This is a genomic window from Nonomuraea sp. NPDC049709, from assembly GCF_040674815.1.
GTDB lineage: Bacteria > Actinomycetota > Actinomycetes > Streptosporangiales > Streptosporangiaceae > Nonomuraea.
Genome location: NZ_JBFANM010000016.1, coordinates 1 through 111,542 on the forward strand (window position 1 = coordinate 1; position 111,542 = coordinate 111,542).

107 protein-coding genes and 2 pseudogenes (1 of these 109 running past the window's edge) are annotated in these 111,542 nt (G+C 71.6%); 49 read left to right on the plus strand and 60 right to left on the minus strand.

The genetic code is table 11. The features are described 5' to 3' along the window. The 11 genes and pseudogenes from AB0J69_RS17635 to AB0J69_RS17685 form a co-directional block, all read left to right on the plus strand. Positions 1 to 864: pseudogene (locus AB0J69_RS17635) on the plus strand (DNA-directed RNA polymerase subunit beta); the annotation flags it as partial. Positions 865 to 1,035: 171 nt separating this feature from the next. Beyond that, positions 1,036 to 1,380, plus strand: a complete 345-nt coding sequence (locus AB0J69_RS17640) for a hypothetical protein (RefSeq protein ID WP_364118035.1) — start codon at positions 1,036 to 1,038, stop codon at positions 1,378 to 1,380. Further along, positions 1,329 to 2,237 (plus strand): alpha/beta hydrolase, encoded by a 909-nt coding sequence (locus AB0J69_RS17645; protein WP_364118037.1) that lies wholly within the window; start codon positions 1,329 to 1,331, stop codon positions 2,235 to 2,237. Before AB0J69_RS17640 ends, AB0J69_RS17645 begins: the two co-directional genes overlap by 52 nt. Beyond that, positions 2,234 to 4,054 (plus strand): ABC transporter ATP-binding protein, encoded by a 1,821-nt coding sequence (locus tag AB0J69_RS17650; protein ID WP_364118039.1) that lies wholly within the window; start codon positions 2,234 to 2,236, stop codon positions 4,052 to 4,054. Before AB0J69_RS17645 ends, AB0J69_RS17650 begins: the two co-directional genes overlap by 4 nt. Then, on the plus strand, positions 4,051 to 5,772 hold the full coding sequence (locus AB0J69_RS17655; RefSeq protein ID WP_364118041.1) for an ABC transporter ATP-binding protein: 1,722 nt from the start codon (positions 4,051 to 4,053) through the stop codon (positions 5,770 to 5,772). Before AB0J69_RS17650 ends, AB0J69_RS17655 begins: the two co-directional genes overlap by 4 nt. A 114-nt stretch (positions 5,773 to 5,886) precedes the next feature. Next, entirely contained in the window at positions 5,887 to 6,888 is a 1,002-nt protein-coding gene (locus tag AB0J69_RS17660; RefSeq protein ID WP_364118043.1) for a sugar phosphate isomerase/epimerase family protein, read from the plus strand. A gap of 198 nt (positions 6,889 to 7,086) precedes the next feature. Next, positions 7,087 to 7,500, plus strand: a complete 414-nt coding sequence (locus AB0J69_RS17665; RefSeq protein ID WP_364118045.1) for a helix-turn-helix transcriptional regulator — start codon at positions 7,087 to 7,089, stop codon at positions 7,498 to 7,500. 11 nt (positions 7,501 to 7,511) lie between these two features. Then, on the plus strand, positions 7,512 to 8,318 hold the full coding sequence (gene modA / locus AB0J69_RS17670; RefSeq protein ID WP_364118046.1) for a molybdate ABC transporter substrate-binding protein: 807 nt from the start codon (positions 7,512 to 7,514) through the stop codon (positions 8,316 to 8,318). Between the two features lie 105 nt (positions 8,319 to 8,423). Next, complete coding sequence (gene modB / locus AB0J69_RS17675) at positions 8,424 to 9,185, plus strand: molybdate ABC transporter permease subunit (protein ID WP_364118364.1); 762 nt, start codon at positions 8,424 to 8,426, stop codon at positions 9,183 to 9,185. Continuing rightward, the gene (locus tag AB0J69_RS17680; protein ID WP_364118048.1) at positions 9,182 to 10,213 is read left to right on the plus strand and encodes an ABC transporter ATP-binding protein; all 1,032 of its coding nucleotides are present in this window, start codon (positions 9,182 to 9,184) and stop codon (positions 10,211 to 10,213) included. The genes modB and AB0J69_RS17680 overlap by 4 nt, the downstream gene beginning before the upstream one ends. Before the next feature lie 192 nt (positions 10,214 to 10,405). Continuing rightward, positions 10,406 to 11,332, plus strand: a complete 927-nt coding sequence (locus AB0J69_RS17685) for a chlorophyllase (RefSeq protein ID WP_364118050.1) — start codon at positions 10,406 to 10,408, stop codon at positions 11,330 to 11,332. 48 nt (positions 11,333 to 11,380) lie between these two features. On the opposite strand, the gene AB0J69_RS17690 is transcribed toward AB0J69_RS17685, so the two are convergent. Further along, positions 11,381 to 12,352, minus strand: a complete 972-nt coding sequence (locus AB0J69_RS17690) for a helix-turn-helix domain-containing protein (RefSeq protein WP_364118052.1) — start codon at positions 12,350 to 12,352, stop codon at positions 11,381 to 11,383. A gap of 118 nt (positions 12,353 to 12,470) precedes the next feature. On the opposite strand from AB0J69_RS17690, the gene AB0J69_RS17695 reads away from it, so the two are divergent. Beyond that, positions 12,471 to 13,475: a GMC family oxidoreductase N-terminal domain-containing protein gene (locus AB0J69_RS17695; protein WP_364118054.1), complete on the plus strand. Its 1,005-nt coding sequence runs from the start codon at positions 12,471 to 12,473 to the stop codon at positions 13,473 to 13,475. Then, entirely contained in the window at positions 13,372 to 13,992 is a 621-nt protein-coding gene (locus AB0J69_RS17700) for a GMC oxidoreductase (protein ID WP_364118056.1), read from the plus strand. Before AB0J69_RS17695 ends, AB0J69_RS17700 begins: the two co-directional genes overlap by 104 nt. Positions 13,993 to 14,055: 63 nt before the next feature. On the opposite strand, the pseudogene AB0J69_RS17705 reads toward AB0J69_RS17700, so the two are convergent. Further along, a pseudogene (locus tag AB0J69_RS17705) lies at positions 14,056 to 14,235 on the minus strand (MerR family DNA-binding transcriptional regulator); the annotation flags it as partial. 119 nt (positions 14,236 to 14,354) lie between these two features. Between AB0J69_RS17705 and AB0J69_RS17710 the strand changes: the two are divergent. From AB0J69_RS17710 to AB0J69_RS17725, 4 genes are all read left to right on the plus strand, one after another. Continuing rightward, on the plus strand, positions 14,355 to 15,272 hold the full coding sequence (locus AB0J69_RS17710) for an AraC family transcriptional regulator (RefSeq protein WP_364118058.1): 918 nt from the start codon (positions 14,355 to 14,357) through the stop codon (positions 15,270 to 15,272). A 95-nt stretch (positions 15,273 to 15,367) separates the two neighbouring features. Next, positions 15,368 to 16,426 carry an LLM class flavin-dependent oxidoreductase gene (locus tag AB0J69_RS17715; protein WP_364118059.1) on the plus strand — a complete coding sequence of 353 codons (1,059 nt, stop codon included), beginning with the start codon at positions 15,368 to 15,370 and terminating at the stop codon, positions 16,424 to 16,426. 83 nt (positions 16,427 to 16,509) lie between these two features. Further along, positions 16,510 to 16,881: a hypothetical protein gene (locus tag AB0J69_RS17720; RefSeq protein WP_364118061.1), complete on the plus strand. Its 372-nt coding sequence runs from the start codon at positions 16,510 to 16,512 to the stop codon at positions 16,879 to 16,881. Positions 16,882 to 16,957: 76 nt separating this feature from the next. Continuing rightward, positions 16,958 to 17,368: a VOC family protein gene (locus AB0J69_RS17725; protein ID WP_364118063.1), complete on the plus strand. Its 411-nt coding sequence runs from the start codon at positions 16,958 to 16,960 to the stop codon at positions 17,366 to 17,368. A gap of 131 nt (positions 17,369 to 17,499) precedes the next feature. Here the strand turns inward: AB0J69_RS17725 and AB0J69_RS17730 are convergent, their stop codons facing one another. Next, the gene (locus AB0J69_RS17730) at positions 17,500 to 19,440 is read right to left on the minus strand and encodes a hypothetical protein (RefSeq protein ID WP_364118065.1); all 1,941 of its coding nucleotides are present in this window, start codon (positions 19,438 to 19,440) and stop codon (positions 17,500 to 17,502) included. A gap of 215 nt (positions 19,441 to 19,655) precedes the next feature. Between AB0J69_RS17730 and AB0J69_RS17735 the strand changes: the two genes are divergently transcribed. Then, a complete protein-coding gene (locus AB0J69_RS17735) occupies positions 19,656 to 20,000 on the plus strand; it encodes a VOC family protein (RefSeq protein WP_364118066.1) in 345 nt (114 codons plus the stop codon). 1 nt (position 20,001) lies between these two features. Here the strand turns inward: AB0J69_RS17735 and AB0J69_RS17740 are convergent, their stop codons facing one another. The 3 genes from AB0J69_RS17740 to AB0J69_RS17750 form a co-directional block, all read right to left on the minus strand. Then, a complete protein-coding gene (locus AB0J69_RS17740) occupies positions 20,002 to 20,538 on the minus strand; it encodes a hypothetical protein (RefSeq protein WP_364118068.1) in 537 nt (178 codons plus the stop codon). A gap of 86 nt (positions 20,539 to 20,624) precedes the next feature. Then, on the minus strand, positions 20,625 to 23,078 hold the full coding sequence (locus AB0J69_RS17745) for a transglycosylase domain-containing protein (RefSeq protein WP_364118070.1): 2,454 nt from the start codon (positions 23,076 to 23,078) through the stop codon (positions 20,625 to 20,627). A gap of 261 nt (positions 23,079 to 23,339) precedes the next feature. Next, entirely contained in the window at positions 23,340 to 24,272 is a 933-nt protein-coding gene (locus tag AB0J69_RS17750; RefSeq protein ID WP_364118072.1) for an AraC family transcriptional regulator, read from the minus strand. Between the two features lie 109 nt (positions 24,273 to 24,381). Here AB0J69_RS17750 and AB0J69_RS17755 point away from each other — a divergent pair, with 109 nt between their 5' ends. After that, positions 24,382 to 25,293: an SDR family NAD(P)-dependent oxidoreductase gene (locus tag AB0J69_RS17755; protein WP_364118074.1), complete on the plus strand. Its 912-nt coding sequence runs from the start codon at positions 24,382 to 24,384 to the stop codon at positions 25,291 to 25,293. A 27-nt stretch (positions 25,294 to 25,320) separates the two neighbouring features. Here AB0J69_RS17755 and AB0J69_RS17760 read toward each other — a convergent pair whose 3' ends face one another. Beyond that, the gene (locus AB0J69_RS17760; protein ID WP_364118076.1) at positions 25,321 to 26,049 is read right to left on the minus strand and encodes a TetR/AcrR family transcriptional regulator; all 729 of its coding nucleotides are present in this window, start codon (positions 26,047 to 26,049) and stop codon (positions 25,321 to 25,323) included. Positions 26,050 to 26,129: 80 nt separating this feature from the next. On the opposite strand from AB0J69_RS17760, the gene AB0J69_RS17765 reads away from it, so the two are divergent. Then, a complete protein-coding gene (locus AB0J69_RS17765) occupies positions 26,130 to 26,993 on the plus strand; it encodes an NAD(P)H-binding protein (protein WP_364118078.1) in 864 nt (287 codons plus the stop codon). A 95-nt stretch (positions 26,994 to 27,088) separates the two neighbouring features. Here the strand turns inward: AB0J69_RS17765 and AB0J69_RS17770 are convergent, their stop codons facing one another. Together AB0J69_RS17770 and AB0J69_RS17775 are read right to left on the minus strand one after the other, a co-directional pair. Beyond that, positions 27,089 to 27,424 carry a DUF6313 family protein gene (locus AB0J69_RS17770; protein WP_364118080.1) on the minus strand — a complete coding sequence of 112 codons (336 nt, stop codon included), beginning with the start codon at positions 27,422 to 27,424 and terminating at the stop codon, positions 27,089 to 27,091. 141 nt (positions 27,425 to 27,565) lie between these two features. Beyond that, positions 27,566 to 28,006, minus strand: coding sequence for a cupin domain-containing protein (locus AB0J69_RS17775; protein ID WP_364118081.1), 441 nt, complete (start codon positions 28,004 to 28,006; stop codon positions 27,566 to 27,568). Between the two features lie 199 nt (positions 28,007 to 28,205). Between AB0J69_RS17775 and AB0J69_RS17780 the strand changes: the two genes are divergently transcribed. Continuing rightward, entirely contained in the window at positions 28,206 to 28,664 is a 459-nt protein-coding gene (locus AB0J69_RS17780; RefSeq protein ID WP_364118083.1) for a carboxymuconolactone decarboxylase family protein, read from the plus strand. A gap of 70 nt (positions 28,665 to 28,734) precedes the next feature. Here the strand turns inward: AB0J69_RS17780 and AB0J69_RS17785 are convergent, their stop codons facing one another. Continuing rightward, entirely contained in the window at positions 28,735 to 30,054 is a 1,320-nt protein-coding gene (locus AB0J69_RS17785) for a zinc-binding dehydrogenase (RefSeq protein ID WP_364118085.1), read from the minus strand. A 213-nt stretch (positions 30,055 to 30,267) separates the two neighbouring features. On the opposite strand from AB0J69_RS17785, the gene AB0J69_RS17790 reads away from it, so the two are divergent. The 3 genes from AB0J69_RS17790 to AB0J69_RS17800 all read left to right on the plus strand — a co-directional run bounded on the left by AB0J69_RS17790 (position 30,268) and on the right by AB0J69_RS17800 (position 33,127). Beyond that, positions 30,268 to 31,173: an NmrA family NAD(P)-binding protein gene (locus tag AB0J69_RS17790; protein ID WP_364118087.1), complete on the plus strand. Its 906-nt coding sequence runs from the start codon at positions 30,268 to 30,270 to the stop codon at positions 31,171 to 31,173. 148 nt (positions 31,174 to 31,321) lie between these two features. Beyond that, a complete protein-coding gene (locus tag AB0J69_RS17795; protein ID WP_364118088.1) occupies positions 31,322 to 32,206 on the plus strand; it encodes a neutral zinc metallopeptidase in 885 nt (294 codons plus the stop codon). Between the two features lie 597 nt (positions 32,207 to 32,803). Further along, entirely contained in the window at positions 32,804 to 33,127 is a 324-nt protein-coding gene (locus tag AB0J69_RS17800) for a hemopexin repeat-containing protein (protein ID WP_364118090.1), read from the plus strand. A 58-nt stretch (positions 33,128 to 33,185) separates the two neighbouring features. On the opposite strand, the gene AB0J69_RS17805 is transcribed toward AB0J69_RS17800, so the two are convergent. From AB0J69_RS17805 to AB0J69_RS17815, 3 genes are all read right to left on the minus strand, one after another. Further along, positions 33,186 to 33,566 (minus strand): RidA family protein, encoded by a 381-nt coding sequence (locus tag AB0J69_RS17805; protein WP_364118092.1) that lies wholly within the window; start codon positions 33,564 to 33,566, stop codon positions 33,186 to 33,188. Between the two features lie 87 nt (positions 33,567 to 33,653). Further along, positions 33,654 to 34,151 carry a GNAT family N-acetyltransferase gene (locus tag AB0J69_RS17810; RefSeq protein WP_364118094.1) on the minus strand — a complete coding sequence of 166 codons (498 nt, stop codon included), beginning with the start codon at positions 34,149 to 34,151 and terminating at the stop codon, positions 33,654 to 33,656. A gap of 100 nt (positions 34,152 to 34,251) precedes the next feature. Continuing rightward, positions 34,252 to 34,665, minus strand: a complete 414-nt coding sequence (locus tag AB0J69_RS17815; RefSeq protein WP_364118096.1) for a hypothetical protein — start codon at positions 34,663 to 34,665, stop codon at positions 34,252 to 34,254. Positions 34,666 to 34,970: 305 nt separating this feature from the next. Here AB0J69_RS17815 and AB0J69_RS17820 point away from each other — a divergent pair, with 305 nt between their 5' ends. The 12 genes from AB0J69_RS17820 to AB0J69_RS17875 all read left to right on the plus strand — a co-directional run bounded on the left by AB0J69_RS17820 (position 34,971) and on the right by AB0J69_RS17875 (position 48,126). Continuing rightward, positions 34,971 to 35,612, plus strand: a complete 642-nt coding sequence (locus tag AB0J69_RS17820) for a DNA alkylation repair protein (protein WP_364118366.1) — start codon at positions 34,971 to 34,973, stop codon at positions 35,610 to 35,612. 500 nt (positions 35,613 to 36,112) lie between these two features. Next, entirely contained in the window at positions 36,113 to 37,636 is a 1,524-nt protein-coding gene (locus tag AB0J69_RS17825; RefSeq protein WP_364118098.1) for an ABC transporter substrate-binding protein, read from the plus strand. Then, a complete protein-coding gene (locus AB0J69_RS17830) occupies positions 37,633 to 38,562 on the plus strand; it encodes an ABC transporter permease (protein WP_364118100.1) in 930 nt (309 codons plus the stop codon). Before AB0J69_RS17825 ends, AB0J69_RS17830 begins: the two co-directional genes overlap by 4 nt. After that, positions 38,559 to 39,344, plus strand: coding sequence for an ABC transporter permease (locus AB0J69_RS17835; RefSeq protein ID WP_364118102.1), 786 nt, complete (start codon positions 38,559 to 38,561; stop codon positions 39,342 to 39,344). Before AB0J69_RS17830 ends, AB0J69_RS17835 begins: the two co-directional genes overlap by 4 nt. 80 nt (positions 39,345 to 39,424) lie before the next feature. Continuing rightward, entirely contained in the window at positions 39,425 to 41,191 is a 1,767-nt protein-coding gene (locus AB0J69_RS17840) for an ABC transporter ATP-binding protein (protein WP_364118103.1), read from the plus strand. Next, complete coding sequence (locus AB0J69_RS17845; RefSeq protein WP_364118105.1) at positions 41,191 to 42,948, plus strand: ABC transporter ATP-binding protein; 1,758 nt, start codon at positions 41,191 to 41,193, stop codon at positions 42,946 to 42,948. The genes AB0J69_RS17840 and AB0J69_RS17845 overlap by 1 nt, the downstream gene beginning before the upstream one ends. Then, a complete protein-coding gene (locus tag AB0J69_RS17850; protein WP_364118106.1) occupies positions 42,945 to 43,157 on the plus strand; it encodes a CbiQ family ECF transporter T component in 213 nt (70 codons plus the stop codon). The genes AB0J69_RS17845 and AB0J69_RS17850 overlap by 4 nt, the downstream gene beginning before the upstream one ends. 94 nt (positions 43,158 to 43,251) lie before the next feature. Next, entirely contained in the window at positions 43,252 to 44,253 is a 1,002-nt protein-coding gene (locus tag AB0J69_RS17855) for an ABC transporter substrate-binding protein (protein WP_364118107.1), read from the plus strand. Positions 44,254 to 44,278: 25 nt separating this feature from the next. After that, a complete protein-coding gene (locus AB0J69_RS17860) occupies positions 44,279 to 45,046 on the plus strand; it encodes a class I SAM-dependent methyltransferase (RefSeq protein WP_364118109.1) in 768 nt (255 codons plus the stop codon). Further along, entirely contained in the window at positions 45,043 to 46,062 is a 1,020-nt protein-coding gene (locus AB0J69_RS17865; RefSeq protein WP_364118111.1) for an iron chelate uptake ABC transporter family permease subunit, read from the plus strand. The genes AB0J69_RS17860 and AB0J69_RS17865 overlap by 4 nt, the downstream gene beginning before the upstream one ends. Further along, positions 46,059 to 46,844, plus strand: a complete 786-nt coding sequence (locus tag AB0J69_RS17870) for an ABC transporter ATP-binding protein (RefSeq protein WP_364118112.1) — start codon at positions 46,059 to 46,061, stop codon at positions 46,842 to 46,844. The genes AB0J69_RS17865 and AB0J69_RS17870 overlap by 4 nt, the downstream gene beginning before the upstream one ends. A gap of 292 nt (positions 46,845 to 47,136) precedes the next feature. Beyond that, positions 47,137 to 48,126, plus strand: coding sequence for a LacI family DNA-binding transcriptional regulator (locus AB0J69_RS17875; RefSeq protein ID WP_364118114.1), 990 nt, complete (start codon positions 47,137 to 47,139; stop codon positions 48,124 to 48,126). A gap of 54 nt (positions 48,127 to 48,180) precedes the next feature. Here the strand turns inward: AB0J69_RS17875 and AB0J69_RS17880 are convergent, their stop codons facing one another. The 4 genes from AB0J69_RS17880 to AB0J69_RS17895 all read right to left on the minus strand — a co-directional run bounded on the left by AB0J69_RS17880 (position 48,181) and on the right by AB0J69_RS17895 (position 52,633). After that, the gene (locus AB0J69_RS17880) at positions 48,181 to 48,528 is read right to left on the minus strand and encodes a YciI family protein (RefSeq protein WP_364118116.1); all 348 of its coding nucleotides are present in this window, start codon (positions 48,526 to 48,528) and stop codon (positions 48,181 to 48,183) included. An 81-nt stretch (positions 48,529 to 48,609) separates the two neighbouring features. Then, positions 48,610 to 50,328 (minus strand): GMC oxidoreductase, encoded by a 1,719-nt coding sequence (locus AB0J69_RS17885; RefSeq protein ID WP_364118118.1) that lies wholly within the window; start codon positions 50,326 to 50,328, stop codon positions 48,610 to 48,612. A 44-nt stretch (positions 50,329 to 50,372) separates the two neighbouring features. Further along, positions 50,373 to 51,926: an MFS transporter gene (locus AB0J69_RS17890; protein ID WP_364118120.1), complete on the minus strand. Its 1,554-nt coding sequence runs from the start codon at positions 51,924 to 51,926 to the stop codon at positions 50,373 to 50,375. 71 nt (positions 51,927 to 51,997) lie between these two features. Next, the gene (locus AB0J69_RS17895) at positions 51,998 to 52,633 is read right to left on the minus strand and encodes a class I SAM-dependent methyltransferase (protein ID WP_364118121.1); all 636 of its coding nucleotides are present in this window, start codon (positions 52,631 to 52,633) and stop codon (positions 51,998 to 52,000) included. Positions 52,634 to 52,730: 97 nt separating this feature from the next. Here AB0J69_RS17895 and AB0J69_RS17900 point away from each other — a divergent pair, with 97 nt between their 5' ends. Then, positions 52,731 to 53,327 (plus strand): XRE family transcriptional regulator, encoded by a 597-nt coding sequence (locus AB0J69_RS17900; protein WP_364118123.1) that lies wholly within the window; start codon positions 52,731 to 52,733, stop codon positions 53,325 to 53,327. Between the two features lie 95 nt (positions 53,328 to 53,422). On the opposite strand, the gene AB0J69_RS17905 is transcribed toward AB0J69_RS17900, so the two are convergent. The 3 genes from AB0J69_RS17905 to AB0J69_RS17915 all read right to left on the minus strand — a co-directional run bounded on the left by AB0J69_RS17905 (position 53,423) and on the right by AB0J69_RS17915 (position 57,485). Continuing rightward, positions 53,423 to 55,711: a polysaccharide lyase 8 family protein gene (locus AB0J69_RS17905; RefSeq protein ID WP_364118125.1), complete on the minus strand. Its 2,289-nt coding sequence runs from the start codon at positions 55,709 to 55,711 to the stop codon at positions 53,423 to 53,425. A gap of 143 nt (positions 55,712 to 55,854) precedes the next feature. Next, a complete protein-coding gene (locus AB0J69_RS17910; RefSeq protein ID WP_364118127.1) occupies positions 55,855 to 56,901 on the minus strand; it encodes a DUF418 domain-containing protein in 1,047 nt (348 codons plus the stop codon). Between the two features lie 116 nt (positions 56,902 to 57,017). Continuing rightward, positions 57,018 to 57,485, minus strand: a complete 468-nt coding sequence (locus tag AB0J69_RS17915; protein ID WP_364118129.1) for a nitroreductase/quinone reductase family protein — start codon at positions 57,483 to 57,485, stop codon at positions 57,018 to 57,020. A 76-nt stretch (positions 57,486 to 57,561) separates the two neighbouring features. Here AB0J69_RS17915 and AB0J69_RS17920 point away from each other — a divergent pair, with 76 nt between their 5' ends. Continuing rightward, complete coding sequence (locus tag AB0J69_RS17920; RefSeq protein WP_364118131.1) at positions 57,562 to 58,041, plus strand: MarR family transcriptional regulator; 480 nt, start codon at positions 57,562 to 57,564, stop codon at positions 58,039 to 58,041. Positions 58,042 to 58,069: 28 nt separating this feature from the next. Here the strand turns inward: AB0J69_RS17920 and AB0J69_RS17925 are convergent, their stop codons facing one another. From AB0J69_RS17925 to AB0J69_RS17960, 8 genes are all read right to left on the minus strand, one after another. Further along, entirely contained in the window at positions 58,070 to 59,047 is a 978-nt protein-coding gene (locus tag AB0J69_RS17925; RefSeq protein ID WP_364118133.1) for a sugar-binding transcriptional regulator, read from the minus strand. A gap of 91 nt (positions 59,048 to 59,138) precedes the next feature. After that, positions 59,139 to 60,143, minus strand: a complete 1,005-nt coding sequence (locus tag AB0J69_RS17930; RefSeq protein ID WP_364118135.1) for a D-ribose ABC transporter substrate-binding protein — start codon at positions 60,141 to 60,143, stop codon at positions 59,139 to 59,141. A gap of 26 nt (positions 60,144 to 60,169) precedes the next feature. Then, positions 60,170 to 61,261 carry an ABC transporter permease gene (locus AB0J69_RS17935; RefSeq protein WP_364118137.1) on the minus strand — a complete coding sequence of 364 codons (1,092 nt, stop codon included), beginning with the start codon at positions 61,259 to 61,261 and terminating at the stop codon, positions 60,170 to 60,172. After that, a complete protein-coding gene (locus AB0J69_RS17940; protein ID WP_364118139.1) occupies positions 61,258 to 62,787 on the minus strand; it encodes a sugar ABC transporter ATP-binding protein in 1,530 nt (509 codons plus the stop codon). The genes AB0J69_RS17935 and AB0J69_RS17940 overlap by 4 nt, the downstream gene beginning before the upstream one ends. Beyond that, positions 62,784 to 63,428, minus strand: coding sequence for a DUF2291 domain-containing protein (locus AB0J69_RS17945; protein ID WP_364118141.1), 645 nt, complete (start codon positions 63,426 to 63,428; stop codon positions 62,784 to 62,786). The genes AB0J69_RS17940 and AB0J69_RS17945 overlap by 4 nt, the downstream gene beginning before the upstream one ends. Next, positions 63,425 to 64,885 (minus strand): FGGY family carbohydrate kinase, encoded by a 1,461-nt coding sequence (locus AB0J69_RS17950; protein ID WP_364118143.1) that lies wholly within the window; start codon positions 64,883 to 64,885, stop codon positions 63,425 to 63,427. Before AB0J69_RS17950 ends, AB0J69_RS17945 begins: the two co-directional genes overlap by 4 nt. Then, positions 64,878 to 65,831 carry a transketolase C-terminal domain-containing protein gene (locus AB0J69_RS17955; protein WP_364118144.1) on the minus strand — a complete coding sequence of 318 codons (954 nt, stop codon included), beginning with the start codon at positions 65,829 to 65,831 and terminating at the stop codon, positions 64,878 to 64,880. Before AB0J69_RS17955 ends, AB0J69_RS17950 begins: the two co-directional genes overlap by 8 nt. Beyond that, positions 65,828 to 66,709, minus strand: a complete 882-nt coding sequence (locus AB0J69_RS17960) for a transketolase (RefSeq protein WP_364118368.1) — start codon at positions 66,707 to 66,709, stop codon at positions 65,828 to 65,830. The genes AB0J69_RS17955 and AB0J69_RS17960 overlap by 4 nt, the downstream gene beginning before the upstream one ends. A 230-nt stretch (positions 66,710 to 66,939) precedes the next feature. On the opposite strand from AB0J69_RS17960, the gene AB0J69_RS17965 reads away from it, so the two are divergent. Beyond that, on the plus strand, positions 66,940 to 67,932 hold the full coding sequence (locus AB0J69_RS17965; protein WP_364118146.1) for a sugar phosphate isomerase/epimerase family protein: 993 nt from the start codon (positions 66,940 to 66,942) through the stop codon (positions 67,930 to 67,932). 99 nt (positions 67,933 to 68,031) lie between these two features. Here the strand turns inward: AB0J69_RS17965 and AB0J69_RS17970 are convergent, their stop codons facing one another. The 4 genes from AB0J69_RS17970 to AB0J69_RS17985 form a co-directional block, all read right to left on the minus strand. Continuing rightward, entirely contained in the window at positions 68,032 to 69,039 is a 1,008-nt protein-coding gene (locus AB0J69_RS17970) for a sugar-binding domain-containing protein (protein WP_364118148.1), read from the minus strand. 150 nt (positions 69,040 to 69,189) lie between these two features. Continuing rightward, entirely contained in the window at positions 69,190 to 69,756 is a 567-nt protein-coding gene (locus tag AB0J69_RS17975) for a cysteine dioxygenase family protein (RefSeq protein ID WP_364118149.1), read from the minus strand. Further along, positions 69,753 to 70,130 (minus strand): hypothetical protein, encoded by a 378-nt coding sequence (locus AB0J69_RS17980; RefSeq protein WP_364118151.1) that lies wholly within the window; start codon positions 70,128 to 70,130, stop codon positions 69,753 to 69,755. The genes AB0J69_RS17975 and AB0J69_RS17980 overlap by 4 nt, the downstream gene beginning before the upstream one ends. A gap of 53 nt (positions 70,131 to 70,183) precedes the next feature. Then, complete coding sequence (locus AB0J69_RS17985; RefSeq protein WP_364118152.1) at positions 70,184 to 72,457, minus strand: hypothetical protein; 2,274 nt, start codon at positions 72,455 to 72,457, stop codon at positions 70,184 to 70,186. Between the two features lie 206 nt (positions 72,458 to 72,663). Here AB0J69_RS17985 and AB0J69_RS17990 point away from each other — a divergent pair, with 206 nt between their 5' ends. Then, complete coding sequence (locus AB0J69_RS17990; protein WP_364118153.1) at positions 72,664 to 73,071, plus strand: hypothetical protein; 408 nt, start codon at positions 72,664 to 72,666, stop codon at positions 73,069 to 73,071. Positions 73,072 to 73,299: 228 nt separating this feature from the next. Here AB0J69_RS17990 and AB0J69_RS17995 read toward each other — a convergent pair whose 3' ends face one another. Continuing rightward, positions 73,300 to 73,881, minus strand: a complete 582-nt coding sequence (locus AB0J69_RS17995; protein ID WP_364118155.1) for a TetR/AcrR family transcriptional regulator — start codon at positions 73,879 to 73,881, stop codon at positions 73,300 to 73,302. A gap of 64 nt (positions 73,882 to 73,945) precedes the next feature. Here AB0J69_RS17995 and AB0J69_RS18000 point away from each other — a divergent pair, with 64 nt between their 5' ends. After that, the gene (locus tag AB0J69_RS18000) at positions 73,946 to 74,989 is read left to right on the plus strand and encodes an FAD-dependent monooxygenase (RefSeq protein ID WP_364118156.1); all 1,044 of its coding nucleotides are present in this window, start codon (positions 73,946 to 73,948) and stop codon (positions 74,987 to 74,989) included. 18 nt (positions 74,990 to 75,007) lie between these two features. On the opposite strand, the gene AB0J69_RS18005 is transcribed toward AB0J69_RS18000, so the two are convergent. Next, positions 75,008 to 75,160 carry a hypothetical protein gene (locus tag AB0J69_RS18005; RefSeq protein ID WP_364118158.1) on the minus strand — a complete coding sequence of 51 codons (153 nt, stop codon included), beginning with the start codon at positions 75,158 to 75,160 and terminating at the stop codon, positions 75,008 to 75,010. Between AB0J69_RS18005 and AB0J69_RS18010 the strand changes: the two genes are divergently transcribed. Next, on the plus strand, positions 75,159 to 75,551 hold the full coding sequence (locus AB0J69_RS18010; protein ID WP_364118159.1) for a hypothetical protein: 393 nt from the start codon (positions 75,159 to 75,161) through the stop codon (positions 75,549 to 75,551). The genes AB0J69_RS18005 and AB0J69_RS18010 overlap by 2 nt on opposite strands. Positions 75,552 to 75,621: 70 nt before the next feature. Here AB0J69_RS18010 and AB0J69_RS18015 read toward each other — a convergent pair whose 3' ends face one another. The 13 genes from AB0J69_RS18015 to AB0J69_RS18075 form a co-directional block, all read right to left on the minus strand. Next, complete coding sequence (locus AB0J69_RS18015) at positions 75,622 to 76,944, minus strand: 2-oxo acid dehydrogenase subunit E2 (protein WP_364118161.1); 1,323 nt, start codon at positions 76,942 to 76,944, stop codon at positions 75,622 to 75,624. Next, a complete protein-coding gene (locus tag AB0J69_RS18020) occupies positions 76,941 to 77,918 on the minus strand; it encodes an alpha-ketoacid dehydrogenase subunit beta (protein ID WP_364118163.1) in 978 nt (325 codons plus the stop codon). The genes AB0J69_RS18015 and AB0J69_RS18020 overlap by 4 nt, the downstream gene beginning before the upstream one ends. Then, positions 77,906 to 78,970 (minus strand): thiamine pyrophosphate-dependent dehydrogenase E1 component subunit alpha, encoded by a 1,065-nt coding sequence (locus tag AB0J69_RS18025; RefSeq protein ID WP_364118165.1) that lies wholly within the window; start codon positions 78,968 to 78,970, stop codon positions 77,906 to 77,908. The genes AB0J69_RS18020 and AB0J69_RS18025 overlap by 13 nt, the downstream gene beginning before the upstream one ends. Next, on the minus strand, positions 78,967 to 80,355 hold the full coding sequence (locus AB0J69_RS18030; protein ID WP_364118166.1) for a Xaa-Pro peptidase family protein: 1,389 nt from the start codon (positions 80,353 to 80,355) through the stop codon (positions 78,967 to 78,969). The genes AB0J69_RS18025 and AB0J69_RS18030 overlap by 4 nt, the downstream gene beginning before the upstream one ends. A 1-nt stretch (position 80,356) precedes the next feature. Continuing rightward, a complete protein-coding gene (locus AB0J69_RS18035; RefSeq protein WP_364118168.1) occupies positions 80,357 to 81,295 on the minus strand; it encodes an NAD(P)-dependent oxidoreductase in 939 nt (312 codons plus the stop codon). After that, positions 81,292 to 82,362 (minus strand): zinc-binding dehydrogenase, encoded by a 1,071-nt coding sequence (locus tag AB0J69_RS18040; RefSeq protein WP_364118170.1) that lies wholly within the window; start codon positions 82,360 to 82,362, stop codon positions 81,292 to 81,294. Before AB0J69_RS18040 ends, AB0J69_RS18035 begins: the two co-directional genes overlap by 4 nt. Continuing rightward, the gene (locus AB0J69_RS18045) at positions 82,359 to 83,339 is read right to left on the minus strand and encodes a zinc-binding dehydrogenase (protein ID WP_364118172.1); all 981 of its coding nucleotides are present in this window, start codon (positions 83,337 to 83,339) and stop codon (positions 82,359 to 82,361) included. The genes AB0J69_RS18040 and AB0J69_RS18045 overlap by 4 nt, the downstream gene beginning before the upstream one ends. Beyond that, the gene (locus tag AB0J69_RS18050) at positions 83,336 to 84,418 is read right to left on the minus strand and encodes an SDR family oxidoreductase (protein ID WP_364118174.1); all 1,083 of its coding nucleotides are present in this window, start codon (positions 84,416 to 84,418) and stop codon (positions 83,336 to 83,338) included. The genes AB0J69_RS18045 and AB0J69_RS18050 overlap by 4 nt, the downstream gene beginning before the upstream one ends. Further along, positions 84,415 to 84,873: a VOC family protein gene (locus AB0J69_RS18055; protein WP_364118176.1), complete on the minus strand. Its 459-nt coding sequence runs from the start codon at positions 84,871 to 84,873 to the stop codon at positions 84,415 to 84,417. The genes AB0J69_RS18050 and AB0J69_RS18055 overlap by 4 nt, the downstream gene beginning before the upstream one ends. An 18-nt stretch (positions 84,874 to 84,891) precedes the next feature. After that, entirely contained in the window at positions 84,892 to 85,956 is a 1,065-nt protein-coding gene (locus AB0J69_RS18060; RefSeq protein WP_364118178.1) for a 2,3-butanediol dehydrogenase, read from the minus strand. A gap of 33 nt (positions 85,957 to 85,989) precedes the next feature. Then, positions 85,990 to 88,509, minus strand: coding sequence for an ATP-binding cassette domain-containing protein (locus AB0J69_RS18065; protein ID WP_364118180.1), 2,520 nt, complete (start codon positions 88,507 to 88,509; stop codon positions 85,990 to 85,992). Positions 88,510 to 88,530: 21 nt separating this feature from the next. Beyond that, positions 88,531 to 89,652 (minus strand): substrate-binding domain-containing protein, encoded by a 1,122-nt coding sequence (locus AB0J69_RS18070; RefSeq protein WP_364118182.1) that lies wholly within the window; start codon positions 89,650 to 89,652, stop codon positions 88,531 to 88,533. A gap of 81 nt (positions 89,653 to 89,733) precedes the next feature. Then, complete coding sequence (locus AB0J69_RS18075) at positions 89,734 to 90,756, minus strand: ABC transporter permease (RefSeq protein ID WP_364118184.1); 1,023 nt, start codon at positions 90,754 to 90,756, stop codon at positions 89,734 to 89,736. Positions 90,757 to 90,995: 239 nt separating this feature from the next. Between AB0J69_RS18075 and AB0J69_RS18080 the strand changes: the two genes are divergently transcribed. The 3 genes from AB0J69_RS18080 to AB0J69_RS18090 all read left to right on the plus strand — a co-directional run bounded on the left by AB0J69_RS18080 (position 90,996) and on the right by AB0J69_RS18090 (position 93,171). Next, positions 90,996 to 91,505: a hypothetical protein gene (locus tag AB0J69_RS18080; RefSeq protein ID WP_364118186.1), complete on the plus strand. Its 510-nt coding sequence runs from the start codon at positions 90,996 to 90,998 to the stop codon at positions 91,503 to 91,505. A gap of 32 nt (positions 91,506 to 91,537) precedes the next feature. Continuing rightward, on the plus strand, positions 91,538 to 92,323 hold the full coding sequence (locus tag AB0J69_RS18085; RefSeq protein WP_364118188.1) for an SDR family NAD(P)-dependent oxidoreductase: 786 nt from the start codon (positions 91,538 to 91,540) through the stop codon (positions 92,321 to 92,323). Between the two features lie 65 nt (positions 92,324 to 92,388). Beyond that, the gene (locus AB0J69_RS18090; RefSeq protein ID WP_364118189.1) at positions 92,389 to 93,171 is read left to right on the plus strand and encodes a helix-turn-helix domain-containing protein; all 783 of its coding nucleotides are present in this window, start codon (positions 92,389 to 92,391) and stop codon (positions 93,169 to 93,171) included. Between the two features lie 29 nt (positions 93,172 to 93,200). Here AB0J69_RS18090 and AB0J69_RS18095 read toward each other — a convergent pair whose 3' ends face one another. Both AB0J69_RS18095 and AB0J69_RS18100 read right to left on the minus strand, forming a co-directional pair. Then, on the minus strand, positions 93,201 to 93,746 hold the full coding sequence (locus tag AB0J69_RS18095) for an ATP-binding cassette domain-containing protein (protein WP_364118370.1): 546 nt from the start codon (positions 93,744 to 93,746) through the stop codon (positions 93,201 to 93,203). A gap of 199 nt (positions 93,747 to 93,945) precedes the next feature. Beyond that, positions 93,946 to 95,019, minus strand: a complete 1,074-nt coding sequence (locus tag AB0J69_RS18100; RefSeq protein WP_364118191.1) for an alkene reductase — start codon at positions 95,017 to 95,019, stop codon at positions 93,946 to 93,948. Positions 95,020 to 95,131: 112 nt separating this feature from the next. On the opposite strand from AB0J69_RS18100, the gene AB0J69_RS18105 reads away from it, so the two are divergent. Next, positions 95,132 to 95,509 carry a MerR family transcriptional regulator gene (locus AB0J69_RS18105; protein ID WP_364118192.1) on the plus strand — a complete coding sequence of 126 codons (378 nt, stop codon included), beginning with the start codon at positions 95,132 to 95,134 and terminating at the stop codon, positions 95,507 to 95,509. A gap of 60 nt (positions 95,510 to 95,569) precedes the next feature. Here AB0J69_RS18105 and AB0J69_RS18110 read toward each other — a convergent pair whose 3' ends face one another. The 4 genes from AB0J69_RS18110 to AB0J69_RS18125 all read right to left on the minus strand — a co-directional run bounded on the left by AB0J69_RS18110 (position 95,570) and on the right by AB0J69_RS18125 (position 99,005). Then, positions 95,570 to 96,421 (minus strand): aminoglycoside phosphotransferase family protein, encoded by an 852-nt coding sequence (locus AB0J69_RS18110; protein ID WP_364118194.1) that lies wholly within the window; start codon positions 96,419 to 96,421, stop codon positions 95,570 to 95,572. A gap of 357 nt (positions 96,422 to 96,778) precedes the next feature. Further along, positions 96,779 to 96,919 (minus strand): hypothetical protein, encoded by a 141-nt coding sequence (locus AB0J69_RS18115; RefSeq protein WP_364118195.1) that lies wholly within the window; start codon positions 96,917 to 96,919, stop codon positions 96,779 to 96,781. 193 nt (positions 96,920 to 97,112) lie between these two features. Next, complete coding sequence (locus tag AB0J69_RS18120; RefSeq protein WP_364118197.1) at positions 97,113 to 98,099, minus strand: LLM class flavin-dependent oxidoreductase; 987 nt, start codon at positions 98,097 to 98,099, stop codon at positions 97,113 to 97,115. A 213-nt stretch (positions 98,100 to 98,312) separates the two neighbouring features. After that, entirely contained in the window at positions 98,313 to 99,005 is a 693-nt protein-coding gene (locus tag AB0J69_RS18125; RefSeq protein WP_364118198.1) for a DUF899 family protein, read from the minus strand. A 163-nt stretch (positions 99,006 to 99,168) separates the two neighbouring features. On the opposite strand from AB0J69_RS18125, the gene AB0J69_RS18130 reads away from it, so the two are divergent. Further along, a complete protein-coding gene (locus AB0J69_RS18130; protein ID WP_364118200.1) occupies positions 99,169 to 99,744 on the plus strand; it encodes a hypothetical protein in 576 nt (191 codons plus the stop codon). Between the two features lie 8 nt (positions 99,745 to 99,752). Here the strand turns inward: AB0J69_RS18130 and AB0J69_RS18135 are convergent, their stop codons facing one another. From AB0J69_RS18135 to AB0J69_RS18145, 3 genes are all read right to left on the minus strand, one after another. Next, positions 99,753 to 101,507, minus strand: coding sequence for a glycoside hydrolase family 15 protein (locus AB0J69_RS18135; protein WP_364118201.1), 1,755 nt, complete (start codon positions 101,505 to 101,507; stop codon positions 99,753 to 99,755). 78 nt (positions 101,508 to 101,585) lie between these two features. After that, a complete protein-coding gene (locus tag AB0J69_RS18140; RefSeq protein ID WP_364118203.1) occupies positions 101,586 to 102,992 on the minus strand; it encodes a HAMP domain-containing sensor histidine kinase in 1,407 nt (468 codons plus the stop codon). Next, positions 102,989 to 104,155, minus strand: a complete 1,167-nt coding sequence (locus tag AB0J69_RS18145; RefSeq protein ID WP_364118205.1) for a HAMP domain-containing sensor histidine kinase — start codon at positions 104,153 to 104,155, stop codon at positions 102,989 to 102,991. Before AB0J69_RS18145 ends, AB0J69_RS18140 begins: the two co-directional genes overlap by 4 nt. A 165-nt stretch (positions 104,156 to 104,320) precedes the next feature. On the opposite strand from AB0J69_RS18145, the gene AB0J69_RS18150 reads away from it, so the two are divergent. Together AB0J69_RS18150 and AB0J69_RS18155 are read left to right on the plus strand one after the other, a co-directional pair. Continuing rightward, positions 104,321 to 107,179: an AAA family ATPase gene (locus AB0J69_RS18150; RefSeq protein WP_364118207.1), complete on the plus strand. Its 2,859-nt coding sequence runs from the start codon at positions 104,321 to 104,323 to the stop codon at positions 107,177 to 107,179. 163 nt (positions 107,180 to 107,342) lie between these two features. Next, entirely contained in the window at positions 107,343 to 108,176 is an 834-nt protein-coding gene (locus tag AB0J69_RS18155; protein ID WP_364118208.1) for an alpha/beta hydrolase, read from the plus strand. A gap of 33 nt (positions 108,177 to 108,209) precedes the next feature. On the opposite strand, the gene AB0J69_RS18160 is transcribed toward AB0J69_RS18155, so the two are convergent. The 4 genes in view from AB0J69_RS18160 to kynU are tightly spaced (at most 54 nt apart) and all read right to left on the minus strand, a layout consistent with a single transcriptional unit that may run on beyond the window. Continuing rightward, on the minus strand, positions 108,210 to 109,781 hold the full coding sequence (locus tag AB0J69_RS18160) for an ABC transporter permease (protein ID WP_364118210.1): 1,572 nt from the start codon (positions 109,779 to 109,781) through the stop codon (positions 108,210 to 108,212). Further along, entirely contained in the window at positions 109,778 to 110,692 is a 915-nt protein-coding gene (locus tag AB0J69_RS18165) for an ABC transporter ATP-binding protein (protein WP_364118212.1), read from the minus strand. Before AB0J69_RS18165 ends, AB0J69_RS18160 begins: the two co-directional genes overlap by 4 nt. Continuing rightward, the gene (locus tag AB0J69_RS18170) at positions 110,689 to 111,315 is read right to left on the minus strand and encodes a TetR/AcrR family transcriptional regulator (RefSeq protein ID WP_364118213.1); all 627 of its coding nucleotides are present in this window, start codon (positions 111,313 to 111,315) and stop codon (positions 110,689 to 110,691) included. Before AB0J69_RS18170 ends, AB0J69_RS18165 begins: the two co-directional genes overlap by 4 nt. A gap of 54 nt (positions 111,316 to 111,369) precedes the next feature. Continuing rightward, a protein-coding gene (gene kynU, locus AB0J69_RS18175) for a kynureninase (protein ID WP_364118215.1) crosses the window boundary here: on the minus strand, positions 111,370 to 111,542 show its 3' portion. It continues 1,033 nt past the right edge of the window; only the last 173 of its 1,206 coding nucleotides appear in the window; its start codon lies off the right edge, out of view; the stop codon is at positions 111,370 to 111,372.

Below are 111,542 nucleotides of genomic sequence, written 5' to 3' on the forward strand. Positions count from 1 at the left end.
CACGGCAACAAGGGCGTCATCTCCAAGATCCTGCCGGTCGAGGACATGCCGTTCCTGGAGGACGGCACCCCGGTCGACATCATCCTCAACCCCCTCGGCGTGCCGGGCCGGATGAACGTCGGCCAGGTCCTCGAGATGCACATGGGGTGGATCGCCGCCAGGGGCTGGGACATCTCCGGGATCGAGGAGGCGTGGGCCGAGCGGCTGCGTGACAAGGGCTTCGAGAAGGTCGCCCCGCGCACCAACATGGCGACCCCGGTCTTCGACGGCGCGCGGGAGGAGGAGATCGTCGGGCTGCTCGGCAGCACCGTCCCCAACCGTGACGGGGAACGGCTGGTGGAGAGCAGCGGGAAGGCCCGGCTGTTCGACGGCCGCTCCGGCGAGCCGTTCCCGTACCCGATCGCGGTCGGCTACGTCTACATCCTCAAGCTGCTCCACCTGGTCGACGACAAGATTCACGCCCGGTCGACCGGCCCCTACTCCATGATCACCCAGCAGCCGCTCGGCGGTAAGGCCCAGTTCGGTGGCCAGCGCTTCGGTGAGATGGAGGTGTGGGCGCTGGAGGCGTACGGCGCCGCCTTCGCCCTGCAGGAGCTGCTGACCATCAAGTCCGACGACGTCATCGGCCGGGTGAAGGTCTACGAGGCCATCGTCAAGGGCGAGAACATCCCCGAGCCGGGCATCCCCGAGTCCTTCAAGGTCCTCATCAAGGAGATGCAGTCGCTGTGCCTCAACGTCGAGGTGCTCTCCAGCGACGGCATGTCCATCGAGATGCGCGACACCGACGACGACGTCTTCCGCGCGGCGGAGGAACTCGGCATCGATCTGTCCCGGCGTGAGCCGAGCAGCGTGGAAGAAATCTGACGGTCCCCATTCACGACGGGCACGTGCCGGCCCGCGAGGGAGGAAAATGGTTGTCGTCCTCCGTCGCGGGCCCGGCACGTTGCCATATTTCACACAGCAAATTCGGAGACTGGCCGGTCAGGGCTTTCCCAGCTTCCCGTATCACCTTCTCCGCGGACCCCTGGGACGGACGTGGACTTCCGCGGCGGGATCGACCTGGACCGGCAACGGCTCCCCGAGGGTGCCGGCCACCTCGTCCTGCGGGACGCGGCGCACGTTTTGGACCGGGCGCTGCGGGACGTCGAGCGCTGGGCGGACGCCGAGGACCGCGACGAGGCCCTGGCCACGGCTGCCGGCCATCTTCCTGGGCCGCTCTGCGCGCTGACGGCCCCGCCGATCGTTGCGCCGATCGTTGCGCTATCCGGGCAGGATGCCCGACGGGTGGCGGATGATGCCGGGGGGTGCCGGCCGGGAGGATGGCCGGCATGGATCCTGAACTGGAAGCATTCGTCCCGTTGTTCCCCCCGGCTGACCTGACCGACCCGTTCACGGCGCGCAAGTCCTTCGCCGAGCTCGCCGCCAGGATGCCGGCGCCCGACACCTCGGGCATGGAGATCGAGGACCGCACGGTGGCCGCCGATCCGGACGTGCCGGTGCGGATCTATCGCCCGCACCTGGCCCAGGGCGCCATCGTCTGGCTGCACGGCGGCGGGTTCGTCATGGGTGACGTGGACACCGAGCACCCGTGGGCCGCCCGGCTCGCGGACGGCTCCGGGGCGGTGGTGATCTCGGTGGGCTACCGGCTGGCGCCCGAGCACCGGTTCCCGGCCGCCCTCGACGACGCCTACGCCGTACTGGAGTGGACGGCCGAGCACGCCGCCGAGCTCGGCGTCGATCCGGAGCGGATCGCGGTCGGCGGGCACAGCGCGGGCGGGGGGCTCGCGGCCGCGGTGGCGTTGCGGGCGCGCGATCGGCAGGGGCCGGCGATCCGCTTCCAGCTGCTCAATCAGCCCGGGCTCGACGACCGGCTGGAGACCTGGTCGGCACGGAACTTCACCGACACGCCCTGGCTCAATCGCGGCAAGCTCGCCGCGGCGTGGCGGCACTACCTGGGTGACACGCCCGCTTCACCGGCCACCTCGCCGTACGCCGCCCCGGCGCGCGCCACCGACCTGTCCGGCCTGCCCCCCGCCTACGTCGCCACCGCGGAGCTGTGCCCGAACCGCGACGAGGACATCGCCTACGCGCTGCGCCTGCTGCAGGCGGGCGTGCCGGTCGAGCTGCACCAGTGGCCGGGCACCTTCCACGGGTCGCAGGCGATCATGTCCGCCGAGGTGTCGCAGCGGCAGATCGCCGAACTCGGCGACACCCTGCGCCGGGCGCTGGCCGAGTGAGCGCGGTGACCGCCACCGGCCTCACCGCCGAGGCGAGGGAGCCGGCCGCGCCGCCCCAGAGCCTGGGAGATCTGCTGCGCCCCTACGGGTGGAGCTTCGCCACCGTCGTCATCCTGCAGGTGATCGGCTCCGTCGCCGGTCTGGCGCCGCTGCTGGCGGTCGTCGAGCTGGGACGTACGCTCCTGTCGCCCGGCCCGGCCGATGCCGGCCGGGTCTGGACCGTCGTGCTCGCGGGTGCGGCCGGCCTGTTCGTCCGGCTGCTGTTCACGGTCGCGTCGTCCGGGATCGGGCACCTGCTCGACGCCCGGGTGGAGCTGTCGTTGCGCCGGCACCTGGCCGCGCGGCTGGGGCGGGTGCCGATCGGCTGGTTCTCCCGGCGGCGGACCGGCGAGCTGGCCAAGGTCGTGGGGCCGGACGTGAGTGCCGTGCACCCGCTCATCGCCCACTTCCCCGGCGAGTTCGTCTCCGCGTTCGTGGTGCCGCTGGTGTCGCTGATCTACCTGTTCACCGTCGACTGGCGGCTCACGCTGATCACGATGATCCCGGTGCTGCTGGCGGTGGCGCTGGTCCCGCTGATGATGACCCCGAGCCGCCGGCGCGAGCAGGAGGCGCTCGACGAGGGGATGGGGCGGATCTCGAACGCGGCCGTGGAGTTCGTGCAGGGCATCTCGGTGATCAAGGCGTTCGGCGGGGGCGAGCGCGCCCACCGCAGCTTCCGCACGGCCACGGACGATTTCGCCGACACCATGCTCCGGTGGGTGCGCGGCCTGTCCGGCATCGCCGCCGGGATGCAGCTGGCGCTGTCGCCGCCGTTCGTGCTGCTGGTCGTGCTGGCCGGCGGGACGGTTCTGATCACGGACGGTTCCCTGGCCGCGGCGGACCTGCTGCCCTTCCTGCTCCTGGGGCTGGGACTGACCGCCCCGGTGGCGGCGCTCGGCCACGGCTTCGACGACCTGCAGGCCGCCCGGCGCGCGGTCGGCCGGATCCGGGAGGTGCTCGGGGTGCGGTCGCTGCCTGAGCCCCGCCGCCCGGCCGCGCCGCAGGGGCACCGGGTGGAGCTGCGTGGGGTGCGCTTCGGTTACGAACCCGGGCACGAGGTGCTGCGCGGGATCGACCTGGTGCTCGAGCCGGGGACGGTCACCGCGATCGTGGGGCCGTCGGGAAGCGGGAAGTCCACGCTGGTCCAGCTGTTGCCGCGGTTCTTCGACCCCGACCACGGCTCGGTCGTCCTGGGCGGCGTCGATCTGCGCGAGGTCGGCGACCAGGAGCTCTACCGGACGGTCTCCTTCGTCTTCCAGGACGTACGCCTGCTGCGCGCGTCGGTCGCGGACAACATCGCGCTGGCCGTACCGCGGGCCGGCCGCGAGGAGGTGATCCGCGTCGCCCGGCTGGTGAACCTGCACGATCGGATTCTCGAGCTGCCGCGCGGATACGAGACGGTGATCGGCGAGGACGTCAAGCTGTCGGGCGGCGAGGCCCAGCGGATCTCGATCGCCCGCGCGCTGCTCGCCGCCACCCCCGTGCTGGTGCTGGACGAGGCGACCGCCTTCGCCGACCCGCAGACCGAGCAGGCGGTACGCGCCGCCCTGGCGACGCTCGCGGGCGACCGGACCGTGCTGGTCATCGCCCACCGCCTGGAGACGATCGCCGACGCCGACACCGTCGTGGTGCTGGAGGACGGGGCGATCGTCGAGCAGGGCGATCCCGCCGAGCTGCTGGCACAGGACGGCAGGTTCGCCGCGCTCTGGCGGTCCCACCGCTCCGCGATCACCGATGAGACCCGTGGTGGCCTGCCGCAAGGAGATGAGCTGCGATGATCCGAATGTTGCTGCGCGTGCTGGGGCACGAGTACGCCCCGCCGATGCGTCGTACCGTGGCGCTGATGACGGCGACCGCGGTGGCCGAGGGGCTGTCGTACGCGCTGCTGGTCCCGGTGCTGCGGGCGCTGTTCGGAGGCGGGCCCGCGGACGCCTGGCCCTGGCTGGCCGGGTTCGGGGGCGCGGTCGCGGTCTACGCGCTGCTGCGCTATCTCAGCGACCTGTCCGGCTTCCGCGTCGGGACCACGTTGTTGCGGGGCGTCTACCACCGCTTCGGCGATCATCTGGCCCGGTTGCCGCTCGGCTGGTTCACCGCCCGCCGCGTCGGGGAGGTCTCGGTCCTGGCCAGTGAGGGCGTCCTGCAGGCGATGGGGGTGGCGGCGCATCTGCTGGCACCGTTCATCTCCGCGTGCGTGACCCCGCTGACGATCGTCGTGGTGATGCTCGCCTTCAACTGGCAGATGGGGCTGGCCGCGCTGGTCGCCGTGCCGGTGGTGGCGGCGATCCAGATCTGGACGGGACGCTCGACGGCCGCCACCGACGCGGAGCGCAGCGAGCGCGGCGACGAGGCCACCGGGCGGGTCATCGAGTATCTCCAGGCCCAGCCGGTGCTGCGGGCCGGCGGCCGGAGCGGCGAACACTTCCGGCTGCTCGACGACGCGCTGTCCGGGCTCCAGCGCGCGGCCCGCCGTTCCCTGCGGTCGGCGCTGCCCGGCGCGGTGGGCCTGACGCTCACGGTGCAGGCGATGTTCACCGCGCTGCTGGCCCTGGGCGCCTACCTCGCGCTCGGCGGGAACATCGGCGCGCCGGAGGTCCTGGCGATCCTGGTGCTCGCCGCCCGCTGCGCCGACCCGCTGCTGTCGCTGTCGGACATCGGGGGCAAGGTACGCAGTGCCCGTTTCGACCTGGCCAGGCTCGACGCGGTGGTCCGCACCGAGCCGCTGCCCCAGGCGCGCGAACCGATCCAGCCGGTACGCCATGACCTGGAGTTCGAGGCCGTCACCTTCCGCCAGACCGGCCACACGCTGATCGACGACCTGTCGTTGTCGGTGCCGGAGGGGCGGCGGCTCGCCGTGGTCGGGCCGTCGGGCGCGGGCAAGAGCACGCTGCTGCAGCTCCTCGCGCGCTTCTACGACGTGGACGCGGGCGTGGTGCGCGTGGGCGGGGTGGACGTGCGCGCGATCGACACCGAGGTGCTGATGGCGCGGATCGCCATCGTCTTCCAGGACGTCTACCTCTTCGACGGCACGATCGAGGAGAACGTACGTCTCGGCCGTCCCGGCGCCGGCGAGGCCGAGGTACGGGCGGCGGCGGCCGCCGCGCGGCTGGACGAGGTGATCGAGCGGCTGCCCGGCGGATGGGCGGCGAAGGTGGGCGAGGGCGGCGCGCTGCTGTCAGGTGGTGAGCGCCAGCGGGTCTCGATCGCGCGGGCGCTGCTGAAGGACGCGCCCATCGTGCTGCTGGACGAGGTGACCTCCGCGCTGGACCCGGTGAACGAGGCGGCCGTCCACGAGGGCATCGATCGCCTGATGGCGGGCCGGACGGTGGTGATGGTGGCGCACCGGCTGCGGACCGTCCAGCGCGCGGACCACATCGTCTTCCTCGACGGGGGCCGGATCGCGGAGGAGGGCAGCCACGACGAGCTGCTGCGCCGCAGCGGCCGCTACGCCGGTTTCTGGAACCTCTCCCTGGCGCCGGCGGCGGGCGAGGGTCATTGACACTAGGTCACCGATGAGCCAACCTACCGGGACGGAAGGATATGCAGCATTGCATATATATGCAACCGGGGCGGCGGCGCGCCGGTCCGGGATGACCGACCAGGAGTGATCACCATGACGGAGCTGCCGACCTTCGGCGCCGGCATCTGGCATTTCGCCACCTACAAGGACCGCTACGCCACCGACGGATACGGGCCCCCGGTCGGCCTGCTGGAGCAGATCGACCGGGCCGGAGCCGTGGGCGACCTGTCGGTCGTCGACCTCAACTGGCCGTTCGCGGGCTTCGACGGCACCCTCGACGACGTCAGGACCGCGCTGACCGAGAACGACCTGCGGGCCATCGCGATCACCCCCGAGATCTACACGCGGGACTTCGTGAAGGGCTCGTTCACCAACCCCGACCCGGCGGTGCGCAAGCGTGCCCTCGCCCTGATGCACGACGCCACCGAGGTGGCCCTGGAACTCGGCTGCTCGTACGTGAAGCTGTGGCCCGGCCAGGACGGCTGGGACTACCCGTTCCAGGTGAACTACCACGACATCTGGAACCTCGCGCTCGACGGCCTGAAAGAGCTGTGCTCCGCACACCCGGAGATCAACTACGTGATCGAGTACAAGCCGCGCGAACCCCGCGTGAAGATCATCTTCCCGAGCGTGGCCCGGACCCTGCTCGGCATCGAACGCATCGGCCTGCCCAACCTCGGCATCCTGCTCGACTTCGGCCACTCCCTCTACGGCCAGGAGACGCCGGCCGACGCGGCGCAACTGGCCATCGACCACGGGCGGCTGTTCGCCATCGACGTCAACGACAACATGCGCGGCTGGGACGACGACATGGTCGTCGGCTCCGTGCACCTGGTGGAGACCTTCGAGTTCTTCCACACCCTGCGCAAGAACGACTGGCAGGGCGTGTGGCAGCTGGACCAGTTCCCCTTCCGCGAGGACAGCGTCCAGGCGGCCAGGCAGGCGATCCGCTTCCTCAAAGCGGTGCACCGCGCGCTCGACATCCTGGACGACGACGCGCTCGCCGCCGCCCAGGCCGCGCACGACGCGCTCGCGGCGCAGCGGCTCGTCCAGAACGCCCTGCTCACCTCGATGGCGGGACCGGAAAACTCCTGACAGCCGTGACCACGGCCGGGCCACCTGCCTCGCGGCGGTCAGGCCAGGTGTCGACGGGGTTGCACCCCCAGCGTGGCGACGACCTCGCCGCGCGACTCTCAGATCTCGCGGATGCCAGGGAAGAACCGCGGTGGGTGCCGTTGCTGCGGACCAAGGCCGGTGTTCAGGGTGGAATGTGCGGGGGTATGGTGGGGACTTGTGACGACGTTCCGGATCAGCGAGGCCGCGGCGCTGCTCGGGGTCAGCTCCGACACCGTCCGCCGGTGGGTGGACGCGGGCCGGCTGGAGGCCGAGCGCGACGAGCACGGCCACCGGCGGATCGACGGCGCCGACCTGGCCGCGTTCGCCCGCTCGCAGGTCGAGGAGAGCGACGACGGTGGCCGGTCCTCGGCGCGTAACCGCTTTCGCGGAATCGTGACCGAGGTGATCCGCGACGCCGTGATGGCGCAGGTGGAGATCGCCGCGGGGCCGTTCCGGGTGGTGTCGCTGATGAGCCGCCAGGCCGCGGACGAGCTGGGCCTGGAGGCGGGGGTGGTGGCGGTCGCGGTGATCAAGTCCACCAACGTCGTCGTGGAGATTCCCGGTCACGAGCGCGTGACCAGTCACGTGTGAGGAGCCCCTCTTTGGCGTTCAGGCGTCCCACCCGATGGGCGATCGCCCTGCCCGTCGCGCTCGCGCTGGCGGGCCTGTCCGGTTGCGGCTCCGGCGGGCCGGCCGCGACCTCCGCCTCGGACCCGGCCCCCGCCGCCTCCGGCGGCGCCGAGGAGCTCACCGTGTTCGCGGCGGCCTCGCTGACCGGGACGTTCACCGAGCTCGGCAGGACCTTCGAAGCCGCACACCCGGGTACGACGGTGAGGTTCAACTTCGGCTCCAGCTCGACGCTGGCGCAGCAGATCACCCAGGGGGCGCCGGCGGATGTGTTCGCCGCGGCCAGCCCGGCCACGATGAAGACCGTCACCGACGCGTCGATGGCCGGTTCGCCGGTCACCTTCGTGCGCAACAAGCTGCAGATCGTCGTGCCGGAGGACAACCCGGCCCGGGTGGACGAGCTGAAGGACCTGGCCGACGGCAAGGTGAAGGTGGCGTTGTGCGCCGAGCAGGTGCCGTGCGGCGCCGCGGCGGTCAAGGCGCTGGACGCGGCCGGGCTCAGGGTCACCCCGGTCACCCTGGAGCAGGACGTCAAGGCCACGCTGACCAAGGTCGAGCTGGGCGAGGTGGACGCGGCGCTGGTCTACCGGACCGACGTGATCGCCGCGGGCGGCAAGGTGACCGGGATCGCCTTCCCGCAGGCCGATCAGGCGGTCAACGACTATCCGATCGTCGCCCTCACCGACGCTCCGGCCGGTGAGCCGGCCCGGCAGTTCGTCGATCTGGTGCTGTCGCCGCAGGGCAGGGACGTGCTGACCAGAGCCGGCTTCGAGGCGCCCTGATCACTCATGAGCTCTTCGATGCCGGAACAGGTCGATCTGCCCGAACCGCCGCGTGGGCGCGGCCGGTCGGCCGCGGGCCGCGAGGTCTCCGGGCGGCTGCCGTGGATGCTGGTGCTGCCCGCCGTGGTGGGGCTGGTCTTCCTCGTGCTGCCGCTGGCCGGGCTGCTGATCCGCGCCCCCTGGGCCACGCTGCTGCGGCGGCTGGCCGAGCCGCAGGTGCTGGAGGCGTTGCGGCTGTCGCTGGTGTGCGCCACCGTGGCCACCGCCGTGTGCCTGCTGCTCGGGGTGCCGCTGGCCTGGCTGCTGGCCAGGGTGTCGTTTCCCGGGCGGCGGCTGGTCCGGGCCCTGGTCACCGTTCCGCTGGTGCTGCCACCGGTGGTCGGCGGGGTCGCGCTGCTGCTGGTGCTGGGGCGGCGCGGGCTGGCCGGGCAGTGGCTGGAGGCCACGTTCGGCATCACGTTGCCGTTCACCACGGCGGGTGTGATCGTCGCCGAGGCGTTCGTTGCGATGCCGTTCCTGGTGATCAGCGTGGAGGGCGCGCTGCGCGCCGCCGACCAGCGGTTCGAGGAGGCCGCGGCCACGCTGGGCGCCTCGCGGTGGACCGTGTTCCGGCGGGTGACGCTGCCGCTCATCATGCCCGGCGTGGTGGCGGGGGCGGTGCTGTGCTGGGCGCGGGCGCTGGGCGAGTTCGGCGCGACGATCACGTTCGCGGGCAACTTCCCCGGCACCACCCGCACCATGCCGCTGGCCGTCTACCTCGCCCTGGAGACCGAGCCGGAGGCGGCCATCGTGCTCAGCCTGGTGCTGCTCGCCGTCTCGGTGATCATCCTGGCCAGCCTGCGCGACCGGTGGGTGAACGCGTCATGACCCTGCACGCCCGCCTGGTCGTCACCCGGCCCGCCTTCACCCTCGACCTCACCCTCGAGGTCGCCCCCGGCGAGGTCGTGGCGCTGCTCGGCCCCAACGGCGCGGGAAAAACCACCGCCCTGCGCGCCCTGGCCGGGCTCACCCGCACGTCCGGCGGGCAGATCAGCCTGCGCGGCAGGCCGCTGCACACCCTGCCCGCCGAGGGCCGCCCGATCGGCATGGTCTTCCAGGACTACCTGCTCTTCCCGCACCTGACGGTGCTGGACAACGTCGCGTTCGGCCCCCGCTGCCACGGAGTCCCCAAGGCCGAGGCCCGCCGCACCGCCGCCGCCCTGCTGGAGCGCGTCGGCCTCGCCGACCGCGCCGCCGCCAAGCCGCGGCACCTGTCCGGCGGCCAGGCCCAGCGGGTCGCCCTGGCGCGGGCGCTGGCCGTGCGGCCCGAGCTGCTGCTGCTGGACGAGCCGCTGGCCGCCCTCGACGCCCACACCCGCCTGGAGATCCGCTCCCAGCTGCGCCGCCATCTGGCCGACTTCGACGGCGTCACCGTCCTGGTCACCCACGACCCCCTGGACGCCATGGTGCTGGCCGACCGCCTGATCGTCATCGAGAACGGCGCCGTCGTCCAGGAGGGCACCCCGGCGGAGGTCTCGCGCCGCCCCCGTACCGACTACGTGGCCCGCCTCGTCGGGCTCAACCTGTATCGCGGTGTGGCCGGCGGGTGCCGGGTCAAGGTGGGCGAGCTGCTGCTGCACACCTCCGAGCAGCTCGACGGAGCCGCGTTCGTCGCCTTCCCGCCGGCCGCCGTGGCGCTGTATCGCACCCGTCCCGACGGCAGCCCGCGCAACCTGTGGCAGGCCGTCATCGACGGCATCGAACGGCACGGCGACAACGTACGCGTCCACCTCGACGGCCCCATCACCGCCTTCGCCGACATCACCCCCTCCGCCGTCGCCGATCTCGACCTGACGCCCGGCCAGCGGATCTGGGCCTCGGTCAAGGCCACCGAGACGCACGCCTACCCGGCGTGATCGAGCACGCGCCGTAGGGCCGCCGCGTACGTCGCGCCGGCCCGCGAGCGCCTTGCTCCCGCGGGCCCTCAGTCCCATGACGCCTGGTCAGCACGCCTCCGCGGTGGCGCGCGGACGTTCCGATTGACGAAACGGGACATTGTCCCATATATTTCCGGGACAACGTTCCGCTTATCGAAGGAAACGCACATCATGCGTGAATCGGCTGTCCTGTCGGTCAGCCCCGTTGCGCTGCCCGCTCCCGGCCGCGCCGTGGACCTCCAGGTACGAGTGTCCGCCCCCATGACCGGCGACCAGCTGCCGATCATCCTGCTGTCGCACGGCCAGGGATACTCGAACAACCTGTCCTCACTGAACGGCTACGCCCCGCTCGCCAACTTCTGGGCCGCGCACGGCTTCGTCGTGATCCAGCCCACCCACCTGAGCTCCAGGACGCTGAGCCTGGACCCCGACGACCCCGAAGCGCCCTTGTACTGGCGATCGCGAGCCGAGGACATGACCCGCGTCCTCGACCAGCTCGACGCGATCGAGGCCGCCGTCCCGCAGCTGTCCGGGCGCCTGGACCGGAGCAGGGTCGCCGTGGCCGGGCACTCGATGGGCGGGCACACCGCGAGCATGCTGCTCGGCGCGCGCCTGACCGACCCCCACGACGGGACGGAAGTGAACCTGACCGAGCCCCGGATCAAGGCGGGCGTGCTGCTCGCCGCGCCCGGCAGGGGCGGCGACGCGGTCACCGAGTTCGTGGCCGAGCACTACTCCTTCTTCCTGAGCACGGACTTCTCCGGGATGGCGACGCCCGCACTCGTGGTCGCCGGCGACAAGGACGCCTCCACCCACCTGACGGTCCGGGGCCCGGACTGGCACGCCGACCCGTACTTCCTCTCCCCCGCGCCCAAGACCCTGCTCACCCTGTTCGGCGCCGAGCACGGCCTCGGCGGGGTCTCGGGATATGACGTCGCCGAGACCACGGACGAGAACCCCCAGCTGGTGGCCGCGGTCGCGCGGCTCACCTGGGCCTACCTCCGCAGCCGGCTCTACCCGGGCGACTCCGCCTGGCAGGAGGCGTGCGACGAGCTGACGACCGGACCCGACGCGCTCGGCCGGGTCGAATCCAAGTAGGCCCGAAGCCGGCGCCGAGCACGCCCCTGGCCGAGCCGTGCACGGGCCTCAGCAGGCCGGTCCCCCGGCTCCGCCTCCGAGGCGGCGGAACTCCGCGGGCGGCACACCGTACGCCGCCCGGAAGGCACGACTGAAATGAGCGGGGTTCGTCAGACCCCAACGGGCGGCGATCGCGCTCACCGGCCGCGACCGCAACGCCGGATCCAGCAGGTCACGCCGGCACCGCTCCAACCGCCGCCGCCTGATCCAACCGGCCACACCGCTCTCCACGCCCTCGAACAACGTGTACAACCGCCGCAACGAGATATGGTGCGCACCGGCGATCGACCCCGGCGACAACGCCGGATCACCGAGCCGTTGCTCGATGTAACCCTGCACCCGCACCAGCAACGCCTCCCCACGGGAATCCGCCGGCCGCCCGTCGCCCCGCCCCACCCGGGCGGCCAGCACCACACAGAGCAGGTCGAGAACGGCGGCCCCCAGACGGGCACTCTCCTCGGGACGGCAACCGTCCAGCGTGGCCGGCAACTGACGGGCCAGCGACGAGATCAACGCCGTCGTGCCCCGAGCACCAGGCATGGCGACACCCGTGAGCGCACCGAGCTCCCCGTCCTTCAGCGGTAACAGCGCGCGCGGGAAGCTGAGCGCGATGCTCGAAGCCGCCGTGTCGTTGACCCACCGGCACGGCCGCGACAGGTCGACGACCGCGAAATCGCCCGGCCTCAACTCCGCCTGACGGCCGCCCTGCTCGACGACGAGCCGCCCGCGGACAAGAACATCGATCTTGCACAGCCCCGGATCCGAACGACGGATGAGACGGGGCGTCCGCAACGCCTGCCCACGCGTCGTCACCAGATCGAGGACCTGCGCCGGACCCACGTCGGTGACCGTGACACGACTGCGGAAATCACCCCGCGGCATCCGCAGCTCCAACGGCGCCAGTAACCCGCGCACGACCTCCTGCCAGTAGTCCCGCCGCGAGACCACCGGCTCGTCCTCCGCCTGGAACACCACAGTCATGACGACCACCTCACCGTACCCCGCCCCACCGCGTCCCACCCCCGGCGCGCACGGACGGCCAACAAGCCCGCACGCCACGGCAAGACGCCGGACCACCTCCGCCGCGACGATGGGGGCCATGTCCACCGACGACAGCGGATACGACTACATCATCGTCGGGGCGGGCAGCGCCGGCTGCGTGCTGGCCGCCCGGCTCAGCGAAGACCCCGGACACCACATCCTGCTGCTCGAAGCCGGCCCACCCGACGAAGCACCCGAGATCCGCATGCCCGCCGCCGCCCCCACCCTCTGGCAGGGTCCCCTGTCCCGCAACGACGTCACCGTCCCCCAGCGCCACGCCGGCAACCGCACCGTCTTCCTGTCCGGCGGCCGGACCCTGGGCGGCGGCTCCACCATCAACGGCATGGTCTACATCCGCGGCAACCGCGCCGACTACGACGCCTGGCGCGACCTGCACGGCTGCGCCGGCTGGGGCTACGACGACCTCCTGCCGTACTTCCGGCGCGCCGAGGACCAGCAGCGCGGCCCCTCCGCCTACCACGGCACCGGCGGCCCCCTGCGGGTGGCCGACCTCAACCACCGCCACCAGCTCAGCCAGGCGTGGCTGGCCGCCGCCGTCGCCGCCGGACTGCCCGCCAACGACGACTTCAACGCCGCCGTCCAGGACGGCGTCGGCTACTACCAGGCCACCCAGCGCGACGGCCGGCGCTGGTCCGCCGCCGACGCCTACCTGCGACCCGCCGCACGACGCCCCAACCTCACCATCCGCACCGGCTCCCCCGCCACCCGGATCCTGTGCGAACGCGGACGGGCCACCGGAGTGCGGTACGTGCACCAGGACACGACGTACGAGGCGCGAGCTCGGCATCCAGGTCACCATCGACTCCCCCAGGGTCGGCGCCGGCCTGCAGGACCACCCGCAGTGCCTGCTGGAGTGGCACACCCCCGGCGTGCCCAGCATCACCGAGCACGCGACCCCGGAGAACCGGGCCCGGTGGCAGGACAGCGGGCAGGGCCCGATGAGCTCGTGCGGCGCCGAGGCAGGCGCTTTCGTCCGGACCCGCCCCGGCCTGACCGCCCCCGACCTGCAGATCGGCGCCCACCCCGGCCCCATCCCAGGTGAGGGCTCCGCGAACCGGCGCGGCCTGGCCATCCTGGTCAGCGCACTCGACATCCACAGCCGCGGACGCATCACCCTGCGCTCGACGGACCCGGCCGACCCCCCGCTCATCGACCCCGCCTACCTGTCCGCCGAGACCGACCTCGACATCCTGGTGGCAGGAGCCCACCTCGCCCGCGACATCACCGCCTGTTCCCCGCTGGCCGGCCTGGTCACCGGCGAGCACCAGCCCGGCGGGCACGTCGACGGCCCGGCCCTGCGCGAGTGGATCCGCGGCCACGTCGGCACCATGTTCCATCCCACCAGCAGCTGCGCCATGGGAGCCGACGAGTGGGCGGTCTGCGACCCCGAGCTGCGGGTGCGCGGCCTGGACGGGCTTCGCGTCGTCGACGCCTCCGTCATGCCGGCCGTTCCGCGCGGCAACACCAACGCCCCCACGATCGCGATCGCCGAACGCGCCGCCGACCTCTTCCGTGGCATCGCCGCGCCGTCTTCGCAGGAACCGGTTCAGCAGACCTGAGCGAGCGCCTTTACATTGTAGATTTATAACGGCGCAGCTCCGGGAGCGCACGGCGGGATCGTAGAACCGGTATCCGGACTCGCCGTCCACCGCGGCCGGCCGCAGCAGCCCGAGCTCGTCGTAGAGCCGCAACGCCTTCGGCGACAACCGCGCAGCCCGGGCGAACGCCCCGATCGTCAGCAGCCGCACCACTCCTCCTCGTCCCGGCCACGGTGGCCGGTGCCGACGATGTTGCGGCTTCACCCAAGGGGAAGGTCAACACCTCGCCGTGCTCCCGATTCGGGAAGGCTATCCCCCGCCCGGCCATGGGCGCCCCGACCGCGGGTTTGGACGTGGAATGGTAGTGGGTGCACCATGGTTGCGTGAGCGTCCAGCAAGCCGATCCTCTCGAAGACGTCCTCACCCTCGTCGGCACGACCAGCCACCTGTCCGTCGGGCTGGTGGCCGGGGGCCGGTGGGCGCTGTCGTTCGAGCCGCCGCCGGGGGTCAAGTTCAACGCGGTGCTCCGCGGCCACTGCGTGCTCACCGTCGAGGGTGTGCCGGAGCCGATCGAGCTGGCCGAGGGCGACTGCTTCCTGCTCGTCCAGCCGCGCGCCTTCACCCTGGCCAGCGGGCCGGGAGTGCGGCCGGTCCCGGCCGGCCCGGTCTTCCGGGCGGCGGCGGACGGCGTGGCGCGGACGGGGTCCGGTGAGGACGTGGTCTTCATCGGCGGCCGGTTCGGGTTCGGCGAGCGGGCCCAGGAGCTGCTGCTCGACGCGCTGCCGCCGGTGGTCCACGTGCCCGGCCGCACCGCCGAGGCCACGACCGTGCGCTGGGCACTCGAGCAGATCGCCGCCGAGCTGCGCGAGCGGCCGCTCGCCGCCACCCTGGTCACCGAGCACCTCGCCCTGGTCATGCTGATCCACCTCCTGCGCCTGCACCTGGCCGTCGGCGGGCCGGGTGGCACGTCGGGCTGGCTGGCCGGGCTCGCCGACCCGATCGTGGCGCCGGCTCTGCGGGCCATGCACGCCCGGCCGGCCCATCCCTGGACGGTGTCGGAGCTGGCGGGGGTCGCGGCGGTGTCCCGCTCGACGCTGGCCGCCCGGTTCAAGCAGGTCGTCGGGCGGGGGCCGCTGGAATACCTGACCGGCTGGCGGATCGAGCTGGCCGCCGACCGGCTGCGCCGCGGCGAGGAGACGGTGGAGACGATCGCCCGCCAGGTCGGGTACGCCTCGGTCAGCGCGCTGAGCAACGCGTTCAAGCGGATCACCGGCGTGTCGCCGCGCGACTACCGCCGTTAGGCGTGCCACCGGTCACCGTTCGGGGGTATCGGAACAGCACTCCTTAGATCTATGCTTTACCTACATGTAGAGTAGGTTATTCAGGGAGATCGCCGATGAGCCTCCAGTTCCTCTGGTACATCCCGAACCAGGCGCAACCCGGCCACCGCGGCGACGACGTCGTCGGGGACCACAACAGCCTGGAGACCCTCACCGGCCATGCCAGGGCGCTCGAGGCCCACGGGTGGGGCGGCGCGCTGATCGGCACCGGCTGGGGACGGCCCGACACGTTCACGGTCGCCACCGCGCTGACCGCGCGGACGACGACGTTCCAGCCGCTGATCGCGGTCCGGCCCGGCTACTGGCACCCGGCCAAGTTCGCCTCCGCCGCCGCGACCCTGGACCACATCAGCGGGGGCCGGGTGCTGATCAACGTCGTCTCGGGTAAGGACGACCTGGCGGCGTACGGTGACAGCGAGGGCGACCAGGCGCACCGCTACGCCCGTACCAGGGAGTTCCTGCGCATCGTGCGCCGGCTCTGGACCGAGGAGAGTGTCACCTACCACGGCGAGCACTTCGGCGTCACCGACTCCACCGTGGTGCCGCGCACGGTCGTCCGGGGTGAGCGCAGACACCCCCGCGTCTACTTCGGCGGCGCCTCCGAAGCCGCCGAGCGGGTCGCCGCCGCCGAGGCCGACGTGCAGCTCTTCTGGGGCGAGCCGCTGGACGGCGTCGGCGAGCGCATCGAGCGGCTCAGACGGCTCAGCGCGGAGCTCGGACGCGAGCACCCACCGCTGGAGTACGGGCTGCGCATCACCACGCTGGTACGGGACACCACCGAACAGGCCTGGGCCGACGCCGAGGCCAAGGTCGCGGAGATGGCGAAGGGCGCCATTCCCCGCGACCCGAACCGGCACGCCGCCGTCGGCCAGCGGCGGCTGCTCGACCTGGCGGCGCGCGGCGAGGTGCTCGACGACAACCTCTACACCGCCCCCGGCAAGTACGGTGGCGGCGGCGCGGGCACGACCTGGCTGGTCGGCTCGGCCGAGGACGTGGCGAAGTCGCTGCGCAGGTACCAGGCCCTCGGCGTCACCCACTTCGTCCTCTCCGACACCCCTTACCTGCCCGAGATCAAGCGCCAGGGCGCGCAACTGCTGCCGCTGTTGCGCGACTGACCCCACGGTTTAGGATCATCCGGAACCCTGTTCACGACGATCAACCGGGGGTCGCGGTGCCGGTCGGCGGTTCGCGTTCCAGAGTGGCGGCGTTCTTCGGGGTCCTCGTGCTCGCGGGCGCCCTGACGGTGGCGCTCGTGGTATTCCGTGGCTCCGGGGACGACCGGTTCGTCCGCGCGGCCGGGGCGGTCGAGGCGGTCGCCCGCACGCTGAGCGAGGGCGACCGGCTGGGCCCCCGCACCATCGCGGGGGTGGAGTTCGAGGAGGTCCGCCGGGAGCACGGCGTGGTCTTCTTCCAGCAGGGCGAGTCCACGGACAGCCCGTACGGGTACGCCTGGAGCCCGCAGGGCGATCCGGCCGGGCTCCTGGACGGCGTGGAGCGGTCCGGCGATCCCGTCGACCACTCCTTCGAACACCTGCACGACGCCCTCTACTCCTGGACGGGAAGGCGCTGACGGCCAGCACCGATCGACCCATGCTGAGCAGGATCGGAGAAGCGGAACGCGGCAGCCGCTGCCTAGCGTTGGCCGCATGAACATCGCACTCCAGTACTGCCACATCACTGTCACCGACGTGGACGAGGCGCTTTCCTTCTACCGGGACGCGCTCGGCCTCGAAGTGCGCAACGACGTCCCCTCCGGTGAGTTCCGCTGGGTCACCCTCGGCAGCCCGGGCCTGCCGGTCCCCGAGTTCGTCCTCTCCGAACCGCACGCCGGCCGCTCCCGGGCCGACGGCGACGCCGTCCTGGACCTGCTCGGCAAGGGCGCCCTGCCGATGATCGTCTTCCGCACCGACGACGTCGACGCGACCTTCGAGAAGGTGCGGGCCTCCGGTGCCGAGGTGCTGCAGGAGCCCATCGACCAGCCCTGGGGGCCACGCGACTGCGCGTTCCGTGACCCCGCGGGCAACATGGTGCGCTTCTCGCAGCGGCCGGAGGCGTAACCGCGCGCGGGCGTTCGGCTGCCACCGCCCCGGCCGGTCCCTCGAAGACCGGCCGGACGGCGTCCAGCCCGCAGGGGCCGCACCTCGGTCCCGCGTTCCCGCACGGTGATCGGGTGCGAGTGCTCCCTGGTCTACTCGCCGCGGGGCGGGCCGGCGTACCTGATGTTCGGCCGGGGCGGCGCGGTCATCCCGTGGCCCAGGAAGTAGTCGACGTTGCCGGACTGCAGGTAGCCCTTGAGGGTCAGGCCGTTGCGGTAGGCCGGGTTGTGGGCGAGGGTGTACAGCCGGGTGCCGGTCGGCCGGTCGGTCGTGAAGATGACGAGCTCGTCGTTCTCGGGGCTGGTCAGCACCACCTCCTCGCGCCAGTCGCCGAGGATGTCACCGACCAGGTGCGGGTAGACCATGTTGCCCAGAGCGGTGACCGCGCCGTACTCCGAGGTGGTCACGACGCGGGGCAACGCCCACGGCCGGGCCGGGTCGGCGGGGTCCCACTTCTCGATCCTGGCGTCGCGCCGGTCGGGGAAGGGGTCGGCGTTGAACAGCTCCCGCAGCGGGTCGCCGTCCCACCACACGCCCATGTGCGGCCAGGGCTGCTTGGTGGTGTCGGGTTCGGCCAGCTGATCGGTCGCGGCGTTGTAGAGGCCCGTGGGCCTGCCCTGCTCGTAGTTCACCTCGCCGTTGATCGACCAGACCTCCATGCCCGGGAAGCGGGGGTCGATGTCGGCGACCATGCCCCGGCCCGCGTCGGCGCCGGGTTCCGTGCTGCTGTGCTTCCAGATGATGGCGCCGGTGGCGGCGTCGTAGTAGTAGTCGAGCAGCCCGCCGGGGTGGTCCTGCTGGATGCCGTACCCCTCCAGCCCCTTGCGGCCGGGGTCGATGTCCGCGACGAACCACCTGTCGCCGTGGATCACCCCCTGCGGGGCGAGGCTGTAGCGCAGGGTGCCGTCGCCGTTGAGCAGGAACCCGATCTCGCCGACCTCGTCGCGGCCGTCGCCGTCCACGTCCACGATGCGGGTGTTGTGCCCGTCCGGCAGGTCCTGGTCGCCGCGCAGGAACTTCCACTGCTGGGTGAGCGAGCGGCCGTCGAACTTCCACGCGGTGTACATGAGGTTGAAGTCGCCGTTGCCGATCCGGTTCTTCATGTACGCGACCAGGCTCGGGGTGCGGCCGTCGAGGTGGCCGACGCCGAAGCGGGCGTACATCGGCCCGTCGGTGACGTAGTCGTCGGGCACCGGGGCGGTCGCCTTGGGCGCGCCGGTGCGTCCGTCGAGGATCGCGATGGACTGGCGTACGTCGTCGGTCTCGGTGTGCTTGGTGCCGTCGCCGAAGGTGACGCCGTTCGCGACCCGGACGGCCACCTCAGCCCGGCCGTCGCTGTCGAGGTCGTAGACCGTCACGCCGTCGTTGTGGCCGACGTCGACAGTGGCCGAGCCGCCCTCGATGTTGTTCTGCTGCACGCTGTTGGGGCCCAGGTCCAGCTCCCACAGGAACGTGCCGTCGCTGCGGTAGGCCTCGAGCTTCTGCGGCGCGGTCTGGCGGTCCAGGACGTAGTCGTAGGCGCCGTCGCCGTCGAGGTCACCGACCCAGACGAACTTGATCCGCCCGCCCTCGCGCAGCGGGACGCGTACCACCGGCTCGGTCGCATGGCCCGCCGACAGTGTGAACGGCCGGCTCGGCGGCTGCGTCCGGCGGTCGACCACCGGCCGCACCCGGTAGCGGTTGGACCTGCTCAGGTCGGCCGTGGCGTCGACGTAGTTGGTGCCACCGGTCAACACCTTGCGGTTGAGCTTGCGGTACGGCCCGCCGTCGGTGGACCGCTCGACGTCGAAACCGATGCCCTCGGGATCGAGCCCGAGCAGGCGCCAGCTGACCAGCACCTCCTTCTCCCCCGACCGCACGGCCACCACACCCCGGTCGAGCCGCTCCATGAGCCGCGCGCCCGCTGCCGGGCCCTGTGATGACGCGGATCGCGGCACCGGGGCGGACACCGCCGGCCCCGCGGTCGCCCCGAGCGCCAGGCTGGTCAGGGCGCAGAGCGTCAGCGCCCGCACGCGTCGGTTTCGTGCCGTCATCGATCTCCTCCATGAGCACCGGGGAACGCTCTGCCTCGAATAGTTAAACCGTTTACTAGAGACAGATATCAACATGGGGAGTACTTGCTGTCAATAGCGAGAGCGAAGCTGTGAATACGTTTCCACCTGATGGTCCGCATGCTGTGCTTCCATGAGCGATGAGTTCTGATCACGGAGCCGGTCCAACGTCTCGACGACGGAAAGGAATGGTCAAAGTGGATCTGTACAGCATCATGCCGGTGAGTGACCTGGCCAAGGCGCTGCAGTGGTTCGAGGTGTTCTTCGGGCGCCCGGCGGACGAGGTCATCGGCGAGGAGCACCTGTGGCAGGTCGGTGAGAACGCGTGGGTCGTCGTCGACGCCCGTGATGTACGGGCCTCCCGGGTGGGCGCGGCCATGATCACACTCGGTGTCACCGACCTCGACGACATCCTGGCCCGCCTCGCCGAGCACGGCATCGGCCACGAACCGGTGGAGACCTACAGCAACGGCGTACGCCACGTCGAGGTGCTGGATCCGGACGGGAACAGCCTGTCGCTCGCCGAGGCACCCGACCAGTAGGTCACCGGATCCGCATGGCGTCCGCGTCGATCCGGACCTTGCCCCCGCCGATGGAGGGGAACCCCGGCGGCCGGACCTGACGCCAGTGATCCGTCACGACCAGACCGTCGCGATCGCGCAGATGCCGGGGCAGCGGATCAGGCTTGAGCGCGCCGGGGACGGCCAGGGTGCCGATCGCGAACGGCGCGAGGATGCCCTGGAGCGCGTGGACCCGGTACGAGCCGGGCGCCAGGGAGACGGCGACCGCGTAGTGACCCTGCTCCTTCATCCGGACCGCCGTGAACGACGTCGTCGCGCCGGACGGCGCGGTGAAACTCAGCCCGTACCGGCCGGACCCGGCCTGCACGGGCGGATGGACGTCGTTCTCCAGCACCCACAACCCGAGCGTGTGGCTCACGTGCGGGGTGAACGCGGCGGGCACCGGGTCGAGAAGGGTTACCGCCACCCCGCCGGTCCCGGCCCGCGCGGGACCACCCGCGCCGACGAGCGTCATCACCAGGGCGACAAGGAGCAGCGTTCGCGCTTCGCGTGATCTCATGCCTGTTGTACACCCATGGACACAGAATGGTTTCCGGTGGCCCTGCCCAGCGCGGTGAACGGGGGCTCCCGGCCCTCCAAGCGAGCTCAGCCGCCCCCGAAGACCTGGTCCCCGTCAGAGATGGTGGGATCGCCACTCTCATCCGGCGTCTCGTCGCCGTCGTTCCCGAACGGGTCGTCGTCACCGCTGACGTCACCGTCGTCCGGGCTGCCGCAGGCCGGGTCGGCGGAGCAGGCCGGGTCGCCGCCGACGTCGTCGCCGCCGTCGTCGGAGGGGTCCTGGGTCGGCTTGGGCGTCGGCTTCTGGACCAGGTCGTGCGTGTCACCGCCGAACGCGGGCGCCGGGAACGGCTCGACCGGCTTGTCCGCCATCGCGATCGTCATGAAGTCACGCCAGATCTTGGTGGGGGTACCGGCGCCCTGGATGTTCCCGAGGGAGACCTCCTTCTGCAGGGCATAGCCGTTGGCGTCCTTGATGACCTTCCTGGTCTTCGGGTCGGTCTGCGGGATCTCCTTGTACATCCCGACGGCCGCGGAGAGCTGTGGGGTGTAGCCGGCGAACCACGCCTCCTTGTTCTCGTTGTTGGTGCCGGTCTTGCCGGCGATCGGACGGCCGCCGGGCAGCGAGGTGCCCCTGGCGGTGCCGTACTTGACCACCTGCTGCATCGCGTACGTGGCGTCGGCGGCGGTGTCCGGGCTGATGACCGTCCTGGGCCGGCCGGCCTCCTTCACGACGCTGATCCCCTTGAACGTCTTGACCGAGATGACCACGTGCGCGTCGTGGTGGACGCCGCGGTTGGCGAAGATGCCGTACCCGGCGGCCTGCTCGACCGGGGTGACCAGGCCGGCGCCGATCGACATGCCGTACGCGTGGTCCTTGATGGCCTGCTCCAGGTTCTCCTTGTCGATCCCGGTGCCCTCGGCGATCTTCTCGACCTCCTTGAGGCCGACCTCCTCCGCCATCGTGGCGAACGCCGTGTTCACCGACTCGGCGGTGGCCCGGTCGATCTGCACGGCCGCGCCCACGTCGTGCGAGTTGCCGATCGGCTTGGTGCCCGGCAGCGTGACCGGTCCGTTGCCGGACACGTAACTCTTCAGGCTGTAGCCGCGCTCGAGCCAGGCGGCCAGCACGTACGGCTTGAAAGCCGACGCGGCCTGCTTGTAGGCGTCGAAGGCGTTGTTGTTGAAGCTCTTCAGGTAGTCGCGGCCGCTGTAGAACGCGATCACCTGCCCGTTGCGCGGGTCCACGGCGGCCATGTTCGCGTGGATGTGCTTGTCGTTGACGGCGGCGAGGTTGGTCTCGACCGCCTTCTTCGCGGCCAGCATCAGCTTCCTGTCGAACGTCGTCGTCACCCGGTAGCCGCCGCTGAGCAGGCTCTCCTTGGTGATCCCGCGCTTCTCCAGTTCGCGCTGGACGATGTCGACCATGTAGCCGTTGATGCCCTTGAGGGTCTCCTTCTTCTCCAGCCTGGCGAGCTTGGGGAACTTCGCCGTCTTGGGCAGTTGCCCGTACTTCGCCGGGTCGACGATCGTCAGGCCTTCGACGACGTACGCGAACCGCTCCCGGGTCGGTGCCCAGTTCTTCGCGGCCTCCGCCCGGTCGAACGCGTCCGGGCTCTGGATCCGGCCCGCCAGGTAGGCCCCCTCGGCGGGGGTCAGCTTGTTCACGTCCTTGTCGAAGAAGGCCTGAGCGGCGGCCTGGATGCCGTTCGCGCCCCGGCCGAAGTAGATCGTGTTGAGATAGTTCGCCAGGATCTGGTCCTTCGTCATCTCCTGGCCGGCGCGGATCGCGACGAAGATCTCCTTGACCTTCCGCTGGAGCGTCCGCTCCTGGCTGAGGCCGTCGTAGTAGCCGCGCGCCATCTCCTGCGTGATCGTCGAACCGCCCTGGACCTGCTGGCCGCTCACCGTGCTCCACACCGCTCGCATGATGCCCGACACCGAGATGCCCGGGTCGGTGCGGAACGTACGGTTCTCGGCGGCGATGAAGGCGTCCTGAACGTGCAGCGGGATCTTGGAGATCGGGACGATCTCGCGCTTGGTGCCGAGCCGCGCGATCTCGGTCTTGCCGTCCCGGTAGTAGATGATGCTGCCCTGCTCGACGGCCTGCTGCTGGGTGCCCGAAGGTAACGGGGTGAGGGCGTACGCCACCATGATCATGCCGAAGAGACCCGCCACCAGGACCGTGACGCCGACGACCACGATCTTCCAGCTGGGGATGAACCGCTTCCAGCCGGTCCGCCGGGAGCCGCCACCGCCGTCCCCGTCCGGCCGCCCGCCGCCGGCGCCTTCATCCCCCGCCCCGCCGGTGCCGCCGCCGCTCCTCCGCCGGCTGGGACGCGGCTGCGGGGGCTGGGCCTCCTCGAAGGCCGCCGCGCGGCGCCGCCCTACGCGTGAACTCTCCTCGCGGGAGGAGGCGTGGCCGGGCGTGCCGCCCTGAGACGGGCGATGACGCCTCCCCGGCCGAGCCGATGCGCCGGGCCGCCCCTCGGCGCTCCGGGGACGGCGGGTCGGCTCCGGGTCATGGCTGTTGTTACTCACAGGTCCTTGTTCACTCATCCAGCGACGTCTATCGGCAGTCAGGAAGCACACCCGTTACGGCCACTCCATCCCCCTAACGGCTAGCCAATAGATAGCGGTTAGCTGTCAAGGGTGTCAAACGCCGCACGCCCCGATCGCCCTGGGCGAATCACCCGTGCCGGACGATACTCCACTACCAGATCGCGAGCTTGGTTTTGATCACGAACTTGTCCGCCCACCAGCGCGGCCACCCCGACGTGTGGCTCCCCGATCGGGACGGACTCACACGCCCGCGCGATGGCGGCTCGGGGACACGCCGCGGACCCGTTTGAAGGCCACGCTCAGCGCGAACGCGTTGGCGTAGCCGACATGCCGGGCCACCGAGTCGATCGTGCTCTCGGACGCCCGCAGCAGATCGGCGGCGAGGGCCATCCGCCAGCCGGTGAGGTACGTCATGGGCGGCTCGCCCACGAGGGTGGCGAACCGGCGGGCGAACGCCGCGCGCGAGGCGCCCACCTTCCCGGCGAGCGAGGCCACCGTCCAGGGATGGGCCGGGTCGTCATGGATCAGCCGCAGCGCCGGGCCGATCAGCGGATCGCTCTGCGCCCGGTACCAGCCGGGCGCCTGGGCCTCGGGGCGGGCGAACCAGGCCCGCAGGGTGGCGATCAGCGCCAGGTCCAGGAGCCGGTCGAGGACGACCTGCTGGCCGGGCCCGTCACTGCTGACCTCCTGCGCCAGCAGCTCCATGATCGGGGCCTGCGTGCTCGCCCGCGGCACGAGCACGATGTCCGGCAGGGCGTTCAGGAGCCGCTCGCTGACGTCCCCGCTGACCTGGTAGGTCCCGCTGGCCACGATCGCCGACCCGTCGGGGTTGTGCCCGCTCGTCCGCGGTCCGAGCCGCAGGTCGTCGGTGATGTCGACGTTGTCCATGGTGGTCAGGCGGTTACCCGGGTGGACGATGGTGTCCGGCGCGGTGGCCGGGTCGTCGCCGATGGTGTACGGGTCCGGCCCTTTGATGATGACCACGTCCCCGGTGCGCATCAGCACCGGCTCCCCCTCGTCGGGCACGATCCAGGCGTGCCCGCGCAGCGTGGTGGCCAGGGCGAGCATGGCACCGTCGGCGATGCGCATCGACCAGGGCGGTTCGAGAATCGCCCGGCAGAACGCCGCGCTGCGGGCACGGACGCCGTCGAGAAGGTCCGCGAGCGGGTCCACGACCTCAGTGTAGACAGGCGGAAATGGAAACGAGCGCCCGGAACATGGATCGTCTCCCCGCGGATGCGTTCACTGGGTCGTGACGCACATGAATGATCGGGGAGGCGGCGTGGCAACGATCGTGATGACCGGCGGCACGTCAGGATTCGGCGCGATCGCCGCCGAGCGGCTGACGCGGCAGCCGGGCGGCGCCCGGCTGATCCTGGGTGCGCGCCGACCGGCGACCGCCGGCGAGTCGATCCCGCTCGACCTGACCGAGCTCGACTCGGTACGCGCCTTCGCGGCGGCGGTACGCGAACGGCTGAACGGTACCCCCGTCGACGCGTTGCTGCTCAACGCCGGCCTGATCCTCCCCGGCGTCACCGGCCGGACCGCCGACGGTTTCGAGACGACCTTCGCCGTCAACCACCTTGCGCACTACCTGCTGTTACGCCTGCTGCTGCCGGTCCTGGCGGACGGGGCGACCGTCGTGCTGACCACGAGCGGCACGCACGATCCCGCCACGCACGCCGGGTTGACGCCGCCCCGCCACGCCGACCCGGAGCTGCTGGCGCACCCCGATCGCGACCCCGGTCTCGACCCCCGGCCACGCAAGGCGGGCGAGCACGCGTACACCGCCTCCAAGCTGTGCGCCGTACTCACCGCACGGTCGTTGTCCGAGCACCGCGACGACCGGCCCGAGCGACTCGCCGCGATCGCCTACGATCCGGGGCAGGTCTTCGGGACCGGCTTGGCCAAGAGCCTGCCGTTCCCCCTGCGGACGGCCTGGTCGCTGCTGGGCGCATCGGTGCTGGGGCGGCCGCTGAGCAGGCTCAATCCTCATCTCAACACCCGCGCCGCCGCCGGGAACGCCCTCGCCGACCTGGCTCTCGGCCTCGCCACACCCCCGGACGGGCACACCTACGCCGCCCTGCGCCGGGCCCGGCTCACCTGGCCGGCGCCGTCAAACCTGGCACGCAGCGACGAACTGGCGCAGGCACTGTGGAGCCACAGCGCCCGGCTCGTCGGCCTGCCGCACTGAGCCCACCGCGCCGGCGGACCAGGACCCTCACCTGGCGGAACCGGCCACCGGACCGCTCGCCGGACCGCTCGCCCGGTCCAGCCATTCGGACAGCAGGGCGCGTTCGGGGTCGGTGAGCGTCGGCAGCTTCGGGACGACGGCCCGGAACGCGACCGTCACCGCGTTGGTGTCGTCGGCGGGCAGCGCCGGCACGTCGGTGAGGATCGCCTGCAGCACCGCCTCGTACATCGCGTCGGCGAGGCCGAGGTCCCGATCCTCCGGCGGGGCGGACAGCAGGGTGAGGACGGCGCCGGTGCCGGCGGCGTGGATGAGTTCGACGGCGCGGCCTTCGGCGACCCGCAGCCGGCCCGTTGCCGCGACGCGGTGCACCCGGGCGCGCAGCACCTCCAGCCCGGCGGCCGCCGCCGGTGAAGGCGCCCTCCGGCCGGGGTCGGTGAGCAGGCCGAACAGTGCCGCGTTGGCGAGGCCGAACCCGATGTGCGCCTCCCATCCGGCCCGGAGGTCCGCCACCGGGTCGTCGCTGTCCCCGACGAGCACCTTCTCGCTGACGTAGGTGCTGAAGACGTGCTCGGCGACGGCGTCGAGCAGCGCGTCCTTGTCCTCGAAGAAGCGATAGATGGTCGGCGCCTGCATGCCGGCCGCCTGGGCGACGGCCCGTGTGGTGACCGCGGCCGCGCCCTGCTCGCGCAGGAGCCGCGCCGCGACCTCCACGATGTTCGCCCGCGTCTCCTGCCTGTCCGGCCTGACCTTCACCATGTTTCCGATGATAGGGCATCTGTGATATCCATGTTGCTATCACTGTTGCTAGCAACGTTATTCGTCGGGAAGGACGAGACATGATCGTCATCACGGGCGCTACGGGCCGGCTCGGCTCCCAGATCGTTGATCGGCTGCTCCAGAGGGTCCCGGCCGGGCAGGTCGGCGTCAGCGTTCGCGACACCGATCGCGCCGGCGACCTGGCCGCACGTGGCGTACGCGTGCGGCGCGGCGACTTCACCGACCCGGGCTCCCTCGCCGAGGCGTTCGAGGGCGCCACACAGGTGCTCATCATCTCGACGAGCCAGACGGGCGAGGCGGCTCTCAACCAGCACGTCACGGCGATCGAGGCCGCGCGCGATGCCGGTGCGCGCCGGATTCTCTACACCAGCCACCAGGGCGCCGCCGAGGACTCGCTCTTCGCGCCCATGCCCGACCACGCCACCACCGAGCGCTACCTGGAGAAGACCGGCACGCCGTTCACCGCGTTGCGGAACGGGTTCTACGCCGACACCGTCCGCCTCCTGCTCGGCCAGGCGCTGGAGACGGGTGAACTCGTCGCACCGGCGGACGGCCCCGTGTCGTGGACCGCGCACGCCGACCTCGCCGAAGCGGCGGCGGTCATCCTCGCCGACGAGGGCCGGTTCGACGGCCGGACCCCGCCGCTCACCGCGCCGGTCGCGCTCGACCTCCAGGACGTCGCCCGCATCGTCACCGAACTCACCGGACATACGATCAGCCGCGTCGTCGCGGGCGACGCCGAGTGGGCGGCCACGCTGGTCGGCCGCGGCGTGCCGGAGCAACAGGCCGACCTGCTGCTCGGTATGTTCCGCGCGGCCCGCCGCGGGGAGTTCGCCACCACCGGGCCCGAACTCGAGAGCCTCCTCCGGCGTCCGGCCACGCCGCTCCGTTCGGTCCTGGAGGACGTGACCGGCCGGGGTTAGCCACCTGTCCCCCGCGCGGTCACCGGCCTTCCCCGTTTCGACGGCCTCCCGACGTCGTCACGGGGCACGGGCCCGGTACGGCATGTCTTATCCCATCAGCGTGGCTTCTTGCAGAGCCAGAGATATCCCACCACGGCACCGATGAGGGCCGGGATGATCGCCCACCCCACGATGGAAAGCGCCCATGCCAGCACAGAGTGCTTGGCATTCGACGGAGAGCGGAACCCCATGAGGATCTCGTAGGCCTCCACCCAGCCGATCACCAGACCGGTTGCCACGAAGAGCACAGCGACGGCGATGAGGAGCCACTTGGCCTCGCGCCAGAGCCACCTGCTGAGGTTGACCAGCCCACCCCACCGCCACGCCCAGCGCTGACGAGGCGACTTTCGCTGGTCGCGGGGATCCGATGAGGACGACGATGGCTGCGTCATATACGGAAAGTAACCGCTTCGTCGCGCATGTCCAAGGAGCCCGACTGGGGCTTTTCCAAGACAAGAAACTGGCGTCGTCGAGTACGGCGATCCGGCTCCGCCGCACCGGCCTGTTTACTCCCCATTGCGCAGACCGATGCCCTATCTTGGCCGATCATCGACTTTGAGCTTGTCCCCCGTGTCGGAGATGAAAATGACCAGAAGTTTCGCCGATTTCGTCCGGCTGGTGTTCTCCGCGAGCACATGGTGGGCACCCGGCGGCTCGACCCAGCTCTCGCCCTGACGGTAAGTACGCACCGGCTCGCCGCCGAGCTGGCTGCGCACGGTGCCCTCAAGCACATAGGCGTACACGAAGGCGTTGCCGTGCCGGTGCGACACCGCCCGCGCGGTGGGCGGGAAGTCCGCGATCGCCGAGGTGAACGTCTTGCCCTGGACATTCGGCAGCGCCTTTTCCAGCAGCGGCGACAGCGTCTCGGACGGTGGCTGCGTGATCGTGACAGCAACCGGCGCGGTGCCACCGACCGGCACCCTGCCGCCCGCGCGCTCGGCCGTGGGAGCGCATGCGGCGACCGAAGCCGCCATACCGGCAGCCAGAAATCCTCGGACGAACCGAACTCGGACCATGACGGCCCTCCTGTCCTGCCGAAGCATTTCCGAGTACGCTGTCCAGGCATTTCGACGGCTAACCAAGGGCCGATTCAAGCCCTGGCGAGGATTCGCCCATGCACACCCGATCGAGCCGCCCGACGGCCGGCATTTCCCGCCGCATAGACTGAAATCCGTGACTGAGCAGCGCGTCAATATCGGTAAACAGCACCCGGCCGGCTACAAAGCTCTCATCGCCTTGTCGGCGGCGGCGGAGGAAAGCGCCGCGGCGGCGGGTCTCGACCCGCTCCTGATCGAGCTGGTGAAGATCCGCACCTCCCAGATCAACGGCTGCGCGTTCTGTCTGCGGACACACACCCGCGACGCGCTCAGGAAGGGCGAGAGCACGGACCGCCTCGCGGTCCTGCCCGCATGGGCGGAGACCGGCTACTTCTCCGAGACCGAGCGGGCGGCCCTGCACCTGACGGAGGCGATCACGCGGGTGTCGGACGGTCAGGTGAGCGACGCGGACTACGCGGCGGCCGCCGCGGTGCTGTCCGAGGAGCAAGTCTCCGCCGTCGCCTGGCTGTCCACAGTGATGAACGCCTTCAACCGGGTGGCGATCACGAGCCGATACACCGTCGCCGGGAACTGATCCGCCACGGGGGTGGACCGATTCATGCGCCGGAGCGAACGGCCACCGCCCCATGTTGCCACGCGGCCGCCTATTCGCCCTCGGTGACCCGGATGATCGTCTTGCCGGGAGTGAGTTGCGCGGGCGCGAACGCGGCGGGCGCCTCGGCGAGCGTACGCACGGCCCCGACGATCAGGCGGAGCCGTCCGTCCCGGAGCCGCCGGGCCAGGTCCGCGAGCCGGGCGCGATCGGGTTCGACGACGAAGAAGATCGCCCGGCCGTTCCGGGGCAGGACCGTCGGCGGCACGGCGATGGTGACGAGTGTGCCGCCGGAGCGCACCAGCGCGGCCGAACGGTCCAGGATGTCGCCGCCGATCACGTCGAGCACCAGATCGACCTCTCCGACGTCCTCCAGGCGATCGGCCTCCAGATCCAGGAAGACATCCGCGCCCAGACCGAGGGCCGTGTCCCTGGCGGCGGCCCTGCCGGTGCCGATCACCCGGGCTCCCGCCTCGCGCGCGAGCTGCACCGCGACGGAGCCGACGCCGCCCGCGGCGCCGTGGATCAGAACGGTCTGGCCGGCGGCGAGACGGCCGTGGTCGAACAGGGCCTGCCATGCGGTCAGCCCCGAGATCGGCAGTGCGGCGGCCATGGTGTGACTGATGCCGGCCGGCAGCGGCGCGAGGTTGCGCGCCTCCACCGCCACGTACTCGGCCAGCGAACCGTTGCGGGTCCAGTCGGTCAGCCCGAACACCCGCTGCCCCACGCTCAGACCGGTGGTTCCGTACCCCAGCTCCACCACGATCCCGGACACCTCATGCCCGGGCACACTCGGCGTCCGGTCGTGGCCCGCGCGGTCCGACCACGTTCCCGGCCAGTCGAGCTCTCCCCGGGTGAACCCCGCGGCATGCACCCGCACGACGACGTCGTTCTCGGCGACGTGCGGGTACGGCTCCTCGGTCAGGGAGAGGCCGGCCAGACCGGCGGCGCGGTCTCGGACGGTGATGGCTTGCATGACAGGTCCCTCGCCAACGATGTGAGATGTCGAGCAGGACGAACGTACCCAGCTGAGCCGGGATTCGATCGCCCTGCGCTCACGGCTCGGCGATGCCCTCCGGCATCGTGGAAGACCTCGCTCACCTCGATGCCACGGCCGACGAAGCTCAGCGCGGGCCGCCTCGACGTCGGAGACGATGAGGTAGAGGCCCTGGACGGAGCCGGGCACGGCGGAGGTGATCCCCGTGCCGAAAATGATCGAGCACTCGGAGCCGGGCGGCGTGAGGTGCACCGCGCGCCAGTCCTCGTTGACGGCTTTGTCGAGGTCCAGCCGGAATCCCGCCGCCTCGTAGAAGGCCTTGGCCCGGTCGACGTCGGACACGGGCAACACGATGAGTTCGAGTTTCAGATCCATCTTGGTTCATCCTTCTTGACGTCGGTGAAGCACACGTCGTGCGACACCGGTTCTCTCTTGGTCCGCAGCGAGCCATGGTCCCGCCCGGGTCGATCGAAAAATCTGGATCGTCCTTCCCGGTCCCGCCAGACGCGAGCCGGGCGCTCGCCGCCGTGTTCACCCAGGTGGCGAGGCCAGGACGTGGGTATGTCAGCTACCGGGAGGGATCGAGCGATGGCTGCCAGCGACCTTGTCCTCGTCGCCGGGGCCGGTGGCGTGGGCCGCAGGGTCCTCGACCGGCTGCGCGCGCAGGACGTGCCGGTGCGCGCGATGGTCCGCCGCGACGATGATCGTGCCGCCGAGTTGCGTGCGCGCGGCGCGGAGGTGGTCCTCGGCGACCTGACCCGGCCCGAGAGCGTCGCGGCCGCGCTGGAGGGGGCCGGCCGGATGTACTTCGCGATGCCCGTGTCGCCCGACCATCTGCTGGCGGCGACTGTGGTGGCCACCGTGGCGAAGGAGCACGGGGAGCTGGCGGGCCTGGTGGACATGTCGCAGATGACGGTGTCGCAGATGACCGCCACCAGCACCGCGGAGTCTCATCAGCAGCGGCTGCACTGGCTGGCGGAGCAGGTGTTCGACTGGTCGGGCCTGCCGGTGGTGCACATCCGGCCGACGTCGTTCCTGGACAATCCGCTGTTCACCACGCTGGCGGCGCGCTCGATCCGGGAGAACGGCACGATCGCGCTGCCGTTCGGCACCGGGCGGACGTCGCCGATCGCCGCGGACGACGTCGCCCGGGTGGTCGCCACCGTGCTGCGCGACCCCGCTCCGCACGTCGGGCACGTCTATGAGCTGACCGGGCCGCGCACGGTCGACATGACGGAGCTGGCCGAGGAGTTCTCCCGGGCGCTGGGGCGTCCGGTGTCCTATCTGGCCGTACCGCCGGACCGGTGGCGGGCCGAGGTGCTCGCGAAGGCGGGCCTGCCGCCGCACACCATGGAGCACCTCGCCACCATGGCCCGCTTGCACCGCGAGAACCGCTACGACCGCGCGTCCGACGACGTCGAAAGGGTGACCGGCGTGCCTGCCCGGACGATCGAGGCGTTCGTGGCCGCTCGCAGGGACTTCTACCTGGGCTGAGCCACCTCACGGCAGGACCCGGCGCCGCCCGGGATGCCGTCTTCCGCTTGAGCCGGCTGCCGGCCCGGGCGTCGCGGATGCATTCACTCACTTGATCGAGTCAATTCCACCCCACTATGTCCGATCTTGACCTAGTCTTTTGCAACCTATGAACTATGTTGCAAATAGCAGACGCGCGGCGCTGGCGGCCGCAGGCGTGGCGCTCACGGTGGCCACGGCCTCCCAGGTGTTCGTCCTCACCGACGCGGCCACGGCGGCGACGACCCCCCTCAGCCAGGCCCAGCAGGTCGTCCCCGCGCAGGCCGCGGCAGGCGTCCAGAGCCGGGTGGCCGCCGCGAACAAGGCGCTGGCCACCGCGAACCGCATCTACAAGACCGGCCGCCTGGCCAACGTGGCCTGCTCGCCCGGCTCGCTGCCGTCCGGGAGCACCAACGCGTACCGTCGCTTTCTGACGCGCGTGACCGACTGCCTGAACAGGGCGTGGGGCGCGCAGTTCCGCAAGGCGAAGATGCCGTTCGCCAAGCCGCGGCTGCGCATCATCACCAGCAAGGTCAACACGCCCTGCGGCAGGTGGAACACCGGCGCCCAGGGCGTCTACTGCTCCGCCAACCGCACGATGTACATGTTGATCAGCAAGGAGCAGCTCCGCCAGCCGTTCCCGCTGGCGATCACGCGGCTCGTGGCGCACGAGTACGGCCACCACGTGCAGCAGATCTCGAAGATCTGGACCTACTACTGGCAGGCCCGTTCCGCCGCCGGCAGGGCCCAGAGCCTGCAGCTCTCCCGCAACTCCGAACTCCAGGCCGAATGCTTCTCCGCCGTGTTCATGTCAACGCTGCGCGGCGGGTCGCTGTTCACCGAGGAGGAGTGGGACTACACGGTCGACTGGTTCCGGAAGAACGGCGCCAAGGCCTGGCCGCAGAACGACCACGGCAAGGGGCCCACGCAGGCGGCCTGGATGACGCGCGGCTACAACAGCGGCGCTCCGGGATCGTGCAACACCTGGGCGGCGTCCCCTCGGACCACCACGTGACCTCCCGCGTACCCCGGTAGTTCCGCCCCACGGAACGAGGGCCGGGCCCTCGTTCCGTGGAAACTACCGCCCTGGTGACGGTCAAGGCCCCGGCTTCGGCCGGCTCGCCACCCCGGCGCCGGGTACGAGTGCCGACGGCCAGGTGACGCACGCGCCCCCCTACCGCGAGGGCACCTTCCGGCTGAGCTCCGAACAGGCGTCCGGCCGGTTCATCGTCCACAACTACGGAGGTCGCGGCGCTCGGCGCCGGCGGCCAGTGGGCCGTGTCCGTCGTCGAGACCGCCATGAACCAGCAGGAGCTCAGGCGATCATCAAGCCCTCCTGCACGACCTTCAAGAACAGCATCGGCAAGGGCTTCGGCGTCTCCGAGCGGCCCGACTACTGCCCCGAGCCCGCCTGTGGCCGGGCCGCCGGAGCCGGACGTGCCGGAACCCGGGACGCCGCGCCGATTCCCGACTGTCCTTCGGACGTCACTAGGGATATCCCTGGGGCGGCCCCTGATCCCTGGATGCCGGCCGGACACCTAGGCTCTGATGAGATCGCGCGGTCAGGCCCGAATTTCTCGTGCCGTCAGTACCGCCGGTCATGGAGGGTCCGATGGCAATCGACGCCGCGCTCTATTCGCGTTCCAAGACCTATTTCTTCGACGGGACCCACTACATTCGGGTGACCCGCGGGAACACCGGCGCGGGAAAGGTCGATCCCGGTTACCCGGCACCCATCTCCAACTGGGGATGGCCCGCCGGATTCGGCGCCAACGGCATCGACGCGGCACTCTTCTCCGGAACCAAGTGCTACTTCTTCAAGGGCAACCGGTACGTACGCGTCACCCGCGGCGACACCGGCGCCGGAACAGTCGACCCCGGCTACCCCGCGTCCATCTCCAACTGGGGATGGCCCTCCGGGTTCGGCATCAACTGAGTCCTTCCCGTCGGCCGGTCGCACCCGCGACCGGCCGACCCCCGGACCGGCACGGCGATCAGTCCGTGACGGCCACCATGGCGATCGACACGAGAATTCCCGGCCGGTCGACGCCCAGCTTGCTCACGCAGCGCGGCGGCCGCACGTCCGGGAAGAACTCGTCGAAGACCTCGTTGACGCCGTCGGCGTCCTGGGGCCGCAGGAGCAGGGTGTGGACCATGACGGCGTCGGCCAGCCGCGCACCGCCGGCGCGCAGGATCGCCTGGCAGTTGCGTAACGACTGGCGGGTCTGCTCCTGGATCGTGTTCCCCGCCAGCTCGCCGGTCGCCACGTCGACGCCGATCGTCCCGGCGACGTAGATCGTGTTGCCCGCCTTCACCGCCTGGCTGTACGTGGGGTATTCGGGCGCCTCTGGCGTGGAGATGACTTCTCGGGGCATCGGATGCGCTCCTGTCTGCAGGATGTCCGCTCGACTGTGCTGAAGCGCTCCCCTGGTCCGGCCCGAGGCGCGCGCGCTCCTGGCCGGTCAGTCGACGTCGAGGAGGTTCAGCCGGGCCGTGACCGCGTCGCCGTCCCGGGTGAGGTCGGCCCCCAGCGTGGTGAGCAGTCGCTGAGCAGCCGTGTTGCCGGCGGTGGTGCTCGCCACCAGACGCCGGGCGCCGCCGGCTCGGGCGAGGTCGAGGAGTTGCCTGAGAACGGCACCACCGACTCCGCTGCCACGGTGTGTGCGTCCGATCCAGACACCGGTTTCGACCGCTCGTCCGGCGTCCTCGAGGGGCAACAGCCGAGCGGCCCCGACCACTTTCTCCTTGACGAGGATGGCATAGGTGGCCCCCACCGGCTTGGCCGCCAGCGATCTCGACCGGTGGAACCGCACGAATGTCTCCCGCCGCTCGGCCGTCCACCCCGCAGGTCCCTCTACCGGGGGCATCACCTCGAGCGGGTCCGCGTCGGCGACCGCGGCATCAAGCAGCCCACGCAGCAGATTCTCGTCGAGTGGCCGCAACGTGACGTCCGAACGCATACGAGCCTCCCCTCTTTCGGGACTGCCGATCGGGACGGGCGAGCGCCCGCCGGATCACCGGCGGGGCGCTGCATGTCGGAATGCCTTTACCCCGGTGTGCCTAGAACACGTCCTTGTAGCTGCCGCATCCGCTGTTCCGGGTGTTCCCCTCGCACACGCGAATCTTGAGATCACGCTTGAAGCGGATCTCCCCGAAGTGACGACGGCGGTCGTCGGACCGGTACACGTCCCTGTGGAAGCCACTGCTGTCGTAGTACTTGAACCAGACGTAGCTGTAGTCGCCGTCGCCGTTGTGCCGGTCGCCCAGGTCCCCGGAGAAGTAGTAGTTGCCGCCGCGCTTTTGCCAGTACCCCCTGAAGTACGACTCCTTGGCCAGGCTCTCGGTGCCGTTGGAGTAGATGGGGCCGAAATTGTGCTTCGGACCGGCCTGGACGGCCTTCGACTGGGTGGTGGTCGCGGTGTCGGCCTGGGCCGCGGGCGCCGCCCCGGCACCTGCGAGCAGCGCCCCGGCCACTGCGGTGCCGGCGAGAAGGTTGCGAATACGAATGGTGTCCTCGTTCCCCTTACCAGACTGGGGGCTGCTCGGATGAGGCCCCTTTGTCGTCCGGTATCGCTGACATTAGGGAAATTTCCCCCGGCCTTCTGCGCACTAATTCACAAAGCAGACAATTATCCAAAATCAACTCCCAGCGCACGGTGCCGCCGGATCGCCGCGTACGACAGGAGGCCGGCTTCCGTCGTAGGCTGCATCTCGCACGTCATGGACAGGAGGCTGAGGTGGCCGAGACCACGTTGACCGGGACGACGGTGGCCGAGGTGATGGCCGAGCTGGCCGGACTCGAGGACCCGAAGATGCGCGAGGTGAACGAGAGACACGGTGACGATCACGGCGTGAACCTCGGCAAGCTGCGCGCGCTCGCGAAGCGGCTGAAGACGCAGCAGGAGCTCGCGTACCGGCTCTGGGAGACCGATGACACCGCGGCGAGACTGCTGGCGCTCCTGATCTGCCGCCCGAAGGCCTTCGCGCGCGACGAGCTGGACGCCATGGTGCGCGCGGCGCGCGCGCCCAAGGTGCACGACTGGCTCGTGAACTACGTGGTGAAGAAGAATCCGCACGCCGAAGAGCTGCGCCTGGCCTGGTTCGCCGATCCGGATCCGGTGGTCGCGAGTGCCGGCTGGGCGCTGACCACCGAACGCGTGGCGAAGAAGCCCGAGGGCCTCGACCTCGCAGGGCTGCTCGACGTCATCGAGGCGGAGATGAAGGACGCCCCGGATCGCCTCCAGTGGGCGATGAACCACTGCCTGGCCCAGATCGGGATCGAGCACGCCGAGCACCGCGCCCGCGCCCTCGCCATCGGCGAGCGCCTGGAGGTGCTGAAGGACTACCCGACTTCCCCGGGCTGCACCTCTCCGTTCGCGCCCATCTGGATCAACGAGATGGTGGGCCGGAAACAGGCTTAGAGGTCTCAGCGGGTGCGCCGGGAGAAGTGGCGGGTCCCCCGCCTGCCCGGTGACGGGCGCACGTGTCCTCCGGGGCGGGAGGAGCCACAGCAGGGCGGTTCCGATCAGCAACATCCCGTGTCGAGAGCGGCGGCGGACGGGGCGATCAGCGTGGTGACGCGTACGGCGGGGTGACGGCGGCGCCCGGACCGACCGCCGCCAGGGCCGGCACCCCATCACAAAGCCCGACGCTCTCGCGCTGGAGGTCGCCGTCCACGGCGCGCCCGCACCCGCGGAGAACTCGTGGGTAGCGGTCACCGGCACTGGGTACCCGATGACCATGTGGTCCCGGCTGTGACCGCCACCAGCGTGACCGGCATCGAGCAACCGGCAGGGCCGTACGAGTGAACGACGGCCGGCCGCCGCGGGAGCGGCCGTGGCATGAATACGGTTATCGTTTGCTTGCCAGGTCACCACCTCTGCGGGAGATCACAGTGCGAAGACGAGCCACGATCATGTTGATGGCGCTCCTGGGGATGACCCTCGCCGGGTGCGGCGGCCAGGAGCCCGGCGCCGGGCAGGCCGGGACGCAGCTCACCTTGGCGGCCCCGCGCGACCTCGTCGCCGGTCCCGCGGATCCCTACTACACCCACCAGACGTTACGGGTGTGGGAGCCGCTGGTGACGGTGGACGACCGGCTGCGGCCCGTCCCGGCACTGGCCGCCTCCTGGGCGGTCGCGGACGGGGGCCGGCGCTGGACGTTCACGCTGCGCGAGGGCGTGCGCTTCAGCGACGGGACACCGCTGACCGCCGAGGCGGCGGTGGCCAACGTCGAGCGGTTCCTGCGGATCGCGCCCCGCCAGTCGGCCTTCTTCAGCCTCGACGCCGGGATGGAGGCGGCGTACGGCAAGGTGGCGGACGTCCGCGCCGAGGGCGGCAAGGTGGTGTTCGACCTGAAGGAGGCCGTGGCCGACCTGCCGGGCAGGCTGGCGGGCTTCTACAGCATGATCCAGTCGCCGAAGGCGTTCGCCGCCTCGGGCGAATTCGCCGGCAAGCCCGTGGGCACGGGGCCGTACACGCTGGTGGAGTGGGCCAAGGGGCAGCGGGCCGTGCTCGCCGCCAACCCGCACTACTACGGCGCCGCCCCCGCCTACGACAAGATCGTGGTCCGGGTGATCCCCGACGCCAACGCCCGGGTCGCCGCGTTACGGGCCGGAGAGGTCGACGGGCTGATCGACAAGGGCGCGCTGCTGCCGGGCCAGGTCGCCGCGGTCGCCGGTGACAGCGGCTTCCGGGTCGTCCGCAGCCCATCGGTGCTCACGCACTACCTGACGTTCAACGCCTCGCGGAAGCCGTTCTCCGACGCCCGCCTGCGCGAGGCGGCCGACCTGGCGGTCGACCGGCGGGCCATCGCCGCCAAGCTGCTGGCGGGCACCGCCGAGGCGGGTGCCGGGTTCCTGTCGCCGGCCTTCGGCGACCTCGCCGACCCCGGCATCACGGCGGCTCATGACCCCGGCAGGGCTCGCGAGCTGGTGGCCGCGGCGGGGCCGCCGGCCGGGCCCGTGACCATCCTGATCTCGTCGGCCGAGACCGGCCAGTTCCCCTACACCGACATCGCCGAGGTGCTGCGCGTCTCCCTGGAGCAGGTGGGCCTGCCCGCGAAGGTGACCGTGGCGGAGGCCACCAAGTCCGTGATGGAGGCCGGGGACTACGACCTCTTCCTCAGCGCGTACAGCGTGCCCAACGGCGACGCCGACTACCTGTTCCGCCGGTTCCTGCGCTCGGACGCGTCCTGGAACGTCGAACGCGGGCTCGGCTACCGCAACGCCCGGTTCGACGAGCTGGTCGACCAGGCCGCGGCGCTGACGGACCCGGCCGCGCGTCGCGAGCTGTACCACCGGATCCAGCGGCTGCTGGCCACCGACCGCCCGATGGTCGCGCTGGCCTACCAGGACAATCCCATCGTGACGACCACCAAGGTCAGCGGGGTGACGCAGAACGTCGCCTACATCGTCGACCTGGGCAAACTGGCGCCCCGGAAGTGACGGCCCTCCTCCTGCGGCGCGGCGCGGAGCTGCTGCTCGTGCTCCTGGCGCTGTCGGTGCTGGTCTTCCTGCTGACCTCGCTCGCGCCGGGCGACCCGGCCGAGGAGATCCTGCGCCGGGGCGGCATCCAGCCGACGGCGGCCGGCGTCGCGGCAATGCGCGCCGAACTCGGCCTCGACCAGCCGCTGTTCAGCCGATACCTGCGGTGGTTGCGCGACGTGCTGCGCGGCGACCTCGGCCGCTCCTACGCCGACCGCTCCCCGGTGGCGGCCGAGATCCTCACGCGGCTCCCGGCGACGCTCCGGCTGGCGGTCGCCGCGGCGGCCGTCGCGGTCGGGCTCGCGGTGCTCGCCGCGCTCAGGGGCGCGTTCCGGCCGCGGGCGCTCGACGGCCGCGCCCTCGCTCTCGTGACGGTGGCGATCGCCGGCATCCCTCCCTACATCGTGGGGATCCTGCTGATCAGCGTGGTGGCGGTGGGTTTGCGCGTCCTCCCCACGGGCGGCGACGGAGGTCCCGGCGCGGTGGTGCTGCCCGCGCTCACCCTCGGCCTGGCCGGGGCCGCGACCCTGCTGCGGCTGCTCCGGGCCGACCTGGCGCGGGCCCTGCGGCTGCCGTTCGTCAAGCTCGCCGCCGTCAAAGGGCTGCGGCGCCGGCGTACGGTCGCCGTCCATGCCCTGCGCGTGGCCGCGCCGAACGCGATCACGGCCGGGAGCCTGGTGCTGGCGGAGCTGCTGGCGGGGGCGGTGGTGGTGGAGACGCTGTTCGCCTGGCCCGGCGTGGGGCAGCTCGCCGTGACGGCGATCAGGCAGCGGGACCTGCCCGTCGTGCAGGCGTACGTGCTGGTCATCGGGGTCGCGACGGTCCTGCTCCTGGCGCTGACCGAGCTGTGCCTGGCGGCCCTCGACCCGCGGCTGCGCCGCCGATGAGGGGCCGCGCCGGGGCCGCGCTGTTCGTGCTGGTCGTGCTGTTCTGCCTGCTCACGCCGATGCTGACCGAGTACGACCCGAGCCGGCCCGATCTGGGGCGGGCCCTGCTGCCGCCCGGTCCCGGGCACTGGCTCGGCACCGACCAGCTCGGCCGGGACCTCCTCACCAGAACGGCCACGGCCGGCCGCACCTCCCTGCTGGTGGCCTTCGCCATCACCGCGGTCACCACGGCACTGGGCACGATCGCCGGCACCGCGGCCGGGCTGGCCGGCGGGCTGGCCGACCGGCTGCTGCGCTTCGCCGCCACCGTCGCGCTCGCGCTGCCCGGGCTCACACTCGCGCTCGCGCTGGCGGGCGTCCTGCGGCCCGGGTACCTGACCGTCCTGATCGCCCTCGTGCCGCTCGGCTGGGTGAGCTGCGGCCTGGTCGCCCATACGGCGACCCGGCAGGTTGCCTCCGCCGACCACGTCGTGGCCGTACGAGCCATCGGCGCGTCCCCGTTCTACCTCCTGCGCCGCACCATCGGACCGTACATCGCCGGCCCCGTGCTGACCGTCGCCACCGCGGACCTCGCCCGTACGCTGATCGCCGTCACCTCGCTCAGCTTCCTCGGCATCGGGCTGCCCCCTCCCGACACCGACTGGGGCGGCATGGTGAGCGAGGCCACCCCACTGCTGGTCGCCGCGCCACGTCTCGCGGTCGTGCCCGCCGTCGCCCTCGCCGTCACGGGACTGGCCGTCGCCCTCGTGGCGGACGCCCGCCGCGAATTGTCGGCGTTGTAATGGGTTACGCAGTCACTTGATAATGATTATCATTTGCTGAGCTTGACGAAATCTGAAAGCTTCGCGGCGAAAGGTGACGCATGTCCGCTCCTACGGTCCCATCGGCGCGCGAGGCGCCTTCGGTGCTGGCTCCGGCCCGCGCCACCCTGATCGGCTGTGGTGTCCTCACCGGGATCAGCGCGCTCGCCGGGATGGCGCCGCTGATCGCCGTCGTCGAGATCAGCCGGCGGCTGCTGCACGGGGACACGGACGTGTGGCCGATCATCGTCGTGGCGCTCGCGGCCCTGGCCGTCAAGCAGTTCGGCACCTTCGGCGCGGGGGTGCTGACGCATCTGGCCGACATCCGGGTGTCGTTCCGGATCCGCCGGGAGCTCCTCGGCAAGCTGCGCAGGCTGCCCCTCGGCTGGTTCACCGACCGCAACTCGGGGATCGTGAAGAAGACGGTCGAGGACGACGTCGCCGCGCTGCATCAGCTCATCGCCCACTCCGTGGTGGAGATCACGGCCGCCGCCGTCCCCGTGGCGGTCTCGATCGTCTATCTGCTCACCGTGGACTGGCGGATGGCGCTGGTCAGCCTGCTTCCGCTGGCCGTCGGGCTGATCGTGTACCAGCGCGCGATGGCCGGCGCGGGCACGAAATATCCGGAGTTCATGGCGTGGCTGACCCGGCTGAGCGGCGCCGCCGTCGAGTTCGTCAACGGCATCGGAGTGGTCAAGGCCTTCGGCACGCCCGGGGTGGCCGGCCGCCGGTTCCAAGAGGTGTCCCGGAGTTTCGCCCGCTTCTTCCTGGACTGGGCGAGATCGACCACCAGGGCCTCGGTCCTCGCCGAGATCCTGCTGTCGCCGCCGAGCGTGCTCGTCGTCATGGCCGCGGTGGGAGGCGGGCTCACCGCGTCGGGACAGCTGCCGCTGACCAGCCTGATCGCGTTCCTGGTGTTCGGGACGGTCACCACCGCGGGGCTGATGACGGTCATGATGTCGATCCATCCGCTGGTCACGGCGCTCAGCGTGGCGCGCGGCATCCGCGAGGTGCTCGCCACCCCGGAGTTGCCGCTCCCGGCGAACCCGGTCGTGCCCGACCCCGGCGCTCCCGGTCCGGTGGTCCGTCTGCGCGGGGTCCGGTTCGCCTACGGCGACACGGTCGCGCTCGACGGCGTCGATCTCGAGCTGGCGCGGGGCACGGTCACCGCGCTGGTCGGCCCGTCCGGGTCCGGCAAGTCCACGCTGGCCAAGCTGCTGCCCCGCTTCGACGACCCGCAGCAGGGCTCCGTGCAGCTGTACGGCGTCGACCTGCGTGACATCGACCCCGCCGAGCTGTACCGGCACGTGGCCTTCGTCTTCCAGGATCCGGCCCTGCTGCGCATGAGCATCCGCGACAACATCCGCCTGGCCCGCCCCGACGCCGACGACGAGGCCGTGCGCGCCGCGGCGGCCAAGGCGCAGATCCTGGACCGCCTCGACGAGTTGCCACGCGGGCTGGACTCGGTGGCGGGCGAGGACGCGGAGCTGTCCGGAGGTGAGCGGCAGCGGGTGTGTGTCGCGCGGGCGATCCTGGCCGACCGGCCGGTGCTGGTGCTCGACGAGGCGACCGCGAGCGCCGATCCGGAGAACGAGGCCCGCATCCAGGACGCGCTCAGTGAGGTCGCGCGCGGCCGTACCGTGCTGGTCATCGCGCACCGGCTGAGCACCGTCCGCGGCGCGGACCGGATCGTCGTCCTCGACGAGGGCCGCCTGGTCGAGCAGGGCCGCCACGAGGAGCTGCTCGCCCGGCAGGGCCTTTACGCGCGGCTTTGGCAGCACGACCAGCGCGCCCGCGAGGACACCACACAGAGGCTGGAGGCCCGCTGATGATCGCGATGATCCGCTACCTGTCCGAGCTGCTCGACGAGCGCGGCCGCCGGCACCTGCGCGTCATGCTCGCGGCCCAGGCGGCGCAGGGCGTCCTGCAGGGGCTGGGCTACCTGTTCGTGGCCCCGCTCGTGGCGGCCCTCACCAGTCCGCCGATCGACTGGGGCCGCTTCGGGACGTGGGCGGGGGCCATCGCCGTCGCAGTCGCCGCCCACCACGCGCTGCTCGCGTGGAGCACGTCCCTGGGGTACGTCGTCGGCACCGACGTGCTGACCAGCTTCCACGAGCGCATCGGCAACCACCTCGCCGCGCTGCCGATCGGCTGGTTCCGCGGCGACCGTACCGGGCCGATCGGGCGCATGCTCGGCAAGGGCACGATGGACGTCGCCAACATCCCCGCCCACCTGCTGCGCCACGTCGTCGTCGGCGTCACCGCGCCCGCAACCATGATCGCCGGCAGCTTTCTGCTCGACTGGCGGATCGGCCTGGCCTTCACCGCCGGCGCGGCGCTGTGCGCGCTCGCCCTGCGGCTGCTCATGGTGATCGTGCGGCGCAACGACGACGACTACGAGCACGACATCGGCGTCAGCGCCTCGCGCATCGTCGAGTACGCCCGTCGGCAGCCGACCCTGCGCGCCTACGGCGTGCTGGACCGGCCGGAGCTCGGCACGCTGGAGGAGTCCCTGGTCCGCCAGCAGGGCTCGCAGTCACGGCTGACGATCCGCGGGGCGTGGGGGCTCATCGCGTTCTTCGGCACGCTGCAACTGGTGGTCACGGCCGTCATCGCGCTCACGGTCGTCCTCACCCTGCAGGGCACCATGACCATCGCGGTCATGATCGGCCTGATGATCCTGACCCTGCGCATGCTCGACCCGATCTCGCAACTCGGCGAGCTCGCCGGCACCGTGCAGGTCAACGCCGACGCCATCGGCAGGGTGCGGGCGCTGCTGGCGGTGCCGCCGCTGCCCGAGCCGGCCGAGCCCGCCGAACCGGCCGGCATCGACATCGAGCTGTCCGGGGTGCGCTTCGGCTACGACGACGGCCCCGCCGTCCTCCACGGGATCGACGTCACGATCCCCGCCGGCAGCTTCACGGCCGTCGTGGGCCCGTCGGGCTCCGGCAAGAGCACGCTGCTCAAACTCATCGGCCGCTTCTTCGACGTCGGCGAGGGCTCGATCCGCATCGGCGGCCGCGACGTCCGCGAGCTCGGCAGCGCCGGCGTCTCCCGGCTGACCGCCCAGGTCTTCCAGGACGTCTACCTGTTCGAGGGCACCATCGCCGACAACCTGCGCATGGCCGCCCCCGACGCGAGCGACGCCGACCTGGACCGGGTGGCCCGCATCGCGCGCCTCGACGAGGTCGTCGAACGCCTCCCGGACGGCTGGCACACCCGCGTCGGCGAGGCCGGCTCCACCCTGTCCGGCGGCGAGAAACAGCGCGTCTCGATCGCCCGCGCCCTGCTCAAGGACGCCCCCATTGTGCTGCTCGACGAGGCCACCGCCGCGCTCGACCCGGCCAACGAGGCCGCCGTCGCCGACGCCATCGCCGAGCTGGCCCGCGACCGCACCGTCATCGTCGTCGCCCACCGCCTGTCCACCGTGGTCGCCGCCGACCGCATCCTGGTCCTCGACCGGGGCCGGATCACCGAACACGGCGACCACGACGCCCTGCTCACGGCCTCCGGCACGTACGCACGCTTCTGGACCGAGCGCGTCCGCGCCCGCGGCTGGCAACTCCGCCGAAAGGAAACCCCATGACCACCGCCGCCCTGCGGGCCGCCTGCGTCCCCCGCGCGATCAGCGTCTCGGCGGCCGTGATGCTGTGGTTCCTGCCGGTGATCGTCACCGAGGCCCGCGCCGTGCACGACGCCATGCGGCTGCGCGGGATCGGCGTCACCGACTTGGCCGCCGTACTCGACGCGGCGGCACTGGGCACGGCCACCCTGCTGTGGGGAGCCGGCACGTGATGCACCTCGCCGGCCCTGCGCCGGCACGGACACGCCTCATCCCCCCTGACCCACCTGAACCGACAGACCCTGGCCAGTGCTAGGGTCAGCGAACATGAAAACCATTTCCATTCGGTGGGGTGTGGCGGCCGGTCTGCTGACCCTGGTCACCGCCTGCGCGAGCGGTACGGCGGCCGCACCCGCCTCCCCCGCCTCCGCCCCTCCGGCGGCCCGGCTGGCGAGTTGCGGGCTCACGCTAGAGGTCCCCGCCCCACCCCGGCGGGCGGTCGCCATGGAGCAGAACGCGGCAGAGATCATGCTGGCCCTGGGACTGGCCGACCGCATGGCCGGCACCGCCTACCAGACCGACCCCGTGCTGCCCGAGCTGAAGGAGCCATACGCCCGGGTGCCCGTGCTCGCGGCGCAGTACCCGGGCCGCGAGGCGCTGCTGGCCACGAAGCCCGACTTCGTCTACTCCATGCGCGCCTCGGCCTACGCCCCCGAGGCCGCCGGATCCCGGCAGGACCTCGCCAAGCTCGGCGTTCCCGCGTACCTGTCGTCCAACGACTGCGAGGATCAGGCGCTCATCCCCGCCACGGCCGAGTTCGAGGCGATCTTCAAGGAGATCGACGACATCGCCACGGTCTTCGGGGCGCGGGAGCGGGGACAGGCCGTGGTCGCCGACCTGAGGCGGCGGCTGGCGGAGGCCGAGCGCTCGGCGCCGCAGGATCTCGACGCCGACGTCATGTGGTACTACTCCGGCACCAAAGCCCCCGCCATCGCCGGGGACCCCGGCCTGCCCGGCACCATCACCAAGCTGCTGGGGGCGCGCAACGCCTTCGCCGACGTCAAGCAGCAATGGCCGGAGGGCAACTGGGAGGAGATCGCCGCCCGCGACCCCGACGTGATCGTGCTCGCCGACCTCACCCGCGGCGGCGACGGCGACAGCGCCGAGGCCAAGAAGCGCTTCCTGCGCGCGGACCCCGTCGCCTCCAAGCTCTCAGCGGTCAGGAACGACCGCTTCATCGTCGTCCCCGGCTCCTCCATGGACCCGTCCATCCGCAGCGTCACCGCCGTCGAGCAGGTCGGCCAGGGCCTGGCCCGCCTGTACAGCTGAATGCACCACCGATAGGAGATCCCCCTTGACCGCCCCCACGACCTCTCTGTCCCCTCGTGACCTGCTGGCCCGCTGGGAGGAGCAGCAGAGCGCCTACGTCGCGCACCGCGAGAACCGCTTCGAGGTCATGCTGGACGTCCTTCGCCTGCACTCCCCCGCCGGACCGACCGTCCTGGACCTGGCCTGCGGTCCGGGCTCGATCGCGGACCGGGTGCTCGCCGAACTGCCCGGGTCCCGGGTGATCGCCACCGACTACGACCCCGTGCTGACGCACCTCGCCGAAACCGTGCTCGGCGAGTACGGTGACCGCGCGACGGTGATCGACGCCGACCTGGCCGACCCCGGATGGAGCCGGCGCTTCACCCCGTGGCAGTTCGACGCCGTCCTGACCTCGACCGCGCTGCACTGGCTGTCCCCTCGGCAGTTGCTCGGCGTCTACACCGAGCTGGCCGCGATCCTCCCGCCCGGCGCGGTCCTGCTCAACGCCGACCACCTCCGCTTCGGGCCCGAGCACCCCACCCTCGCCGAGGTGTCGGCCCGCCACGACGAGCAGGTGCAGAGAGCCGCCTTCGCCGCGGGGGCCGGCACCTGGGACGAATGGTGGACCCTGGCCGCGCGACTGCCCGACCTCGCCGAGCGGATCGCCGAACGCGAGCGGCGGTTCGCCGACCGTCCGCCTCAGCCGCTGGCTCCGCTGGCCTTCCACCACGCCGCCCTGCGGACCGCCGGCTTCACCGAGGTGGGGACCGTCTGGCAGTACCTGGACGACTACGTCGTCTTCGCCAGGCGATGAGCAGGCGCGGTACGGCCCTCGCGATCGCCGGGGGCCTGCTGCTCCTGGTGCTGTCGATCGCGGCCGCCTCCGTGGTGGGGGCGGCGGGGCTGTCTCCCGCCGACGTGCTGCGGACGGTCGCGGCCCATGCCGGCCTGCCCGTGGAGCGGCTCGCGCCGCTGGACGACGGCATCATCTGGGAGTTACGCCTGCCCAGAGTGCTGCTGGTCGTGCTGGTGGGTGCGGGCCTGTCGGTGTGCGGGGCCGTGCTGCAGGCGCTGACCCGTAACCCGCTGGCCGATCCGTACCTGCTGGGGATCTCCTCCGGCGCCTCCACCGGGGCCGTGGCCGTGCTCGTCCTGGGCCTCGGCGCCGGTGCCGCGGCCCTGTCGGCGGGGGCCTTCGGCGGCAGCCTGCTGGCCTTCTGCTGCGTGCTGGCCGTCATCGGCCGGGGATCGGGCAGCGCGGTCCGGGTCGTGCTGGCCGGGGTCGTGGTCTCGCAGCTGTTCAGTGCGTTGACGAGCCTCGTCGTGGTCTGGGCGGCGGACGCGCAGAGCACCCGCGGGGTCACCTTCTGGCTGCTGGGCTCGCTGGCCTCGGCGAGCTGGACGAGCGTGGCCCTGTGCGCCGTCGTCGCGGTGACGGGGATGCTCGCCTGCGGGCTGGCCTCCTCCGCGCTCGACGCGTTCACCTTCGGCAGGGAGGCCGCCGCGTCGCTGGGCATCGCCCCGGCCAGGACGGAGCTGATCCTCTTCACGGTCACCGCGCTCACCACGGCGGTGCTGGTCGCGGCGAGCGGCGCGATCGGCTTCGTCGGCCTGATCGTCCCGCATGCCGTACGCGCCCTGACCGGCAGCCGCCACCATGCGCTGCTGCCCGCCTGCGCCCTGTACGGAGGCGTCTTCCTGCTCGCCGCCGACACCGTCGCCCGCACCGCGTTCGCGCCTCGTGAGATCCCCGTCGGCGTACTGACGGCACTGATCGGCGTGCCCGCCTTCGCGGTCATCATGCGGCGGAGAAAGGAGACGCCGGCATGACCTTCCACGCCCATGACGTCACGTGGACGGCTCAGGGCCGGCCCGTCGTCGACGGGATCACCGTCGACATCACCCCCGGCGGCCTCACGGGGTTGCTCGGCCCGAACGGCTCGGGCAAATCCACCTTCCTGCGGCTGCTCGCCGGGCTGCTGCGACCGCACGGCGGCGCGGTCCTGCTCGACGGCCACGACCTGAACCGCCTGCCGCGGCGCGAGGTCGCGCGCCGCATGGCGGTGGTCGCCCAGGAGGTGAGCACCGACGTGGAGCTGACCGTGCTCGACGTGGTGCTGCTCGGGCGCATCCCGCATCGCGGCCGGCTGGCGGCCTCCGCCGGCGCGGGGGACCTCTCGCACGCCCGCCGCGCCCTGCGGCGATGCGGCCTGGCCGCTCTGGAACGCCGCCGCTGGTCCACCCTCTCCGGCGGCGAACGCCAGCGGGTGAACATCGCCCGCGCGCTCGCCCAGGAACCCACCGAACTGCTGCTGGACGAGCCCACCAACCACCTCGACATCGCCCACCAGCTCGCCCTGCTGGACCTGCTCGCCACGACCCCGGTCACCGTCGTCACCGCCCTGCACGATCTCAACCTGGCCGCGCAGTACTGCGACCACCTCCTGCTGCTGCACGAAGGGCGGCTCATCGCCGCGGGTCCTCCCGGGCAGGTCCTCACCGAGGACACGGTGGAGCGCGTCTACCACGTGCGGGCCGAGATCATCGCCTCTGCAACGGGCCGCCCCAGCCTGCGGTTCCTGAGCACCTCTGTCCGGACAGGGCCTCTGTGATCACCGGCGAGGCCGGCGGCTCGCCGGTCGCCCCGGTCGAGCGCGCACGGCAGGGCGTGCCGTGCCCGGTTCGGTCGGAGGAGGTGCCCGGCAGGTCGTGCCGCCCGCTCTGCGGGGCGAGCTCCCGCACCTGTTCCCACGGCGCTGTGGTCCGCGGACCACGGGCACGGCATGGTCGTGCGGCTCGGCGACGGGACGCTCGCGTCGGACTGACCTCCGATTACGCGCGTTAGCGAACAGGTCCTTCGATGGGTGCTGAATTCGGCACCCGTGCGATCGATGAGAGGACCGCATGCCCGTCAAGCGGATCACCAGTTCCGACGTCGCCCGGGCCGCCGGCGTCTCCCGCGCGACCGTGAGCTTCGTGCTCAACGACAAGCCTGGGATGCGCATCACCGAGGAGAACCGGCGCCGTGTCCTGGAGGCCGCCCGCGACCTGGACTACCGCCCGCACGCCTCCGCCCGCTCCCTGGCGGCCGGGCGCAGCGACGTCGTCCTCCTGGCCATCCCCGACCTGCCCATCGGAGCGGGCATCAGCCGCTTCGTCGAAGAGCTCGCCACCGCGCTGGCTGCGCACGGCCTGACGCTGGTCACCCATCTCGCCGCGGCGCACGGCCGGCCGCTGCCCGACGTGTGCGCGGCCGTCGACGCCTCCGTGGTCGTCGGCTTCTCGTCGTTCGACCAGGACACCGTCCAGGCCCTGCACCGCGCCGGCGCCGATCTCGTGCTGCCCTCCGAGACCGAGGGCGCCGCCCCGATGCGGCACGTCGGCCGCCTGCAGGCCGAACACCTCATCAGCCGTGGCCACCGACGCCTCGGCTACGCCCTGCCCGGCCATCCCGCCTTCCGGCACATGGCCGGCGAACGCCTGCAAGGCGCCACCGACGCTTGTGCGAGCGCCGGGCTCGAGCCTCCCGTGACGGTGACCGTGCATCTGGAGATCGCCAGCGCCGCGCAGGCCATCAGCGCCTGGCGTGAACAGGCGGTGACCGGCGTGTGCGCCTTCAACGACGAGACCGCGCTCGCCGTGCTCGCTGGCCTGCACGAACACGGGCTCACCGTCCCCGGCGACATGGCCGTCGTCGGAGCGGACGACATCCCCGCAGCGCGCCTGGCGGCTCCGCCGCTCACCACCGTCTGCTGGGACCTGCACGACGTGGCCCGGCACCGGGCCGAGACGATCGTCACCAGCCTGGCCGGCGCGGGGCAGGCCGCCCATCACACCGGCGTCTCGGCCGACGCATCGACCAATCCCCACGTCATCCAGCGCTCATCCACCTGAGCACCGAGCCACCCGGGACGGATACGCGCCGGAGCACCGCGGGGGCCGGCCCGGTCAGGACGGCGCATCCCAGACAGGGCGGATCTCGATGCCCGCGCCCAAGGGGCAGTGACGGGCGATCTCCTCGGCCTCGTCCAGGTCCGCGCATTCTATGAGGTAGAAGCCGGCCAGGTCCTGCCTCAGCGTCACGAAGGGTCCGTCGGCCGAGACCGGGCCCCGGTCGGACGGGCGCAGCGATCTGGCCTCCTTCGCCGGCTTCAGGGCCTCCCCCGAGAACGCGATGCCCTGCTTCTGCAGGTACTGAGCGAAAGCCGCATGCTCGGCCAGCGCCGCTCCCATCTCTTCCTCCGAGACGGAGTCCCAGTAGTTCTCGGGGTCGAAGAGCAGTAGTGCGAATTTCATCGGCAACCTCCTTCTTTCTCAACGACGAATGAGTGTGACGCGAATGGACACCCGGCGGGCACTTTCCGTGGAGGTGATCGGTCAGCCGGCGGCCGCCGCGTGGGTGGCGGTGCGCCAGGCGAGGGCCATGATGGTCAGGACGGGGTTGGCGCCGCCGTTGGTGACGTGGAGGCTGGCGTCGGCGATGTGGACGCGGTCGGTTCCCCAGAGCTTGCCGTGGCGGTCGGTGGCACCGTACCGGGGCGAGTCGGACATGCGTGCGGTGCCGGCCTGGTGCTGGCCGCCGGACAGCCTGCGGTGCGGCGCGCCCATCCGCCAGGGGCACGGCGGCGGGCGGGCGGCCGGCCGGGTAGGGGTCGAAGCCGATCTCCTCCCAGGCGCCCGAGTCGGGGTCGGCGTAGAAGTCCAGGGGCGAGCGGGACATCGAAGGTGCCTTTCGTCAGAGGGCCGCTGATCGTCGGAGGGCGGCGGGCGCGCCGCGGCACTTCGCGTCCTGGGAGCGTACGGGCCGGGGTGCCAGGTGGTCGAAGCCGCGGAATCCGCCGGGCCGGGCGTACGGGCCGGATCCCGCCCATCGGGGCCGGCGGCGGCGGTCATGGCCACACCTGGAAGCCCTCGTGCCGGACTGTCCAGCTCCCGTCGCGGGGGAAGCCGGGGCAGTCGGCGTCCGCGCCGTCCCAGCCGGCGGTCATGAGGGAGACGGCGGTGAGGAGGGCGCCGTTGGCGGGCAGGTAGAGGGGCAGGATGCTCCTGGGCGGGCACGAGCGGGGCGGGCAGGTGGTGGACGCCGTCGCGCTCCTCGACGAAGGAGGCCATGAACGCCGCCGTCTCCTCGACCAGTTCGGCGAACCGCGCCACCAGCGAGGTCCTGCCGCAGCGGTGCAGCAGTTCGAGGAGGTAGAGGAGGTGGGGCTGCTGCCAGATGAGCAGGGAGCCGATGTCCGACGGGCTCTCGCGGCCGTCCGGGCCGACGTGCTTGGGCCAGCGGGCACCCTCGTAGTGCTGGCGGCGCGCGGTCCCGCGGGCGACATCGAGGATGGACAGGTACCAGCCGAGGCTGCGTTCCAGCAGTTCGGGGCGGCCCCAGGCGGCGAAGTGGGCGGCGTGCCAGAAGTGCATCTCCAGGTGGAACTTGCCCTGCCAGGAGTCGGTGATCAGACCGGTCTCCTGGGGCGGCATGGTGCCGGAGCAGTTGACCGCGGTGAGGTACTGCGACAGCACGACCCGGCGTTCCAGCTCTGCCGCGCGCGGATCGGTGCTCCCGGCGAAGTCGACGGCGGCGCCGGAGGTCCAGAACTGGCGCCACCAGGAGATCGCGGCGCCCTCGATCGTGGTGAACTCCCCGCGCCCGAGCACGCCGCCCGGAGCGAAGGCGGCCACGAGTTCCAGCACGCCGGCCGAGGTGGCCAGCTCGAACGTGTGCGGCTCGGCGGCGGCGTTGACCTCCCCTTCCAGGCGCGTGGCGTAGGTGGTGTCGTCGAGGATGCGGCTGAAGCGGCAGGCGTGCTCGTCCAGCGGGTGGAGCGTGGTGGCGTGCCGGTCCGGCGCGCTCCAGCCGGAGGTGTCGAAGAAGCCGTCGCTCGCGTACGGGAAGCGCACGGCGACGGCGGCCTGGCCGGTGGCCAGCAGGTCCGACTCCACGCGGAACGCCACCCGCGCGTGCCGGGGGTCGGCCACGGTGGTGACCCGGACCTCGTGCCCGGCGTAGGCGGCCCGGGCGGATGTGCGGATGGGGGTCGGGCACGTGCCGGTCCTTCCAGCGGAGGACGGGTGCGGCAAGGCGTTTACACGCGTAACCAACGCGTGTAATCACGTTACAACAAAGACCCGGCCGGCCGCGGAACTCACGTGCGTGGGTTCGAGCCGGACTCCCGGGGCGCTCGCGCGAGAACATAGACGAACAGGACCGCCATGACGACGGCGCCCGCCCACATGGCCTGCTGCCAGCCGTCGACGAAGGACTCCTGGGCGGCCCGGGCCAGCTCCCGCGCCTGGGGGCCGAGCCCGTCGGCGGCCGTGAGGGCGTTGGCGATGCCCTCGCGGGCGGTGCCGGCGGCGGCGACGGGGACGCCGTCGAGCCGGGTGTCGAGGGCGGCCCGGTAGCCGGCGGTCAGGACCGCTCCGAGCAGCGCGACACCGAGCGAGGTGCCGAACTCCCGGGTGACGTCGTTGAGGGCGGACGCGACACCTTGACGCGCACGCGGCAGGGCGGTGGTGATGGCCTCGGTGGAGGGCGTCATCGTCAGGCCCATGCCGACTCCCATGGCGAGCATGCCGGGCAGGATCGAGGGGTAGCCGCCGTCGACGGAGACGAAGGTGGCCATGAGGACCAGCCCCGAGCCGCCCAGGAGGATCCCCGAGGCCATCGTCGAGCGGCTGCCGATGCGCGCGGCCACCCGCGGGGCGAGGCCGGAGGCGAACATCATCAGCACCGCCATCGGCATGAGCGCCAGGGTGGAGCGGAGGCCGGACCAGCCGAGCACCGCCTGGAAGTACGGGAAGAGGACCACGAAGATCCCTGCCTGCACGCCGAAGACCGTCAGGAGCGACACCGAACCGCTCGCGAGACCCCGCTCCCGGAACAGGCGAACGTCGAGGAGCGGAGCCGGCCGGCGCAGCTCCCACGCCACGAATCCGGCAGCGGCGACGACGCCGACGAGGAGGCTCAGGAGCGTCGCGGGCGCGGTCCAGCCTCGGTCGGGGCCCTCGTGCAGGAAGAAGACGAGCCCGACCACCGCGACCACGGACGACAGCGCGCCGACGGCGTCGAACCCGTGCCCCGCCACCTCGCGCGAGTTCGGGACCGATCGCAGCGCCATGACGACGGCGACGGCGACGAGCACGACCGGCAGGACGAAGAGCCACCGCCAGCTCGCCAGGTCGACCAGGACGGCCGACAGGTACATCCCCAGGATGCCTCCGCCGCCGGCGACGCCGGTCCACACGCCGATCGCCTTGGAGCGTTCCCCGTCCGGGAAGGTCGAGGTGATGACGGCGAGGGTGACCGGCATGATCATCGCCGCCCCCACGCCGCCCAGGAAGCGCGCGGCGAGCATGATCTCGGACGACGTGGCTAGGCCGGCCGCCGCACTCGCCGCGCCGAAGACGACCAGGCCGGCGAGCAGCACCGGCCTGCGGCCCCACCGGTCGCCCAGCGCGCCGAGCGGCAGCAGCAACGCGGCCAGCGTGATGGTGTAGCTGTTGATGAACCACAGGACCTCGGTCTGCGAGGCGTCGAAGGCGGCGGTGAGCTCGGGCTGGGCGACGTTCAGCCCGGACACCGAAGCGATGACCGCCATGAGCGCGACGCAGACCGCGACCAGGATCGTCCGTCGTTGTCGTGGGTCCTGGACGGTCGGGTCGGGGGCTGCCGCGTCTGCGGACCGGCTCGTGCTCATGGGATTCCTTTCGAGAGGGCAGGCGGAGTCGGCGCCGGAGCCGTGGGCCCCGGCGCTGCCGGACGGTGTGACTACGGGCGTCGGGTGGCGCGCACGACGACGTCGTGGAGGGAAGCCGCTCGGCCCCCGTGGCCGGTGAGCGTGCGCACGTGCTCTTCGGCGGTGACGATCTCCCACTCCGTGCCGTCGAGGCGCGCGGTGACGGACGCGGCGGTGGCCGACGCCTCGGCGGGAGGGTGGTGCCCGTGGCCGGTGGAGCCGTGGGTGTGCAGGTGCCCCACGACGAGCAGCGTGCCGCCGGGAGCCACCCATCCGGCGATGCGGTCGTAGAACTCCAGCTGGGGCATCGCCGGGTGGGCGTAGTGCGTCATGACCAGGTCGAACCGGGCGCCTGGGGTCCAGACGCTCAGATCCGCCTCGACCCACCGCAAGCGCTCGCGGGCCCCGCTCGCCGCCGCGCGCTCGGCGGCGCGGGCAAGGGCCTCGGACGAGATGTCGGCCGCGGTGACCTGCCAGCCGCGGGAGGCGAGCCAGATCGCCTCCGCACCACCGCCGCACCCCGCGTCCAGTGCCGTGCCCGGTGCCAGGTCGCCGGTCTCACGAGCGAGGTACGGGTTCGGCGGGTTGCCGCCCATGGACCCGGCGCCACCGGCTCGTCCCTCTCGCCAGTGCCGCTCCCAGAAGTCCTTGTCGAATCCGTACGTCATAGGTCGTCCGTCCTCCTCGTTGGCGCGTTTCGTTCGCCATGGTGCTGATGGAGGAGGCAGATGTGCAAACCTTGTTGCCGAATGGCAAAATGGCGGGATGGACGAAGCCACGGACCGCACCCTTGACGCCGTCGGGCCGAGGTTGAAACGCCTTCGGCTGCATCGGGAAGTCACGCTCGCCGACCTCGCGGCGGAGACCGGCATCTCCACCAGCACCCTGTCCCGGCTGGAGGCGGGCCTGCGACGTCCCACGCTCGAGCAGCTGCTCCCGCTCGCCCGCGCCTACGGGGTCACGCTCGACGAGCTCGTCGATGCGCCGCCGACCGGCGACCCCCGCATCCACCTGCGGCCCATCCCGTGCGGCGACGGCTCGGTCATCCTGCCGCTGACCCGGAGGCCCGGCGGGATCCAGGCCTACAAGTTCGTCCTCCCGGCCGGAACCGACGACGCCGAACCCGACCTGCGCACCCACGAGGGTTACGACTGGGTCTACGTCCTCAACGGAACGCTCCGCCTCGTCCTCGGCGAACACGACCTCATCCTCAGGCCCGGGGAGGCGGCGGAGTTCGACACGCGCACTCCCCACTGGTTCGGGGCCACCGGCGCCGGTCCCGTCGAGTTCCTGAGCCTCATCGGCAAACAAGGCGAACGCACGCACGTCCGTGCGGCGCCGAGACAGGGCCCGGCCGGGTAGGGCCCACCGCCGGGCCGCGCGATCGCCTCACCCGGCTCGCGAGTCGCTCGGCGACCTGAGAGGGGCCCGGCCGGCTGTTACCCGATGCGCGGGGTTCAGACGCGCACCACCGCGGTGTGGGCGTGCCCGCGGCTGCCCCCGACCTCCACCTTGACCGCTTCCTTGGCCTTGCGCACGCTGCGGTCGCTCTCCTTGACCGATTTCACCGGCCAGGGCAGCGTGATCTTCACCTCGTCGGCGGTCCTGGACGGGTCGGAGACCGCGAGCCGTACCTGCCGGCTGTCGCGGCGGACCAGCAGCGTGCACGGGCCGTCGGCGGCGAGCGGACCATACGCGGTCTCGACCGTCGCCGCGCGCCAGAAGACGGCGGCGAGCACGCTGTCGCGGGAGATGGCCTGCACCGCTCCGGAGTTGGCGAGGATCTCGACCCGCCCGCGGTAGGCCGCGGTCTGGGTGACGGAGGCGTCGGGCAGCACGGCATAGGCGTAGCGCGCCTTGCGCGGATCGACGCCGTGGTCGACCAGGATCGTCGTGTAGTGCCTGGTGACGGGGGTCCCGTCGCCTCCGGTGGTGGCGCCCTTGTCGATGTCCCGCCAGCGGCCGGTGCGCTTCTTGCGGATCACCTTCGCTTCCGCGCCGTCGAGCAGCGCGTATCCGGCCACCCCGGACAGGTGGACCCAGCCGTCGCCCTGGGTCAGCGGCGGATGCCGGTCGTGGGTGTTGCGGTTCTCCACGATGGTCTCGACGCGGCGGCCGTCGGAGGCGGCGATGCCGGTGCCGAGGGCGATCACCGCGTCGTCGAGCAGGAACCACGCCTTCTTGGCCCGCAGCGAGGAGCCGTCGGCGATCAGCTTCATGGCGGCCACGCCGTACTCGCCGTCGAGGGCCACGCCGCCCGCCCACGGTGTGGGGGGCAGGCGGCGCTTGCCGTGCTTGAGCTCGGCGCGCCTGCGGGTGTCGACCGTCGTGCCCGGCAGCCGGTACGGGTCGATCGTGGGCCACAGGTCGTCGTTCCAGTGGGTGAGGTCGCCGGTGTAGAGGTAGGTCATGCCGTCGCCGGTGTACCAGCCGTGCAGGTTCTCCCGGTTCATGGCCTCGGCCGCGCCGATGCGCTCCGAGCTCATCGCGATCGCGTACGCCCAGGTGGGACGGCGGTGCACGACCCGGTCCATGTCGGCGAAGACGTACGTGCCCGTCGTGCGCGGGCCGACCGGCACCGACGGGTCCTCCAGCAGGGCCCTGGCCCCTGCGATGCTCCCCAACGGTGCGAGCGTGTCGTACGGGATCACCTGGTTCCGGGTGAGCCAGCCCTTCACCAGCGGCCGCCAGCGCCGGGCATAGGGCTCGGGCGCCGCCTCCAGCAGGGTGAGGATGGCCTCGACGGCCTTCTGCCCCGAGTGGTAGTCGCGGTGGCCCTGCACCGAGATCTGCCGGCCGCGTACGCAGTCCATCATCAGCCCGTCGAAGATGAACGGCGTGAACGAGCGATCCACGAGGTCGTAGACGTTCCCGATCCCCGTGATCTCCCACGGCGACCCCGCGAGCATGGCGATCAGCTCGGCCACGCTCTCCAGGTAGTCCACGCCGTAGCTGCCGTTGTAGGGGTACACGTCGTGCTGGATGAACGACCCGTCGCGGTAGAAGCCGTCGCCCGGCCCCCTGGTCGGCCGCAGCAGGTCGGAGACCGCGTTCTTGGCCCGCTTGATGAGGCGGGCGTCGTGCGTGAGCAGTCCGCGCATCGCCACCGCCATGGCCTTGCTCGCCCGGTTGGCGCCGGTCTCGACGACGCCGGGGTGGCTGACGCGGCGCTCCGGGTTGGGGCACCAGCGGCGCAACGGGCGCAGCCAGCGGTCGAGACGGTCCTTGGGCAGGCCGTCGTAGAGCAGGGCGCAGGTGTCGGTCAGCGCGCGAGGGACGCCGATCTCCCACCAGTACCAGTTGCTGCCCCGCCGGTCGAGCCCCTCGTGGTAGGCGTGCTCGTACAGGAAGTCCAGCGCCCTGACCGCGGTCTCGGCGACCTGCCCGTCGTGGTGCATGGCGGTGCCCGGCGTGGCCCAGCCCAGCGCCAATGTGCGCATGCGGTTGTAGGCGCGGTTGAAGTTGCCCGTCCTGGGGTCCCCGAGCGGCAGGTCGGGCCACAGGCTCGGGCGGCCGGCGGTGGGCTTCAGCTTGCGCAGCACCGCGTTGGCCGAGCCCTCGACCGCCTCCGTTTTGGCCGCGTACGCGGCGTCGTACGACCCACCGGCCAGCAGGCTCACCCATCGCTCACGCGCGGCGTCGAACGCGGCGGCGCCGGCCGCCTTGGCCGGCTTGTCCCACAGGGCGAGACCGGCCACGGTCGCGGCGCCCAGCAGGGCGGACCGCCGACTGAGGTGGTGGGTCATGGAGGCCTTTCCGACAGTCGGGCAAATATCAATCGAAAAGATCATATGTCGGTAGGTGAGTGGACTATTTCGCCTCCACGACGGTAGGCCGGTCCCCGGGGAGCCTCGCGGCGCCCACCTCCGTCGGTGACAGCCCGGCCTGATCAGCCGGCGGCGGTACGCAGGGCAGGGCGGCGGGCCCAGGTGGCCCAGCGCCAGAGCCACTCGAGGGGGCCTTGGCGGTAGCGGCGCAGCCAGAGGGTGGACAACAGCCACTGGACTGCGAGGATGGCTCCCGCGGTCAGGTACGCCGCCGTCAGGGATCGGCCGATCGGCAGGCCGAGGAGGTGACCGGCGGCCAGGACGAGGACGGTGGCGGTCAGGTAGTTGGTCAGCGCCATCCGGCCCAGCGGCGCGAAGACCACCCGCAGCACCGGTCGCAGCGGCGTTCTGAGCAGCACCAGCAGGGCGCACACGTACACGCCGGTGAGCAGCAGGTCGGCCAGGCTGGAGGTGAAGGACGGCTGCGCCGCGTCCGCCCCGGCCTGCACGCCGGCCTGGACCCACCGGGCACAGGCCGTCCCCGCCGCGAAGGCCAGGCCCAGCAGGAGCGGCCCTCGGGTGGACCGCTCGATCCGCTCGACCACCCCGTAGCGGACCAGTGCCGAGCCCAGCAGGAACAGCCCGGCGATGAGCAGCGGCCCGCCCCCGCCGGAGAGCAGCGCCGCCGGGACGAGTACGGCGGCGAGACCGGCCACGGCCCACCGCGGCAGCCAGGTCGAGGGCAGCAGCACCAGCATGCCGACGACGGCGTACTTGGTCAGGATCTCGCCCGGCCACAGCAGCATGTGCGCGAGGCCGATCGCGAGCAGTGCCGCGAGCCTGCGCAGCAGGATCAGCCGCGGGCGCGGGACGCGGTTCGCGGCGGAGTCCAGCAGCAGCGAGAACCCGATGCCGAACAGCAGGGAGAAGGTCGGGAGGCCGAGCCAGGGGTCCCAGTCGCCCATGGGCTGCGTCGCGACGGCGGTGCTGTCATTGGCTATCAGCTGGATGTTGGCGAGCAGGATCTCGCACAGCGTGAACCCGCGCAGGACGTCGAGCGCGGCGATCCGCGCCCGGCCGGGGCCTGCCGGGCCGTCGCCTCGGCGCGGGGCGGAGGAGGTGCGGGGATCGCCGGCGTTCAGTCCGGGAGCGTGATCTTCGTGGGGCATGGGCCTCATCCTTCAGCTGCGGCCCGGTGCCGGTATCGGCCACAAGTCGTGTCCCGCGGTCGGCGACCGTGCTTTCGGCCGATCCGGCGCAGACGCGGGCCGCCCAGGTGAGGGCGTCAGGCCTGGGAGTGCTTCTGACGCAGGCGGATGATCGGCAGTTGCCGGTCGGTCTTCTCCTGGTACTGCGCGAACCTGGGTGCCGCCTTGGTGATCCGCTGCCAGGCCTCCGTGCGCTCCGCCCCGTGGAGCTGCTCGGCGACCACGTCCACCGTGCGGCCGTCGACCTCGATGCGGACCTGGTCGGGGTGGGCGGCGAGGTTGTAGTACCAGGACGGGTTGCCTGCCGCCCCGCCCGCCGAGGCCACGATCAGCCGGCTGCCGCCGTCGCCGGGGAACCAGCCCACAGGAGTGGTGCGCTCCAGCCCGCTCTTGGCGCCGACGGTGGTGAGGACCAGGGCGTTGAGGCCCATCATCTGGCCACCCTTGCGGCGGATCCGCCGCGCGGCCAGCTTGTTGAACCATCGGAACAGCCGTCCGGCCGGCAGCCGGGCGCCGCGGGTGCCGACGGGGGTGTCGAAGCTCATGAGGCCTCCAAGGGCGAAAAGTTAACTAAGCGTACTGTACGCATAATTAACTATATTCGCCATATACAGTAAGGGGGTGAACAACACGGGGCGGGAGACCGCGCTGAAGGGGCTGGGCGCCGGCCCGGACGGCGCACCGATGGACGCGGCCACCGGGCTGGTCCGGCTCAGCGGCCTGGTCCAGACGGTCTACCAGCGCGTGTCCGAGCGCCACGAGCTGACCCCCGTCCAGGCCAGGCTCCTGTGCGTGCTGCTCGGCGGCCCCAGGGGCATGGCGGAGCTGGCCGGCTGCTTCGGGGTGGAGAAGGCCGCGCTCACCGGGCTGATGAACCGGGCCGAACGACGCGGCCTGGCCTTGCGGTCATCCGTGCCCGGGGACCGCCGGGCCGTCCAGGTGACGCTGACCGACGAGGGCCGCCGAGCGGCCGTCGCGTTCTACACCGAGCTGCGGGCGGAGATGGAAGGTCTCCTCGCACCGCTGGCGGAGGAGGATCGTACGCACTTCCGCGGCGCGATGGCCGAGATCGTCGCCAGGTGCGGCCCCGGCCACTGCTGACACCCCGCACGGAAGGTCGGCGCGTCGATCAGTTCGACGCCAGATGGCGGGCCACGTGCAGGTCGGTGATGAGGATGTTCACCCAGCCGCCCTCGATCGCGGCCTTGACGGCGGACGCCTTGCGCATGCCGCCCGCCACCCCCACCCTGCGGGGCACGGCGCGGAAGGTCGGCGCGTCGATGCCGATGACCCGCTGGTCGAAGCCGGAGTCGACGGGCTTGCCCGAGGCGTCGAAGAAGTGCAGGCACACGTCCCCGACGGCGCCGAGGGCGCGCAGCTCCTCCTGGTCGGCGTGGCTGACGGCGTTGCCGCTGCTGAGCAGGAGGGGCGACGGCTCCAGGCTGCCGATGCCGACCAGGACGACGGTCAGATCGTTCCACTGCGCCTGGACGTCGATCACGGTGGGGTCCTGGAGGAGCGCGTCGCGGATGGCGGTGGTCGCGACCACTCCGGGCAGGGGCACGAAGACGGGACGGCCGTTGGTGAGGTTGGCCAGGCGCGCCACCAGGCGGGTGGCGTGCACCTGGGCCTCGGGGCTGCCGACACCCCCGACGAGCTGCATGACGCGGTCGGCGACCTGGGAGTTCTTCTGCGGCATGCGTTCGACGGTGGCGAGCAGGGTCTCGCTCCAGGAGGAGATGCCGACCACGTCGCCGCCGGTGAAGGTGACGCCGAGATAGCTGGCCGCGGCCGAGGCCAGCGGCGGGATGACGTCGTCCTGGAACTCCTCGACGTCGACCACGACGGCGTCGCGCAGGTTGTAGCGGCGCTGGAGCTCCTCCTCCAGCTCGGTGTGCACGCCGTCGGGGAGGGTGACCACGGTGCGGACCATGCCGCGCGTGACCGCCTCCTTGAGCAGGCGGGACACGCGCGGCTGGGAGATGTTGAGCGCGGCGGCGATCTCGGGCTGGCGCAGGCCCTGCTCGTGATACATGCGCGCCACCCGCGCCAGCAGGCGCAGATGATCCTTGGCCGAGTCGCTCCTGCCTGCCGGGTTCGGGACCACCGCGCACCACCCCTCTACTGCGAATTTCTATTCACATCGGAACGTCTACCTCAGAATAGGTGACTGATCAGGGGCCGCGACTCCCGGCAGGTCACTTCCTGGCGAAGACGCCGAACTCGTCGGCGTTGTCCTTGGTGACGAGCTCGCAGTCGATGGACTGCTTCTCCTCCTTGCCGGTCTTTCCGGTCTTGATGAACTGGTCGGCCTGCTCCACGGCGCTGGTGGCGCCGAGCGCGGCGGGCTGCAGGGCGGTGGCGTGCATCTCGCCCGCCTTGACCGCGGCGATGGCGTCGGGGCTGCCGTCGAAGCCGACGACCGTGACCTTGTCCAGGATCCCGGCGGCCTTGAGCGCCGCGACCGCGCCGAGCGCCATGGTGTCGTTGCCGGCGATGACGCCCTGGATGTCGCGGCTCTTCTGGAGGATGGTCTCCATCTTGGTGAAGGCCTCCTGCTGGTCCCAGTTGGCGCTCTCCTTGGCGACCTGCTTCATGTCCGGATACTGGGAGATCACGTCGGCGAAGCCCTTGGAGCGCACGCTGGCGTTGGTGTCGGACTCCTTGCCGACCAGCTCGACGTAGTTGCCCTTGCTCTTCATCGCCTCGACGAACGACTGCGCGGCGAGCTGCGCGCCCTGGGAGTTGTTGGACACGATCTGCGCCTTGGCGATGCCGGTGGCGTTGATCTCGCGGTCGATCAGGAAGACGGGGATGCCGCCCTCGGTGGCCTTGCGCACCGGGCCGATGGAGGCGTCGGCGCCGGCGTTGTCCAGGACGATCGCCTTGGCCTGGCGGGAGATCGCGGCGTCGATCAGCTCGCTCTGCTTGTTGGGGTCGTCGTCGTGGGAGGCCACGGACGTCTGGTAGCCGAGGGATTCGGCCTTGGCCTTGGCCGCGTCGGCCTCGGCCTTGAAGAACGGGTTGTCGTGCGAGGGCGTGATGATCGCGATCAGCCCGCCGGCCGCGCCGGTGCCGCCGCCGGTGGAGGCGGAGGCGCTGGTGGCGGGCTGCTGCGCGCTGCCCCCGCACGCGGTCAGGGCGGCGCAGCCCACGGTCAGCGACAGGGCCCAGGTGAGGACACGACGGCGGGTGGACGGCATGGTGGTTCTCCTTCAGGGGGTGGTGTCTAGTCGTGGTGTTTGGTCGCGGCGACCGCCGCCGCGGCGGCTCCCCGACGCTTGAATCGCTGCTGGCCCTGGTCGAGCATGACGGCGAGGATGATGACCGCGCCCTTGATGAGGATCTGCCAGAACGTCGACACGCCCAGGATCACCAGGCCGTCGGCGAGGAAGCCGATGACGAACGCGCCGACCAGGGTGCCGCGCACGGTGCCCCGGCCGCCGCTGAGCGCCGCGCCGCCGATGACGACCGCGGCGATGGCGTTCAGCTCGTAGGTCTCCCCCGCCTGCGGCGCGGCCGAGGTGAGCTCCGAGGCGATGATGAGCCCGGCGATGGCGGCGCAGGCGCCGGAGATCACGTACACGATGGTCTTGACCCGCCGGATCGGCACCCCGGACAGGTCGGCGGCCCGTTCGTTGCCGCCGGTGGCGTACAACCAGCGGCCGAACGGGGACTTGGCCAGCAGCAGCGTGGCCAGCACCGCCAGCGCGATCATGATCCAGATCGAGGTCGGCAGGCCGAGCGGGCGGCCGCTGCCGAGCAGGCCGAAGCCGGTGTTGCCGAGGGCGGAGTGGCCGGCCAGGTTGGGGTAGGTGGCGCCGTCGGAGATGAGCATCGCCGCGCCGCGGGCCACGTACAGCATGCCGAGGGTGGCGATGAACGGCGCCACGTTGAAGCGGGTGACGAGCAGCCCGTTGACCGCGCCGACCGCCATGCCGACCGTCACGCACAGCACGATCACCACCCACACCGGCGGGTAGGCGATCACGCCGCCGACGTGCAGGCCGCCCAGCAGCTCACCGGCGACCACGCCGGACAGGCCCACGATGGAGCCGACCGACAGGTCGATGCCGCCCTTGAGGATGACCAGCAGCATGCCGAGCGCGATCACGGCGTTGATCGCGACGTGCTTGGTCATCGTGATGAGGTTGGGCACGGTCAGGAACGAGTCCGACAGCAGCCCGAAGATCACGATGAGCACGGCGAGCGCGATGAAGGCGCGCAGTTCGAAGGCCACGTTCAGCAGCGACAGGCGGCGCGCCCGGGCGGCCGAGCGCTCGGCGGGGACGGCGGCGGGGGTCTTGGTGGTGGCCGTCATGCCGCACCGTCCTTCGGGGTTCCGCCGTCGGACACGCGCATCAGTTCCTCCCGGGTGAGCTCGCCGCGCCGAAACTCGCCGACGAGGGCGCCGCGGGCGAGCACGAGCAGCCGGTCGGGGATGTGCAGCGCCTCTTCGGCGTCGGATGTGGTGAACAGGACGGCCAGGCCGTGCCGGGCCTGACCGGCCATCAACTCGAAGATGTCGGCCTTGGCGCCCACGTCGACGCCGCGGGACGGCTCGTCGAGCAGCAGCACGCGCGGCCCGGTCAGCAGCGCCTTGCCGATGACCACCTTCTGCTGGTTGCCGCCGCTGAGGGAGCCGATGGCCGCCGCGTGGCCGCTGGTCTTGACGGTGACGTCGGTGATGGCGCGGGCGACGGCGGCGCGTTCGCGCGGCTGCGAGACGAACAGGCCGCGGACGTACGTGCCGAGCGCCGCGAGGGACAGGTTCTGCCCCACCGACATGGTCTGGACGAGGCCGTCGCGCTGGCGGTCCTCGGGCACCAGCACCACGCCGCGCTCGATGCGCTCGCGGATGCCTGGCCCGTCGAGGGGCCTGCCGTCCAGCAGGACCTGCCCGGAGACCGGCCGGAGCCGGCCCGCGAGCGCTTCCAGCAGCTCGGTGCGGCCCGCGCCCATGAGGCCGTAGACGCCGACGATCTCGCCCGCGCGCACGGCGAGCGACAGCCCGTCCACGGCGAGCCGGTCGGGGACGGCCGGATCGGCCACGCTGAGGTCGCGCACGGTCAGCGCCTCCTCGCCGAGCACGGGTTCGCGGTCCGGGAAGAGGGTGTCCTGGTCGCGGCCGACCATCTGCTCCACGATCCAGCGGATGTCCACCTCGCCGGCCCGCGCGGTGGCGACGAGCGTGCCGTCGCGCAGCACCACGACGTCGTCGGCGATGTCGAGGGCCTCGTCGAGGTGGTGGGAGATGTAGACGACGGCCACACCCGCGGCGGTCAGCTCCCTGATCACCCGGAACAGCACCTCGACCTCGGGCGCGGTGAGCGCGGAGGTCGGCTCGTCCGTGATCAGGACGCGGGCCTCCTGGAGCAGGGCGCGGGCGATCTCCACGAGCTGCTGCTGGCCCAGCCGCAGGTCGCCGACCAGCCCGTCGGGGTCGGCGCGCTCCTCCAGCCGGTCGAGCACGGCCCGCGTGGCCGCGCGCTGCGCCCTGCGGTCGACCGCACCGAACCCGGTGCGGACCTCGCGGGCCAGGAACAGGTTGTCGGTGACGCTGAGGTTCGGGCACAGGCTCAGCTCCTGGTGGATGATGGCGATGCCCCGGTCGGCGGCATGGCGGGAGGACCGCAGCCGCACGGGCCGCCCGTCCAGCTCGACGTGGCCGGTGGTGGGCTGCTCGATCCCGGCCAGGATCTTCATCAGCGTCGACTTGCCGGCGCCGTTCTCGCCGAACAGCGCAGTCACGCGGCCCGCGGTGACGGGGAAGTCGACGCCTTTCAGCGCGTGGGTGCCGCCGTAGACCTTGGTGACCTCGCAGGCCCGCAACACCGGAGCGCTCATGAGATCGCCACCGGGGTGATGGTCACGGTCTGCGGGGTGAGCAGCGTGAACGCGCCGGTGAAGGTGATCTCCTTGCCGTCCAGCGCCGCCACGTCGAGGCCGTTGAGCAGCTTGGCGCGCATCTCGTTGTTCAGGGCGGTGGCCGCGTCGGCGTACTCGACCTGGTTGGTGAACTGGCCGAAGGTGATGAACCCGGCGGCGTCGCGCAGCGCGGTGCCGTTGATGGCCGGGCCGGTCTGCAGCGACACCCGGGTGCCGTCCGGCAGGCCGTCGACGGTGACGGGCAGCAGGCCGGAGCGTGCCTTCCCCGCCTCGCCCGTGCCCTTGACGGCGAAGGTGTAGGGGCCGGTGCCCTGGCGCTTGCCGTACTTCCGGCCGGCGGCGTCCTTGTCCCCGGCCAGGGCCTTGAGCAGGACCGGCAGGTCGACGGCGGCGGCCTGGATGGCGGGCACGACCTTGGCCTGGTAGTTCTGGGCGCCGAACACGGCCGGGTCAAACTTTTTCGGCGCCGCGGCCGCCGCGCTCTCCGCCGTGCGATATTCGGTGCTGACCGCCATGAGCACAACCAGTACGGCGACGGCCGCGGCGGCGATCCAGCGGGCAGGGACGCGCCGACGGGCGGTCGGCGCCGTTGTGGTCATGTGCTGCTTCCTTCCTGCGGGGGCCGGGCACGGCGGACGGCCGCGTGCCAGGCGGCCTTCCTGCGTACGCGCTCGGCCTCGTCGATGCCCGGCCGGTAGGTGTCGGCCGGCCGGTGCCGCGTCTCCAACTGATCGAGGGTCCAGAGCTTGGCCGCGAGCCCGGCGGCATCGGCCACGCCGAGCGCGGACAGGTCGTGCTCCCCGGACCGGGCGACGGCCCGGCCGCTGACGTCGGCCTGGAGCTGCATCAAGCGGGCGCTGCGGGTCAGACCGCCGTCGGCCATGAGCACGCGTACCCGGCCAACGGCCTGATCGACGGCGGCCACCACGTCCTCGACCTGGAAGGCGACCGCCTCCAGGGCGGCGGCGACGAGCTGGGCCCGGCGGGTGCCGAGCGTCAGCCCGGTGATGACGGGGCTGGCCTCCGGTTCCCACCAGGGGGCGCCGAGGCCGCCGAAGGCGGGCACGAAGTGCACGTCGCCCGGGTCGGCGGCCTCGGCCAGCAGCACGTCGGCGGGCACGTCGAACAGCTCGGCCAGCCAGCTGACGGTGCGCCCGGTCGCGCGGATGTTGCCCTCGACGGCGTGCACCGGGCCGGCCCCGAGGTCCCAGGCGATGCTGCGGCACAGCCCGGGCGCGTCGGGCGGGCCGCCGATGGCCATCACCGACGAGCCGGTGCCGTAGGTGGCCTTGACGACGCCGGGCCGCCAGCCGGCGTGGGCGAACATCGCGGCGTGCGAGTCACCCATCACCGCCAGCACCGGAACCCCGTCGGGCAGCGGCGCCAGCCCCCGGACCGCGGGGAAGGGCCCGCAGGAGGACACCACCTCGGGCAGCACCTCGGCCGGCACCGCGAACAGGTCGAGCAGGCGGGCGTCCCATCCGCCTGTCCGGATGTCGAGGAGCTGGGTCCGGGAGGCGTTTCCGACCTCGATGACGTGCCGGCCGCCGAGACGGCTGAGCAGCCAGGAGTCGACGGTGCCCAGGCACAGCTCCCCCGCCCGGCTGCGGCGCCGGTCCGGGTCGTAGGTGTCGAGCAGCCAGCGGGCCTTGAGCGCGGAGAACATCGGGTCCAGGGGCATCCCGCTCACCGAGCGCACCAGCTCGGCGGAGGCGGCCAGCTCATGGCAACGGTCGGCTGTGCGCCGGTCCTGCCAGCTGATCAGGGGCCCGGCCGGCTCGCCGGTGCGGCGCTCCCACAGCACCAGCGACTCGCGCTGGGTGCTGAAGGCCACGCCGGCGACGCGGCCGGCGTGCTCGGGGGCGACGCAGCCGGCGACCGCGCGGCGCACGCTCTGCCACAGCTCCTCGGCCGGCTGCTCCACCCAGCCGGGACGCGGCTGCGTCTCCGGGACGACAACGGCGGCCCGCGCCACGACCCGCCCCTCGGCGTCGACGAGCAGCGCCTTGGTGGAGCTGGTGCCCTGGTCGACGGCCAGGACGAGGGGGCTAGCCATGGCGGAGCAGATCCTTCACGGCGGCGACGATGCCGTCGGCGGACAGGCCGAAGTGGTCGAGCAGGAAGGCGGTGTTCCCGGTGGGGGCGAACACGCGGGGGATGCCGAGGATCCGCATCGGGACCGGGTGGTGGGTGACGACGGCGCCGGACACCGCCGCGCCCAGGCCGCCGCTGATGGTGGCCTCCTCGGCCGTGACGATCCGCCCGGTCTCGCGGGCCGCCGCGACGACGGCCTCCTCGTCCATGGGGTCGAGGAAGGGCATGTTGAGCACCCGTACCGACACGCCCTCGCCGCGCAGCCTGGCCGCCGCCTCCAGGGCGCGCGAGGTGAGCGAGCCGATCGCGATGACGGTGGCGTCGCCGCCGTCCTGCAGCAGCACGGCGCGGCGCGGCTCGAACGGCGCGCCGTCCGGGGTGACGACCGGCACCTTGAAGCGCGGGATGCGCAGGTAGGAGGGCCGTTGCGAGGAGGCGGCCCAGCGTACGGCGGCCCGGGTCTGCACCGGGTCGGCCGGGATGATGACGTCGAGGTTGGCGACCGCGCGCATCCACGACAGGTCCTCGATGGAGTGGTGGGTCGGCCCGAGCTCGCCGTAGGCCATGCCGGGGCTCTGCCCGCAGAGCACGACATGGGCCTCGCTGTAGGCGACGTCGGCTTTGATCTGCTCCAGGGCCCGCCCGGTCAGGAACGGCGCCGCGGCGCACACGAACGGGATCTTGCCCGCGTTCGCCAGGCCGGCGGCCACGCCCACGAGATCCTGCTCGGCGATGCCGACGTTGATCAGCCGGTCGGGGAAACGCTCACGGAAGCCGACGAGGTTGCTGGAGCCCACGGAGTCGTTGCACACCGCCACGATCCGCTCGTCGGCCTCGGCCAGGGCCATCAGCTCGTCGGCGAAGTCCTTGCGGCAGTCGAAGACGGCCTGCTGCTCGGCGACGGTCATCGGGCCAGCTCCGCCAGCGCCGCTGCGACCTGCTCCGGGGTGGGCACCTTGTGGTGCCACTCCACCCTGTCCTCCATGAACGACACGCCCTTCCCCTTGATCGTGTTCGCGATGACGGCGACCGGCCGGCCGGTGCGCGGGCCGTTCATCGCCCGCAGCAGCGCGAGGTGGTCGTGGCCGTCGACCTCGCGCACCTCCCAGCCGAAGCTGCGCCACTTGTCGCCCAGCGCGCCGAGCGCGTTGGTCTCCTCCGTCCTGGCGCCCTGCTGCAGCCGGTTGCGATCGACGATCGCCGTCAGCGACGACAGGCCATGGTGGGCGGCGGCCATCGCGGCCTCCCAGTTGCTGCCTTCCTGCAGCTCACCGTCCCCCAGCACGACGACGGTACGCCAGCTCACGCCGTCCAGCCTGGCCGCCAGCGCGCACCCGACGGCGACCGGCAGCCCGTGCCCGAGCGCGCCGGTGTTGGTCTCCACCCCGGGAACCTTGAGCCGGTTGGGATGGCCGTTCAACGCCGACAGCGGCGCCATGAACGTCTCCAGCTCCGCCGCGGCGAAGAAGCCGCACTGGGCCAGGGTGGCGTAGAGCGCGGCGGCGCAGTGGCCCTTGCTCAGCACGAACCGGTCGCGGCCGGTCCAGCCCGGCCGCTCGGGGTCGACGGACAACGCTCCGTAGAAACAGGACACCAGGATGTCGGTCACCGACAGGTCGCCGCCGATGTGCCCCATGCCGGCCCGATCGATGGTCCGGATGATGCTCCGGCGCACCTGCGTGGCCAGCCGGCCCAGCTCGGCCGCGGCGGTGTCCGGGCCGGCGGCTCGGATGCGCTCGACCGTCTGGCGGTAGGCGGCCGCCCGCGCCGGGTCACAGGCGAGCATCGGCGTCACCACTCCACCTCACCAGGTTGAATATCTATTCCATATTGATTAGGCATAATTGAGACGCTACGACCGCCGGTCGATTCATGTCAACGAGCAGCCGGTGATCGCCTGCTTGACGGCTCCATGTCGCCGACGTTACATTCCGGCTGAATAGCAAGGCAGTATTGAATAGAAATTCAACCAAGCCGCGCCTCATCCGGCGCCATTCCAGGGACAGGAGCCGTTCCATGGCCGCAGAACCTCTCTTCGGCGCCGGACTCTGGCACTTCGGCCAGTTCCGCGACCGCTACGCCACCGACGGCTACGGCCCGCCCGTCTCCACCCTGGAGGCCGTCGACCGGGCCGGCCAGGTCGGCAGCCTGTCGGTGGTCGACATCAACTACCCGTTCAACCCGGCCGACCTCGACGTGGCGCAGCTGGAGGAGCGGCTGAAGGCCAACGGGCTGCGCGCCATCGCCCTGACGCCCGAGATCTACACCCGCACGTTCAGCCGCGGCGGCTTCACCAACCCCGACCCGGAGATCCGCCGCGCCGCGATCGAGCTGGTGAGCGACGCGGCCGACCTGGCCCGCCGGCTCGGCTGCGACTACGTCAAGCTCTGGCCGGGGCAGGACGGCTGGGACTACCCCTTCCAAGCCGACTACAAGGCGCTGTGGCGGATGTCCATCGACGCCGTCCGCGAGCTCGCGCAGCGCCATCCCGACCTGCGCTTCGCCATCGAGTACAAGCCGCGCGAGCCGCGCAACCGCATGACCTTCTCCTCCGCGGCCCGTACCCTGCTGGCCATCGAGAAGATGGACGTGCCCAACGTCGGCATCCTGCTCGACTTCGGCCACTCCCTCTACGGCCTGGAGTCCCCGGCGGACGCCGCCCAGCTCATCCTGGACCACGACCGCCTGTACGCCATCGACGTCAACGACAACTTCCGCGGCTGGGACGACGACATGGTGGTGGGCTCCGTCCACCTGGTCGAGACGTTCGAGTTCTTCCACACCCTGCGCCAGGCCGGCTGGCAGGGCGTCTGGCAGCTCGACCAGTTCCCCTTCCGCGAGGACTCCGTGGAGGCGGCCCGCGCCGGCATCGAGGTCATGCGTACCATCTGGCGCGCCCTGGGGGTCCTCGACGTCGACGCCCTCGCCGAGGCGCAGGCCCGGCAGGACGCCCTGGCCGCGCAGCGCATCGCCCGTAAGGCCCTGCTCTCCGCCCAGGTCGACGACTGATGGTGAGATGACTCCGGCCGGCGGAGCCTGTCGGGAGCCGGAACGCGCCCTACACCGGCCCGACTGCTACGACGGCGGCCGGAAGGTGGTCTCTGACCATCAGGGCGCGGGCTGCGGGTTCGGCGGGATGTCCAGCCGCTGGGCCACCTGCAGGTCGGTGATCAGGATGTTCACCCAGCCGCCCTCGATCGCGGCCCTGATGGCGGAGAGCTTGCGCAGGCCGCCCGCGACGCCGACCCGGCGCTCGACGGCGCGGAACGTGGCCGCGTCGATGCCCACCACGCGCCGGTCGAAACCGGAGTCGACGGCTCTCCCCGCGGCGTCGAAGAAGTGCAGGCACACGTCCCCGACGGCGCCGAGCCTGCGCAACTCGTCCTGATCGGCGTCCCCGACGGCGTTGCCGCTGCTGAGCAGCAGGGGCGAGGGCTCCAGGCTGCCGATGCCGGCCAGGACGACGGTCAGGTCCCGCCACCTGCCCACGACATCCCGGACCGAACTGTCCTGGAGCAGGGCGTCGCGGATCGAGGGGTCGCCGACCACCCCCGGGGAAGGTACGGAGACCGGACGGGCGCGGGCGATCTCCGCCAGCCGGCCGAGCAACCGGGTGGCCCGCACCTGCGCCTCGGGACTGCCCACGCCGCCGACGAGCTGGATGACGCACTCGGCGACCTGGCTCGTCTTGGGCTGCATGCGGTCGACGGTGGCCAGCAGCGTCTCGCTCCAGGAGGAAATCCCGATCACGTCGCCGCCGGCGAAGGTGGCGTCGAAGTAGTCGGCCGCCGCCGCGGCGAGCGCCGGGATGACGTTCCGCGCCGACTCCTGGGTGTCCACGACCACCACATCGCGCAGGTCGTAGCGGCGCCGGAGCCGGTCCTCCAGTTCGCTGTGCACGCTTTGGGGCAGGACGACCACGGTCCGCACGATCCCGCGCCTGACCGCCTCGCGCAGCAGCCGGGACACCCGGGGCTGGGAGATGTTCAGCTCGGCTGCGATGGCAGGCTGGCGGATGCCCTCCTCGTGGTACATCCGGGCGACTCTGACCAGGAGCCGTAGGTGCCCCGTGGACACGTCGTTCCCGAGGCCCGCGACCATGGCGCCGCCCTTCATGCATGTTCATCCACGATGTGTTATCCATTCAGCCTACCGTCGAGCGAGCCGACGGGCGAAGGATGTCACTACGCCCGGGCACCGTGGGCGGTCAGGATGCCTGGCCCGACTCCGACCACTACCTACGCCTGCTGGAGGCGAAGCCGCCCTCTATCGCCCCGTCGCGTTGTGAGGGCTGTCCTCGGGTTCCTGCTGGTACGTGCGTCGAACGCTGGTGCCGTTGCTGAGGTCCGTCCCGTACACGTGCAGCGTGATCGCGACCGTGTCACCGGTGTTGTGAACCCGGTGAATGTCGTCGGGTGGGGCGGCGCCACTGACCGAGCCGGCGGGACGCTGCCGTTCGCCGATCTCGACAAGGCGGTCTCCGTCGATGCCGTACAGGGTCTCGGTCTCCGTGCCCTGCAGCACCATGAAGGAGCACCAGACCAGGTGATCGTGGATCTCGGTGACCTGTCCCGGCCGCCACACGACGGCGGACAGCGAGAACGTCTCCTCGGTGTGCAAGGTGTGCCTGCTGTAGCCCTCGGGCGAGCCGGCACGTTCGGCCTCGGTGAGCAGGTCCGGGCTCGGCTCCATCTGCGCCAGCACGTCGGCCACCTGCTGCGCGATCGTCTGGGGGTCGGCCTGCTGCCGTGCTCGCGGTCGGATCCGCTCCACCAGATCGGCGAGCCCCGGTCTGAACCCTGCGCCGGCGGGCGCACCCATCACCTGTGTCATGAAACCCATGGTGACCGGCCCGACATCATGACGTCCAATGCCAAAGAGCCGCGATTCTCATAGACAACCTTGATGAATCCTGCACGGCTGGTCGGCGGGCTGATGTCACTGAAGCCCATGGGCCGGCTGTGGCGAGCCACCGCGTGGGCCTTTGCGTCACCGTGAGGATCGCTGCGCACCGGCAGGCTTCCCGCCGCGTTCCCGGCTCCTCCGCCCTGCCACGGCATCGCGGACCCGGCAGCCGTGACTCTGTCGCAGTCGAGCGTGATGTCTCCGGCCGGCGGATGGGTGACCGTCTTGCGGTCGTGGCCGCTCTCGGACCGGTACGGCCGGCGCCTCGGAGTGGGCTCGGGCAGGAACGTGTCGAGCACCACGTTGCGTCGGTCCGCGGCGAAGACGGCCGGCGCCTGGTCGGTGAGGGCGGAGGTCAGCGGTTCTTGGCAGGCTCGCGGTGGACGACGGCCTTGTCTCCCGGTCCCGGGTACGCCATGATCAGCAGCCGCTCGGCCCCGTACTCGGCACCCTTCCACGGGAACCAGGCCAGGTGCACACGGAGGCGGTAGTGCCCCTTGCGGCCGTTGAGTGACAGGTCGGGCAGCGTGGTGCCGCTCAGACCGTCCATGAACTCCATCTCGCCGCTCCGGCTGTCGAAGCCGACCTCGACGACGTGGTCCCAGCCCTTGGTCTCGACCGGTGGGCGGCGCGTGTAGGTCTCCAGCGTGACGCACAAGGGGACGTCGGCATGCGTATCCACCGCCACGTGGCCGGGGGCGACGTCGACCGGACCGGCGCTCGTGCTCCCGCCCTCGACGGCGGAGTCGTCGTACAGCACCAGGCCCGACTCGGGCCGCTCCGGCTCCTTGACGCGGATCGCCCTGGCGGGCCGGATGAGGGGGCGGTGGCGCGGGGCGGCGTCGCACATGCGCCGCTGCTCGGCCTCCCACTCCTCGAACTCGCGCTCATCGGCGGTCTCCGCCGCGGTGATGTCCGCGTTCGCGGCCGGGCAGATCCCGGCGAGCACCCCGCTCAGCTCACCGACGCTCACCCCTTCTCTCTCCCGCAGGCGGGCCAGTTCGCGCGGGTCGTTGCGGGTGTAGGCGCCGCACAGGCGGCGGCCGTGGCCGAGCAGCACCTGGTCGGGGGTGGTGGCGGCGAACGTGAGCGCCTTCTGCCGGCGTACCGCGCAGATGAAGGCGCGCGAGCCGGTGAGCGGCTCCGGTGTCACCGCCTCGCCGTCGGTCTCCCAGGGCTCGGGCGGCGAGCAGTCCTCGGCCGCGGTGACCGGGCCGCGTGACTGGTCGGCGGCCGGCAGGAAGCACAGGGCCACGGAGGTGGCCAGTGCCGTCACGAGGACGTGGTGCCGCAGGCGGGCGGCGGGCGGGGCGCCATACAGGAGGAGCAGGACGAGGGCGGAGGCGGCCAGAGCTGCGCTGTACCACAACGGCGAGATGCCGAAGAGGAACTCGCCGTTCCCGTTCCGGTCGAGCAGCCCGCTCGGGTACAGGGCCGACCGCTGCTCGGCCATCTCGGGTACGTGCTGCCGGTCCGCCTCGCGCCCCGTGGTGATCGCGCTGACGACGCCCACCGCGGCGGTGACGATCAGGGCCGACATCGTCACCCGCAGCAGCCGCCGAGTCCTGCGTACGACCGCGACCAGGATCAGCACGGCCGGAGCGCCGACCCCGACGAGCACGTCCACGGCGACCCAGAGCACAGTCGCCGGGTAGCCCATGTTCCCGTGGAAGAGGTCGTTGACCAGACCCCTGGGGCCGGTCCACAGGGGCATCCCACCGGCGAGGTTGACGGCCGCGGGGATCAGCGGGGGCACCACGGCCACGGCGGCGACGGGCCACGGTCGCGCGGGCGCGACCCGGGCCGGCGGCGGGGACGGTACGGGCAGCGGCCCGCCCAGGTCGTGGGCGGAGCGGGCCTGCCACACCGTCCCGAAGACGGTTAGGACGCCCAGGACCATGAGGAGCACCACGTCGTGGTCGACGCCCCAACCGCCGAACGTGATGATGGAATGCCCGCTGGACGACAGCAGGGCCGGCGCCGCCGAGACCATGCCCATCCGCACGGTCCCCCGGGTCCAGCGCCCGTCCCTGGCTTGCCCGGCCAGGACCGGCACCAGCCACAGCAGGTGGACGACGTTGCCTAGCTGGTACGGAGAGACGTACGGCACGACGGACCACTGCTCGAGGCCGTACAGGACGATGGTGGCCATTCCCGTGACGGTGTCCACCAGGCCCGCCACGAGTGCAAGCACCCGCAGCCACCGTGGCAACGCGCCGGCGAGAACCACGAAGAACAGCCAGACGACGACGAGGGCGAGCAGCTCGAGGGGCAGGTCGAACCACCATTCGTACGGGATCGGCAGCTGGTACAGCAGCGTGCAGGCGACGCTGAGATACAGGGCCACCCGCAGCAGCCGGACCGGCCTGTCGTTGACGGCCGCCGCGCCGACCGGCCGCCCCCGCAGCACCTGCCAGAAGCCCCATCCCTGCAGGATCCCGCCCGCCACCATGAGGAGCTCCACCCACCAGGTGTAGGGCACGAATTCCGCACTCCATGCCCCGGGGACGATCGCGCGCAGCAGCGTCGGATCCCCGGTGGCCGGCGCGAGCACGCCGGCCACGACGACCGCGGCCACGTAGACGGCGGCGACGAACGCGGCGATGGTGCCGAAACGGTAGCGGCGCACCGGAACATCCTCGGGAACGAGCGAACAGGATTCGAACAAAGACCCCAACCCTAGCGATCCGCCAGGAAGTTGATCAACATGCCCGGCCGCGAACACCCCGGCAAGGGCGCCCTCGCCGGGGTGACGCAGCGGCTTCCAAGCCGATCACAAGCGCGGCGCCCTATTCCTGGGAGGGTTCGTTCGTCACCGCACCGTGGAGTTCTCTCATGCGTTCGCTCGTCGTCCTGACCACCGCCGCAGCCGCTGTCTCGCTGACGCTCACCGCCCCGGCCGCCGCCACCCCGGCGATATGGAAGTGGCGGGCCGTGCACTCCGCCGACGGCATGGCCTCCGCCTGGGGCGAGGTCGCCATCCACCAGTTCGGCCACGTCGTGGACGGCAAGCTGGAGGACACGCGCGGCAAGGGCTGCGCGTGGGCGGTGCTGCGCTCGCAGGACTCGCGCAACGGGCGCTGGCGCGAGCACGGCTTCTTCAACTGCGTGCCGGGCGCGGGCACGTTCAGCAAGGACTACCGCAACACGCGGCAGGTCCGGGTCCAGGTCTGCCGTGGCACGGCCAGGCGGCCCACGGGCGAGTGCTCGGCGTGGAAGACCATCCTGCGCCCGGGACAGTAGCGGAGAACTGCCCGTGGAGGCCGCCGACCCGTCTGACGATCCGAAGTCCGAAGCCGGACCCGGCAGCAGTCGACCGACAGGATCAGACGGGGGTGGGGGCTGAGCGGGTGCTGTGACCAGCCCGCGGGACTGCGGATCGGCGGACTGGGCGGGTGCTGTGACCAGCCTGCTGGACCGCGGATCGGGGGTTTCGCGCGAACGGCGGGGGCGGCGGTGGTGGTCGCCGGATCAACTCGGCCGGGGTGGGCAGGCCGAGGCGATGAGGCGGTCCAGGAAGGCGTCGAGATCGTCGAGCCCGTAGGCGGCCAGCACGTCGGGCGGCTGGGTGAGCAGGTAGGTCAGCGCGCTGTTGACGGCGAGGGTGACCACGGCGGCGCTCTGGCGGGTGGCCGGCAGGCCGGCGGCCTGCTGGGCGCTCAGGTGCAGGTCGAGGTCGGCGCGAGTGAGCCGGGCCAGGGTCTGGCGCACCTCGGCGTTCCTGGCCGCTTCGGCGTGCAGCTCGAGGTAGGCCAGGACCCGGGACCGGTTGACCGTCAGCGCCCGGTCGATCATCTGGCGCAGCAGCGCGAGCAACTGGCCGACGGTGTGGATCTCGGCCTGCTGCAGCTCGCTCCAGTAGCGGTCGACGCACCGCTCGGCGGTGGCCTGGAGGAGGCGGTCGCGGGTCGGGAAGTAGTTCTTGGCCGTGCCCTCCGGCAAGCCGGCGGCCCGGTCCACCGCACGGTGAGTGAGGCCCCTGCCGCCCTCGCCCGCCAGCACCTCGATGGCCGCGTCGCACAGCAGGCCGCGTCGATCCCTGTTCTCCGCCATGGCTCCCCATTGTCCCGCTCGACAGAACCACCACATCCGTGGTACCACATATGTGGTGATGAAGATGAGAAGAGCTGTCATCGTCGGCGCCGGAGTCGGCGGGCTGACGACCGCGATCGCGCTGCGCGCCATCGGCTGGGAAGTATCGATCTTCGAACGGTGGCCGCGAATCGTCGCCGAGGGCACCGCGCTCGGCATCCGCCCGGACGCCCAGGCCGGCCTGGCCGGTCTGGGGCTGGGCGAGCGGCTGCGCGAGCGCACCGTCCCCTACCGGCGCGCGCAGATCCGCACGCCCGACGGCAGACGCCTGGCCGACCTCCCGCTGGACCGCATCGAACGGCGCGGCGGAGCACCCGTCCGCATGCTGTCGCGGGTCTCGCTGATCGAGATGCTGGTGCAGGAGGCGGACCCGGCGACGATCAGCACGGGCGTGGAGATCACCGACCCTGCCGCGCTGCGCGCCGACTACGACCTGGTGGTCGGCGCCGACGGGGTGCGCAGCGCGGTGCGCCAGGCGTTCTTCGACGCCGCGACCCGGCCCCGGTACACGGGGATCGTCGCCTGGCGAGGCGTGATCGAGGGCTTCGAGCCACCGGACTACGGCGAGAGCTGGGGTCGCGGGCAGATGTTCGGGATGACACCGCAGGCGCCGGGCGTGACCAACTGGTACGCGCCCGTACGGACCCCCGAGGGAACGCGCGAAACCCTCGACGATCTGCGCGCCCGCTTCGCCGGCTGGCACGACCCCATCCCGACCGTGCTCGCCGCGGCCGACGAGGACGCCGTGCTGCGGCACGAGGTCCACGACCTGTCGCCGTCCCTGGCGTCCTACGTCACCGGCAACGTCGCGCTGGTCGGGGACGCCGCCCATGCGATGACGCCCGCGCTGGGGCAGGGCGCCTGCCAGGCGCTGCTCGACGCGGTCGAACTCGCCGCCTGCCTGCGCGCGCATCCGGGCGACGTCGCGCGGGCGCTGTGCTCGTATGACGCCCGGCGGCGTCCGGTGGCCCGGCGGATGGTCGCCGCGTCCCGGTGGATGACCCGCCTGGCCGGGGCCGGCCGCCTCGCGGCGCCGCGCAACGCCCTGATGCGGCTCCTTCCCGTCTAGGTCCACCGGCGTGGCGCGTCAAGCCCGGTCGATCCGGACGGTGAACCGGTTCCCGGCGGAGGCGAGGTCGTCCAGCCCGCTGTCGACGGAGCCGAGCCGGACCAGGCCGGGCGGGGGGACGGACTGACCGAGCAGCCGGCCAGCAGGACGGCCACCGGCACGGTGACCCATGCCGTGCCCGCCCCGGGGCGGGGGCGCGGGCGGAAGGCGAGTTCATGCCTCCAAGAGGATCCCCGCCCTCCGGCCGGGGGAAGTCACTCACAAGGCCCTGCACAAGCTGGTCGGCGATCTGTCCACGCGCAGCGACGACTTCCGGCGGCGCTGGTTCTCCCACGACGTCCGCACCCACGCGGGCGGCGTCAAGCACTTCCGCCACCACGTGGCCGGCGATCTCGCGCTCGCCTACGAGAGCATGGACCTGCGAGGCGAGCCCGGGCTCAGCATGACCGTCTTCACCGCCGAACCGGGCTCGCCCACCGCCCAGGCCCTGGCCCTGCTCGCCTCGTGGGCGGCCACCCAGGAAGGCGCTCCTGCCGGGGTACCGCTCCCCCGGTCGTACTGATGCGACCGTGTGCAGCGGCATCCCGATGCGCCGCCCTGAGCGGTTCGCCTCGTGGCCCTGGGCCAGGATCTCAACTCGCGATCTCCGCGATGCCCAGGCTGTGCGGCCATGTGTGGTCCGGAGCCTCGAGTCGTCCCTTCACGGACGTGAGGTAGCGGGCGGCGTCCGCGCCGTCCACCAGGCGGTGGTCGTAGGTCAGCGACAGGTACGCCATCGGGTGGACCGCGATGAGGTCGTCGCCGTCGGGGCCGCGCAGTGCGACCGGCCGGCGGGTGACGGCGCCGAGCCCGAGGACGGCCGACTGGGGGGCGTTGAGGATGGGTGTGTCGAACAGCGCTCCCCTGCTGCCGGTGTTGGTGATCGTGAACGTCCCGCCCGCGAAGTCGTCGGCGGTCGCCGAACCGTCCCGGGCTCGGGCCGCGAGGTGAGCGATGTGCCGGGCGAGCGCCCCCACGGTGAGGTCGCCGGCGTCGCGGATGACCGGGACGACCAGCCCTTCGTCGGTGTCCACCGCGATTCCGAGGCCGACCCCGGCGGGGTAGGTGACCGTCCCGGCGGCCAGGTCCAGCTCCGCGTTGATCACCGGGTGGCCGGCGAGGGCTCGCACGGCTGCCTCGGCCACGAACGGGAGCACCGACAGCGCGACGCCGTACCGGCTGCGGAACGTGTCCTTCGCCGCCTCGCGGATCTTGACGACGTGGCTGAGGTCCACCTCGATCACCGTGGTGAGCTGCGCGGACTCCTGGAGCGAGCGGTGCATGCGGTCGGCGATGAGCCTGCGGCGCCGGGAGAGGCCCTCGACCCGGCCGCGGGTGCCGGACCCGGCCGGGTGGGCGGCCACCGGACGGGGCGCGGCGGGGGCCTGGTGCGAGATGGCGGCGGGGGCCGGGTTCGGGATGGCGACCGGAGCCGGGCGCGGGATGGCGGCGCCGGCCTGCGACTGTGCCGCCCGGGCTTCCGGCCGGACTTCCGGTGGTGCTGCGGGCTGGACTGCCGGTCGGACTGCCGGTCGGACTGACGTACGGGCGGCCGCACGTACGTCGGCGACGGTGGCCCGGCCGTGCGGTCCCGATCGCGTCACCTGCGTGAGATCGACGCCGTGCTCGCGGGCGAGCCTGCGTACCCGGGGACTGTCCTGGTGCCGGGTGGCGGCGGTGCCGCCGACCAGGGCGATGATCGTGCCCACGGGCACGGTCCGGCCCTCGGGCACCAGGATCCGCCGCAGTACGCCGCCGGCCGGGGCGTCCACCTCGGTGTCGACCTTGTCGGTGGACACCTCCAGGAGCGGTTCGTTCGCGGTGACCGGCGCGCCCACCTCGACCAGCCACCGGGTCACGGTGCCCTCGGCGACCGTCTCGCCGAGTTGCGGCATGGTGATCTCGATGTCGCTCACGCCTGCATCGCCCTCTCGACCTCGGCGACGATCCGGTCCACCGACGGGATGACGAGGTCCTCCAGGGAGTCGGCGGAGGGCAGCGGGACGTGCGGCGTGGTGATCCGCACGATGGGCCCGTCGAGGTCCCAGAACGCCTCGTCGCCGACGATGGAGGCGAGCTCGGCGCCCCAGCCCAGGGCCCGCGGGTTCTCCTCGACGGTGAACAGGCGGCCGGTGCGGCCGACGGATTCCAGGATGGTCCGGGCGTCGAGCGGGATGAGCGAGCGCACGTCGATGACCTCGCAGCGGATCCCCCCGGCGGCGAGCCGTTCGGCGGCCTCCAGGGCCCGGGGCACCATCATGCCCAGCGCCGCGACGGTGGCGTGGTCGCCGCCGCGGCGGATCCTGGCCTTGCCGAGCACGTCCTCGACGGGCCCGTCGGGGACCTCTCCCCTGCTGGCGTAGAGCCCCTTGTGCTCGAAGAACAGCACCGGGTCGTCGCTGCGCACCGCGGCGGCCATCAGGCCGACGACGTCCTCGGGGCAGGACGGCGTGACGACCTTGAGCCCCGGCACCGCCATGGCCCAGTTCTCGATCGACTGGGAGTGCTGGGCGCCGAACCGGAGCCCGCCGCCGTTGCCGCTCTTCACCACCAGGGGGATCGTGACCTGCCCGTTGGTCATGTAGCGGGTCTTGGCCATCTGGTTCACGACGATGTCCCAGCAGACCGCGAAGAAGTCGGAGAACATGATCTCCGCGATCGGTCGCAGGCCGGTCATCGCGGCGCCCATGGCCGCGCCCAGGATGGCCTGCTCGGAGATCGGGGTGTCGATGACCCGGCGCGGCCCGAACTGCTCAAGCAGCCCGACCGTCGTCTTGAACACCCCGCCGGCGCCGGCGATGTCCTCCCCGATGAGGACGACCCGCTCGTCCCGGCTCATCTCCTGCGCGATGCCGCGGGCCACCGCCTCGCGGTACGTCAGTTGCGCCATGAGTGTCCTCCGTCCGCCCACACGTCGGTGTACGCCACCGCCTGATCCGGCAGCGGCCCGCCCTTGGCCGCCTCGGTCGCCGCGTCCACGGCCTGGCCGACCTGGTGCTCGATCTCGTCCAAGGCCGCGTACGGGACGCCGATCCGTTCGAGCCGCCCCCGGTAGAGCTTCAGCGGGTCGTGGGCCAGCCACGCCTCCAGCTCCCCCGGCGGCTTGTACTTGCCCGGGTCGGCCCTGGAATGGCCACCGTGCCGGTAGGTCAGCGCCTCGATCAGGACCGGTCCGCGACCGGAGCGGGCCTGCTCCAGCGCGTCGCGGGCGGCGAGGTAGCAGGCGTCGGCGTCGTTGCCGTCCACGACCACCGGTTCGAGCCCGTAGGCGCCGGCGCGGTCGGCGGCCGGCCGCGGCACGGCGGTGATGTCGGAGATCGCGGTGTACTCCATGTACAGGTTGTTCTCGCAGACGAACACGACCGGCAGCGCGAAGACCGCCGCGTAGTTGAGCGCCTCGTGGAAGGCGCCGATGTTGGTGGTCCCGTCGCCGAAGAAGCAGACCGCGACCTGGCCGCTGCCGCGGTACTGCGCGGACCAGGCCGCGCCGTTGGCGATCGTCAGATGCGCGCCGATGATCGCGTAGGAGCCCATCATCCCGTGCTCGACGCTGGTGAGGTGCATGGATCCGCCCTTGCCGCCGAGCAGCCCGTTGGCGCGGCCCAGCAGCTCGGCCAGGATGCCCTCCATCGGCACGCCGCGGGCCAGGGTGTGCGCGTGGCCGCGGTAGGTCGCGAAGGTGTAGTCGTCCTCGCGCATCGCGGCGCCGAACCCGGCGGCCACGGCCTCCATGCCCAGGGAGAGGTGGGTGGTGCCCTTGACCAGGTTCTGCATGAACATGTCGTAGGCGCGCTTCTCGAACTGGCGGATCTCGTGCAGCCGCCGGTACATCAGCAGCCGGGTGTCGCGGTCGATGTCCGCGGCGTCGTGGGTGGTCTGGCTCTTCGGCGGGAGCACGAGGTCGTGCTCGCCGTACGGGTGCCGTTCGAGGGGCAGCGTCATGCCGGGGCTCCCGGGAAGGTCGCGGTGTTCAGGTGTGACTGCGACTCGCGGACCGTGGGCAGCATGCCGCCGGTGGTGTAGTAGCGCCGGCCGGCGACGAGCAGGTCCTCGGCGGGGAACTTCGTGATCACCTCGCAGCCGTCGGCGGTCACGACGATCTCCTCCTCGATGCGGGCCGCCGACCAGCCGTCCTTGGCGGGCCAGTAGGTCTCCAGGGCGAAGACCATGCCCTCCTCCAGGGTCTCGGGGTGGTCGAGCGAGACGAGCCGGCTGAAGATCGGCTTCTCCCAGATGGACAGCCCGACGCCGTGGCCGTACTGCAGGCCGAACGCGGCCTCCTCGCCGGCGAAGCCGAACTCCCGCGCGGCGGGCCACACCGAGACGATGTCGGCGGTGGTGGCGCCGGGCTTGACCAGGGCGATCGCCTGGTCGATGTACTCGCGGCAGATCTTGTACGCGTCGCCCTGGGCGCGCGAGGCGCTGCCGACCGCGAAGGTGCGGTAGTAGCAGGTGCGGTAGCCCAGGTAGCTGTGCAGGATGTCGAAGAACGCGGGGTCCCCGGGCCGGATGATCCGGTCGGAGTAGACGTGCGGGTGCGGGGCGCACCGTTCCCCGCTGATGGCGTTGACGCCCTCGACGAACTCCGATCCCATGTCGTAGAGCACCTTGCTGACCAGGCCGACGGTCTCGTTCTCCCGGACTCCCGGCCGGAGGAACTCGTAAAGCTGGTCGTACGCCGCGTCGACCATCGAGGCGGCCTGGGTGAGCAGCCCGATCTCGTCCTTGGTCTTGACCCGGCGCGCTTCCAGGAAGACCTGCTGGCCGTCCACGACCTGGATGCCGGCCTGCTGCAGCGCCGTGAGGACGGGCAGCTCGATGACGTCGACGCCGAGCGGCTCGTTCAGCAGCCCGTGCCTGTCCAGCTCGGTCTTGATCTTGCGGGCCACCTCCTCGGCGATGCCGGCCTGCGGGTGGAAGGCGCCGCGCAGGGTGGAGATGCCGGCCCGGGCGCCGCCCGGCTGCTCGGCCGCCCCGTGTCGAGCGCCGTGGTGCGGGCCGTGCACGTCGTCGGGCGTTTCCAGGGCGGCGTGGCCGAGCCACGGGTTGTACAGCTGGTGGTGCCGGGCCGCCGAGCCGAAGTCCCAGATGATCGGTTCGGCGCCGCGGACCAGCAGGGCGAACCGGATCAGCTTGTCGTTGGCCCAGGTGCCGATGTGGGTGGCGGTCATGTAGCGGATGTTGGGGAAGTCGAACGCGAGCACCGCGCCCAGTGACGAGCGGTCGAGCTCGGCGCGCAGGCGGGCGAGCCGCTCGGTGCGCAGCCGGTCGAGGTCCAGCCGCTGTTCCCAGTCGACGGCGTTCGTGCCGTAGGTGTGGATTCCCACGTCAGATCCTTTCGGGTTCGCGGCCGGGAACGGCGTCCCCGGCCGCTGCGGAGGGGTCGGCCGCGGCTTGGAACCAGGCCGCCATCGCGGCCATGTCCCGGTCGCCGAAGCCGTCGTCCAGGGCGTGCTGATGGAGCTCCAGGACGCGCCGGACGACGGATCTCGCCGGGTCCGTGTCGCCTCCGGCGGCCACCGCGAGGCGCAGGTCCTTGGTGGCGGTCGCGAGGTCGAAGGCGACGCCGGTGCCGGCCGGGTCGGTGAACGCGGGCCTCTTGTAGCCGAGGAAGCGGTTCCAGAGCACGCCGGCCGCGAGCACGTCGAACAGGGCGTCGGCGGAGACGCCGGCCCGGCGGGCGGTGACCAGGCACTCGGCCAGCGCGGTGCTGAAGGTGTGCAGCAGCGCGTTGACCGCGACCTTGGCCGCGGCGCCGGCCCCGGCGGGTCCGACGTGCACCACGGTGCCGAGCGCTTCCAGCGCCGGTCGTACCTCGTTGATCACGGCCGGGTCGCCGCCGGCCATCAGGCCGAGCCTGCCCTCGCGGGCGACGGCGGTGCTGCCGCTCACCGGGCAGTCGAGGAAGCGCGCGCCCGCCGCGGCGCACAGGCCGGCGGCCTCGGCTGCCGCGCCCGCGCCGATGGTGGAGCAGTCCACGACGATCGTGCCCGCGCCGGCGCCGGCGAGGATGCCGTCCGGGCCGGCGAGCGTGCTGATGACCGCCTCGCCGTCGGTCAGCATGGTGAACACGACGTCGGCGTCCTTGGCGGCCATCGCGGGCGTGGGCGCCGCCTCGGCGCCGGTGCGTCCGGCGACGGTGCGGGCGCGCTCCGCCGTCCTGTTCCAGACGGTGACCGGGAAGCCGCTCCCGGCGAGGGCGGCGACCATCTCGGCGCCCATGCGGCCGGTGCCGCAGAAGGCGACCCGGAGCTGCCGGTCGTTCATGACAGCCCCGCCTGGGTGTCGACGAGGATCTTGCCCCGGGCGGATCCGCCGGTCATCGGGACGAGGGCGTCCTCGACGATGCGGTCGAGCGGGACGACTCGCTCGACGAGGAGCGGGGCGAGGTCGTGCCGGGCGAGCAGGTCCAGGGCGGCCGGGAGGTTCCGGTCGCACACGTGGGCGACGGTGGTCATGACGTCGATCTCCCGGAGGATGAGGTCGGTGGCCGTGAACGAGACCTGCGCCTTGGGCAGCCCGACGAGCAGGATCGTGCCGCCGCGCCGGGTGAGGCGCTGCACCCGCGACAGGCCGTCGGGCACGCCGCTCGCCTCGATGGTGACGTCCGCCGGCGCCGAGCCGGTGAGGTCGCGCACCGCCTCCAGCGGGTCGGCCGCGTTCGCGTTGACGGTCACGCTCGCGCCGAGCTCGCCGGCGGTCTCCAGCCTGCCGTCGTCGATGTCCACGGCGACGATCGCGCCGGCGCCGGCGGCCCTGAGTCCGGCGATGACGAAGGATCCGATGGCGCCGGCGCCGTGGACGACCACGACGTCGCCGGGCCGGACCCGGCTGCGGTCCACGGCGTGCAGCCCGACCGCGAGGGGCTGGGCCAGCACGGCGTTGTCGTCGGAGACGTGCGGCGCGACGGGGTGCAGCATCGCCTCGGGCACCGTGATGAGCTGGGTGAGCCCGCCGTCGGCGGACAGGCCGTAGGTCCAGTAGGACCGGCAGAGGTTGGTCTGGCCGCGCTCGCACCAGTCGCAGCGACCGCACCAGACGCCGGCGCCGGCGGCCACCCGGTCACCGGTGCCGAACCGTCCGCCGCCGGGCCCGGTGCTCTCCACCACGCCGATGAACTCGTGGCCGAGCACGACCGGCCCGAGGACGCCGGAGTTCGGATGGCGGGTCTTCAGGGGGGTCATCATCGGGCCGGCGGCGTACTCGCCGGCGTCTGTGCCGCAGAGCCCGGCGCGGGTGACCCGCAGGCGTACCTCCCCCGGGCCGGGGGCGGGCGCGTCGGGGCGCTCCTCGATGCGGAGGTCCCCGGCGGCGTGCAGTACCGCGGCCTTCATGCGCGCGCGCCGTTCTCGATGTGCACCTTGACGTTCCGGTCGGTACGGCGGGCGGAGGCGTACGCCTCCGGTGCCCGCGCAAGGGGGAACCGGGCGGTGATCATCGGTGTCAGGTCGAGGCCGGACCGGGCGAGGAAGCGCAGGGTGTCCTGCCAGACGCCGGGCGACCCGATGGTGCCGCGGATCTGGAGCTGCTTGGACTGGATGAGCCCGAGCCTGGCCGTGGCGCTGCGGCCGACGTCGATGCCGATGTTGACGACGCGGGCGTTGAAGCCGGCGACCTCGAGCGTGGCCGCCATGGCGGAGGTGTGGCCGGACGCCTCCATGACGACGCCGGCGCCCTGACCGCCGGTCAGCTCCATGACCTGGTCGACGAAGCCGTCCGAGGTGGGGTCGAGCACCTCCTCTGCGCCGAGCCGCCTGGCCAGCTCGCCGCGGGCGGGGTCGGGCTCGGCGGCGATGACGCGGGCGCCGAGCGTGGCGGCGACGGCGACGCAGCTCAGGCCGATGGGCCCGGCGCCGAAGACGACGGCGGTGTCGGCGGCGTTGACGTTGCCGGCCCGCATGGCGGCGAAGTACGCGCAGCTGAAGGGCTCCACGAGGGCCGCCTGGCTGTCGGTGAGCTCGTCGGGAACCCGGTGCAGCCACTCGGGACGGGCGACGAAGTACTCGGCGGCGGCTCCGGAGATGGAGAACCCGAAGTGCTCCGCCCCGATCACGCACTCCCCGAGCACCCGGTCGCCGGGCTCGAACCCGGTCACGCCCCGGCCGACCTCGGCGACCTCCCCGGCCCACTCGTGGCCGGGGATGATCGGGTACTGGAAGGGGATGATGTAGCGCCCCTCCAGCAGCTCGAAGTCGGAGTGACAGATCCCGACCGACCGCAGGGCGACCAGGACCTCGTCGTCGCCGATCTTCGGTACGTCGACGTCGGCCAGCGTCAGCTCGCCGACGCCCTGGAACTGGACGGCCTTCATGATGGCCCCACCTCCGAGGGGATGATGCGTTCGGTGCGCAGCCGGTCGAAAAGGTCGAGGAACGACCGGCCGCTGTCCTGGGTCCTGGTGAAGCCGGCCGCACGGCTCTTGGCCATGTCGGCGTGGGTCTCGACCGTCCGGCCGAGGTCGCTGTCGGTGTGCCACCACGACACCAGGCGCTCGATGCCGGGCTCGGCGAGCCGCTCCCGCCCGGCGATCCGCCGCCAGACCGCGGCGGCGTCGCCCATCCGGCCGTCGAGGGGCGTCGCGTGCCCCGGGTAGGGGGCGGCCTCGACGCCGAGGCCCGCGGCCACGGTCTTCCACATGTCGCGCCAGTGGAAGGTGTCGCCGTTGGTGACGTTGAACGCCTCGTCGCGCGCCTCGGGGGCGGTCGCGGCCCAGGCCAGGTGCTCGGCCAGGAGCCGGGCGTCGGTGATGTCGGTGGTGCCGTCGTACTGTTCGGGAGAGCCCGGGAAGGTGAACGGGATGCCCGTCTCGCGGGCGATCGTGCCGTAGACGGCGAGGGTGACGCCCATGTTCATGGCATTGCCGAGGGTGTATCCGATCACGGTGTGCGGGCGGTGCACCGTCCAGCCGAAGCAGAACCGGTCGGCGGCCTCCCAGAGGAGGTCCTCCTGCGTGTAGTAGAAGTTCTCGTACTCCAGGCGCGGCTGGCTTTCGCGGAACGGCGGCTCGGCCGGGTTGCGGGCGTAGGCCTCGAAGGGGCCGAGGTAGTGCTTGAGACCGGTGACCAGGCAGACGTGCTCGAGTGTCCCCGCGCGGCCGGCGGCGTCGAGGACGTTGCCCAGCATCGCCCCGTTCACCACGATGTTCTCGGCCTCGGTGGCCTGCCGCGACCAGGTGCAGTAGAAGAGGTGGGTCGCGCGTACCTCCTGGGCCAGGCGCGCCACCGAGTCCGCATCGAGGATGTCGGCGCTCATGTGCCGCACTCCCTCGATCTCCATCGCCTTCCCGCGCGACACTCCGGTCACCGCCCAACCGGACCGGACCAGCTGCTCGGCGGTGTTGCGGCCGGTCAGCCCGGTGGCGCCGATGACCAGCGCCCTGCGCCCGCTCACGGGTGCGCCTCCCCGGCGGGGGTCTCGAACAGCTCGAGGGTGATGCCGTCAGGGTCCTTGAAGTAGGCGAACGAGCAGCCTTCGAGCGGGCCGTCGTCGATGCGCAGCGGCGGGGCCAGGAACTCCACGCCCTTGCCGAGCAGGTCCTGGTAGGCGGCTTGCAGGTCGGGCACGTCGATGCACACGTGGACGCTGCCGACGTCGGCGTTCGACCGCGTGTACGTCTCCTCGCGGTCGTTGTCGTAGCACAGCAGCTCGATCACGCAGGTGCCGAAGCGCAGGAAGGCGAACCGCAGATCGGCGCCGGGCACGCCCAGCGCCTTCGACAGCCCGGGGCCTGACCCGTGGGCGACGAACTCGCGTCGTACCCCGAAGATCCGCTCGTACCAGGCCAGTGATGCCTCCAGGTCGCGCACGGTGATGCCGACGTGGTGCATGTCACCGAATGAACTCATACAACTGCCTTTCTTGGGTCAGGCGGCCGATCGGACCAGGACCTTGAGCTGGTCACCCTGCGGGTCTATCAGCGTGTCGAAGCCCTTGGTGACGACGTCGCCGAGGGGGATGCGGGCGGTGACGGCCTTGCCGACCGGGTAGGCGCCGGAGGCGACCATGCGGATGATCCGCGGCCAGTCGGTCATCCGCCAGCACCAGCTGCCGTAGAGGGTGAGGTCCTTCTCCGACAGCGCCATCGCGTCGAGGGTGGCGGGCCGGGTGTGCAGCCCGGTCTGGACGATGGAGGCGCCCTTGCGGGTCTGCCGTACGCAGGAGGCCAGGCCGGGGGTGCTGCCGGAGCACTCGACGGCCAGGTCCACGCCGTCGCCGCCGGTGAGCTGCCCGACGAGCTCGTCGAGCTCTCCCGTGGTCGGGTCCGCCACGGGGCCGATGCCGAGCGCGGCGGCCAGCGCCGAGCGGTTCCGGTTCGGCTCGGAGATGATCACCGTGGCCGCTCCGACGGCGTGGGCGTACATCGCCGACAGAATGCCAATCGGCCCGGCGCCGGTGACCAGCACGATGTCGCCGCCGGTGACGCCCGCCCGCTCGACACCGTAGGCGGCGACCGCGGCGGGTTCGATGACCGCGCCCTCGACGTCGGAGACCTCGTCGGGGAGCTTGGCGACCTGGTACTCCTTGACCACGGCGTACTCGGCGAGCCCGCCCGTCTCGGCGCTGAGGCCGGTGCAGGCGAACCGCACGCACAGGTGCCCCTGACCGCGGCGGCAGTAGCGGCAGCGCCCGCACACGATGGCCGGCATGATCGAGACCCGGTCGCCGGCGGCGACGTCGCGGACCGCGGCGCCCGTGGCGGTCACCCGGGCCGAGAACTCGTGCCCCAGGGTCTGCGGCAGCGTGACACCGGTCAGCGGGTGTGGCGTGGTGGGCGTGACGATCGGCCCCACGGCGTACTCGTGCAGGTCGGTCCCGCAGATGCCGCAGTAGGCGACCTCGACGAGCACGTCGTCGGGCTCGCGGATCTGCGGCTCGGCGACCTGCTCCACGCGGATGTCGCGTTGTCCGTAGTAGCGCGCTGCTCGCATGTTGTGTCCTTTCATCGGCGGCGTCCCGCCAGGTCAGCGAAGGGCGCCGTCGGCCGTGCGGCTGGTGCCGCGCGCCTGGCTGTAGACAAGGGCGGCGACCACGATCAGGGCCCCCTGGAAGAGGTACTGCCAGGTCTGGGAGAGGCCGAGGAACGTGGTGGCGTTGAGGAGCTGGACGATGAGGCCGGTCCCCAGGAGGGTGCCGACGAAGGTGCCGCGGCCGCCCAGCAGGCTGGTGCCGCCGAGCACGACGGCGGCCACGCTGTTGAGGGTGTAGCCGACGCCCTGCGCCGGGTCGCCGATGCCGAGCTGGGCCAGCAGGATGAGTGCTCCCAGGAAGACGAAGAGGGAGACCACGACGTAGCCGGTGATGATCGTACGGGTGGAGCGCACGCCGAGCCGGCGGGCGGACTCCTCGTCGGAACCGACGGCCCGGATGTCGCGCCCCCATCGGGTGGCGCGGAGCACGAACTCCATGCCGAAGGCGAGAACGACCAGCAGGACGAACGCGACGGGGATCGGGCCGACCTGCAGGGTGATCACGTCGGTCACGGTGTGGCTGATCAGCCCGCCGGGGCTGTCGCGCAGCAGGAAGCTGAACCCCTGCAGCGCGATGTAGGTCGCCAGGGTCGCGGCCACCGGGGTGAACCTGCCGAACCTGATCAAGGATCCGTTGACCAGCCCGCACAGGGCCGCGAGCGCGGCCATCAGCACCAGGCCGAGCACCAGCGCCTGCCCGGACTGCCCGTCGGTGAGGAAGAAGGACCCGACCACCACCAGGAATCCGGCCAGCGGGCCGACGGACAGGTCGATGCCCCCGGTCATCAGCGCCACCGTCTGGCCGAGCGCGATGAAGCCGAGGGCGCTGACCAGGAGCATCACCGAGGTGACGTTGAAGGGCAGCAGGTAGCGGTCGTTCTGCGAGTAGATGTACGCGCCCAGCCCGAGCATCACCACGGCCAGGATGAGAACCGGGGCGTAGTCGCCTTCGAGCCGCCGCTGCCACACCGGGCTGAGCCGGCGCTTCGCGGTCCGCTGCCCTTCGGCGCGCGTGTGGGCGGTCGACTCGATCGCCGCCCGGATCATCCGTTCCTCGGTGACCTCGTCCCCGGCCAGCTCGGCCACGACGTGGCCGCGGGACAGGACGACGACCCGGTCGCACAGCCCTTCGAGCTCCTTGGCGTCGGAGGAGGCGACGACCACCGGAACCCCGTTGCCGGAGACCTCGCGCAGGATGCGGTAGATCTCCGCGCGGGCCCCGACGTCGACACCCTGCGTGGGCTCGTCGGCGAGCAGGATGTCCGGCCGGCCGAGCAGCGACCGGGCCATGACGACCTTCTGCTGGTTACCGCCGGAGAGGCTGGTGACGGGCGTCTCGAGGGTGGCGGTCCGCACGTCGAGCCCGGCGAGCTCGGCGCCGACGACCTCGACCTCACGGCGGCGGTTGACGAACCGGGCCGGGCCGAGCCGGTCGAGCGCTGTCAGCGCGGCGTTCTCCCGCACCGACATGGACATCATCAGGCCTTCGTGGTGCCGGTCGGCGGGCATGTACGCCGAGGAGCGGTGCAGCTGCCGGCGGCTGATCCGCCTGCCGTCGATGGTGATGCTCCCGCTGTGCCCGGCGAGGCCGGCCAGAGCCCGGAGCAGCTCGCTCTGGCCGTTGCCCAGGACGCCGGCCACGCCGATGATCTCACCGCGCCGGGCGGTGAAGGAGACGCCGGAGAACCGTTCCCCGGACACCCCGTCGACCGCGAGCACCGGCGGCTCGTCATCGGGCGCGAGCCGTTTGCCGGGGAAGGTGTACTCCAGCTGCCGGCCGACGATCATGGCCAGCAGTCCGTCGTCGGTGACGTCGCCGACGACGGCGGTGCCGCTGTGGTGCCCGTCGCGCAGCACGGTGACCCGGTCGGCCAGCTCCCGGACCTCGGCCAGCCGGTGGGTGATGTAGACCACGGCGGTGCCCGCCCGGGCGGCGGAGCGCACCAGGTCGAACAGCAGCCCGACGGAGTCGTGGCCGAGAGGGGCCGTGGGCTCGTCGAGGATGAGCAGCCTCGGCTCCACGGCCATCGCCTTGGCCAGTTCCAGCAGGTGCTTCTGGGCGATGCTGAGACCGCCGACCCGATCCTGCGGATGCGCCGTGCATCCGACCCGGTCGAGGATGCTCCGCATCGCGGCGTGGCGGTCGCCGGCGAGGAAACGGCCCGGCACCGCCACGGCGATGTTCTCCGCGACCGTCATGTCGGGCAGCACCGCGGGGTGCTGGTGCACGATCGCGATGCCGAGCTCGGTCGCGCGGCCGGGGGTGAGCTCGTCGACCGTCTCGCCGAGGACCGTGATCGTGCCCCGGTCCGGGACGACCGTGCCCGAGGCGACACCCATGAGGGTGGACTTGCCGGCGCCGTTCTCGCCGAGCAGCGCGTGCACCTCGCCGGGCAGGACCTCGAGGGAAACGTCGGTCAGCGCGGCGACCGCGGCGTAGGACTTGGAGATGCCCTGGAGCGCCATCGTCGGCGGTGCCGCCGTCAGCGCCATCTCATGAGGCTGGTTGATCATCACATCGTCCTTGGGGGTGTGTTACTTGAGGACCTTCGCCTGGTCCGCGCCCGACATCTCCGCGGAGAGGTAGACGTCGTCGGGCAGGTCGCGCTCGCACTGGACCGGCTTGTCCTCGGCGGTGGAGTCCTCGAACACCAGCGACGGGAAGGTCGAGGAGGCGGGCACCTGACCGCCGGTGGCCCTGGCGACGGCGTGCTGGACGGCCAGCCGCGAGTGGTCGTTCTGCGTCGAGACCGTGAAGAGCTTGAAGTCGGGGTTCTTGGCCTTGTGGTCCTCCCAGAAGCAGGACAGGACGTTGCCGTCGGATGCGGCGATGGCCGGGATCGACCGTCCGCTCTGCTCGAACACCGGGAGCGCGCCCACCAGGGACGGGCCGAAGTCGGAGACGATGACGTCGATCCGCGCGTTCTGCGAGATCGCCGAGGTCAGCACCTTCTGCGTCTCGGCGGGGTCCCAGTTGGTGACCTCGAACGGCTGCTCGCCGATGAACGTGTACCTGCTGTCGGAACCGAGCACCGAGCGCAGCCCCTCGGCCTCGTCCCGGCCCTGGCTGTTGCCGGGCGGACCGCTGAGGAAGAGGATGTTCCCGCCGTCCGGGAGGATCTTCTTGATCCACTCACCCCAGTTGCGGCCGTCGGCGGCGAACTTCGTGTCCACGAAGACGTCGTAGTCCACTCCGGGCTTGCCGCCCGGGGCGACGCGGTACGGCACGGTGACGACGCCGGCCTTGTAGGCGCTGCGCAGCGCCGGCAGCATGGCCTCGCCGGCGTCGGGGAAGACGACGAGGGCGTTGACTCCCTTGGCTACCATGCCCTGGACGTCGGCGATGGCCTTCTGCGTGTTGCCCTGTCCGTCGGCGTACTCGAAGCTGGTGATGCTCGGGCACTTGGCGGCCTCCTCCTTGGCGGAGGCGGTGGTGATCAGCCGCCAGCTGTTGCCGCCGAAGCCGTCGGTCATGCCGAGGACGGCCTTCTTGCTCCCGCACCATGCGGGGGCGTTGCCGTTCCCGGTGGCGGTGTTCGACGTCGCCGAGCCGGAATCGGAGGCGCCGCATCCGGCGAGGCCGAGGCTCAGGACCGCGGCGGCGACCGCAGCGGTGGCTGGGGCGGTGAGTCTGGGTCGGCGGGTGGGACGGTTCATGGACGTGATCCCTTTCTGGAGGGCTTGCCGTGGCGCCCGGCAGGGCGGGGAGCGGGCGCGGGGAGGGCCCCGAGAGCCCGGCTAGGCCGTGGTGGCCGTGCGCCGGCCGGCGGCTCCGGCGAACCTGTGCCGCAGCGCGGCCCAGTCGACCGTGTAGAGAGCGACACCGACGGTGAGGGCGGCGGCCTCGACGAGCGTGCGGATGGCGAAGGAGACGCCGAGAGCGAGGACGAACTGCTCGAGCTGGCTGAGGAAGACAGCGGCGATGGCGGTGGGGACGAGGAAGCCGCGGCCGCCGAGGAGCGAGGTGCCGCCGAGGACGACCGCGGCGACGGAGGGCAGCAGGTACGAGTCGCCCTGGAAGGCGGTGGGCTGGGCGATGATCCCGGCGAGCAGCACACCGGCCAGCCAGTAGAGGATCTGCGCCCAGATGTAGGCGGCGGCGCGGTACCGCATGACCGGCAGGCCGGTGGCGGCCGCGGCGGCGGGGTTGGCGCCGACGGCCTCGAACCGCCGGCCGCCGACAGTGGTCTTCATGACCATGGCGGCGACGGCGACCACGACGACGCCGATGTAGACGGAGTTGGGGACGCCGAAGGTGACACCGCCGGCCGCCTCGCGCAGCAGCTGGGTGGTACGCCGGGGAGACCCGCCGGAGATGGCGAGCACTACGGCGTACATCAGGGCGTTGGTCCCCAGGGTGGCGACGATGGGGTTGAGCCGCCGCCAGCCGATCAGGAGCCCGTTGGCGACGCCGAAGCCGATGGCGACGACCAGCCCGAGGGCCAGGGCGCCGAGGAGCCTGCCGTCGTCACCGGCCGACTGGTGGGTGGTGACGACGACCGCGAGAGAGACGGCTCCGGGCACCGACAGGTCGATCCCGCCCTGCTGCACCACGAGGGTCTGCCCGATGGCGGCGATGGCCAGGACAGCCGCGAACGGCAGCATCCCGAGGAACGCACTGTGATCCACGCTGGTCGGGGCCACGACGGCGCTGGCCACGAACAGCAGGATCACAGCAGCGCTGACCGTCAGCATGCCCCGAGAGAGGCGATATCGCGGTCCGGGGTCGATCACGCTGCGTTCGGATGCCTGGAGGGTCATGCTCACACCTCACAGTCCTACGGACGGCTCAGTGATGGCCGCCACATGTTTCGTGAGAATGTACATAGTGCAGCCACAGTTAACAAGGGGCTAACACGACGACCTCTCCGCGGAGTCTCCACCAGCACTGTTCAGAATTAGCGAACACTCCAGCTCAAAGCTTGACGCACTTGCGCACAAGCGTTCACTATTACTGACCATCGGTCTCAGGCGACTGACCTGGCGAAGGGAACATCCTCATGAAGATCAGCGACCGCTTGGGCCACCTCACCTACTCCACCCTGGTTCACCCCGGCGACACCTGGTCCGAGATGCGGGAAAGCGTCGCCGCGCACGTGCCGGCGGTGAAGCGGCGCGTGTCCCCCGGGGCACCGATGGGGGTGTCGCTGCGGCTCTCCGGCGCCTCGGTGACCGCTCTGCGGGCGGATCCCGCCGAACGCGCCGGTTTCCTCGGCTTTCTCCGCCAGGAGGGCCTGTACGTCTACACGGTCAACGCCTTCCCGCACGGTTCCTTCAAGGGGCGGTCACACTTCCACGTGCCCGTCTTCCTCGACGAGATCGGCGGGTTCCGGACCACCCGGTCGAACATCGAGGCGGCCCTGGACCTGCACCGGCGTACACCCCTGTCCGACCACCTGGAGATCGAGACCTACACCTGGGACGTGCTGCCGGAGCACCTCAAGACCGGCGACGTGGACGACTACGTCAGCCGCGAGATCGAGTGGGTCCGCGACGCGCTCGGCGACTGATCACCCTGACACCTGAGACCGGAGGAAGCCCGATGTCCGCAAGAGTAGAGGGCAAGAACATCATCATCACCGGCGCGGGAAGCGGCATGGGGCGGGTCTTCGCCCTGGGGCTGGCCCGGGAAGGGGCCACCGTGGGCGTGCTGGACCTGCGCAGGGACGCGGCGGAAGCGGTCTGCGCCGAGCTGCGCGAGGCGGGAGCGCGAGGGATCCCGCTGGCCGCGGACGTGAGCAGGCGCGACCAGGTGGTCGCGGCCTTCGACGCCTTCGTCGCGGAGACCGGGCGGTTGGACGTGCTGTTCAACAACGCCGGATTCAACGAGCCGCTGCATCTGATGGACGTGACCGAGGCCAACTGGCACGCCATCATGGACGTCAACGCGATGGGCACGCTCATCGGCATCCAGGAGGGCGCACGCCGGATGATCCCCCACGGGCAAGGCAAGATCGTGAACACCTCCTCCATCGCCGGTCGGCAGGGTTACCCGTCCTTCGCGCCCTACTGCGCCAGCAAGTTCGCCGTGAACGCGCTGACCCAGGCGGCCGCCCGCGCGCTGGCCGAGCACGACATCACCTGCAACGCTTTCGCGCCGGGCGTGGTGGACACCCCGCTCTGGACGAAGCTCGACCAGGATCTGATGGACATCGGCGACGCCGACGCGCCAGGTCAGGCCATGGCCGGCTTCGCCGCCGGCATCCTCCGGGGCCGGGTCGCCACCGCCGAGGACATCCTCGGCACGGCGCTGTTCCTCGCCTCTGCCGACTCCGACTACCTGACCGGTCAGGTCATCATGGTTGACGGGGGCATGGTGCTGGTCTGAGCCCCGCATGACGGCCCCTCGCGGGCCGGCTGTCCCATCGTCGTCGCCATGAGCTAGGAGCACCTTTGACTTCTCCCCATTCACCGCAGACTTCGGACGACGCCACGGCCGTCAACCTCGGCCTCCGGCTGCGGAGGGCACGTAAGAAGTCAGGGTTGTCGCTGCGCGAGCTCGCGCGCCGGCTCAACGTCTCGCCCTCCTTCCTGTCCCAGATCGAGAACGGCAAGTCGCAGCCTTCGGTGGCGACGCTGTACTCCATGGCGCAGATGCTCAAGGTGTCCGTCGACCACCTCTTCGAAACCGACGAGGACGAAAGTGAGCCGGCCGACGAGACCGGCCCGGATCCCGACCTCGAACTGGACGAGGGGGAGCCGGAGGCGGCGGCGCCCGACATCTCGGCGCTGCTGCACGAGACGGACCCGCCCCCGCTCCGGGCCGAGGACCCGGCTCGGGCGTTCGAGGTCGGCTCGTCGCGGCAGCTCCGGCACGACGCCAAGCGCACGGGCCTGCTGTCGGTGACCTCACCGGGCAACCGGACCCGGCTCGTCATGGACACCGGGGTGATCTGGGAACAGCTGGCCACCAACACCGCGCACCAGCTGGACTTCATCGAGATCATCTATCCGCCGGGCGCCAGCTCGACCAATGACGAGCGGATGCTGCGCCACAACGGGTACGAGTACGGCTACCTCCTGGAGGGCGAGCTGGAGGTGACGTTCGGTTTCGACACCTTCACCCTGCACGCCGGTCAGTCACTCGGGCTGAACTCCACCGTCCCCCACCTGTTCCGCAACCGGGGCACCGTCCCGGCCCGGGGCATCTGGTTCGTCCATCACGACCACGACTGACGGCGGCGTTCAGGCCAGCGATCTGGCGGTCACCGGTACGACGACGCCTGCAAACGGTACATCTCCGCGTAGAGGCCGCCGCGACGGACGAGGTCGTCGTGCGTGCCCACCTCCGCGACCCGCCCCTGGTCGAGAACGACGACCAGGTCAGCCATCCGGACGGTGGAGAGCCGGTGGGAGACGAGCACGGTGACGCCGCCGTCGCGTGCCGCGGCCTGCCGGGAGGCCGCGACCCAGCGGCGGAACAGGTCATGCTCGGCGTCGGCGTCGAGGGCGGACGCCGGTTCGTCGAGGAGCAGCAGCAGCGGGCGGGAACGCATCATCGCGCGGGCGAGCGAGAGCTTCTGCCACTGCCCGCCCGAGAGGTCGACCCCGCCCGGCCAGCGGGGGCCCAGCTGGGTGTCGAGCCCCGACGCCAGCCCCGGCAGCAGGTCGGAGGCCCCGGCGCTGTCCAGCGCACGCTCGACCGCCGCGTCACGACGGCACGGATCCGCGAGCGCCGGGAGATCTCCGATGCCGACCGTTTCGCGGACCAGGAACTCGAACCGTGCATGGTCCTGGAAGCAGGCCGACAGCCGGGGTCGCGTCGATCACGCGTCCCAGGAGGTAGTGCTCGTACCGCCGGTAGAACGCCCATTTGGCTCCTTCGTAGGCCGAGTTGGCCAGCCCGCACGTCGTGCGGATGCGCAGCGTCCGGAGGCCGGCCAGTTCGCGGACGCCCCGCTCGCCGAGCTCGCGACCGGCGGCCCGGACGGTGAGTGGGAGCGCGTCGTATCAGGCTGTGTACTGATACGTCGGATAGGTCAGGTAACCCGCGTCACCGCCCTGGTAGTACGTGGCCTCGTCGGCGGGGGCGATCGGGAGTCCGCTGCGCAGGCGTTCGACCAGGTCGGGGTTGGCGAGGAAGGCGCGGCCGAAGCTGATGAGGTCGGCCCCCAGCCCGAGCCAGCGGTCGGCGTCGGCGCGTCCGGTCTGCTCGGGGCCCAGCCCGGCCACCGGGTTCATGATGAGGGTGCCCGGCCAGGCGCGGCGCAGGCCGACCAGGGTCTCCTCGTCGGTGGTGGCTTCCAGATGGACGTAGGCCACCCCGAGGCGGGCCAGCTCGGTCAGCAGGGCGGTGTAGAGCTCGGGCACATCGGTCTCCTCCAAGCCCCAGAACGTCCCGCCCGGGGAGAGGCGGATGCCGGTCCTGTGCCCGCCGACGGCCTCGACGGTCGCGGCCGCCGCCTCGACGGCGAACCGGATCCGGTTGCCCACCGACCCTCCGTAGCGGTCCGTGCGCAGGTTGGCGTTGGACGACAGGAACTGCGAGATCAGGTACCCGTTGGCGCCGTGCAGTTCGACGCCGTCGAAGCCGGCGTCGACGGCACGGCGGGCGGCGTGGGCGTAGGCCTGGACGTGCTCGGGCATCTCGGCCGTGTCCAGGGCGCGCGGGGTCGGCGCGGGCCGGGGTCCGGCCGGGGTGAACACCTTGCCGGCGGCGGGGACGGCCGACGGCGCGACCGGCTGAGCACCGGTGGTGTCGGGATGCGAGACCCGCCCGCCGTGCATGAGCTGCGCGAAGATCCGGCCGCCGTTGACGTGCACGGCAGCGGTCACCGGGCGCCACGCGGCGACCTGCTCATCGGTGTGCAGCCCCGGCGTACCCGGATTGGACTGTCCGATCAGGCTCGGCTGCACGCCCTCGGTCACGATCAGGCCGGCCGACGCTCGCTGGGCGTAGTACGTCGCCATCGACGGCGTCGCCAGACCGCCGGCGGCGGCCCGGATCCGCGTCATCGGGGCCATCACCACGCGGTTGGGCAGCGTCAGGTCACCGAGCCGGTAGCTGTGGAAAAGGCTCATCACGCAAGGACTCCTCGTTCCGTGGTGCCCAGGTCGCGGGCACGACGGTTAGGCTAGAACCTCACATGGATGTCAGAGGCAAGATGTGTGCCGCAGGTCACACCGGGAGGATGATGTGCGTATCGGGGAGCTCGCGTCCCGGACCGGGGTCAGCGTCCGGTCCCTGCGCTATTACGAGGAGCAGGGGCTGCTCGCCAGCACCCGCAGCTCCAGCGGGCAGCGGCATTACACGGACGACGAGGTCGGTCGGGTCACGTTCATCCAACGGCTGTACGCCGCAGGTCTGTCCAGCCGCACCATCGCCGAGCTGCTGCCGTGCGTCGATTCGCCCAGCATGGCGAACTCCGACGCCGCGCTGGAGCGGATGGCGCAGGAGCGCGACCGGCTCTCCCAGCACATCACCGAGCTCATCCGCACGCGGGACGCACTCGATGGGCTGATGGCCACGAATCGCGCGCACCGGGAGAGCCTGCGGACGGCGATGGCCGGCTGACCGGGCCCGCGCACCTCACCGGAGTGGGATGACGCCGGCTACGATCACGAGAGCCCGCGATCAGCCATGGGCGCCCAGCCCTCTGCGATCGAGCGCCGCCCGGACCTGGCCGAGCCACTCGGTGCCCAGCCGGCGCCCGTCCGGGAACTGGTCGCCCCGATCCCAGCGCCACGCTGTGATCATCGCCAGCATGAGGATCCGGCAGTCGCGCAGCAAGCCCTGATCGGCACCCGGATAGTGGTCACCGACTTCTTCGGGCGCGTGGGCGAGGTCGAACTCGACCGGCCCACGGCAGCACGTCTCGAGGTCTATGAACAGCAGCCCGTTCTTCGTGGTGAGCACGTTGCCCGGGTGCGGCTCGCCGTGCAGCAACTGCTCGGCGCCGCCGCGCTCGACGATCGCCCGCCTGAGGCTTCGTAACGTGTTGGCGAGGAGTTCCCGGTCCGCGTCGGCGAGCTCCGGAGTGTGGTCGCGGCTGGCCACGAGTTGCCGGGCCTCCTCGACCCGATCCGTGAAGTGCGGCGCAGGGACGTCGAGCTTGCGCATGCCGGCGTGCAGCCGCCCGAGCGCGTGGGCGTAGTCGGCCGGCGAGAACTCTTGAGGCGGCACAGGCTCGTAGTAGGTCCACAGCGTCACCACGAAGCCGTCACGCTCGTGGACGCGTGGCTCGACTCGAGGCTCGAGAGCGGCCACCGGGCTCTCGGTTTCGGCGAGCCGTTGCGCGAGCTCGATCTCGAACTGTGCGACCTGATGCGCCGCAGGTGCCACCCGGGCCAGGACGTCACAAGGCAACAGGCGCAGCGTGAGCTTGTTCGAGTTCTGCAGGACGACCGCGTCGTCGGCTGTCAGACCGAGCGCCGAGGCGGTCGACATGGCCGCGGCCGTCGCGCGCGGGATCTCCGACGCCTCCATCGTTGCCTGGCCCCTCTCCCCTTACGCGCTGCCGTGCTCTCCAAGCGGTGCGGACCTGGGCCACCGTACCAAGTCTCCGCTTGAGAGCTCACCTCTCGGGCGGGGCGCTCACGGATCCGGAAGATCGGGTGACGGGGCGCGATCCGCTGGGAGTCCGGCAAGGGGGCGGCCGGCCCCAGCTCCAGGTGCGGCCGCGCGCCGGGCGCGATGGCGAGGTGGCGGCGCAGGCAGCATCGAGACGAGGAACTCGGCGCCGCGGTGGTCGGTGACCGCGACCGGAACCGAAGTGACGTTCCCGCTGCGGCGCCCCACCACCTTCAACACGGCGGTGTGCCGCGGCGACAGCCGCCGAGCCCCCTACACCAGGACATCGAGCCGGTTCACGAGCCGCATGAGCGCGTTCGGCCGCCCCCGTCGATACATCGCGCGCTTGAGCGCCGCGAGCCCGCGCACCACCGCACGGCCGATGCTCCGCACCCGCGGAGGGCCTTCGGTCATCGCGCCCTTCTCCACAGCGCGACCGCGGCGAGACCGGGAACGCACGGACGGGGCCGGCGAGACCTCGGTCCTGGAGACCGTCGAAGGCCACCGTACTGGCTTTTCGGACGCGCCTGTCCCGCGAATCCGGGCACCGGCCGCGGAGGCCGGGACCCGCCCGATCCGGTCGCGGCATGCCGCCGCTGCTTCCCCGTCACGCGGCGAGCTGGGGGATGACCTTCTCGCCGAACAGCCGGATCGCGGCGAGCACCTCCTCCTGCGGCAGGCCGCCGACGTCGATCAGCACCAGGTGCGCGTCGAGCCCCAGCAGTTTCTGCAGTGCGTTGAGCCGGTCGGCGACCTCGCTGGGATCACCGCAGATCGCCGCACCCTCCATCAGCTCGTCGATGTCGATCATCCGGCCGTCACCACGCCACGGGCTGGCGAACGAGGCGTACGCCGCCAGGTGGGGCCGCCACCGCTCCCGCGCTCGGTCCTCGGCGACGAACACGTGACTGGGCAGGGCGACCCGGCCGGGATCGTCCCGCCGGTAACCGGCCACGACGTCCACGTAGATGCCGGGGTCGCGCAGGGTGCTGGGCAGCATGAGCGGCAGTCGCAGCTCGGCGGCGAAGTCCGCGGACGCCGCGGATCCGCTGCCGACCCACAGCGTCGGGTGCGGTCTCTGGATCGGGCGCGGCGTGGTGGTCACGTTCTCCAGCGGGCCGCGGAACGTGCCGCGCCAGGTGACGTCCTCCTCCCGCAGCAGTTTCAGCAGCAGGCGCAGGTGTTCGTGTAACCGCGGCCGCAGGTCCGAGGGGGCGATGCCGAAGGCCAGGTCGGTCTCCTTGGACACGCCGCGGGCCACGATGAGTTCGGCCCGTCCGCCGGACAGCACGTCGAGGGTGGCGAGTTCTTCCGCGACGCGCACGGGGTCGTGGTGGGCCAGCAGGGTGACGCCGGTGGACAGGCGCAGCGTGGTCGTACGGGCCGCGATCGTGGCGAGCAGGAGTGCCGGTGCGGAGACGATGTAGCGGGCGAAGTGGTGTTCGCCGATGGCCACGCCGGTGAATCCGGCCTTTTCCGCCACAACGGCCTGGTCGACCATGGCGCGGATGCGCTCCGGCTCGGAGGGCGCTCGCCCGGTTCGTGGATCCGGCAGGTGGTCCCCGAGGATCAGTAAGTAGACCGATGAGCTCATGAAAGTCCCCGTGTCATCATGCGCGTGGCGTTCCGCGGTCGTCAGGCACCGGCACCGACCGTGTACCCCGAAGTCTCGCAAGAGACTCGCGTTCGCGGGTGCCCACCGGCACACGGCCCGGGCCGTACCGTACGCCGATGGCGACCGGCCGGCCCGCGGCGGACCGGCCACGAGCGGCCGGTCGCCGTGGGCGGACCGTCGGAACGAAGGTCCCTAGGCGATGTCGTCCGGGCCGTACAGTGCGGCGATGTCCTTGGCGGTGGACCACCGGCTGTAGGTGGGCGACTGCGGCCAGCCGTCGGGCGAGTCCTGCCACTCCTCCTGCCGCCCGTACGGCAGCAGGTCGATCAGCGCGAAGGTGTGGCTGAGCTGCTCGGTGCCCCGGCCACTGGTGTGCCAGGTGCGATACACGGTGTCGCCATCGCGCAGGAACACATTCACCGCGAAGCCTCCGCCGGCCGGCGCGCCGACATCGGCCCCGAACGGGCTGTTCGCGGTGGAGTACCAGGCCATCGTGTTGCCGACCCGCCGCTTGTAGGCCAGCGCCTCGTCGATCGGGCCCTGGGTGACGATGACGAACCGGGCATCGTACTGCTCCAGGAACTCCAGCCGGGTGTACTGCGAGGTGAACCCCGTACAGCCCGGGCACTGCCATTCCTTGCCCGGGAACCACATGTGGTTGTAGACGATCAGCTGACTCCTGCCGTCGAAGACGTCGGCCAGCCGAACCGGTCCCTTCTCGCCCTCGAGGACGTAGTCCGGCATCCGCACCATCGGCAGACGGCGGCGCTGGGCGGCGATGGCGTCGAGCTCGCGGGTCGCGGCCTTCTCCCGGGCACGCAGCGCGTCCAGCTCACGCTGCCAGGTATCGGCGTCGACGACGGGCGGTAGTGCCTTCGTACTCATGGTCCCTCCCTGATCACGGGCGCAACTTGCCGTACACGGAGGTAGACCCGGTCCGAGCGGCGAACTCATCGGTTGCCGGCCGCGGAACTTCTCCGGCGTTGCCACGCCTGGTCCCATTCATCTACGCTATTTCGTAATTATGGAATAACGTAGGAGTGTGACGATGAGCGAGGACAGACTCGCCGAGCTCGAACGCCGGATCGCCCGCCTGGAGAGCCGGGTCGGCACCGGGGTGGACACCGTCGACCCGCCGCGACGCGCCCCGGAGTCGCCGTCCCTCACCGCGGCGGCCACCGGCATGCTCCGCCAGGCGAAGGAGGAGGACGGGCTCGGCACGGTCGGCTACGTCGGAGCCGCGCGGTTGCCGGGCGGGGAAAGCCTCTGGGACAGGCAGCTCTCCCTCGCCGAGCTGCTGTCGGCCGACTGGGCCCCCGTGGCCGGCATCCTGGAGTCCCTCGGCAGCCTGCCGCGGCTGGCGCTGCTCGCCACGCTCGTCCGGCAGGGCCGGTGCACCACCACCGAGCTCCAGGAGTCCCTGGGCGGAGACGGCGAGCAGACGACCAGCGGCCAGCTCTACCACCACCTGCGCGCGCTCCAGAGCGCCAGGCTGATCACCCAGCGGCGGCGCGGCGAGTACGCGTTGGCGCCTCAGGCCACGATCCAGGTCCTCACCATCCTCGCCGCCGCGTACAACCTGGCCGATGACCCCCCGTTCGGCCTGCCTGCCGATCCGGAATGACCTGGGGCTCAGCTGAGCGCCTGGGCCGCGTGGATCAGGTGGATGTGGGTGAAGGCCTGCGGGAAGTTGCCCAGCTGGCGCTTCTGGACGGGGTCGTACTCCTCGGAGAGCAGGCCGACGTCGTTGGTGAGGCTCAGCAGCCGCTCGAACAGCTGGACGGCCTCCTCCTTGCGCCCGATGAGGGCGAGCGCCTCGACCAGCCAGAAGCTGCCGGCGAGGAAGACGCCTTCGGTGCCGGGCAGCCCGTCGATGTGGTTGCGTTCGGAGATCGGATAGCGCAGCAGGAGGCCGTCCGTCATCAGCTCGCGCTGGATCGCCTCGATCGTCCCGATGACGCGCGGGTCGTCCGGCGGCAGGAACCCGACGATCGGGATGAGGAGCAGCGCCGAGTCCAGCTCGCGCGAGCCGTACGACTGGGTGAACGTGCCGCGCCCGGGGTCGAACCCCTTGTCGCAGACCTCGGCGTGGACCCGGTCCCGCATGGCCCGCCAGCGCTCGACGGGAGCGGGGAGGTCGAACTCTTCGACGGCCCGGACCAGGTGGTGGGCCGCCACCCATGTCATGACCTTGGAATGCACGAAGTGCCGGCGCAGGCCGCGGACCTCCCATAGGCCCTCGTCGGGCTGGTCCCAGTTGCGCTCCAGGAAGCACATCAGCTTGCTGATGGTGGCCCAGGCGTAGTCGTCGGTCGGCAGGCCCTGTTTACGGGCCCGGTAGAGGCAACCGGCCACCTGACCGTAGACGTCGAGCTGGAGCTGGCTGACGGCGTCGTTGCCGGTCCGTACCGGCCGGGAGCCCTCGTAGCCGGGCAGCCAGTCGAGCGTCTGCTCGGGCAGGCGTCTTTCGCCTGCCACTCCGTACATGACCTGGACGTCCTCGGGGCGGCCCGCCACGGCGCGCAGCAGCCACGTACGCCAGGCGCCGGCCTCCTCGACGTACCCGGCCCTGGACAGGGCGTCGAGCGTCATGGCGGCGTCACGCAGCCAGCAGTACCGGTAGTCCCAGTTGCGCACCCCGCCGATGTGCTCCGGCAGCGATGTGGTGGGAGCGGCCACGATGCCGCCGGTCGGGCTGTAGGTGAGGGCCTTGAGCGTGATGAGGGAGCGGACCACGGCGTCGTGCCAGGGCCCCGTGGCCCGGCAGCGGGAGACCCATTCCTGCCAGAACAGCCTGGTCTCGGTGAGCTGCTCGGCGGGGTCCATGGGGACGGGTTCCGGCAGGTGCGAGGGTTGCCACGCGAACACGAACGTGTGGCGTTCCCCGGCGGCGACGGTGAAGCCGCCGGAACGCCGGTAGTCGTCGCCCTCCAGGGGCACAGGCGTGCGCATCCAGACGGAATCGGGCCCACCGATGGCGTGCAGCCGGTCGCCGACGGGGCGGACCCACGGTACGACCCTGCCGTAGTCGAACCTGATGCTGATCTCCGCCGTCATGCCCACCGTCCCGGACACGCCCTCGACGATCCGGACCAGGTCGGGGTTGGTGTGCCGGGGAGGCATGAAGTCGATGACCTTGACGGTCCCCGTGGAGGTCTCCCACACGGTCTCGAGGATCAGAGTCTCGCCGGCGTACGCGCGCCGCGTGGCCCGCTCGTGCCCGGTGGGCGCCAGCCGCCAGAACCCGTTGGACTCGTCGCCGAGGAGCCTGGCGAAACATGACGGGGAATCGAACCGCGGGAGGCAGAGCCAGTCGATCGAGCCGTCGCGACCGACGAGGGCCGCCGAGCGCGTGTCCCCGATGAGGGCGTAGTCCTCGATCCGCATATCGGCCCTCTACCCCTCCACAACTGCTTCACCGCAGCTCAGGAGAGGTGAGGCCGGCTCGGCGTGACCCCGCGAGGGTCAGCGCCGGCCGGGTGGCGCATCGGCCTGTACGTGCAGCGGCAGGCGGACGACGAAGCGCGCGCCTCGGTCGCTGTCCTGGATGGTCAGTGTGCCGCCGTGGCTCTCGGCGATCTGCCGGGCGATGGGGAGACCGAGCCCGACGCCGCCCGCGTCCCTGCTCCGTGCGGTGTCCAGCCGGGTGAACCGCCGGAACACGGTCTCCCGCTGGTCGGCGGCGATCCCGGCGCCGTCGTCGAGGATCTCGAGCTCCGCGACGCTCCCCCGGAATCTCGGGTCGGCGGCAGGGTCGCCGTCCCCGCACCGCAGGGTGACCGTGATCGTGGACGCCGCGTGCCGCTGGGCGTTGTGCACCAGGTTGCCGACCAGCTCGCCCAGCCGGGACCGGTCCCCCAGGACGGTGACGCCTGGCGTCAGGCGTGGGACGACCGTTCTGCTCACCGGGTGACTCTCCAGCTCCGCGGCGATGAGCTGCGCCAGGTCGACGACCTGGCGCTCGCACGGTGCGCCCGTGTCCAGCCGCTTGAGCGTCAGCAGGCCGGACGCGACCGACTGGAGCCGCTCGACGCTCGGGAGCACGGCGCCGCACAGACGGGTGACGTCCGCCTCCTCCGGTGCGAGGAGGGCGTCCTCCATCTGGGCCCGGATGGCGGTGATCGGGGTACGCAGTTCGTGGGAGGCGTCGGCGCAGAACCGCCGCTGCTGCTCCAGCACGTCCTCCAGCCGGTCGAGGGTCTGGTTGACGCTTCCGGCCAGCCGGTGGATCTCGTCCTCGGAGGCCGGGACCGGGACCCGGCGGCCCAGGTCGGTGCCGCGAATGTGGTCGAGCTGGGCCCGGATGGCGTCGACGGGCCTGAGCGAGCGGATGACGGTGCGCCGTGCCCCGTAGGCGACCGCGACGGTGAAGACGACCGTCCCCGCGATCAGGAGGGCCGCCACGCCTGGATAGACGTAGAACGGCAGTGCCGGCGCGGCGCTGTAGATGATCCAGTCACCGTCGCGGTACACGTGCTGCGCGACGACGATGTGGCAGCGGCCGGAGCCGAGGATGGAGTGGCAGACGACGGCGCTGGCCGTTCGTCGCGGGCTTTGGGGCGCGAAATGCGCCATGACCGGCTTGTCCTGGAGGTCCCGGGTCGCGGCGACCACGTGCCCGTGCGGATCGACCACCTGGACGGGCCGGATCAGGTCCTGTGGGATGGGCGGCAGCGGATTGACGACCTCCCCCCGGTCGACGTAGTACGCGGTCAACTCGCCCACCGCGGTCACCTCTTCGGTGAGGCTCTGCGTCGCCATCAGGTTGATGGTGAACAGCAGGACAGCGGAGAACATGATGCAGAGCGCACCCACCGTCACGCTGGTGAACAGCACCACCCGGCATTTGATCGAGCATTTCCGCAGTGTCATGTCGGTCCCCTTTCGCTGGGCCGTGTCCGGGGGAGCCGAAGGATGAAGCGCGCCCCGCCCGCGGAGCTCTCCTCCACGCGGAGGCTGCCGTGATGCGCTCGGGCGATGTCACGGGCGATGGCCAGGCCGAGTCCGGTGCCGTTGCAGTCGAGCCGCCGGGCCTCGTCCAATCGGGTGAAACGGTTGAACACCCGCTCCCGGTCGCCGACCGCTATCCCCGGTCCGTCGTCGCCGACCGCGAGCTCGACGGTGGCGTTGGACGGGCGTACCGCGACGCACACCAGGTGGGCGGAGTGCCGCTGAGCGTTGTCCAGCAGGTTGGCGAGCAGCCGGCCGAGCTGGGACGGCACGGCGGTGACGGTGGCGCCGGGGGTCAGGTCGAGCCGGACCGGGAGGCGGTCCGCCCGATGCGAGATCTCGGTCCGGACGAATGCCGCGAGGTCGAGACGCTGCGGTTCCTCAGGTGCGCCGGTCCGCACCCGAGCCAGGCGCAGCATGTCATCGGTGATCGTCTTGAGCCGCTCCACCTGGACCAACGTCGTTCCGAGGAACTCCGGCCACCGGGTGTGGCAGGGATCCTGCTGCGCCACCTCCAGCTGCGTCAGCAGTCCCGCGATGGGATTGCGCAGCTCGTGGGAGACGTCGGAGGCGAACTGCCGTTGGCGGAGCGCGAGCTCCACGAGTTCTCTCCTGTCTTCGTCGAGCCGGCTCAGAACGTCGTTGATCGTGCGGCACAAGCGGGTGATCTCATGCGCGTTTCCGGGGTCGGAGACGCGAGCGGGCCGGTCACCGGGGTTGATCACCTTGAGTTCGGCGCGGACGGTCTCCAGGGGGCGCAGCAGCCTGCCGGTCACCTTCCAGGTCGCCCACGCGCCCAAGGCGACCAGTTCCACGGTTCCGAGCACCAGGATCAGCTGGAGGAAGCCGGGCCAGGAGGGCGAGGACGAGACCAGCAGATACGCCCCCAGGCCCGCTGTGAGGAGCGTGATGACGGCCACGACGGTGGCCATGAACGTGATCTGCCCTCGCAGCGACAGGCACATCTTCATGAAGGCCGACGTCTCGCGCACCGTCAGCAGGTATGCGGTGACCATCCAGGTGAGCGGGATCACCAAGGGCCACAGGAGTACCAGCCAGTCGCTGGACAGGTCCATCATCGCCATCCCTTTCGAAGGAAAGCCGGCATGCCACTGACGTTCTCCGGTCAACAGCCTGCTCGGTGCACGAAGCCGCCGTATCGCATATCTGTGCGATCTGGTTTCCGCGCCGGACGAGCCTGCCCGCGCAAACGGGTTTGCCGGGCTCGGTGCGCCGGGTAGCGACCAGGTATGGGAGAGGCATCTCACCATGCGACCGAAGCGGCGGGTGGGCCCGACTCCCGGAGGTCATCCTGGCCTGGCTGGCGTGGCCGTGCGCGGGAGTGGGGGCTCGTCGTCGGCTCGATCAAGGCCGCCCGAGCGGGCCGGGGCGGAGTGCTGCTGGTCGAAGGCCCGTCGGGTGTCGGCAAGAGCCACCTGCTCGACATGGCCGCAGCCGCGGCGGAGCGGGCCGGGCTCGGGGTCGCCAGGGGGGTGGCGGATGAGCTGACCCAGCTGATCCCGCTGGCCCCGCTGATGTCGGCGCTCGGGGAATCCGACCGCACCATTTTCACGGGCCGGACCGCGAGCATCCCCGGTCCGGCCGATCAGCGGTTGCAGCTGCTGGCGGAGCTGCAGGAGCCGCTGGAAAGGCTGGTGGCAGACGGGCCTGTGCTCCTCACGCTGGACGACGTGGAGTGGGCCGACCCGTTGACGCTGCTGGCGCTGCGGTCGATGACGAGCGATCTGTCCTCCTACCCGCTCGTCTGGATGCTGGCTCGTACGATCGGCAGAGGAGACGCTCGGCTCGACGGCCTGTTCAACGTGCTGGAAAAGGAGGGCGCCACGCGGTTGGCGCTGGCGGCGCTGGACGAGCGGGCGGTGGCGAACGTGGTCACCGACGTTCTCGGGGCGGCGCCCGAGCCGGACGTGCTGGCCCTGGCCAACCTGGCGAAGGGCAATCCCTTCCTGCTCGTCGACCTCCTGGAGAAGCTCAACAGCGAGGGCGCGTTCCAGGTCGCCGATGGTCACGTCCGGATGGTGTCGGCGGGGCTGCCCCGGGCTCAGGCGGTGACCCAAGAACGTCTGGAGCAGCTGTCGGTACGGACCAGACATCTGCTGCAGGCCGCGGCGGTCCTGGGCCGCTCGTTCTCGGTGACGGATCTGGCCGAGATGGTCGGCGAGTCGACCAGCGGGCTGCTGCCCATGCTGGAGGAGGCGATGGCGGCGGGCATCGTCGAGGCCACCGAGCACGAGGTGGCCTTCCGGCACGACCTGCTCTGGCAGGCGGTGGTCGGCACCCTCCCCGCCGCCGTACGGCAGGCCCTGCACCACGACGCGGCAGAGATGCTGCTCAGACGAGGTGGATCGGCCGTCCCTGCCGCCGCGCACCTCCTCCACAGCGCCGGCCGCGGTGACGAGTCCGCACTGCTCGGCCTGGACCGAGCGGCGCGCGAGGTGCTGCGGTCCTCCCCGCAGACCGCCGCCGATCTCGCCACGCGAGCGCTCGAACTCAGCGATCCCGCCGACGCCGGCTGGGCCGGTCGTGCCGCCACAGCGGTCGACGCCCTGACGGCCATCGGACGGCTGCCGGAGGCGGCCGATCTCGCGCGTACGGCCCTCGGCAGGGCACCGCCCGCCCAGGCCCCTCACCTGCGGTGCGCGCTGGCGTACATCCTGCTGCTGAGCGGCCGGCCGGCAGAGGCGGAGTCCGAGGCCGAAAGCCTGCTCGCGCAGGACATCCCGGAGGATCTTCGCGGCATCGCCGAATGGACGGTGTTCTGGGGGCTGCTCTGCCTGAACGACTTCGGGAAGGGGCGGCTGCGGGCGGAAGCCGTTCTCGCCGACCGCGAGCGGCACACCGATGCCGCCGTGGTCGGGGCCCTTCTCCTGCTCGCCCGGCTCGCCATAGTCGACGGCCGGATAGCCGACTCGTTCGCGCACCTGCACGAAGCCCAGCGGATCACGAACAGCGGCACCGTCGAAGCCATCCAGCGCCCGTACGCGCGCCTGCTGCTGAGCCTCAACTACCGGGCCATGCGCCAGTTCGGGCCGTCCGACGTCGCCATCCAGGACGCCGAGGAGGAGATCAACGCCCTCGGGCTGACCGTGCTCGCCGCAGGGCCCGCCCTGTTCCGCTCCGTCCTGAGGCTGGCCGCCGGCCGGTTCGACGATGCCGCCGCCGAGGCCAAGGCCGGGATGATGATCGCCGAAGAGCTGGGCACGCACGGGTTCATCCGCGTCGGGCTGTCCATGCTGGCCTTCATCGCCATGCGGCGTGGCGACATCGACACCGCGGTCCAGCACATCGAGCGCTACCACTCCGTCCACGCCGCGTCCGGAATGTTGTTCGGGTCGGTGTGGGAAAGGTGGGTGATGGCGGCGTTGGCCGAGACGCAGGGCGATCCCGAACGGGCGGTCGACATACTCCACGCGATCTACACCGACCAGGACGAGCGGCGCTGGGCGCTCATCACGACGCCCCTCACCGCCTCGTGGATGACCCGGCTGGCGCTGGCCACGGGGAACCGCCCGTACGCGCGGGCCATCGTGGACACGGCCGAATCCCTGGCCCGGAACAACCCTGACTTCCCCTGCCTGGCCGTCACGGCCGCCCACGCCCGCGGCCTTCTGCGCCAGGACCCCGGCGCGCTGGCCTCCGCCGTCACCGATCAGCCCGAACCGTGGGCCCGCGCGTCGGCCGCCGAGGACCTCGGCGTCCTGCTGGCCGCCCGACCCGGCACCGCCGCCCGCGAACAGGCCGTCCACAGCCTGGACCAGGCGCTCGACGGCTACCAGCACATCGGCGCGCTGCGGGACGCGGCACGCGTACGGGCCAGACTGCGCGCGCTGGGCGTGCGGCGCCGCCACTGGGCCCAGCCGCCACGGCCCACCTTCGGATGGGACAGCCTCACTGACACCGAACGCGAGGTGGCGGTGCTGGTCGCCCAGGGGTTGACCAATCGGCAGGCCGCGGCACGCATGTTCCTGTCCCCGCACACGGTCTCCACCCATCTTCGCCGGATCTTCACCAAGCTCGACATCGGGTCCCGTGTCGATCTGGCCCGCATCGTCACCGAGAGGTGCCCGGGCGCCCTCCGGAACGCGTGACCGCAGCGAGATCCGACCCGAAGGCCTGGCAATGTTTTGGTCACTTTGGGTTGGTTTCGCACCTTTTGCGGCATCAGAGTCTCGTCAGCACACGGCTGAGCGTGAGGGAGAGCGCCCGGGGGGACGGATGAATCGTGTACGTGCCGGGAAGATGATGAGATCCGTGGCGGCGCTCACCCTGGCCGCCACGTCGCTGGGAGCCGCAGCGACGACCGGCGCCCAGGCCGCCACCACCAACGAGCCGCTGCCCTGTCCATCACCGGGCCCAACACCGGGCCGGGCCAAGCCGACGGTCGTCCTGGTCCACGGAGCCTGGGCCGAAACGTCGAGCTGGAACGGAGAGGTGGACGCCCTGCGCCGAGCAGGCTACGTCGCGCGCGCCATAGCGAACCCCCTCCAGGGCCTCAACAGCGACGCCGCGGCCGTCGCCGACTTCCTCAAGACCCTGCGCGGCCCGATCGTGCTCGTCGGCCACTCCTACGGGGGCTCGGTGATCACGAACGCCGCCGCGGGCGTTCCCGGCGTCAAGGCGCTGGTGTACGTCGATGCCGCCGCGCCGGACGTCGGGGAGGCCACCGGCAAGCTCAGCGGATCGGGCTCCGCGCTCAACGCGAACCCGGACACCCTCTACGACAAGGTGTCCCGGCCGGGCGCACCTCAGGGAGCGACCGACCTGTACCTCAAGCGGGACACCTTCGTCGGCTCCTTCGGCTCGGACCTGCCGCGGGACACCGCACTGCGCCTGTGGGCGACCCAGCGAGCCGCCTCGACCAGCGCGTTCATGACCCCGTCGGCGGCCGCGGCGTGGAAGTCGATCCCGTCGTGGTATTTCGTCAGCACCGGTGACCGGATCATCACCCCGGCCTCGAAGCTGTCCATGGCCCGCCGGGCGCACTCGACGATCACCCGGTTCGAGGGCGGATCCCACCTCACCCTGATCTCGCACCCGGACGCGGTGACGTCGGTGATCGGATCCGCCATTTGCTCCGTACGGTAGCGCGCACGGCGACAGGCCGCTGCATGGGGCGTTTCAGGCAGAGGGCATCAGGTCGCGGCGGCGCAGGAACGCCAGCCCCGCCGCGGCCAGGATCACCGCCGCCACGGTCAGCCCCAGCAGCGGCACCACCGGCGACGAGGCGCCGCCCAGCAACATCGCCGGCACGTGCACGAACGGCGACAGGTCGAGCACGACCCCGGTGGCCAGCTTGAACTCCGCCAGCAGATCCACGACCAGGAAGAGGCCGAGCACGGTCCAGCTCGCGGGCGCCGCCGACCGGGGCAGCAGGCCGAACAGCAGCGTCGCGATCCCGACCACGATCCAGACCGCGGGCAGGTAGGCCAGCGTGGCCCCGGTGACGCGGGCCACGTCGCCGTCGTAGGCGAGCCCCGCCGCCGCGCCCAGCGCGGCCAGCAGCAGCACCGGGCCCACGACCGCGAACGCCAGGTGGCTCAGCGCCCAGCGCAGCCGGCCGACAGGGGTGGACAGGAGCAGCTCGGCCCGGCCCGCCGCCTCCTCGCCACGGGCGCGGAGCGCCGACACCAGCGCCGCTCCTGTGACGAGCTGGCTGAGCACGTACATCACGAACGTGAAGAACACATCCGACACGCGGGCGCCGGCGCCGCCTATGGTCGCGGCCAGCTCCTGGAACTGCGGCGTGTCCAACTGCGTGTCCAGCCCGCGCGCCGCCACGCCGAGCAGGGCGCCCATCAGGCCGAAACCGATCGCGAAGCCCGCGAGCGGGCCGCGGTGCAGCCGGGCGGCCAGGCCGAACGGGCCCCGCAGCGCCCCGGTGGCGGGTCCGGGGCGCACGGCCACCAGGCCGCCGGCCACGTCACGCCGGATGGACAGCGCGAACGCGGCCGCGGCCAGGGCGGCGACGAACACCGCGATCAGCCCCAGCACCCACCACTGGTCACCGGCGTAGGGTCTGGTCAGCCGGACCCAGCCGAACGGCGTCAGCCACGCGAGCCGGCCGATGCCGCCGGCGTCGGCCAGCGAGCGCAGCGCGAACAGCAGGCCCCCGATGGCGATCGCGATGCCGCGGGCCGCCCCGGATGACGCGGTGAGCTGCGCGGTGACGGCGGCCACGGCCGCGAACGCCCACCCGCCCGCGGCGATGGAGAGCCCGAACAGCAGCGAGGAACCCGCGGGCAGGCCGCCCGCGACCAGAGCGGGCACCGACAGCAGGCCCAGCAGCAGGTTGGCGGCCAGCACGACCGCGAGCGCAGCGGCCAGCGGGGCGTGCCGGCCGATGACGCCCGAGGACAGCAGCTCGCGCCGGCCGGTCTCCTCCTCGACCCGGGTGTGCCTGGTCATCAGCAGGATGCTGACCAGCCCGCCGATCAGTGCGAGGGACGAGCCGAGCGTCCAGGCGGTCAGGCCGCCGACGCTCGCGTCGTAGATGGGGCCGCGCATGGCCAGCTGGGCGGGGTTGCTCACCGAGGCCGCCGCGAAGGCGTCACGGGCGGCCTGTCCGGCGTACAGGTCGGCGGTGGCGGAGGCGATGCTCGCCGGCATCAGCGCGCTGATCGCGATCCACACCGGCAGCAGCACGCGGTCCCGGCGCAGGATGAGCCTGATCAGAACCCAGGTGCCGGTCATCTCGCGGCCCCCTCGTAGTGCCGCAGGAACAGCTCCTCCAGCGTCGGCGGCTGCGTGGTCAGCGTACGTACGCCCGCCCCGGCCAGCTCGGCGAGCACCGCGGTGAGCGCGTCGCCGTCCACCTGGCAGCGCAGCCGGGCGCCGTCCACGGTCAGGTCGTGCACGCCGGGCAGCGTCGCCAGCCCGGGCGCGGGGCCGATCAGCTCGGCCGTCACCGAGGTGCGGGTGAGGTGGCGCAGGTCGGCCAGGCTGCCGGACTCGACGGTACGGCCGGCGCGGATGATGCTGACGCGGTCGCACAGCGTCTCGACCTCCGACAGGATGTGGCTGGACAGCAGCACGGTGCGGCCGGCGCGCTTCTCCCGCAGGACGCACTCGTTGAAGACCGCCTCCATCAGCGGGTCCAGGCCCGAGGTCGGCTCGTCCAGCACCAGCAGTTCCGCGTCGGAGGCGAAGGCGGCCACCAGCGCCACCTTCTGCCGGTTGCCCTTGGAGTAGGTGCGGCACTTCTTGCGCGGGTCGAGCTCGAAGCGCTCCAGCAGCTCGGCCCGCCGCCGGGGGTCGAGGCCGCCGCGTGCCCTGCCCAGCAGGTCGATGACCTCACCGCCGGTCAGCGAGGGCCACAGGGTGACGTCGCCGGGCACGTAGGCGAGCCTTCGGTGCAGCTCTGTGGCGTCGCGCCAGGGGTCGCCGCCGAGTAAGGCGATCCGGCCGCCGTCGGCGCGCATCTGACCGAGCAGGATGCGGATCGTGGTGGTCTTGCCCGCGCCGTTGGGGCCGAGGAAGCCGTGCACCTCGCCCGTCTCGACGGTGAGGTCGAGCCCGTCCAGGGCCCTGGTCCGGCCGAAGGTCTTGACCAGGCCGTCGGCGCGCACCGCGGCGTGCCCTGCTGTGTGCGCTGGGGAGCTCATTGTTGCTCCTCGAACTTCTCCAGGCCCGTCCGCGCCTGGTCGAACACCTCGCGGCCGAGGAATTCCGGTGCGATCAGGTCGAGCTGCGCCTTGCCGACGCGCAGCGCGCCCTGCGGGGCGTAGAGGTCGGTGCCGAGGGCGCGGGAGACGTGCTCGTGCAGCACCGTGATGCCCAGCTTCATCGCCGTCAGCACGGTCGCGCGGGCGCGGTGGTCGGCCTCGGAGTGCCGGCCGCGGGTGAGATGCTCCTCCGTCACGGCGACGAGTTCGTCGAACATGGCGGCGGCCGCGGGAGAGCCGTCCACGAGCGCGCGGCCGAGGTATTTCATCAGGGGTGGCGCGGTGCGGTGGACGTTCTCGATGAATTCGGGCTTGTCGAGGTTGCGGTCGGTGACGCCCACGTCCACCTGCTCGCGCAGGTAGCCGAGGACGTACTCGTCACAAGCCTGTCTCAGCGCTTCCTTGGTGCCGAAGTGATGCTGCACCAGGCCGGGCGAGACTTTCGCCGCCTCGGCTATCCCGCGGATCGTGGTGGCCTTGACTCCCTGCTCGGCGAACAACGCCATCGCGGCGTCGCGAATCCGGGCGCGCGTCGTCAGGTCCTCTTCAGATATAGGTCGCACGTCCAGGATTCTATACAAATGTATTGGATGCCATGCAAGCGTTCAGCGCACGGATCACAACTCCTTCCTGAGCGCCTCGGCGGCACGCCAGCAGTCGTGGTAGGTCGAGTAGAGCGGGGTCGGCGCCAGCCGCAGGATGTCAGGATTGCGGGAGTCGGCGATCACCCCATGGGCCCGGCTCAGCCGCCTGGACAGGCCGTCCGCGTCGGGCACCCGCAGGGACAGCT

Excerpts from the sequence above, each read along its gene's own strand:
- AB0J69_RS17645 (WP_364118037.1), top strand. The coding sequence starts at position 1,329 with ATGGATCCTGAACTGGAAGCATTCGTCCCGTTGTTCCCCCCGGCTGAC.
- AB0J69_RS17655 (WP_364118041.1), top strand. The coding sequence starts at position 4,051 with ATGATCCGAATGTTGCTGCGCGTGCTGGGGCACGAGTACGCCCCGCCG.
- AB0J69_RS17660 (WP_364118043.1), top strand. The coding sequence starts at position 5,887 with ATGACGGAGCTGCCGACCTTCGGCGCCGGCATCTGGCATTTCGCCACC.
- modB (WP_364118364.1), top strand. The coding sequence starts at position 8,424 with ATGCTGGTGCTGCCCGCCGTGGTGGGGCTGGTCTTCCTCGTGCTGCCG.
- AB0J69_RS17680 (WP_364118048.1), top strand. The coding sequence starts at position 9,182 with ATGACCCTGCACGCCCGCCTGGTCGTCACCCGGCCCGCCTTCACCCTC.
- AB0J69_RS17685 (WP_364118050.1), top strand. The coding sequence starts at position 10,406 with ATGCGTGAATCGGCTGTCCTGTCGGTCAGCCCCGTTGCGCTGCCCGCT.
- AB0J69_RS17690 (WP_364118052.1), bottom strand. The coding sequence starts at position 12,352 with ATGACTGTGGTGTTCCAGGCGGAGGACGAGCCGGTGGTCTCGCGGCGG.
- AB0J69_RS17695 (WP_364118054.1), top strand. The coding sequence starts at position 12,471 with ATGTCCACCGACGACAGCGGATACGACTACATCATCGTCGGGGCGGGC.
- AB0J69_RS17700 (WP_364118056.1), top strand. The coding sequence starts at position 13,372 with ATGAGCTCGTGCGGCGCCGAGGCAGGCGCTTTCGTCCGGACCCGCCCC.
- AB0J69_RS17715 (WP_364118059.1), top strand. The coding sequence starts at position 15,368 with ATGAGCCTCCAGTTCCTCTGGTACATCCCGAACCAGGCGCAACCCGGC.
- AB0J69_RS17725 (WP_364118063.1), top strand. The coding sequence starts at position 16,958 with ATGAACATCGCACTCCAGTACTGCCACATCACTGTCACCGACGTGGAC.
- AB0J69_RS17730 (WP_364118065.1), bottom strand. The coding sequence starts at position 19,440 with ATGACGGCACGAAACCGACGCGTGCGGGCGCTGACGCTCTGCGCCCTG.
- AB0J69_RS17740 (WP_364118068.1), bottom strand. The coding sequence starts at position 20,538 with ATGAGATCACGCGAAGCGCGAACGCTGCTCCTTGTCGCCCTGGTGATG.
- AB0J69_RS17760 (WP_364118076.1), bottom strand. The coding sequence starts at position 26,049 with ATGGTGAAGGTCAGGCCGGACAGGCAGGAGACGCGGGCGAACATCGTG.
- AB0J69_RS17765 (WP_364118078.1), top strand. The coding sequence starts at position 26,130 with ATGATCGTCATCACGGGCGCTACGGGCCGGCTCGGCTCCCAGATCGTT.
- AB0J69_RS17770 (WP_364118080.1), bottom strand. The coding sequence starts at position 27,424 with ATGACGCAGCCATCGTCGTCCTCATCGGATCCCCGCGACCAGCGAAAG.
- AB0J69_RS17775 (WP_364118081.1), bottom strand. The coding sequence starts at position 28,006 with ATGGCGGCTTCGGTCGCCGCATGCGCTCCCACGGCCGAGCGCGCGGGC.
- AB0J69_RS17785 (WP_364118085.1), bottom strand. The coding sequence starts at position 30,054 with ATGGATCTGAAACTCGAACTCATCGTGTTGCCCGTGTCCGACGTCGAC.
- AB0J69_RS17790 (WP_364118087.1), top strand. The coding sequence starts at position 30,268 with ATGGCTGCCAGCGACCTTGTCCTCGTCGCCGGGGCCGGTGGCGTGGGC.
- AB0J69_RS17795 (WP_364118088.1), top strand. The coding sequence starts at position 31,322 with ATGAACTATGTTGCAAATAGCAGACGCGCGGCGCTGGCGGCCGCAGGC.
- AB0J69_RS17800 (WP_364118090.1), top strand. The coding sequence starts at position 32,804 with ATGGCAATCGACGCCGCGCTCTATTCGCGTTCCAAGACCTATTTCTTC.
- AB0J69_RS17805 (WP_364118092.1), bottom strand. The coding sequence starts at position 33,566 with ATGCCCCGAGAAGTCATCTCCACGCCAGAGGCGCCCGAATACCCCACG.
- AB0J69_RS17810 (WP_364118094.1), bottom strand. The coding sequence starts at position 34,151 with ATGCGTTCGGACGTCACGTTGCGGCCACTCGACGAGAATCTGCTGCGT.
- AB0J69_RS17820 (WP_364118366.1), top strand. The coding sequence starts at position 34,971 with ATGGCCGAGCTGGCCGGACTCGAGGACCCGAAGATGCGCGAGGTGAAC.
- AB0J69_RS17825 (WP_364118098.1), top strand. The coding sequence starts at position 36,113 with ATGGCGCTCCTGGGGATGACCCTCGCCGGGTGCGGCGGCCAGGAGCCC.
- AB0J69_RS17835 (WP_364118102.1), top strand. The coding sequence starts at position 38,559 with ATGAGGGGCCGCGCCGGGGCCGCGCTGTTCGTGCTGGTCGTGCTGTTC.
- AB0J69_RS17840 (WP_364118103.1), top strand. The coding sequence starts at position 39,425 with ATGTCCGCTCCTACGGTCCCATCGGCGCGCGAGGCGCCTTCGGTGCTG.
- AB0J69_RS17845 (WP_364118105.1), top strand. The coding sequence starts at position 41,191 with ATGATCGCGATGATCCGCTACCTGTCCGAGCTGCTCGACGAGCGCGGC.
- AB0J69_RS17850 (WP_364118106.1), top strand. The coding sequence starts at position 42,945 with ATGACCACCGCCGCCCTGCGGGCCGCCTGCGTCCCCCGCGCGATCAGC.
- AB0J69_RS17855 (WP_364118107.1), top strand. The coding sequence starts at position 43,252 with ATGAAAACCATTTCCATTCGGTGGGGTGTGGCGGCCGGTCTGCTGACC.
- AB0J69_RS17865 (WP_364118111.1), top strand. The coding sequence starts at position 45,043 with ATGAGCAGGCGCGGTACGGCCCTCGCGATCGCCGGGGGCCTGCTGCTC.
- AB0J69_RS17870 (WP_364118112.1), top strand. The coding sequence starts at position 46,059 with ATGACCTTCCACGCCCATGACGTCACGTGGACGGCTCAGGGCCGGCCC.
- AB0J69_RS17875 (WP_364118114.1), top strand. The coding sequence starts at position 47,137 with ATGCCCGTCAAGCGGATCACCAGTTCCGACGTCGCCCGGGCCGCCGGC.
- AB0J69_RS17880 (WP_364118116.1), bottom strand. The coding sequence starts at position 48,528 with ATGAAATTCGCACTACTGCTCTTCGACCCCGAGAACTACTGGGACTCC.
- AB0J69_RS17890 (WP_364118120.1), bottom strand. The coding sequence starts at position 51,926 with ATGAGCACGAGCCGGTCCGCAGACGCGGCAGCCCCCGACCCGACCGTC.
- AB0J69_RS17895 (WP_364118121.1), bottom strand. The coding sequence starts at position 52,633 with ATGACGTACGGATTCGACAAGGACTTCTGGGAGCGGCACTGGCGAGAG.
- AB0J69_RS17900 (WP_364118123.1), top strand. The coding sequence starts at position 52,731 with ATGGACGAAGCCACGGACCGCACCCTTGACGCCGTCGGGCCGAGGTTG.
- AB0J69_RS17905 (WP_364118125.1), bottom strand. The coding sequence starts at position 55,711 with ATGACCCACCACCTCAGTCGGCGGTCCGCCCTGCTGGGCGCCGCGACC.
- AB0J69_RS17910 (WP_364118127.1), bottom strand. The coding sequence starts at position 56,901 with ATGCCCCACGAAGATCACGCTCCCGGACTGAACGCCGGCGATCCCCGC.
- AB0J69_RS17915 (WP_364118129.1), bottom strand. The coding sequence starts at position 57,485 with ATGAGCTTCGACACCCCCGTCGGCACCCGCGGCGCCCGGCTGCCGGCC.
- AB0J69_RS17930 (WP_364118135.1), bottom strand. The coding sequence starts at position 60,143 with ATGCCGTCCACCCGCCGTCGTGTCCTCACCTGGGCCCTGTCGCTGACC.
- AB0J69_RS17935 (WP_364118137.1), bottom strand. The coding sequence starts at position 61,261 with ATGACGGCCACCACCAAGACCCCCGCCGCCGTCCCCGCCGAGCGCTCG.
- AB0J69_RS17940 (WP_364118139.1), bottom strand. The coding sequence starts at position 62,787 with ATGAGCGCTCCGGTGTTGCGGGCCTGCGAGGTCACCAAGGTCTACGGC.
- AB0J69_RS17945 (WP_364118141.1), bottom strand. The coding sequence starts at position 63,428 with ATGACCACAACGGCGCCGACCGCCCGTCGGCGCGTCCCTGCCCGCTGG.
- AB0J69_RS17950 (WP_364118143.1), bottom strand. The coding sequence starts at position 64,885 with ATGGCTAGCCCCCTCGTCCTGGCCGTCGACCAGGGCACCAGCTCCACC.
- AB0J69_RS17955 (WP_364118144.1), bottom strand. The coding sequence starts at position 65,831 with ATGACCGTCGCCGAGCAGCAGGCCGTCTTCGACTGCCGCAAGGACTTC.
- AB0J69_RS17960 (WP_364118368.1), bottom strand. The coding sequence starts at position 66,709 with ATGCTCGCCTGTGACCCGGCGCGGGCGGCCGCCTACCGCCAGACGGTC.
- AB0J69_RS17965 (WP_364118146.1), top strand. The coding sequence starts at position 66,940 with ATGGCCGCAGAACCTCTCTTCGGCGCCGGACTCTGGCACTTCGGCCAG.
- AB0J69_RS17970 (WP_364118148.1), bottom strand. The coding sequence starts at position 69,039 with ATGAAGGGCGGCGCCATGGTCGCGGGCCTCGGGAACGACGTGTCCACG.
- AB0J69_RS17975 (WP_364118149.1), bottom strand. The coding sequence starts at position 69,756 with ATGACACAGGTGATGGGTGCGCCCGCCGGCGCAGGGTTCAGACCGGGG.
- AB0J69_RS17990 (WP_364118153.1), top strand. The coding sequence starts at position 72,664 with ATGCGTTCGCTCGTCGTCCTGACCACCGCCGCAGCCGCTGTCTCGCTG.
- AB0J69_RS17995 (WP_364118155.1), bottom strand. The coding sequence starts at position 73,881 with ATGGCGGAGAACAGGGATCGACGCGGCCTGCTGTGCGACGCGGCCATC.
- AB0J69_RS18000 (WP_364118156.1), top strand. The coding sequence starts at position 73,946 with ATGAGAAGAGCTGTCATCGTCGGCGCCGGAGTCGGCGGGCTGACGACC.
- AB0J69_RS18010 (WP_364118159.1), top strand. The coding sequence starts at position 75,159 with ATGCCGTGCCCGCCCCGGGGCGGGGGCGCGGGCGGAAGGCGAGTTCAT.
- AB0J69_RS18005 (WP_364118158.1), bottom strand. The coding sequence starts at position 75,160 with ATGGGTCACCGTGCCGGTGGCCGTCCTGCTGGCCGGCTGCTCGGTCAG.
- AB0J69_RS18020 (WP_364118163.1), bottom strand. The coding sequence starts at position 77,918 with ATGGCGCAACTGACGTACCGCGAGGCGGTGGCCCGCGGCATCGCGCAG.
- AB0J69_RS18025 (WP_364118165.1), bottom strand. The coding sequence starts at position 78,970 with ATGACGCTGCCCCTCGAACGGCACCCGTACGGCGAGCACGACCTCGTG.
- AB0J69_RS18035 (WP_364118168.1), bottom strand. The coding sequence starts at position 81,295 with ATGAACGACCGGCAGCTCCGGGTCGCCTTCTGCGGCACCGGCCGCATG.
- AB0J69_RS18040 (WP_364118170.1), bottom strand. The coding sequence starts at position 82,362 with ATGAAGGCCGCGGTACTGCACGCCGCCGGGGACCTCCGCATCGAGGAG.
- AB0J69_RS18045 (WP_364118172.1), bottom strand. The coding sequence starts at position 83,339 with ATGAAGGCCGTCCAGTTCCAGGGCGTCGGCGAGCTGACGCTGGCCGAC.
- AB0J69_RS18055 (WP_364118176.1), bottom strand. The coding sequence starts at position 84,873 with ATGAGTTCATTCGGTGACATGCACCACGTCGGCATCACCGTGCGCGAC.
- AB0J69_RS18060 (WP_364118178.1), bottom strand. The coding sequence starts at position 85,956 with ATGCGAGCAGCGCGCTACTACGGACAACGCGACATCCGCGTGGAGCAG.
- AB0J69_RS18065 (WP_364118180.1), bottom strand. The coding sequence starts at position 88,509 with ATGATCAACCAGCCTCATGAGATGGCGCTGACGGCGGCACCGCCGACG.
- AB0J69_RS18070 (WP_364118182.1), bottom strand. The coding sequence starts at position 89,652 with ATGAACCGTCCCACCCGCCGACCCAGACTCACCGCCCCAGCCACCGCT.
- AB0J69_RS18075 (WP_364118184.1), bottom strand. The coding sequence starts at position 90,756 with ATGACCCTCCAGGCATCCGAACGCAGCGTGATCGACCCCGGACCGCGA.
- AB0J69_RS18080 (WP_364118186.1), top strand. The coding sequence starts at position 90,996 with ATGAAGATCAGCGACCGCTTGGGCCACCTCACCTACTCCACCCTGGTT.
- AB0J69_RS18085 (WP_364118188.1), top strand. The coding sequence starts at position 91,538 with ATGTCCGCAAGAGTAGAGGGCAAGAACATCATCATCACCGGCGCGGGA.
- AB0J69_RS18110 (WP_364118194.1), bottom strand. The coding sequence starts at position 96,421 with ATGGAGGCGTCGGAGATCCCGCGCGCGACGGCCGCGGCCATGTCGACC.
- AB0J69_RS18115 (WP_364118195.1), bottom strand. The coding sequence starts at position 96,919 with ATGACCGAAGGCCCTCCGCGGGTGCGGAGCATCGGCCGTGCGGTGGTG.
- AB0J69_RS18120 (WP_364118197.1), bottom strand. The coding sequence starts at position 98,099 with ATGAGCTCATCGGTCTACTTACTGATCCTCGGGGACCACCTGCCGGAT.
- AB0J69_RS18125 (WP_364118198.1), bottom strand. The coding sequence starts at position 99,005 with ATGAGTACGAAGGCACTACCGCCCGTCGTCGACGCCGATACCTGGCAG.
- AB0J69_RS18130 (WP_364118200.1), top strand. The coding sequence starts at position 99,169 with ATGAGCGAGGACAGACTCGCCGAGCTCGAACGCCGGATCGCCCGCCTG.
- AB0J69_RS18135 (WP_364118201.1), bottom strand. The coding sequence starts at position 101,507 with ATGCGGATCGAGGACTACGCCCTCATCGGGGACACGCGCTCGGCGGCC.
- AB0J69_RS18140 (WP_364118203.1), bottom strand. The coding sequence starts at position 102,992 with ATGACACTGCGGAAATGCTCGATCAAATGCCGGGTGGTGCTGTTCACC.
- AB0J69_RS18145 (WP_364118205.1), bottom strand. The coding sequence starts at position 104,155 with ATGGCGATGATGGACCTGTCCAGCGACTGGCTGGTACTCCTGTGGCCC.
- AB0J69_RS18150 (WP_364118207.1), top strand. The coding sequence starts at position 104,321 with ATGGGAGAGGCATCTCACCATGCGACCGAAGCGGCGGGTGGGCCCGAC.
- AB0J69_RS18160 (WP_364118210.1), bottom strand. The coding sequence starts at position 109,781 with ATGACCGGCACCTGGGTTCTGATCAGGCTCATCCTGCGCCGGGACCGC.
- AB0J69_RS18165 (WP_364118212.1), bottom strand. The coding sequence starts at position 110,692 with ATGAGCTCCCCAGCGCACACAGCAGGGCACGCCGCGGTGCGCGCCGAC.